The following is a 112,262-nucleotide window of genomic DNA, read 5'->3' as shown; positions in this document are numbered from 1 at the left end:
ATCAGAAGGTCGCCACTGGTCGTTCCGAACATCTCAAGCTTTTGGCCCTGCGCCAGGGGGCGTTCGGGTTTGTGAAACCATTCCGCCAACCGGTCGGGTTCGGTCAGATAGGCCCAGACGGTCTCGGGCTCGGCCCTCAGGAAGATGGATTTCCTTAGAACGGCATCAGTCATTTTGATTTCCTTTCAACAGCTTCTTTAAGAGAGTTAAGGCATTCATCCCAAAATTGATCAAAGTAGCTGAGCCAATCCAGAACAGGGGCCATACCTTTTGGTTCAAGTCGGTTTATGCGTTCCCGGCCACGGGCTTCGACGGCGATCAGGCCACCATCCGAGAGCACGGTCAGGTGTTTCTTGACAGCTGCGCGTGTCATGTCGAAGCGATCAGTCAACTGAGCAATCGTCATGTCCTGCAGTGCCAGCATCTGCACAATGTCCCTGCGGGTAGGGTCAGCCAGAGCGCGGAACGCGTTTTGAGTTTGATTTTCCATATGCAACCTAAAGAGATACCATTTGGTTTCACATTAATGCGATACCAAATGGTACTATGTCAAGTCGTATGGGCTCACTTTACATTTGTTCACTAATTGTTCACATTTGGGATATGACATTGGACCTGCAACCCGGACAAAGACTTGCACGTGGCGTCGCCCGTCACCTGACGGCGCATGGCTTTGTATCCGTTGAGGAATTCGTGCCTATACGCGGACTGCGGGTTGATGTGATGGGGCTGGGTCCTAAGGGAGAGCTTTGGGTGATCGAATGTAAATCAAGCCGCGCTGATTTCCAGTCGGATTCCAAATGGCAGGGCTATTTGGAGTGGTGTGATCGATTCTTCTGGGCAGTGGATACGGAGTTTCCGACCGAGCTGTTGCCTGCCGAGACCGGGTTGATCATTGCCGATGCTTATGACGCCGAGATCGTGCGTATGGCGCCAGAGGACAAGATTGTTCCGGCTCGGCGGAAGAAGATGATCCAGAAATTTGCCACAGATGCAGCCCGGCGCTTGCAGTCCCTGAGAGATCCCAGAATCTGATAGGTCAGCTTTTTACCGCCCGTGCGGCATGCGCAGCAGCACGGAGTTCATCGGCAATCTCTTCGGCTTCTTCCGGATCGAAATCCATTGGAATTTCAAGGTTTTCCGCTTCGATGAACAGGCGCACCATCCCCTGATCTGTTGGTCCGATCTGCAAATTCGCCTGAATGTCACTTTCGGTATTGATGCTCATGTGTGCCTCCGGGGATGAGAGTTCGTGCTAGCGCGCAAAGGCTTGAGAATCAAGTTACCTTTGCGTTCAAATAAGGGATGCATTCTATTCAGATCAGACCCTTTGAAGCTTTGGACGCGCCGTGGTTGGTGGCTGTGCATGATCTTTTGTATTCACGAGACGAGGGTTTTGACGACTCTTTTGCCGTGTTGGTGAAAGAAATCCTCGACGATTTCATCTCGGACCATGATGCCAAGCGCGAGCGTGGCTGGATAGCCGAATGTGACGGTAAACCTTTGGGCAGTATTTTCTGCGTTGCCCTGAGTGAAACGACCGCAAAACTGCGGTTGTTCTTACTGTTGCCCGAAGCGCGCGGGATGGGTCTGGGAAAGCGGATGCTGGAGAGCTGCATGGGCTTTGCTCGCGGCGCCGGTTACACTGAAATGAGGCTGTGGACGCATGAAAGCCACAAGGCTGCCTGTGCGCTTTATGGGTCCACTGGGTGGCAGTTGATGGATAGCAAACCGGTCCATTCCTTCGGGGTTGATCTGGTCGAACAAAGCTGGAAAATTCAGCTTTAATCCTCTTGCATTCCGTGAACGCGTTCGGTACATCGCCCTTCACAAGTGCCGCCTTAGCTCAGTTGGTTAGAGCGCTGGATTGTGGATCCAGAGGTCCCCTGTTCAAGCCAGGGAGGCGGTACCATCTCCCCGATTGTCAGAAAATTCCCAAGCTAGTTCGGCCGCTAAGCCGCCGCGCAAATCGAAGGGCTGCCTTCACTCAAAACGGTACCGATTATTATTTGAGAAATTGTCTTTTCCGGGGATTGCAGCGGCTGTATCCCCGGTAGGTTCTTAGCGTGCCAGATTCAGGCGAAAGCGCATTTTTGTTTTTCGTTCCGCAGGTAAATGACGGTTCAGATGCTTGTTCACCAGGCCGAACCCCCCAACGATCACAAGCGTCAGTAAGATGAAATAGAAGGCAAGGATTGGATAGGCGACAAAGGGGTTGAACGTCTTGTCCGCGAAATAGCTTGCGTAATACAGCGCATCGCCTCGTTGCTGCCAGGCGGGGAAGGCCGAGAAGAACACCAGCGTGGTGGCGTGGAACAGAAAGATCGCCTCATTCGTGTAGGCGGGCCAGGCAAGCCGCAGCATGGTGGGCCAGACGATCCGCCGGAAGCGAGACCAGCCGGACATGCCATAAGCATCTGCAGCCTCGGTATCGCCCTTGGGAATGGATCGGAGCGCGCCAAAGAAAATTTCGGCTGAATAGGCGGCTGTGTTCAGAAACAGAACGATCAGCGCCCCAATCCAGGCCGACGTCAGAGAATCGAACATCGGATAGGATTTCTTCAGCGACAGGAAGAAGAAATAGGCAAAGAAAAACTGAATGAACAGCGGCGAACCACGAAAGATGAAAATGAACCATTCCGAAGGTTTGCGCAGCCAGAAACTGGGTGAAGCTTTGCCAAGCGCCAGTGCTGTGGCCAGGAAAAATCCGGTCGCAAGCGCCATGACTCCGAAATAGATATTCCAGATCATACCAGACCCGATCAGGGTAAAGTGCTCACATAAGGTAAAGTCGGATTTTGGCAGCAGGCGCTCGCCATATCCAAGAGATCGCAGGCCGTAGTCCTGAATGGTCTGCAAGCAGCTCATGCGGTGGTCTCCTTGCGCAGCAATTCTCCGGCGGCGGTGGCCTGTCCGTGGGACAGCCGGCGCATCAGGCGTTCAAGCCCGATCTCGGACATACGGGTGAAGCCAAGGTAGAAAACCAGCAGGAACAGGAAATACCACATGCGCCAGTCACCGTGTGGGTATTGCGTAAACTTCGGAGTCTTGGTGCTGCCCAGTTCGCGGGCCCAGTACACGATATCTTCGATGCCCAGAAGGAACAGCAACGGTGTGGCCTTGATCAGAACCATCCAGAGATTGCTGAGACCGGGCAGGGCATAAACCCACATCTGAGGCACAAGGATTTTCCAGAATGTCTGGCGGCGGGACATTCCATAGGCTTCGGCGGTTTCCAGCTGTGTATAGGGTACGGCCCGCATGCCGCCGAACAGAACATTGGCGGCGAAAGCGCCGAAAACAATAGAGAAAGTGATGACAGCCAGAAAGAACCCATAGGTTTCGTGCACCCATTCCGGCGAGGTGCCCAGTGGCAGTTTGGCAGATTGGCAGACGATAAAGTCGTTGCCCTGTCGGATCGAATCCGTCCAGTCCGGGCAGAGAATTTGATGCCGCGTCCATTCGAATGCCTGATCCAAAGCAATCACGAAGAACATGAAAAAGGCGATATCCGGCACGCCGCGCACGATGGCGATATAACCCTTACCCAGCCAACTGACCGGCAGAACGTGCGAACGGGCAGCCATGGCCCCGACGAACCCGAAACCCAGTGCTACGGGCGCCGTCACGGCAAGTAGGGCCAGTACCTTGAGGAAGGACAGGTAAAAGGACCAATGCACACCATTGGTCAGATAGCACGAGAACCAACGGAAGGTTCCCAGCGTGTCGGGATCAGTGCAGAACGAAAAAATGGCGGGCCTCTTCAGGTGGTAAAGGCGCTGGGGCGGCGCGCCCGTAGACTGGGGCACGCCGCCGGATCAGAATTAGAAGGTCGAAGACACTTCCCATTTGGTGATCAGCTCGTTCAGGCTACCGTCATCCTTCATGGATTGGATGGCTGCGTTGAGCTTTTCTTTCAGCTCACCGTCGGATTCACGGACGCCAATGCCGACGCCACCACCCAGCGGAACCTCATCGGCCACAAAGCGCAGATCTGCGTCTTCGTCGACGATCGGGGCAAGGAAGGATTTGTCGGCCAGAACCGCATCGGCCTCACCGTTGCGTACGGCAGCGATGGTTTCCTCGGGGCTGGCGAACTCGACCAGGGTCGCGCCGGATTCGGCGATATAGCCAGCCTGAATGGTGCCGGTCTGTGCGGCGACCACACCACCTGCAACATCGGCGTCATCCGACATTGCTACATAGGCGGAGGGATCCGGTGGTGTGTAGTTCTGGGTAAAGTCGATGACCTCGTCACGCTCGTCGGTGATCGACATACCAGCGATGATCACGTCGTAGTTGCCCGAGACCAGGTTCGGAATGATCGAATCCCAGTCGTTCTTGACCCACTCGCAGGTCAGGTCTGCGCGTTTGCACAGCTCGTCGCCCAGCTCGCGCTCAAAGCCGTCGATCTCACCTGCGTCATTGACGAAGTTCCAAGGTGCATAGGCGCCCTCGGTCCCCATCCGGATGGTGTCTGCCATAGCCATGCCTGCGCTCAGCGCAAGGGCCGCAGTGGTCAGGATCAGTTTTTTCATTGGATACTCCCCAGTTTTGGTTCTGATCTGAAGTTATGCCGCCTGAGTGGCGGAAAGAAAGCCCTGAAGCCGTGGAGATTCAGGGGTAGTAAAGAGATCTTCAGGCAGGCCTTCTTCTTCGATGAGGCCCTGGTGAAGGAAAACGACATGGCTAGAGATATCAGCGGCCATTTTCATGTCGTGGGTCACAATGATCATGGTGCGGCCTTCTGCAGCCAGGTCTTTGATCACCTTGATCACTTCTTGTTCCAATTCGGGGTCCAGCGCCGACGTGGGCTCGTCAAACAAAAGCGCCTCGGGCTCCATGCACAGCCCCCGCGCGATCGCGGCACGCTGTTGCTGGCCACCAGACAACTGGGCGGGGTAGACGTCGCATTTGTCGCCAATACCAACTTTTTCAAGGTATCTGCGTGCGCTGTCTTCAACTTCTTTTTTGTCACGGCCCAATACCGTTACAGGTGCTTCCATCACGTTCTGTAGGATGGTCAAATGAGCCCACAGGTTGAACTGTTGGAAAACCATCGACAGGTTTGTGCGAATGCGCAGAACCTGTTTCGCATCTGCAGGCCGGCGCGTATGGCTGTTACCGGACCAACGAACAGGTTCACCCTTGAAAAGGATTTCGCCCTGCTGGCTGTCTTCCAACAGGTTGCAGCACCGCAATAGAGTGGATTTCCCAGACCCCGAGGACCCGATCAAAGATACAACATCGCCCCGTCTGGCAGTGATATCCACACCCTTCAGCACTTCCAGATTGCCGAAACTCTTGTGTAGGTTCTTGATCTTAATGACGGGAGTTGAATCTGTCACGGTTGGTCCAGGTGTTATTGGTGTTGGTGCGGTACTAGGGCTTAAAAATCAGATCAATGCAATGCGCAAATGACAGAGTAAGCGGGTGATTCCGTCAATTTGACGAAGCGTTCTGGTCAATTTGATCATGAATTATCCATCGCAGTTTACAATTTCGACGGATTTGGGACGCGCAGATAATCTTTGGCAGGAAAAGAGATCAGGTCATGCAGGTGCAGAAGGTTCCGATCTTGCGGTGACATGGTTTTAATCGCGTTGCGAACTGCGTGTGCGATCTGAGCGGCGTCCTGATCCTTCGCTGTGATATAAGGTAGCGCGGGGGTTGGGGTTGTTTCGGCGACCTCACGCAGAGCTTCTGGAAGGTCGGAATGGACCTTCAGCATCTCCCATGTCAGTGCATCCAGCGCGGCATAATCGGCACGGCCCTCGGAAATGGCTTGAGCAGACAGCGCATGACCACCGGATTGCAGAACCGACGATGGTGTTCGGTGGTATCGTTCAAGGTGAACCATTGGGGCGGCCCATCCGGATTGCGACAGCGGTTCATTATAGGCAAAAACACCATCGGCCAATTCATCAAGATCGCGGGGGTCGTGGCGGCGGGCTACAAAAACCGACCGGTAATGGCCAGGTGGGCAGCCAGGCAACGCGTAATCCGGCGTTCCAACCAACTGCACCTTGCCATGCAGCCGGGTGCGAAAGGGCATGCCGCAGGTCTGGGCAAAAACCAGATCCGGGTCCAACCAGACATCCCAGACATCCCGGTCTCGGTTTAGGTTTGCGGGGCCATAGCCAAGGTAATCCCGAATCGATGCCCAAAACCGATCATTCGCAGGGCGCAGCGCAGGCATGTCGTACATGCCCAGCATGGCTATCAAGATTTGGCAGCCTTTTGACGGGCCATTGCAGAGTCGACATCACTGATGCCCAGCAGGCTGACGACCAGTCGCAGTAAGGAATCCTCTTCACCCGTGCGGTGCCCATCCGCCAGAGCGACCGACCACAAGGCCTGAACGACTGCCAGGCGGTCGTCATAGGCAACGGCCTCTTTGATTGCGCGAGTGAACCGTACGGTGTCCGGTGCTTCGGCCTCGAGATCTTCGGCGCGGGCGCGCAGGCCGGCGGCTTCGAACGGGGATAGGTCATAGCGTTCAACCGAAATCCGGTCGATTCGCGCCATTTCACTGTCGGCATAGTCGTTGTCAGATCGGGCAACGCGCACCAGCAGGGCCGTCAAGGCCAGTCGAGCATCGTCATCGGTGAAAGGGGCGGGCTGAGGCTGGGTCAGTCGAGACAGAAAATCACTAAACATGAGACAGGTATAGAGAGGCCTTACGCCTCTTCCAAGCGTCTTTGCACACGCTTTCTGGCGGTCTTGCTGTCGTTAAAGCTCAGACCCATGGCGATGCGGGCTTCTTCGACGATTTTCATCTCGCCCTCATCTGTATTCCCGTCGGCCAGAACCACCTCCCAGAGGGCATCCAAAGCGGCCAAGCGCTCGTGCAGGTCCGTGGTTTCCCGGATCAGCTTACCGAACGTGTCCGTTTCCGGTGCGGCTGCGTGCAGTTTCTCGCAGGTGGCGCGGACCTTTGCGGCTTCGATCGCGTTATGTTGATAAAGTCGGGCGAGGATACGGTCGATCAGGCTGATCTCTTCCAGCTTATAATCCCTGTCCGCTTGTGCAACGCGCACCATAAGCGCCCCGAGTGCAAGTTCAGCGTCTGGGTCGGGCAGATTGTCGTGTTGTGGCGGGCGGAAAGCCTGAAAGAGTTTTTTCAACATGGTCAGAGATTATTCCATATTTGATAACCCGCCAAGCACGGACTATCGCGCAAGGCTCAGAATGATCAAAAGACCGCCTGCTACAGCCGGATAGCGCGCTGGGTCAGAGTACCTTTCGCGCTTCGTCTTGCAGCCAGGCCAGCATTTTCCGATAGGGTACAGGGCCATAGCTTATACGCGCGACTCCCAGTCCAGCCAAAGTGGCGGTGTCCGGTGTGCCGGGTAATGCTATGATATTTAGCGGCAGGTCGATTGACTTTACCAACCGGGCAATCATGGCCTGATCCCGTAGGCCGGGGGCAAAGAATCCGCTGGCCCCTGCATCTGAATAGGCTTGTGCTCGGACCATTGCCTCTTCCAGCATCGCATCATCATGGGTTTCGGGCTGCGCCTTCAGGAAAATGTCGGTCCGCGCGTTGATAAACGCAGGAACGCCAGCCGCATCGCAACCTTCACGCATCGCGCTGACACGGGCGGCCTGAGTTTCAATATCGTACAACTCATTTGATCCAATGATCTGGTCTTCGAAGTTTAAGCCGACAACGCCGGATTCAAGGGCCAGCCTGATATTGACAGAGATACCCTGAGCATCAGCCGCATACGCACCTTCGAAATCCAGAGTAACCGGTAGATCAACGGATTCGACAATCCGGCGAGCATTGTCCAGCGCGACCTGCATCGGGATGTTTTGGCCGTCGCTGAACCCTTGTGCCATCGCAACAGGGGCGCTTCCGGTGGCAATGGCTTGGGCGCCAGCGTCGCGCACGGCACCGGCACTGCCAGCATCCCAGATATTGTACAGGATAACCGGTTCGCCCTTTTTGTGCAGAGCCGCGAATGTCAGTGCTTTGGTGATCTGATCGGTCATGGCCAGTCTCCTATCTCTGAGTTGCGGACAGTTAACCGTGCAAAGGGTCAGCGCGTACAGTCTTTTCGCGCTGACCGATACAATCTGCTTTCGTGCCTGGTGTCAGACCAGACGCGAGGTGTCCTTGGCAGCGCGCACAAAGTCGCGGAACAAAGGATGCGGGTCGAACGGCTTGGATTTCAGCTCGGGGTGGTACTGGACCCCAATGAACCACGGATGATCCGACCACTCGACGATTTCTGGCAACCGCCCGTCGGGGGACATGCCTGAGAAATTGAGACCAGCTTTTTCCAGCTTGTCGCGGTATTTGATGTCCACTTCATATCGGTGGCGGTGGCGCTCCTCGATGGCGGTGCCGCCATAGACTTCGGCCACTTTTGACCCTTCGGCCAGAACCGCGTCATAGGCGCCCAGGCGCATGGTGCCGCCCTTGTCATCACCGACTTTGCGTTCGACCTTGTGATTGCCCTGCACCCATTCTTTCAGATGATAGACCACCGGTTCGAAACGCTTTTTACCGGATTCATGGTCGAATTCCTCGGACCCGGCCTCTTTGATGCCAGCGGCATTTCGCGCGGCCTCAATTACGGCCATCTGCATGCCCAGGCAGATGCCCAGGTAGGGCACCTTATGTTCGCGGGCGTATTGCGCAGCCTTGATTTTGCCTTCGGTACCGCGCTCACCGAATCCGCCGGGCACGAGGATCGCGTGGAAGCCTTCCAGATGCGGGGCGGCCTCTTCGGTATCGAATACCTCGGCATCGACCCATTCGACCTTGACGCGGACACGGTTGGCCATCCCGCCATGGGTCAGCGCCTCGGCTATCGACTTATAGGCGTCTTCCAACTGGGTGTACTTACCGACGATGGCGACCTTCACTTCGCCCTCGGCATTGTGGATGCGATCACTGACGTCTTCCCATTTGGTCAGATCGGGCTTGGGGGCAGGGCTGATCTGGAAGGCATCCAGAACCGCCTGATCCAGTCCCTCGCGGTGATAGGCGAGCGGAGCATCGTAGATGGTGCTGAGGTCCTGCGCAGCAATCACGCTATCGGGGCGGACGTTACAGAACAAAGCCAGCTTTTCACGTTCCTTGGTCGGGATCGGGCCTTCGGACCGGCAGACCAGAATGTCGGGGGCGAGACCGATCGAACGCAGCTCTTTCACCGAGTGCTGGGTCGGCTTGGTTTTCAATTCGCCCGAGGCTTTGATGTAGGGCAGCAGGGTCAGATGCATGAACAGGCACTGCCCGCGCGGTTTGTCCTGGCTGAACTGGCGGATGGCTTCAAAGAAGGGCAGGCCTTCGATATCGCCCACGGTGCCGCCAATTTCGCACAGCATGAAATCAACCTCATCCTCACCAATGGCGATGAAATCCTTGATCTCATTGGTGACGTGCGGGATCACCTGAATGGTTTTGCCCAGGTAGTCGCCGCGGCGTTCTTTTTCCAACACGTTGGAATAAATCCGCCCGGAACTGACCGAGTCGGTTTTGCGCGCGGCGACGCCGGTAAAACGTTCGTAATGGCCAAGGTCCAGATCGGTTTCTGCCCCGTCATCTGTAACGAACACTTCGCCATGCTCAAAAGGCGACATGGTGCCCGGATCGACATTCAGATAGGGGTCCAGCTTGCGCAGACGCACCGAATATCCGCGGGCCTGCAACAGCGCGCCCAAAGCCGCCGAAGCCAATCCTTTGCCCAAGGATGAAACCACACCACCAGTGATGAAAATAAAACGCGCCATGTTTTTCGGCTGCTCCCCGTGAGACGTCAATATCAGCTGCCCGGCGGTTCAAGAAAAACCGCTGCATCACGGGACTTCACGTATAAAGGATTCGCGCCAATAGCGCAAGAGAACCGCAAGATGCTGTTGCAGTTCTCTTTTCGGTTTCTAGGTTTTGTGTGTCAGTTGGCCTGCGGGATCAAAGGCGCGTTGTCACCCTGTGCCGGAGGCAACAGGTCATCCGCCGACGGAATTGCCGGTGTGCTTTCTTCGGTCGCGGCCGGTGCCTGTGTCCCAATCCGGTCGAGCACAGAGCTGCCCGAGGATTTTTGTGCCGCCAGAATGGTCAGCGTGATCGAAGTGACGATAAAGCACGCGGCTAAAATCCAGGTCACCTTGCCCAATGCTGTTGCAGCCGACCGGCCAGCCATGGCACCGCCTCCGCCGCCACCCATGCCAAGGCCGCCGCCTTCGGACCGCTGCATCAGGACGACGGCGATCAGGCCCAAAGCCAGAAGAAGATGGATAATGAGAACGACGTTTTCCATGGTGGTCCTGTACAGCGTGGCGTGTATCGCGAGGTACTTATGCAAGTTTGGTTCCGGGGGCAAGTCACGAGTTACCATCACGCCAAGTGATCTTCGGGATCACAGCAAAGAGACTGGACAGGCAAGGGGATGGTAAAGCAGGCTGCGACCCATGCCACATGACGATCCCGACCATCCGCACGCCTTATTGCCGCCTGAACCCGCCCTTCGCGTCAAGGCGCTGGAAACGATTCTGACCCGCAAGGGTTTGATCGACCCGGCCGCTTTGGATGAGATCATCGACACTTACCAAAACAAGATTGGCCCGCAGAACGGTGCCCGGGTTGTTGCCAAAGCCTGGACTGATCCGGCCTTTAAGGCAGCACTGCTTAAGGATGCAACGCCCGAGGTGGCAAAGCTTGGCTTTTACGGTCGGCAAGGCGAGCACATAGTTGTTGTCGAAAATACCCCTGATCTCCACAACATGGTCGTTTGCACGCTTTGCAGTTGCTACCCATGGCCTTTGTTGGGGATTCCACCGGGGTGGTATAAATCGGATGCCTATCGTGCGCGGGCCGTGCGTGAGCCGCGTAAAATTTTGTCAGAGTTCGGAGTTTCTCTGGCGGATGAGACAGCCGTGCGGGTTTGGGATTCAACGGCCGAGATACGCTATCTTGTTCTACCCATGCGCCCCGATGGCACCGATGGGATGACCGAAGACGACCTGACCGCGCTTGTGACCCGTGACAGTATGATCGGAACCGGCCTGCCAAAGGTGCCGTCATGACCCGCGTTCACGATATGGGAGGACGGTTCGGCGACGGTCCGGTGATCCCCGAATCCCAAGATGCAGCGATTTTCCCAGAAGAATGGCACGGGCGCGCATTGGCACTGACATTGGCTGCCGGGTTTCTGGGACAATGGAATATCGACATCTCGCGCCATGCACGCGAACGACTGTCGCCCAAAGACTATGCACGATTCTCTTACTACGAAAAATGGGTGTCAGCACTTGCAGATCTGTTGGTAGAGCAGGGGGTCCTGACTTTGGAAGACCTTCTGGGCCAAGGAACGGATGCTTCACATCCTTTGGCTTCCCGCGCGCTGACAGCTGGGGCGGTTGAGGGCGCACTGTCCAAAGGCGGTCCGGCTGATCGACCCTCGAATATCGCGGTGCAGTTTGATCCCGGCCAAAAGGTGCGTACAGTACGACCGGCTGCCAACCGCCTGAAAATCGGTGGTCATACCAGGTTGCCATCTTACGCTTCCGGCGCTCGCGGTCGGATATTGCGCCTGCATGGGACGCATGTTTTGCCGGATTCCAATGCTCATGGTCTGGGAGAGGCACCTGAACCATTATATGCGGTTGCATTCCCGGCCTCTGAGCTTTGGGCCGATCCCGAGAACCGAAATGACGAGGTCATATTAGATCTGTGGCAAAGCTATCTGGTGCCCGATGAGTGAGTGTAACGCACAGCCATTACCCGAGCTGGCATTCGCAGAGCCCTGGCATGCACAGGTCTTTGCGGTCACGGTCGCGTTGAATGAAGCGGGACGATTCGAATGGTCGGAATGGGCCGATCGGTTTTCGAAGATGCTAAAACGCCATGGTCTGAGCAAAGAGCTGAATGGTGGCAACGACTATTTCCATGCCTGGCTGGAAACACTCGAGGCCTTTTTAGCCGAAATGGGTGACGCGAACCCAAGTGATGTCGCTGCAGTATCGTTGGATTGGGAGAAAGCCTATCTGACGACTCCACATGGTGAACCCATTCATTTGTCGAATGGCTAGAAAAGGGGCGCTGCCCCCGCCGCGGCCAGCCGCGACTCCCCCGAGATATTTTGTGCCAGATGAAGCAAGGGATCTTCTCTTCATCTGGCCAAAAATACCTCCGCCGGAGGCACCACGCACAGCGTGGTTATGATCTGCGGCGAATTATCGGTTTCCCTGTCGCTGACACATCGCTATACGAGCCGGGTTTGATATCTCAGCGCAAAAGGACCAGATATGGCCAATGTGGTTGTTGTCGGCGCCCAGTGGGGTGACGAAGGAAAAGGCAAGATCGTCGATTGGCTCAGTGAACGGGCCGATGTGATCGCGCGTTTTCAAGGCGGGCATAATGCCGGTCATACTTTGGTAATCGACGGTGCCGTCTATAAGTTGCACGCTCTGCCATCCGGTGTGGTACGTGGCGGCAAGCTGAGTGTCATCGGCAATGGCGTTGTTCTGGATCCCTGGCACCTGCTGAAAGAGATCGCAACGATCCAGGCGCAGGGAGTCGAGATATCGCCCGAAACGCTGATGATCGCAGAGAACACCCCGCTGATCCTGCCCATCCACGGTGAACTGGACCGCGCGCGCGAAGAGGCCGCAAGCAAAGGAACCAAGATCGGGACCACCGGTCGTGGAATCGGCCCCGCATATGAAGATAAGGTTGGGCGGCGTTCTGTGCGGGTTGCTGACCTGGCAGACGAAGCGACCCTTGAGGCACGCGTAGATCGCGCGCTGCAGCACCATGACCCGCTGCGCAAGGGATTGGGGATCGAACCCGTGGACCGCGATGCACTGATTGCTCAGCTGAGGGAAATTGCGTCCGAGATTCTGCCTTTCGCAGCACCCGTTTGGAAAGTGCTGAACGAAAAGCGCAAGGCTGGTAAGCGTATTCTGTTTGAAGGCGCGCAGGGTGCCCTTCTGGACATCGACTTTGGAACCTATCCGTTTGTGACCTCGTCCAACGTGATCGCCGGTCAGGCGGCGACCGGCGTCGGCATCGGGCCCGGCTCGATTGATTTTGTCCTTGGCATCGTAAAGGCTTACACGACCCGTGTGGGTGAGGGGCCGTTTCCAACCGAATTGGATGATGCGGATGGCCAGCGTCTGGGTGAGCGTGGGCACGAGTTTGGTACCACCACCGGGCGCAAGCGGCGTTGCGGCTGGTTTGATGCCTGTCTGGTGCGCCAAACCTGTGCCACTAGCGGCGTAAACGGTATTTCGCTAACCAAGTTGGACGTGCTGGATGGATTCGAGACGCTGAAAATCTGTGTTGCCTATGACCTTGACGGTAAGCGTCTGGATTATCTTCCCACCGCAGCCGATCAGCAGGCACGATGTACTCCGATCTACGAAGAGGTGCCTGGTTGGAGCGAATCAACGGAAGGCGCGCGCAGTTGGGCGGACTTGCCTGCAAATGCCATCAAATATGTGCGTCGGGTCGAAGAGTTGATCGAATGTCCGGTTGCATTGCTGTCCACTAGCCCAGAGCGGGATGACACCATTTTGGTGACAGACCCGTTTGCTGACTGATGGCGGGCGAACAGAAAAATGGCCTGAGCTATAAAGCGCGTCGTCGTTGGTCGATGGTGCTGCTGCTGATTGGCCTGCCGGCTTATATCGTTGCGGTGGTGACGGTGATAAACTGGTTGGACCGGCCACCAATATGGTTGGAACTTCTGGTATACGTAGCGCTCGGCATTTTGTGGGCTCTGCCTTTCAAATTCATCTTCAAAGGTGTCGGAAAAGAAGATCCAAACGGATACTCTGACTGAGCGGCCTATTCCGGGCTCATCCTGCGGCGGGTTCATACGCCTGCCCACAAAAGATCGCCCAATGAAAAAGGGCCGGAGTTGGTCTCCGGCCCTTCTTTCTTTTCGGTTTGAATTCAGCCTGCGGCGCGTTCATCTCCGTCAGGGCGGAACCCTATCTCGTCCGAAGCCGCAAACCGACCTCCGCCAGCTTTCTCAATCTTGCCGTCGCGCAGCAGTTGCCCGAATGAGCGCAGGCTTTCCTCGCGATTAAAATCGTCCTGCTTGAGAGAACGGATCTTGTTCATCAGTTGCGGGCGCGAGAACTGTTCCTGACCTTCGATGAACGACAGATAAGATGCCGCAGCTTCCAGCAGGTCCGGCAGAGATTGTGCGCCCTGTTCCTGCGCATAGTGCGCAAAGCCGCTTTCCTCGATCGGAAGACCCAGCGGTTTGGATTTTACACGGCGCGGAGAAATCGGCCCCATTTCATCCTCGTCTTTATTGTCGATGCGCTGTTCAGCAACCAGCTTGAGGGGAGCGGCAGGCTCTGCCTTGGGACGGGCAGTTGTAACATTGCTTTCGGGGCGGCGCGGGCTGATCTGCTGAGCCTGATTACGGTTCAGCGCATCTGCACGATCAGCATTGGTTGCGGCCACTGCATTGCGCAGACGGGAATATGTCTCGCGCTGAGTGGCAGTCGCGGGATCATCCATCTGTTCGACCGCCTTTTCCATCAGGCGAGAAACGTCCTCGTCCAGGTTCGGTTCCTCAGGCAGAGGCTCGGATGCACGGGCGGACAACACGGCTTCGACGCTGGCGATTTCGTCAAGCAGAGTTTCCTCGTCTTCTTCGGTCAAATAGCCGGCAACCTCTTCAGATTCGTCTGCGTCCGCCGAAATGTCTTCTGTCAGGATATTGTCGATTTCGTCGCTCTCGGCTTCGTCCGTCTCGGCACTCAGATCCGAAAACAAAACCTCTTCTGCCTCGACAGTGGTCACGTCGTCGGCAGTGGGTGCGACATCAATTTCTGGCACGGCGGGGGTCTCTTGGGCCGGGCCTTCGATCTCTGCCTCTTCCGCGGCGGGTGGGGGCATGTCCATCTGAGGTTCGGGCTCAATTTCCTGAGCCGCTTCAACCTCTGCATCGGCCGCGGGGGATTCGACCAGATCTGTAGGGGTCAGAGTTCCAGCCTGAAAGGCAGCCGATACGGCATCAGTTGGGCCGGTTTCGGATTTCATCAGGGGGGAATCTTCATCCTCGGCGTAGATCACCGAGTTTTCTTCGCTATGAGAGACTACCGCCCGGATCCGTTGCAGCTTTGCGGCGATACTATCGGCGGCTGGTTCGGGTCGACCCTCTACCGGCTCGGCCTCTGCGATGGGCGCGGACTGTGAGGGGGCAGCGGTATAGGCCGGAGCACTCGGGGTACTGGGCGGGGTCATGGGCGCGGTAGAAAGGGACGGTGAAGCGGCACGGTCTTGCGCCCGCAGAAGCAATCCGTTTTCGCTCTGGCTGGCTTCGACTTTACGCGTCGCATCTCGCTGAGCAATGCGGGTCAGCATTTCGGCGTCTGGTTGCGGAGGTTCGGACCCAAAATACCTGTCATCCGCTGCAAGGTCGCGGAAGTATTCGGCAATCGACTTCATCGTTTCAAAAGAATCGTCAAATCCTTCCAAAGTGCACGAGAAGGTTCCGTAGGAAACTGTCAAAACCTTGTTTTTCTGTACCATCAGACGTACGTCCTCTACAAACTACACGAGCCATCAGCCCGGTCGTGGGCAGAGCTATTGGCTCAGAACTTTGTCCATGAACCTATCATTTTGTGGTCTCAATGTGTCAAAACCCGGAAAAAATGATCAATCTCATGAAAAAGACGCGAATTGTACGTTCGAAAGAGTCAATCACGCTGGTTGGAAGCGGTCAAATTGGCCCTGAAGATTTGGATTTGGCGTTGATTCGCACAAAGTTGGCCGTCGCCGCGGATGGTGGGGCGGCAAGTTTGTTGGAAATTGGGCGTACTCCAGACGCTGTTATCGGTGATTTTGATTCGCTCGATTCGGATCACAAAGATCAGATTCCGCTGGATCGACTGTTTCCAATTAGCGAACAAAACAGCACGGATTTCGACAAGGCCCTGCGCAGTGTCGAGGCGCCGCTGGTGATTGGGGTCGGTTTTCTCGGGGGGCGTCTGGATCACCAGTTAGCAGCACTCAACGTCTTGGTTCGCAGGCAAGATCAGCCCTGTATTCTGATTGGCGAAAGTGAGATTATCTTTCACGCCCCCCCCCAAATTTCGGTTTCGATGGCGCCTCGAGATGTCGTCTCATTGTTTCCATTACAGCGTGTATCAGGGCAAAGCCGCGGCCTTGAATGGCCAATCGACGGGTTGGTGATGGAGCCGAACGGCGCTGTCGGAACGTCCAACCGCGCATTGGGCTCGGTTGAATTGCGTATGGATGGGCCGGGCCTTTTGGTAATGTTTCCCAGGGCGATGCTGGATCAGGTCATGCAGGCGCTTCTGTCGGGGCCGTCCGGGCGCTGGCCCGCTCACGCAGAATGACATAGAGGCCGGCAGCGATGGTGATGCAGATGCCCAAAGCGGCGACACCGTCGGGCAGGTCGTGAAAGATCAGCCAGCCAAACACCGTGGCGACCGGGATTTCGAGATACTGCATCGGGGCCAATGTTGCAGAGGGAGCATATCGCAGCGACCAGGTCATGAACAGATGTGCGACCGTGCCGAGAAGCCCGATTGCAAGCAAAAGCCAGGCATCGCCCAAATTCGGAGCAATCAGGGACAGCTCCCAGATTCCGGCGGGTGTTCCCACCAACAGGGCAGGCAGTAGGATGACAGAAGCTATGACGCCCGACACGGCCTGCAGAGCAATGGGATCTGTAGCTTTTGCAATTTGCCGGGTCACGAGCATGAACAGGGCAAACACCACCGCGACGACAAGTGGAAGCAAAGCCGCATATCCGACCTCGGCAAAGCTGGGCTGAATGACAAGCAATGTACCACCAAAGCCCACAAGGCACGCAATCAGGCGTCGCTTGCCGACTTCTTCCTTTAGTACCAGTTTGCCAAGAAGCAACATGATAAACGGCATAACAAAGGCGATGGCCACAGCGTCGGCCAGCGGCAGGTATTGCAGGGCAGAGAACATCGCGGCGATGCCGACGATGTGCAGCAGGGTTCTTATGACAGCCAGGCGAAATATACGCCCCTGCATGCGCCAGGGCCTGCCAGTCCAGGCGACCAGCGGAACCAACAACATGGCTTGAATGGCAAACCGGACAAAGACCAGCATTCCAAGCGGCACGGTTTCACCCAGTAATTTGGCGACCGCATCCCCCAAGGGTGCAAGCGCGCAAAAGCCAAGCATCAGCACGATGCCAAAAACGGGACGGTCCTGTGTCATGATGAGACGCTAGCGATTTGATTGAACCGGGGAAAGGTGAAAGCTAGGGGTCGGGCAGCGGTTGTACTTTGGTGTAGTCCGGGCCGATGCAGATCGGCAGCCCGTCATCCAGTTTCAGCCAGCCCAGCTGCTCTTCATGCGCGACATGCAGCGTAGGCTGCAGTTGGTTAGGGTCGTCCAGAAGGGCCACATACAGATGCATCACGCCGGACATCGTGTCGGACCGGAATGAGATCGGCGAGCCGCAATCAGGACAAAAGCTGCGTTCTACGCCGGGTGAGGATGCGAATGTCTTTGGTTCCTGGCCCGTCCATTTCAACTGTCCGTCGCGGACCCCGAAATAAGCTGTCATCGGGGCCGCGCATTGTCTGCGGCAACTGTCGCAGTGGCAGATCACACAGGACAGAACGGGCGAGTCCACCCGAAATGAAACCTTACCGCAAAGACAATGGCCTTCCATTTCGCTTCCCCGCGTTGCCTCAGCAATTCGGCACGTTCACCGCCAAACCGCCCAAAGACGTTTCCTTATACTTTTCGTGCATGTCGTGCCCGGTCTGCCGCATGGTTTCGATGACAGCGTCCAGCGGTACGAAATGGTGACCATCTCCGCGCAGGGCCAAAGAGGCTGCCGACACCGCCTTGATCGCACCCAGCCCGTTGCGTTCGATACAGGGTACTTGAACCAGCCCGGCGACAGGATCACAGGTCATGCCCAGATGATGCTCGAGCGCGATCTCAGCGGCATTTTCCACCTGTTCCGGCGTGCCGCCCATAACCGCGCACAGCCCGGCTGCAGCCATGGCTGCGGCGCTGCCGACTTCAGCCTGACACCCGGCCTCGGCGCCCGAGATCGAGGCGTTGTATTTGACCAGCCCGCCAATAGCGGCCGCAGTTAGCATGAAATCTTCGATGTGGTTCTCTGAAGCACCGGGTACATGGTCCAGATAATAGCGCATTACCGCTGGAAGAACCCCGGCAGCACCATTGGTGGGGGCGGTCACCACCTGACCGCCAGCTGCGTTTTCTTCGTTTACGGCCATGGCGTAAACGCTCATCCAGTCGTTGATCGTGTGGGGGGCGTTCAGATTCATGCCACGTTCGGCCATCAACGCGTCATAGATGCCTTTGGCGCGACGACGCACGTTCAAACCGCCTGGCAGAATGCCGTCGGTGGTCAGACCGCGCTCGATACAGTCGTTCATGACCTGCCATAGGCGCGCGGTGCCTTTGGCAAAACTGTCTGCACAGCCGCGCGCGATCTCGTTGGCGCGCTTCATCTCGGCGATGCTTTTGCCGCTGGTTTTGGCCATGTCCAACATCTCGACCGCCGATTTGAAAGGAAAGGGCACCGGTGCGCCTTCATCTGTTGCCTTGCCCTGGGCCAGTTCTTCCTCGGTCAGAACAAAGCCGCCACCGATCGAGTAATAGACCTGCCGCAGGATCACGTCGCCCTGTGCGTCCGTGGCCATCAGGACCATACCGTTAGCATGGCCCGGCAGATTGTTTTCATAGTCGAAAACCAGATCGGTCTTGGGATCGAACTGCAGCGTGGGCAATCCTTCGGGGGTTACGCTGTGGGTCTCACTTATGCCAGCCAGTGCGGCCACGGCCGGTTCGTGATCATATGTGTCGGGCACAAATCCGGCCAGGCCCAGGATCGTGGCGCGATCGGTTGCGTGGCCGACACCGGTAAAGGCCAGCGACCCGTGCAACGACCCGCGCAGCCCTGAAAATTCGAACGGAGAGGCGCGCATCATGTCCAGAAACCGCGCGGCAGCAACCATTGGTCCCATCGTATGGGACGAGGACGGGCCAATGCCCACTTTGAACATATCGAAGACAGACAGAAACATATCAGGTAGCAAAGCCTTCCGGTGGGTTAGCATAGGTTGGTGAGGTAAAGGGTGTAACCCCTAAACCCTCGGCCGCGATTGCGGCTCGTGTGGCGGGGAGCGTCTCCAACTGCATCAGCATTCGCTGCAGATGCGGCGTGTCAGCGATCTGAAACCAGCTGCGATCAGCCTTCGCAGGATAGAGCGCCAGCCAGCGCATCTGACAGGCCAGATAATAACTCAGGACCGATGGTATGTCCGGGCTCAGCCAGGGCGGCGCGCTTTTCGCAACTTCATCAAGCTGGCGCAAGTGCTGGCGCAAACGAGGGCGGATACCGGCGCGCAAGGGATTGACCTGCGCTGCGTCTATATATTTTTCGGCGTAAAACAGAATACGCAGATCAGCGTGCAGCGTATTGGAGGCAAAGAACAGCCACTTCAGAAACGCGGCGCGGTTGCTGTCCATGGGGGTAGGGGCCAGCCCACCATGCGTATCCGCCAGCCACAACAAGATAGCAGCGGTTTCGAAGATCGGCCCCTGTGGTGTTTCCAATACCGGGATCAGCCCATTGGGGTTCAGCGCGCGATATTCCGGGCTGTCCTGTGCGCTTTGGCGGCGGTCTACCAGAACCGTTTCATAGGGCAGGCACATCTCTTCCAGCGCCAGCCGGATGACCAGCGAAGCATTGTCCGGGGCATAGTGCAGGCAGTAAGGCGTGTTCATGCGAACTATGTATACCTCACGTATGTCTTCAACAGACCTGATTGCGACGTTTCCCATAGGAAACGCGTAGTTTCGCGACATGTTGGTCTACCGATCCGGACAATTCTCTCTCGCAGTTGTCGTAGGCATTCCGTATAAGTTCCGCAGCAAATTAGGGGGATGCTGAAATGGCCGGTGATCTGTCGCCCATCGACACTGCAAAATACGTCGCAGCACGCCGTGCGGCTGACATGGTGCAGAATGGGATGCGAGTCGGCCTGGGAACCGGATCGACCGCTGCATGGATGGTGCGTCGGCTGGGGGAACGGGTCAGAGAAGAAGGTCTGGCGATCAAGGGTGTTCCGACATCGACCCGGACGGCCCAACTGGCCCGCGAACTGGGCATTGAGGTTGTTTCCCTGGATCAGGCGGGATGGCTGGACATCACCATCGACGGAGCGGACGAATTCGACAGAGACCTTAACCTGATCAAAGGCGGCGGCGGCGCGCATCTGCAGGAAAAGATCGTGGCCACGGCCAGCGACCAGATGATCGTGATCGCTGATGCCGGCAAAGAGGTCGAGACTCTGGGTGCCTTCCCATTGCCGGTCGAGGTGATCCCCTTTGGCTGGCAGACCACACGCACCCTGATCGAAGAGGTGCTGGATACCATGGATGTTCTCGGTACCCGCTCGGCACTTCGCATGAACGGAGAAGCGCCGTTTGTCACGGATGAAGGCAATCACGTTCTGGACCTGCATTTGCAACGGATCGGAAACCCAAGGCAGATGGCGCTGGTGCTGAACCAGGTACCCGGCGTGGTCGAGAACGGGTTGTTCATCGACATTTGCGACAAGGTCGTGATCGGTTATGGAGATGGCCGGGTCGAACTGCGCGACATCAACGAGGGAACGGTGGAACTGGACGAGTTGTTCGATGGCGGCAAAGACAACCTGTTCACGGATTTGGCGGATTAAGGAATGAGCACCTCTCCGGTTGCTGAATACCGCGAAACCGAAGCAGATTTGGCTGCGCGAGCCAGGACGCTAAAACGTAACCTGATCAAGATCGGGATTGCGGCTGTGGTGGCAGCGTGGGGTTTTGTTTCCGCGGGGTGGACAGGTAGCACGCTTTTCACATTGGTGCTCGTTGTCCTTACTTCCGTCGTGTTGTTCATGAACTATCTAGTCTCACTCAATATGCCGTCGCTTGTGGCCCTAGTGGACTCCGGTGGATTGAAGCTCCGCACGCGTAGAGGAACGATCCAAGACATTGTTTGGCCTGATGTACGCTACATTGATGCGTTCGACGAAACCGAGCAAAAACGACGCCCTATTTTTTTTGTTAGCTTCAACAAGTCAGATGGCGGGCATGAGTGTTTACCCCTTCCGTTGCAATCCATGCCGAAACCCATATCTGAGTGTTTCGTAGAGACGATTGAGCATTATCGACCAAATCTGTATGCGTCCTGGCAAGATCAACTGTCCCAGTGGTCCAGTCTGGGCCGTCATGAGTGACCGGGTACATCATTGATGATGGCTCGATAGCGTTGTCAGAAAACTGAAAGAGGCACTGTAAATGAGCTTTGACTATGATCTTTTCGTCATCGGAGGCGGCTCGGGCGGGGTCCGGGCGGCGCGTGTGGCGGCTGGCGAAAACGGGGCCAAAGTGGCGTTGGCGGAAGAGGATCGCTATGGCGGGACCTGCGTGATCCGCGGATGTGTCCCCAAAAAGCTGATGGTTTTTGCCAGCGAATTCTCTGGCATGGTCGAAGATGCGCAGGCCTATGGCTGGGACGTCAAACCCGGTGCATTTGACTGGGATTTCTTTCGCGGCAAACTCCATGCCGAGCTGGACCGGCTGGAAGGCATCTATCGCAACATCCTGAAAAACAACGGCGTCGAAAGCTTTGATCAGCGTGCACATGTGGTGGATGCACATACGGTTGAGCTGGCCGATGGCACCCGCATGACGGCCAAGCATATTCTGGTCGCCACAGGCGGACGCCCTGTTGTGCCCGAGTTTCCGGGGTCGGAGCTGGCAATCACCTCGAACGAGATTTTCCATCTGGAAAAACTGCCCGAAAGCATCCTGATCGTTGGTGGCGGTTATATCGCCAGCGAGTTTGCAGGAATCATGAACGGCATGGGCGTGAAAACCACCCAGTTCTACCGCGGTGCGCAAATCCTTCGGGGTTTTGACGAAGAAGCGCGCGGTCTGATCAGCGAAGAGATGTGCCAGAACGGGATTGATCTGCATCTGGGCACCAATGTGCTTGAGATGGCCAAAGACGGTGACAAGATTCGCGTAAAGGCCACCAATGGCACGGAACTGCTGTTTGACGTGGTCATGTATGCCACTGGTCGCGCGCCCAATGCCGACAATCTGGGACTTGAGGCGATCGGCGTTGAACGCGGCCGCAAGGGTGAGATCATCGTGGATGATTACAGCCAGACCGGCGTGCCCTCGATCTATGCGATTGGCGACGTGACGGATCGGGTAAACCTGACTCCGGTTGCGATCCGCGAGGGGATGGCTTTTGTCGAAACCGTATTCAAAGGCAACCCGACACCTGTGGATCACGACCTGATTCCAACTGCGATTTTCACGCAGCCGGAATTCGGCACGGTCGGGTTGAGTGAAGAAGACGCTGCAGCCCAAGAGCCGGTCGAGATCTATGCAACCTCGTTCAAGCCGATGCAAAAGGCATTCGCAGGTGGCACGCAGCGGGTTTTGATGAAACTGATCGTCTCTCAGGCCACGCGTAAGGTACTGGGCTGTCACATTGTGGCGCCGGGCGCCGGCGAGATGATTCAACTGGCTGGCATTGCCGTCAAAATGGGCGCAACCAAGGAAGATTTCGACCGCACCGTTGCAGTTCATCCGGTCATGGCGGAAGAACTGGTAACAATGCGTCATCCTGTGCGTACGGCTTGATTTGCAACCGCGCGCACACAAGTTACAAGGGAACCCGTGATCACACGGTTCAACACAAGGGAATAGATAAAAATGGCGGGCAACAGCGGCGGCCCCTGGGGGGGCGGAGGCTCTTCTGGCGGCGGAGGAAATCGGGGTGATAACGGGGACGGGCGCAAGCCCCCTGAAAACGAGGGCCCGCAGATCCCCGAGATCGACGAGCTGATGAAAAAAGGCCAGGAACAGCTGCGCGTCCTGATGGGCGGCGGCGGTGGCGGCCGTGGCAGCAATGGTTCGAGCGGTGGCGGGGGTGGTCCCATCTTTACCAAAGGGACTATTGCCATTGGGTTGGTGGTGGGTGCAGTCCTTTGGGGTGCGGCCAGCTTTTATACGGTAAAGCCGGAAGAACAGTCGGTAGAGCTGTTTTTGGGTGAATTTTCAAACGTTGGAAATCCCGGTCTGAACTTTGCGCCTTGGCCATTTGTAACTGCCGAGGTCATTCCTGTGACCCGCGAACAGAACGAAGACATGGGCGGAGCCCGTGGTAGCGATGATGGCTTGATGCTGACAGGCGACGAAAATGTTGTCGATATCGACTATCAGGTGGTCTGGAACATCAATGACCCGGCCAAGTATCTGTTCAATTTGCGCGACCCGCGCCAGACGATCCGCGCCGTGTCGGAATCGGCCATGCGCGAGATCATTGCACAAAGCGAGCTGGCACCGATCCTGAACCGAGATCGGGGTGTGATCGCTGATCGCTTGCAGGAATTGATTCAGTCGACGATGGACAGCTATGATTCCGGCGTGAACATTGTGCGTGTCAACTTTGACAAAGCCGACCCGCCACAGGACGTAATCGCGGCCTTCCGCGACGTTCAGGCCGCCGCACAAGAACGTGACCGTCTGCAGAACGTCGCCGACGCCTATGCCAATAAGGTACTGGCCGAAGCACGTGGTGAAGCCGCGCAAGTTGTGGAAGAGGCCGAAGGGTATCGCGCCCAGCAGATCAACAGTGCTCAAGGTGAAGCCAGCCGCTTTAGCGCGGTTCTGGAAGAATACTCCAAAGCGCCGGATGTAACGCGCAAACGTTTGTATCTGGAGCGGATGGAGCAGATTCTGGGTGATGTCGACAAGATCATACTGGACGAAAACTCGGCCGGTCAGGGACAGGGCATTGTGCCGTATCTGCCGCTGAACGAACTGCGCCGCAATCAATCCGGGGAGAGCAACTGATGCGTAAGTCACCCATTATCCTCATCCTTGTGGTGATCCTCGGCGTTGTTGCGCTGTCATCGATCTTTATCGTGGACGAACGCCAGCGCGCATTGGTTCTGCAATTCGGCCGTGTGGTCGCGGTTAAGGAAGAGCCTGGTCTGGCGTTCAAAATTCCACTTATTCAGGAAGTTGTCCGTTATGACGACCGTATCCTGTCCATCGACGTTCAACCGCTTGAAGTGACGCCGTTGGATGATCGTCGTCTGGTAGTCGACGCCTTCGCACGGTACCGGATTTCCGATCTGAACCAGTTCCGCCAGGCGGTTGGTGTCGGTGGTATCCCGGTTGCCGAGGATCGTCTGGACCGCATCTTGCGCGCTGAAACCCGCGAAGTTCTGGGTTCAGTTTCGTCCCGTGACATCCTGAGCTCGGACCGGGCTGCGCTGATGCTGCGTATCCGCAATAGTGCGATTGCCGAGGCACTTGCGCTGGGTGTGACCGTCATTGACGTGCGTCTGAAAGCGACCGATCTGCCGCAGGCCAACCTCGAAGCGACGTTTGACCGGATGAAGGCCGAGCGGGAGCGGGAAGCTACAGACGAACGTGCCCGTGGTAATGAGGCGGCACAGCGCGTACGTGCCCAGGCCGACAGGACCGTTGTCGAACTGGTGTCGGATGCGCGGCGTGAGGCTGAGATCATTCGCGGTGAGGCTGACGCCGAACGCAATGCGATCTTTGCCGAAGCTTACGGTGCGGACCCGGAATTCTTTGAATTCTATCGTTCGCTGACCGCCTATCAGAATGCTTTGCAGGGCGGTAACAGCTCGATGGTATTGAGCCCGGATTCCGAGTTCTTCAACTATCTCAAATCACCCACCGGCCGGGGCCAATCGGCGGGGCAGGCGTCTGAATAATGGGTATGATCCTTCTGGCCTTTGGGCTGGTGTTGATTGTCGAGGGGCTGGCCTATGCGCTGGCCCCTTCGCTTATTGAACGTATGCTAGAGGCGTTGCGGTCGATGCCAGAGCAGGCACGTCGGCTTGCAGGATTGTTATGTGTGGTGGGTGGTCTCGTGTTGCTATGGGGTGCATATCAGGTCGGGTTTTGAACAACGGCTACACTTCATGGTGATTTCCCCGCGATCCTCAGTTGCGGGCAAGGACAAACCAGCTACATTGGATATCAAGAAGGGCCGCCTGTGGGCGATCCAGATAGTGTTGACGACAAGGAGTTCCCACGTGCAGTCACAAGCGCGCAGTATATCCGTCCGGCGGGACGACGTTGTTGGTTTCATGCGGTTGATGTGGCTGGCCTTTGCCGGGATGCTGCTTGTATTGGCGCAGTCAGTGGCCGCCCAGGCGCGGGGCGAAAGCCTGGCTCCGCTGGCCGATAAGATCAGCCCAGCGGTGGTCAACATCACCACTTCGACACTGATCGAGGGACAGACCGGCCCACAGGGGATCGTTCCCGAAGGCTCTCCGTTCGAAGATTTCTTTCGCGAGTTTCAAGACCGTAACGGGGATGAAGATAACCGCCCCCGCCGCAGCAATTCGCTGGGCTCGGGGTTTGTGATATCCGAGGATGGTTTCATCGTTACTAACAACCACGTTATTGCCGAGGCTGATGAGATACTGGTCGAATTCTTCCCGGGCGACGGTCAACCGAAGAAAGAACTGCCTGCGAAAGTGATCGGTACGGATGAAAAAACCGATATCGCGCTTCTTAAGGTCGAAGCCACCGGGCCGCTGAAATATGTCAAGTTCGGCGATAGTGACATTGCGCGCGTTGGCGACTGGGTGATTGCGATGGGCAATCCGCTGGGGCAAGGGTTTTCGGTTTCGGCGGGGATCGTCTCGGCGCGGAACCGCGCGCTTAGCGGATCTTATGACGACTATATCCAGACCGATGCTGCGATTAACCGGGGGAACTCGGGCGGGCCGCTGTTCAATATGGATGGCGAGGTGATCGGCGTGAATACAGCGATCCTGTCGCCGAATGGTGGTTCGATCGGGATTGGCTTCTCGATGGCCTCGAATGTGGTGGTCAAGGTTGTCGACCAACTGCGCGAGTTCGGCGAGACCCGCCGCGGTTGGCTGGGTGTCCGCATTCAGGACGTGACCGAGGATATGGCCGAGGCGATGAGCCTGGACAAGCCGGGTGGTGCGCTGATCAGCGATGTACCCGAGGGCCCGGCCAAAGAGGCAGGCCTGTTGGCGGGCGATGTGATCCTCAGCTTTGATGGTGTCGAGGTCGATGACACCCGTGGATTGGTACGTCAGGTTGGTGAGACAACGGTTGGCAAGTCGGTTCGTGTGGTGGTGCATCGGGATGGCAGCACGCAGACAGTGCTTGTGACTCTGGGCCGCCGCGAAGATGCCGAGCGGGCCGAAAGCGAAGAGGGTGAGGCCGAAGAAGCCCCGGTTGAGGAAAATGCCGATATTCTGGGGCTGACGATATCGCCCGTGACTGAAGCCCTGCGTGCCGATCTGGGGCTGGAGCCGGATACCGAGGGGCTGGTTGTGACCGAAGTGGACGAGGCGTCAGAAGCCTATGCCAAGGGTTTGCGCGCCGGTGATCTGATCACCGAGGCTGGCCAGCAGAAGGTCACTGCGATTTCTGATCTCGAGGACCGAATGGAAGAAGCCCGCACGGCCGGGCGGAAGTCACTGCTGCTTTTGGTGCGGCGCGGTGGAGATCCACGCTTTGTCGCGCTGAGCCTTGAAGAGTGATCTCTTAGGTTGAACAAACAGAAAGGCCAGGGCACCTGCTCTGGCCTTTTTTCTGTGCTGAAAAAAGATGAGCCACACGCCGGGGAAGGCGTATGGCTCTGGTACAGGGAGAGGTCAGTGGACAGATATCGGGGATGATTCTCTGACCTCCTACGGTAACAGTTCCTAACGTAATCTTAATGCGATCCGTCGTATGTGAAGCAGGTCACAACAGGTCAAATGAGGTCGGAATCCGCCAGTTCCCGAAGCGCCTCAAAATCATGGATCATCAGGCCGCCCCGCGAAGCTTCGACAACCTTGTCGCGTTTCCAGGTTGAAATTGTCTTTGAGACAGCTTCGCGCGTGGCACCAACGAATTCGGCCAGCTCGCTTTGGGACAGGGTAATGCGAGTGGTTGGATCGTCTTGAAGGTTGGACAGATGCAGCAGTTTGCGCGCAAGCCGGATAGGCATCGGCAAAAAGACCTGTTCATTCAGTTGCGACCCCATCCACCGCATGCGCAAACCGGCCAGTCGGATCATATCCACCGCAAGGTCAGGATGTTGGCGGATCTGGTTCATGACATCGGACCTACGCACACGCAGCACCCGAGAGGCCTCGGCCGCGGCCACGGTTGCGGTACGGGGGCCATTGTCGAACAAGCCGATTTCACCAAAGACCTCGCCAGGCTTCATCAATGTCAACGAGAGTTTTCGACCGCTCATCGCCAAGAAGGACACCTCTAGCGTGCCGGCAAGAATGGCATAGAGGGCATCCCCTTCATCCCCTTGTTCGAAAAGGATATCACCAGGTTCGAGAGAAATCTCTGTCGCCTGTGCCGAGAGCATTGATCTCAGCCGGTCTGAAGCTTCGGATAGAAAGCCACTATTTGGGAAAGCCGTCATTTGGTGTGGTGCTCCGGCGGGAAAAGGTGAGTGGTGACACAACTTTTCATAGCCCAAGCGTTTAGCCAAGGATTTTGTTAGGTTTTATGGCCTCCCGCGCTTCACGGAAAAGTCATCCGAAGGGCGGTTGTGGATTTAGCCGTCATTGATGATCGGGATCATCCATATAGCTTTGCAACAGGCTGAACTGCAGCATGAGGAACGCCATAAGGGCAATGGGGAATCCGAAGGTTTCAATCTTGACCCACAGGTCAGTCGACATCGTGCGCCACACGAATTCATTTGCGACGGCCAGAACAGCAAAACACGCACACAGACGACGGGTCAGGATCATCCAGCCTTCGTGTTTCATGGGCAGCATCTCGTCCAGAACATAGGCAAGATAGGATTTCTTTTGCAGCAGCCCGATCCCCAGGATCAGAGCAAACAGGCCATAAACAAGCGTGGTTTTCATCTTGAAGAACCGCTCGTCATTGAACCAGGCGGTCAGGCCGCCGAAGAAAATGACCATGAAAGCTGTGAATATCTGCATCCGGCTTAGCTTGCCGGTCAGGTACCACAAGATGCCCATTGCCCCCAGCATCAGCGGCACAAAAATGATCGTGGCAATGATAAAACCGGAATACTCGATGCCGCCGATCATAAAGCTGTCATCGCGCAAGCGCAGGTAGATGAAGAAAAAGGCCAGCGGAGGACCCAGTTCCAGCACCTGTTTCAGAAATGGATTTATGTCGGTCTTGCCTGTCATGTCTTTTGTCCTGCTGCTTACCCGCCCATTTCAACTATTACGGCGCCGAGTGCAATCAATGCCATCAGCGCGATCCGCCTTGGGCCGACGGTTTCTTTCAGAACCAGCCAGCCGATCAGGGCGGCAAAGACGGTGGAGGTTTCCCGCAGAACGGCGGCTTCGCCGACCTTGTCCAACCGCGTGGCCAGCATGATGGCCCCGAAAGATAGAGGGGCGATGATCCCGCCGGCGATGCCGCGCAGCGCCAAGGGTCCCAAGGCCGGGCGATGGGCCATCGCGCGCCAGCGAAAGAACGCATAGATCGGCATCGTCGCCCCGTCGATCATGAAGAACCAGGCCAGAAAGGTGAACGGATCGGCCGTCGCGCGAATGCCATAGGCGTCATAGGTGGTGTAGAGCGCAACAAACAGGCCAGTTGCCAGCGCCAGGGCCAAAGCGATCCCAAGCGTTTCGCGGTTGGTTTCAAGAAACCGCAAATTATAGGCCGCCAGCCCGAATATCCCGGCCAGCAAGACCGCGACGCCAAACCATTGCGTGGCAGAGAAGGTCTCGCCAAACAAAAGATAGGCGCCGAAAACGGTGAACAGCGGCCCGGTGCCGCGCACAACAGGATAGACCACTGTATAAGAGCCTTTGGTATAGGCCATTGCCTGCAGTATCTTGTAAGCGATGTGGATCAGCCAGACGGTGGCGAAGATTGGCCACATATAGGGTTCGGGCCAGGGCACTACAAAAAACGCGAAAGGCGCGGCCAGAAGACAGTAGCTGGCGTCTATGGCCCCGCGGGACAGCCACGGGTCGTGACGGCCCTTTTGTAATGCTCCGAACACCGCGTGCAAGAAGGCGGCCATCAGCGCGAGCCCGAGGGCAAGGTCATGGCCCTTGGGTGTGCCTTCCAGAGAGATGAGCCAGTCGCTCAAGACATCGACCTTTCGCGGGTGGAGAGGGTGGGGGGCTGTCTGCCCCCCACACCCCCGAAGATATTTTTAGCCAGTTGAAGTTCGGATCAGCGTTGATCGAGGCCGGTTAGAGCAGCAGCGAATTCTTCGGGATCGAAAGGGGCGAGATCGTCGATCTGTTCTCCGACGCCGATTGCGTGAATGGGCAGGCCGAACTTGTCGGCCAGTGCCACCAGCACGCCGCCTTTTGCGGTGCCGTCCAGCTTGGTCATCACCAGGCCGGAGACATCGGCCAGTTTTTGAAAAGTATCAACCTGGCTGAGTGCATTCTGACCGGTGGTGGCGTCCAAAACCAAAAGGGTATTGTGCGGTGCGGTTTCGTCGACTTTGCGGATCACCCGGACGATCTTGGCCAATTCCTCCATCAGGTCGGCACGATTTTGCAGACGACCGGCGGTGTCGATCATCAACAGATCGGCGCCATCCTCTTGTGCGCGGGTCAACGCGTCGAAGGCCAGGGAGGCGGGGTCCGAGCCTTCGGGGGCTGTCAGGACCGGAACGCCTGCGCGGTCGCCCCAGACCTGCAGCTGTTCTACGGCGGCTGCGCGGAAGGTGTCTCCAGCTGCGATCACTACGTTCTTGCCGGCCGCCCTGAACTGGCTGGCTAGTTTGCCGATCGTGGTGGTCTTGCCCGATCCGTTGACGCCAACGACCAGTACCACCTGTGGGCGTTTGGAATAGAGCGGCATGGGCTTTGCAACGGGTTCCATAACCCGGGCGACTTCCTGCGCCAGAAGCTGCTTGATCTCTTGTGTCGAAAGTTTGCGGCCATAACGGCCCTCGGCCATATTGGCGGTGACGCGCAGCGCTGTGTCCACACCCATGTCGGATGCAATCAACAGCTCTTCAAGCTGTTCCAGCATGTCGTCATCCAGCGTGCGGCGAACTGTTGTCTCGGTCTCGGCGCGCCCGAAAAGCCGCCCGAGCATGGATTTGGACGGAGCAGACTCGGCTGTAGTGGCCACCGGTTTGGCAACTGCCTGTTCCGGTGCCATGTCCGGTTGCGCGACTTCGGGTTCCGGTTCGGAATGCGGCGCTGGTGGGATTGGATCCGGTGCAGTTGTTTCCTCGCCCCCATCTTCAACGATGGCATCCAACCCCTGTTCAAGGCGGGATGAGGATTTGAACAGCTTGTCCTTGAGCTTTGAGAATAGCGCCATTTTTGGTCTCCGCAGGTGTTCCTCTCACCTAATGCGGAATTGCAGCAGTTGCAAAGGGTCAGAGGAAGGCGATCAGAAGACCGGCTTGCGCCCCCCAATACAATACCCAAACCAGATAGGAGGTGAAACGGCGGCTGGGATGGTCCACTGGCAAAAGAAACTTCTCAGTCGCCAGGATCAGGTCGGACGCGATAAAGGACAAAGCCGCAGGTAAAGCCCAACGCAGCGCGCCTGTTTCGGGCAGGGCCAGGACCGTGATGCCCATGCCCAGAATGATCGGAATATACCCGAGAACGGGCCATTTCAGGTCTCTGGCACGCGGCGGTAATAGGGTGACAACGACAATACCGAGGAGGATCAAAGACCAGAAATATCCGGGCTTCTCCAGAATAAGCGCGGCGTTGCTGGCCGGATGGGACAAGAACAGCCCGATATAGGCCAGATGACCAGTTGCAAAGGCACCGATCCCGGCCATGAAGGTGGCATCACTTTCCCGGGACAGAAGGGCGTCCCCCAGCGCACAGAATGCCAGCGCAAGGATCAACAGAAATGGAGCGCCACTTTGGGCGGCAATGACCGCCAGAACTGCGACGGATAGGGTCTTTAGGATTGACCGAACAGCGCCAGCGCCACGCGAGGTCAATGGCAGGTAAGCCAGAGCGCAAGCTGTCGCAATCAGAAAGAGGGCATTGGTCATAGAGTTATCTCCGCAGCATGTGCTGAACACTTTCGCAGCGCATAACCGCAAAACTCAATCGGTGACGTGAAGGCACCCGGTTGGAATGAAAAGGGAATTGGCCTAGCGGCCTGCCATCTGACAGAATGGTCCCATGCTGAAACGAATTGCGATTCTGTTGTCGTTGGCTGCCCCGGCGGTTTGTGCCGACACATCCCTGTCCGGCGCCGAATTTGACCGCTATACGCTGGGAAAAACCCTGTTCTATGGCTTTGAAGGCAGGATTTATGGGGTCGAGCGTTATCTGCCGGATCGCCGCGTGATTTGGTCTTTTCTGGATGGGAACTGCAAAGAAGGGCTCTGGTACGAGCAGGAAGGACAGATCTGTTTCGTCTATGAAGACCGGCATGACCCGCAATGTTGGGTATTCACCGAATCTGGCGGCGGTCTGATCGCTCAGTTCGAGGGAAATCCTGAGATGACCGAACTATATGAGAACGAAGACACAGACGCCGAGATGGTCTGTTACGGTCCCGAAGTCGGTGTCTAGCCTGTGCAGGGGTCAGAACAACGACCCCTGATCCGGCGCATCTTTTTTCGGCGGCTTTTTCGAAGTTGACGGTGACGCGGTCGACGGGCCGGTCTTCAATTCGCCATCTGCAAATTCAATGTCAAAGGATTGGTGTTTTGCCGCCTGTTTACGGGTTGTCAGTACTTGCCCTTCGGCGCGTACGACCGCATATCCACGTTGCAGCGTGGCCTTGTAGCTGAGCGTTTCCCGCAGCCGGTCTGCGGTTTCTAGGGATTGACGCATCCGGTCCAGACGCGAGGCTTGCGCTGTACTCAAGCGTTCGGCTAGGCGGTTGATGTTTTGCCGTTGGCTGTCGATTTCGCGCTGGATCGGCCGGACAGACAGGCGCGACGAAAGGCTGCGCAGTGTTTCCTGTCGGGTTCCGACCAGTGAGCGTAATGTGGACGGGCGCAGATGGGCGGACAGTTTCACAACTTGAAGGCGGCGGTTTTGTACGCCGCGCTCAAGTGCTGGTGTCAGTCGGTCCGCAATTAAATCAAGGCGTTGTCGCGGGTTGTTCAACAAGCTATCTGGGCGTGGTAATGCGCGGGATAAATCCCGCAACCGTTGCGACCGTCTTTGCACAGCGTCCGTGGCTGCACGGGACAGGCGCGCGCCTTGCTCTCCGGTCCAGGCCAGAAGTTCCATGCGGACAGGCACCGCAAGTTCGGCTGCGGCTGTGGGGGTTGGGGCCCTGCGGTCCGACACAAAATCAATCAGTGTCGTGTCGGTCTCGTGCCCAACGGCCGAGATCACCGGGATCTCTGATGCCGCCGTAGCGCGGGCCACGATCTCTTCGTTGAACCCCCAGAGGTCCTCGATTGACCCGCCACCACGGGCGACGATGATCAGGTCCGGTCGTGGCAGCGCACCGCCAGGGGTCAGTTGGTTGAAACCAGTAATCGCGTTCGCCACCTCAGGCGCGCAATTCGAACCTTGTACGGCGACAGGCCAGATCAGCACTTTGCGCGGAAACCGGTCACGCAACCGGTGCAGGATATCGCGGATCACCGCGCCCGAGGGTGAGGTCACCACGCCGATGATCTGAGGAAGATAGGGCAGAGGCTTTTTACGCTCGGGTGCGAACAGGCCCTCGGATTCCAACTGTTTCTTTCGCTTTTCAAGCAGGGCCATCAAGGCACCCTGTCCGGCCACTGAAACCTCATCCACGTTCAGATTGTATTTGGACTGCGCTCCAAAAGCGGTCAGGCGGCCTGTGACGACCACTTCCAGACCTTCCTCGGGAACCACGGACAGGGCAGCAACCTGGCCTTTCCAAGTGGTGCAGGCCAGTACGTTCTTGTCGTCCTTGATGTCATAGTACAGATGACCAGATCTGGCTTTGAACACGCGACCGACTTCACCCCGAACACGGATTCGGCCGAAACTGCCTTCCAGCGTCCGCTTCACCTCGCCGGAGATGTCGGAAACAGTGTATTCTGGGGTATTTTGGCCGGGAATGGGGTCGTCAAGCAGGTCGGACATTTCAGCGCCTTGTGTCAAATGCCCGGCCAGCTTAGAACGCGCGGAAGGCGAGGCCAAGCAGATCGGAGAGCAGTCATGAACATCCTCATTCTCGGCAGTGGTGGGCGCGAACACAGCCTGGCCTGGGCGGTGATGCAAAACCCGAAATGTGATCGCCTGATTGTGGCTCCGGGCAATGCTGGGATTGCCCAGATCGCCGAATGTGCGGCACTGGACATCGAAAATGGCGGTGAGGTGGTCAGATTTGCGGATGAGAACGCGATCGACTTTGTGATCGTCGGCCCCGAGGCGCCATTGGCTGCGGGGGTTGCGGATCGTTTGCGCGAGGCCGGTGTGCTGGTTTTTGGCCCCTCGGCCGAGGCTGCACGTCTCGAGGCGTCCAAGAGCTTTACTAAAGAGATCTGCGACGCCGCCAATGCTCCAACCGCAGGATACGCCCGGTTTACCGAGGCCGAGCCAGCCAAAGCCTTTATCAAAAAGAAGGGCGCACCTATCGTCGTCAAGGCTGATGGCTTAGCCGCGGGCAAGGGTGTGATCGTTGCGATGGACGAAGCGACGGCCTTGGATGCGATCGATGACATGTTTGGCGGAGCCTTTGGTGGTGCCGGTGCCGAAGTTGTGGTCGAAGAGTTCATGGAAGGTGAAGAGGCATCTCTGTTCGTGCTGTGCGACGGGGAAAGCATCCTGTCCATTGGCACGGCGCAAGACCATAAACGGGTAGGCGAGGGCGATACCGGTCTGAACACCGGCGGCATGGGCGCGTATTCTCCGGCTCCTGTGTTAAGCGCTGTAATCGAAGAGCGCGCGATGAACGAGATTGTGCGCCCCACCATGGCAGAGATGAAGCGGCGGGGTACGCCGTTTCAGGGCGTTCTTTATGTTGGTTTGATGATCAAGGACGGCCAGCCACGGTTGGTTGAATATAACGTGCGTTTCGGCGACCCGGAATGTCAGGTGCTGATGATGCGCCTGGGCGCGCAGGCGATGGACCTGATGCACGCCGCAGCAGAAGGCCGGTTGGCCGAGGCGCGTGTAAACTGGGCGGATGATCACGCCTTGACGGTAGTCATGGCCGCTAATGGTTATCCGGGCGCCTACCAAAAAGGCAGCGTGATCAAAGGGCTGGATGACGTATCTGAAGATAGCCGTAATATGGTGTTTCACGCAGGAACCAAAGAATCCGACGGTCAGATCGTCTCTAGTGGTGGCCGGGTATTGAATGTCACCGCACGCGGCCAGAACCTGCAGGAAGCGCGTGACCGCGCCTATGAGCTGATCGACGGGATCAACTGGCCAGAGGGGTTCTTTCGCCGGGATATCGGATGGCGGGCGCTGTAATCGCGACGGCTCCCGCGCCCAGCCACTGCATCAGAGATGCAGCGCCAATGGACTTGGGCCGGGCAGCCCTCTGACGCGGGCTGCAGTCAGGGCGAGGGTACGCAGTTAAGCGCAGAGGTCATTGCTTTCGGGCTAAAGGGGGCGACCAGATGCTGCACCCAGCCATTGTCAAAGCGGATGCTGACAATTTCGCGCCAGTCCGCAGACGCGACAACCAGTTCCGGGCCATTGCCACAGTCGCGCAGACCCCCTGTGATGAAATCTTCGCCGATCCGATGATTTGTCAGCCTTGGTAGAGCGGCAATCTGGATTAATTCGCCGTCGACAAAGCGCCAAATGCGTAATGTCTTGGCCAGATGAGGGCGGTCGACATAGGCGATCTCGATATTGCCATCCCCATCCAGATCCGCCGCCCCGACCGGAGCAAGCCATCGAAAGCGGGTACCGATATGCGGAGTTGCGGCGATTTTGTCCCCTCTGGCATCATAGATGGCCAACTGAGCGCCCGCTTGATCCTGAGATTCAATGACAATGGTCTCGGAGGTCCCGTCCTGATCTACGTCCACAAGCCGTGGAGCGAGATCTTCAAATACGCGATCAGATGGAAGACGGATGGTCACGTTTCCGCTTTGGGTAGTCAGCTCTAACGCGCCATATTCGATGTTATCACCCAGAACTCCGTGGGCGTACCGTGTTGTCGGCTCGGTGAAACGAGCGGCTGAGACGGTCTCTGCCAGTGCCAGCGGGACATGGCTCGTCAGCCAGAAGCACAACGTCAGCGCTGCGCCGCGGGCCTGACCCTGCCAAGTTCGGTAGGGTAGGCGCGGCGCTTTGCAGGGCATCAGATCTGTTTTTCCGGCATCTGAACGATCAGGCCATCCATCTCGTCTGTGACTTTGATCTGGCAGGTCAGGCGCGAACGGGCAGGGTCGGGCTCATAGGCAAAGTCCAGCATGTCTTCTTCCATGTCATCCTTGCCGGGAATTTTCTCAACCCAGTCGGGGTGGATATAGACATGGCAGGTCGAACAGGCACAGGCGCCGCCGCAATCCGCTTCGATGCCGGGAATGTTGTTGTCACGGGCTCCTTCCATGACGGTTAGTCCGTTGGCGACCTCGACAGTATGCTCGGTACCGCCATGCTCGACATAAGTGATCTTTGCCATTGCGTGCGTCTTCCTCTTGCGATGTTAGATCCTTCCTTAGTCAAGGCATTTAGGTGTTTCCAGCCTCATTTGCGACTCGATGTGCCGCGTCTGGGAATTCTTGGCCTTTGTTCCCCTCCCGTTCTTCTGCTCGCTGTATTTTTACCCGCAGCTACCGACTGGATTTGGCATAGCCAGTCAGCGGCTGCCCGTTGTGAGGTCGAGGGTCAATAATACGCCGATTGCCGAGGTCATGAGGTTTTGCTGGAAAGCGAATTGAAAGCCAAGGGTTCTGACCATGCAAATAGCCGAGACCATCGGCGCTGGGGTAAGGGTGGGATGCCACTGCGCAGGACGGCCAAGCTCAGGGCGTTTGGGTTACGTATCAATGCCTGATAAACTTCCAACGCACCAGTTCGTGTGTAGCTGGACCAACGGCTGAACCTGCGTCTGGAGGCATGGATCGCAAAAGCGTGATGCGCCAGATGATTCAGCGTGTCCGGGCAATCCAGTTGCAGCGTTATTGCATTCGGGGCCGTCAAGCCGCTGCCTATGCTGCGATCGCCTTGTTCAGGCGGAGGGATCAGGCATTCGTATAGAAAATCAAACAGATCGTTTTCGCGGCTCGTAATATTGATGAATTCTGCCCGTCTACCCGCCGGAGTGGCCAGCGCTCTTAACGCGCGACTCTGATAGGCGGCTCCGGTCAACGAGATGATGCGGCCCAGGGATCCGGGTCGGATGTGATGCAGGGCTTCAAACGCCAATTCGGTCCCCATCGAGTGGCCAATAAAGTGGATCGGACGTCGCGGGTTCAGATGGCGCAGTTCCCGGATCAATTCGGCCAGAACACGTCCTGCCTCGTGCGCCCGGCGGAGGGCACCCCAAAACGGGCCCCGTGCATTCCAGCCAAAGGCAATGCCCAGCCCCTCGGTTTGCAAACCAGTGCCAAAACCAAGTTGCCGCGGCCAGCTGCAGAAAGATGTTGGCGAGGATGTCCGGGGCAGGGACAAGAAATGTTGGTGCGGGCAGGCCGTGGCCAGGCCTGGCCGGAATCTGTACCCATGTGACATGAGGATGACCGGGCCTTGGATGTGCCGGGTCTGACATAGCAGGCTGAAGGGGGACTGTGGGCTGTTGTGCAGCGTAAGCGTGTCGCCGGTCGCGTTGATCCGGATTATTGGCATTCTCACTGCCTCATACAAGATGTTGTGGCGGCAATATCCCAACAGCCTATGCCCCCTAGGTGAAGGGATTGTTACAGCTGCGCGACGTTGCGGGGGGCGGGGTTGACGATGCTGCAGCCGCGGCGTAATTCAGCATCACCACGTGGCGATTTGTTACCGGATTGCGGGCCACGCTAAACAACACCGCTAAAAGGTCAGGATGAAAGACCCCTTTCGCTTGGCCGCGTCTGGGGTTTTTTGTTTACGTCCCTCAAGGGGCTGAAAGGAATGACATGAGCGAGAGCTGGAACAAGCGCACACAAGCCGTCCATGGCGGCACCCGCCGCAGCCAATACAACGAAGTGAGCGAGGCGATCTTTCTGACCCAGGGATTTGTCTATGATACGGCCGAGCAGGCCGAGGCGCGGTTCATCGAAACCGGCCCTGATGAGTTCATTTACGCTCGGTATGGCAACCCGACAGTTTCGATGTTCGAACAGCGTATCGCGGCTCTGGAAGGGGGCGAAGACGCTTTTGCCACCGCCTCTGGAATGGCTGCGGTGAATGCGGCACTGACTTCGATGTTGCAAGCCGGTGACCACGTTGTTTCTGCCAAGGCTCTGTTCGGGTCGTGCCTGTATATTCTGGAAAACGTGCTGACCCGGTTCGGGGTTGAAGTGACCTTTGTGGACGGTACCGATCTTGACGCATGGGAGGCTGCGATCCGCCCGGATACCAAAGCGGTTTTCTTCGAATCCATGTCCAACCCGACGCTTGAGGTCATCGACATCTCAGCCGTTTCCCTTCTGGCCCATGCGGTTGGTGCAACGGTCATCGTGGACAATGTGTTCTCGACCCCAGTTTTCTCGCGCGCGATCGCTCAGGGGGCTGACGTGGTTGTCTACTCGGCGACCAAGCATATTGACGGGCAGGGCCGCGCCCTGGGTGGTGTCATCATCGGCACCAAAGAGTTCATCCGTGGTACGGTCGAGCCCTATATGAAACACACCGGAGGCGCGCTTAGCCCCTTCAACGCATGGATCATGTTGAAAGGGCTTGAGACCATGGCCTTGCGGGTCAACGCACAGGCCGAAACCGCCCAGAGGATTGCCGAGGCGCTAGAGGGCCATCCGGCGTTGGAGCGGACGCTTTACCCCGGTCTGAAGTCTCATGCGCAGAATGATCTGATACAAACGCAGCTTGGCGGCAAAGGCGGGACAGTGCTGTCGTTGGATATCAAGGGCGGAAAAGAGGCGGCATTTTCCTTCCTTAACGCCCTGACGATTCCGGTGATTTCGAACAATCTGGGCGATGCCAAGTCGATTGCCACCCACCCGGCAACCACCACACATCAAAGATTGAGTGACGACCAAAAAGTTGAGCTGGGCATTGCTCCGGGCCTCGTCCGGTTCTCGGTAGGTCTGGAAGACGCCGATGATCTTCTTGCCGATATCAAACGCGCATTGGACGTTTCTCAGCAATAGGGGCGTCAGCTGGACTGTTAGGCATGGTTCGAAAACGGTTTGTGACTTGTGCGCATGGTGCGCCCATCACGAAGTTTCGATCCGGGCTGTGTTTCGGCGCGTATACCATTAGACTGGAAATCGCGTCGAACATATATATAGTCCGGCGACCAACCCGAGGAACCCTGATCGATGAACGTGTATCCCCGTGACATTGATGACGCCCCCAACAATGATGAGGCCGCGGCAGCGTTGAAAACCCTGCGGAAATGGGCCGAGAACGCGACCGAGGCTGAAATCGGTCAGCTTGATCCTGCTGTCGCGCGCCTTGTGCCGGGGCTCCTGCCGGTCAACTACCCATCCCTGTCGCGGCATTACCCCGAGGGGTTTGCTGTGGATGAGGCCTACCGCGCCTCGTTGCCTGACCTTCAGAATGGACCTTCCAGCCTGATCCGTGGGGCGAAGCAACAGATTCAACATGTTGGCATATCGAATTTCCGCCTGCCGATCCGGTTTCACCGCAAGCAGGGCGACGACCTGACGCTGGAGACCTCAGTGACTGGCACTGTCAGCCTTGATGCGGAAAAGAAGGGCATCAACATGTCCCGTATCATGCGTTCGTTCTACAAACATGCCGAGCGCACGTTCAGCTTTGAGGTGATCGAGGCTGCGCTGAACGACTATATGACCGATCTGGACAGCTTTGACGCGCGTATCCAGATGCGGTTCTCTTACCCGGACAGGACCCAAAGCCTGCGTTCGGGTCTGGAAGGCTATCAATATTACGATATCGCGCTGGAACTGGTTGAACAGAATGGCTTGCGTCAAAAGATCATGCATCTGGATTATGTGTATTCCTCGACGTGCCCATGTTCTCTGGAGCTCAGCGAGCATGCGCGGTCTACACGAGGGCAACTGGCGACGCCGCATTCGCAGCGCTCGGTTGCGCGGATATCGGTTGCGGTCGATTGCGATGCCGATTGCCTCTGGTTCGAAGATCTGATTGCGCTGTGTCGCAGAGCGGTGCCGACCGAGACGCAGGTCATGGTCAAACGTGAAGATGAGCAGGCCTTTGCCGAGCTGAACGCCGCAAACCCGATTTTTGTCGAAGACGCGGCACGCCTGTTTTGTGCCGAACTTTTGGCAGACCATCATATCGGCGATTTCCGCGTGATCGCCAGCCATCAAGAAAGCCTGCACAGTCATGATGCCGTTTCTGTTCTGACAGAGGGCCCGACCTTTGTGTCCTCCAGCCTGGATCCGAGACTGTTTACGACATTGTTTCACGTCGGATAGGTGCTAAATCTTTGTAAAAACTTGATTAAGTGCCTGTGCGGTGAAATTTCGCCGCATTGCAGCAATAAATGCTGCAAGCGCGAAATTCTTGCTGTAAACTATCCTTGAATGCAGCCATCTCGTGGTCACTGTTCTGGTGATCATTTCACTCAATCAGGAAGCCGGCACGTGCGACGCCAAGGACTGCAAGGCAACGTAATCCGCCCGTTTAGTCAGGGCGGGCAGGGTTCTTTACTCATTCGCGGGTTGCATCACTTTCACAGGAGAACAACCTCATGAACCCGTTTACCCAGCCATTTGAATTTCAGGCAGCAGCAATTCGATTTGCCGGTGAGGCAATGACCAACCATTTGAAAATCATGCAAATTCTGACCAACTCTGCGATTGAACTGCCCTTCGCCCAGGTTCAGGCCCTGCGTGTCGCCTCCGAAAAGACTGTTGCTGACGTGAAGGCACCTGAGTTCAAATCTCAGGCGATGCCTGTGGTCAATGCTGATCCGCAACCTGCGGCAAAGGTCAAAGTGGCCGTCCAGAAGAAGGCAGAAGTCAAGGCAAAGGCCGAATCGCCCAAGCCCGCCCTGGCGAAACCTGTGACAAAAGCCAGAGCGTCGGGGGGTGCGAAAAAGGCACAGACCAAATCCGCGGCAAGACCTGCAGTGGCAAAAGCCGCAGCCCCAAAAGTCGCAGCTAGGCCCGCTGCCCCCAAAGCCGCTACGGCAAAGCCTGCTGTTACCAAAACCGTAACTGCCAAATCTGAAACGCCCAAAGTAGAAGCCGCTAAACCTGCTGCAGTTAGGCCTGCAGTGGAAAAATCTGCTGCTCCCGCCGCTGCGATCGACGCTGCTGTTGCAAAAACCGCAGCTGTTAAACCCGTAGCGTCCAAGGTGAAGGCAGATCGGGTCGCAACCGCCAAACCTGCACCCGCAAATCCGGCCGCGTCGAAGACTCAGGCGGGACAGGCGGCAGCTGCACGCCGGTCACGCGCGCCTTCGAAACCGCCCGTGATGCCCGTCTCGAGCAGCAAAACCGAAAAGTAATCGGGACATCCGCTTGACACAGTCGTGCAGGCGCGCCAACGCTGCGCCTCATGACGGACATGCGCCCGGTAGGATATGTGATTGGCCTGTTGGTCGCCATTCTTGGGGCGACCATGATGTTGCCCATGCTTGCGGACCTTATCGAGGGCCGCGGCGAATGGCATGTTTTCCTTGAAAGCAGCGTTATTACCATTCTGACCGGCGCTGTCCTTTCTATGAGCTGCTCAAATGGCGTTGGCGAAGGGTTGACGATCCGCCAGACCTTTCTGCTCACGACCGGCGTTTGGGTGGCTTTGCCTTTATTTGGGGCAATTCCTTTCCTGTTTGGGGAAACCGAGTTGCGCTTTGTAGATGCCTATTTCGAGGCCATGTCTGGCCTTACGACCACGGGATCGACCGTGATTTCCGGGCTCGATGGGCTGCCGCAGGGCTTGCTTTTGTGGCGCGGTGTGCTGCAATGGCTGGGCGGTATCGGGATCATCGTTGTTGCAATGGTTTTTCTGCCCGAGCTTCGGGTCGGAGGAATGCAGATCTTCCGTTCGGAAGGTTTCGAAACCATGGGTAAGATCCTGCCGCGGGCGCAAGAAATCGCAGGCCAGATTTCCCTGATCTACGTGTTCCTGACCGTGGTCTGCGCGCTTGTTTACACCGGTCTTGGCATGAGCTTTTTTGACGCCGTGGTTCATTCTATGACCACAATCTCGACCGGTGGGTTTTCAAACTATGATGCATCGTTCGGTACCTTCTCGGGTCCGGCGGAATATGCGGCGTCGATTTTCATGATCCTCGCTGCCCTGCCATTTGTGCGTTATGTTCAGTTTGCCAATGGCAGCACCGGCTCCCTGTTCCGCGACAGTCAGATTCGGGCGTTTTTGGCCACGATCGTGGTTCTTGTAGCCGTCATGGCGGTGTTTTTGACCTCTGTCTTTCCGCATCACTGGGAACAGGCGGTGCGGGAATCGCTGTTCAACATCACATCGATCATTTCAGGTACCGGATATGCCAGCGTCGATTATATGGGTTGGGGCAGTTTTCCGATCATGGTGTTCTTCCTGATTGGCCTGATCGGAGGGTGTGCAGGATCAACTGCCTGTTCGATCAAGATTTTCCGCTATCAACTGCTGTTTGCATCCATCAAAACTCAAATCCGGCGTATCCGTTCACCGCATGGGGTGTTCATGCCTCTCTATGATGGGCGTCCCATCGGAACGGATGTCCTGACTTCGGTCATGAGCTTTTTTATGTTCTTCGTATTGTCTTTGGGCTTCCTGGCATGGGCGCTGGCGCTGACCGGGCTGGATTTCATTACCTCTGTATCGGGTGCAGCAACAGCGTTGGCCAATGTTGGTCCCGGCCTTGGGGATCAGATCGGACCAGCGGGTAATTTCAGCGGGCTCAGCGATACAGCCAAATGGCTACTATCTGCGGGGATGCTGGTCGGTCGGCTTGAACTGCTCGCGGTCTATGCGCTGTTCACAGTCCATTTCTGGAGAAGTTGATGAAAAGACCACTTGGCGCTCAAATTTCGCACATGCTCCGGGATCGGGGTGTTGATGTGATTTTTGGTATCCCCGGCGTCCATAATCAAGAGATGTATCGCGGGATCGAAGAAGCAGGCATCACCCATGTTCTTGCGCGGCACGAGCAGGGGGCCGGTTTCATGGCGGACGGATATGCGCGTGCAAGCGGCAATCCTGGCGTGGCCTATGTGATCACTGGGCCTGGCCTGTGCAACATCATGACACCCATGGGGCAGGGGTATTCGGATTCGGTGCCAATGCTGGTGCTGTCCTCCTGCCTTGATGATGATCAGGCGCTGCAGGGACAGCTTCATCAGATGAAGGATCAACGTGCCGCCGGAGAAACGGTCGCGGACTGGTCGTTGCAGGCTAGTACAGCTTCGGCCGCCTATGGCCTGGTTGAACGTGCTTTCGAAGAGTTCGCGCTGAGCCGCCCCAGACCCAAGCACATACAGGTGCCGATTTCGCAGCTTAAGGCACAGGCTGACCCAGCCCCATTCCCGAACCAGCCGGGTTTGCGGACAAAGGCTCTGCCGCCGGACGTCGCGCCGGTCTTGTCGATGCTGAACATTGCGCGCAGGCCGCTGTTCATTCTGGGAGGCGGTGCAAGATCAAACCTGTGGCGGCAGATTCTGACACAGATCGGAGCGGCCTGTTTCACCACCTATGCGGGGCGTGGAATGGTGGGGTTGGATTATGCGTTGGATTTTGGCGCTGCCTTGTCTCGCCCCGAAAGCGCCCAGATCATCGCCTCCGCCGATCTTGTGGTGGTCGTCGGAGCCGAGCTGGGTGAGGTCGATCTGTGGCGCGATGCGCTGGGGCATACGGCCAATATGATCCGCATTGATCTGGACCCTCAGGTCCTGTCGGACCATCATCGGGCATCGGTCAAGTTGCAGGCGGATGGCGAAAGCTTTGCCCAAGCGATGTGGGCGTCTATCGACCATGTCAAACCGGCAAATGGCTGGTCCTCGGATGAGGTCTCCGAAGCCCGCAGTAAATGGCGCGCGGAGATTGACGCAGAACGGCCCGGAATTGTCCCGGTGTTGGATGCCTTGCGTAAGGCAATGCCAGCGGATGTGATGGTGTATTCGGACATGACCCAGTTCGCCTATGTTGCCAAGGGGGTGTGGGAAATGCCCTTCCCCTATCATTGGCACCACCCGAACGGCTTTGGCACGCTGGGCTATGCGTTGCCGGCTGGAATAGGTGGCGCTATCGCGCGGCCGGGCAGGCCGACTGCTGTGATTGCTGGGGATTATGGCTTTCACTACACGATGATGGAATTGGGCGTGGCGGTAGAGCTGGGTTTGCCCCTGCCGATCATTCTTTGGGACAATGGCAAGCTGAAAGAGATCGAAGACAGCATGGTGGGCAGTCAGATCGCCCCGAATGCTGTCGTTGCGCGTAACCCTGACTTTTGCAAACTGGCCGAGGCATTCGGCGCCTTGTCTGCCGCGCCCTCAACACTGGAAGACATGCAGTCTGCGGTGCGAAAAGCGTTTACCGCTAAGGGGCCGACATTGATCCGGATCACTCCGGACATATGGCGCGCAGAATAAAAAACGCCGCCCGGATGGGCGGCGTTAATGCGCGATTTTACGAACTCAATCCCAGCATTGTACCAGAACAGTCATCCCATTTGCCCGGCGGCTAAGCTCATTGGGTGAGACCTGCGTGGCGGCGGTGGCGCTGGATTGACCTGCCAGCCCAGCCTTGCTCAGCGCCTTGTTCAGGCTCTCTGTATTGGCAGACAGGCTGACCGAGGCGGGCAGGGTCCGCCCATTCGTCGGGGTCGGCAAAAGCATCCCGACCACCTGACCATTGCCGTCAAACACGGGGCCTCCTGCATCACCGGGTTGGGTGGCCAGCGCCAGACGCTTCACGCCATCCTCACCGTTCAGGCCGCGCAGGTCGGCGATCTGCCCATATGACAGTGTCGGACCGCCCAAAACGCCCTGATACGAGAATCCGGAGACCGCAACCTCGGACTGAATCCGCGGCTTGGTGCTGCTGAACTCGGCCACGCTGATCGGGGAAAGGTCGCGGCTTGGCCGCAGAACGGCGATGCCGATATTGGGATCGGTCGAGGCGACCTCAAGCTCGTGCGCGCCGTCCAGCGTGATCCGCGAGCAGCTATCTGCCGCCTCGGTCACGGTCAGGACGGTGCCTTTGGCATCCGCAAAGAACCCCGAGCGTGACAGGCGCGGTTTGCGAACCTGCAGGCCGGATACAAGATCAATGCTTTGCGCAGCGTCCGATCCGGCGGCGGCGTCAAGAACCGCATCAGTGGTGCTAAAGCCCGCTTTCATGGCGGCAAGAACGCGGGTACGGCGCGCCTCGTCCCCTTCGGGCCAGACCAGGGTAAAACCTTTGATCTGACCATCTTTCAGCTTGGCCTCGGTATAGGATACAATGTCATTGCCGCGACCTTCCAGCGTAAAGCTGTCACCGCGCAGCTGGCGAGGGCCTTCAAGCGGAACGATTTCCAGCGACTGCATGACTTCAAAAAGGGCCCGCAGGGTTGCTTTGGTGCCATCCTGACTGATCAGCAGGGCCTGAGCCTTCAGGTCGGTCGAGCCGTTGAAATGCACGAAGGGGGCCTCGTAACGGTCGAATGCAACAACACCCAGCGGCATGGCCATCTCGATACCTGCCTGTGGGTCTGTGTAGAGCTGCATTCCCGCGCTGATTAATGGCGCGTTATAGTCATCCATCAAGGCCTTGCGCTGTGCCGTCGTCAAAACCCCGGTCGCCTCGTATCCGTTGAAACTTTGCCAGTCGCCCATCGAGCGACGCGTTCCCTGTCCAAAGGCACCGTCAATCGTCGAGTTGTAGAAACCGGCTGCCTGAAGTGCGGTTTGAAGGCCCATACGCTCCTGCGCGCTCAGCAATCGTTCGCTTTGCAGCGCCTGTGATCTGGTTTCATCAGCAATTTGCGGGGTTGCCTCGCCCACTGGTTGTTCCGGTTCAGATGCGACCGGCGCTGTCACAGCGGCCTGGTCCTGAGTATTCGCACTGACCGGCCAGAACTGCTGCCCCAGTGTGTTCGAGAAGGCGATAAAGCTGTCGGCTGGAATTTGCCCCTCTGCGCGGTACACCCGCAGAACTTGCTCGGCATCGCCGCGCAGATACGGGCCGATCACAATGGCATACCAGCCCGAATTCAGGCGAAATCCATTTACGTCTGGCAACGCGCCAGAATAGGCTTGTGCGCGTTCCTGGGCTTCACGCAGCGAAGGCTGCGCCTCGACCTGGACCCAAACACCTCCGTCTTGCTGCGCAAATGATGCCCGCACGCCGAAAAGGAAAAGAACTGAAATTACCGTTAATATGCGTCTCATTGTGTGCCTGTGTCCGCGGTGTTTTTCTGCGATGAAGAGTACGCGATATGCGGGTTGAAACACCATGCCTGGAATACGGGGAATTTCCAGTTTGGCCGCTCAGTGGCTTCCCGGGCACACTGTCCCGTTGACGCCCCTTGGCCCCTTGCATAGGAAGGGCAAAACCCACCGGAACAGGGCGCAATGGCGTCCAAAGGGAATGTGATGACCGTTCAGTCCAACGCACCGCGCTCTTTTCAGGAGATCATCCTGCGCCTTCAGACCTATTGGGCGTCAAAAGGCTGCGCCATTCTGCAGCCCTATGACATGGAGGTCGGAGCAGGGACATTCCATCCAGCGACTACTTTGCGCGCTTTGGGGTCCAAGTCCTGGGCCGCAGCTTATGTGCAGCCCTCGCGCCGCCCAACAGATGGGCGTTATGGCGAGAACCCCAATCGCTTGCAGCACTATTACCAGTATCAGGTGTTGATCAAGCCTAGCCCGCCGGACCTGCAGGCGTTGTATCTGGGCAGCCTTGAGGCAATCGGCGTCGACATGGACCTGCATGACATCCGGTTTGTCGAGGATGACTGGGAAAGCCCAACCCTGGGCGCCTGGGGCCTGGGCTGGGAGGTTTGGTGCGACGGCATGGAAGTCAGCCAGTTCACCTATTTCCAACAGGTCGGAGGCCATGACTGCGCGCCGGTTTCAGGTGAATTGACCTATGGTTTGGAGCGGCTGGCGATGTATGTGCTGGGTGTTGATCACGTGATGGACATGCCCTTCAACGATCCGCAGTCACCCAGCCCGCTGACCTATGGTGACATATTCAAACAGACCGAAGAAGAATATGCCCGCTGGAACTTTGACGTGGCCAACACCGAAGTCCTACTGCGCCATTTCGAAGAGGCCGAGTCCGAATGCGCCAATATTCTGGCGCAAGAGCATGACGATCCAAAAACCGGTAAGCGTATCGTAATGGCGCACCCGGCCTATGATCAGTGCATCAAGGCATCACATATCTTTAACCTGTTGGATGCGCGTGGCGTGATCTCGGTGACGGAACGGCAGGCCTATATTGGGCGCGTGCGGACCTTGGCAAAGCAATGCGCCGACGCTTTCGTTCAGACCGATGCCGCAGGGTACGAGGTCTGATGCGGCAGTTACGCCAAACCGGGAAGCAGAACTTTAAGTCCGTCCGCGATCATGCTGATTGCGATGGCAGACAGGATCATACCCATAAAGCGGCTCATGATCACCCGAGCGTTGTCCGAAAGCCGCTTGGACAGCGCCGCGGCGTTCCAGAATGTGACGAACAGCAAAAACAGCACTGCCAGAAAAACGCCCGCATAGAGTATGACTTCCATAGGTTTGGACATTTGATGTGCATAGAGGATCAACGTTGTGATTGTGCCAGGCCCCACGAGGATGGGAAAGGCCAACGGATAAAAGGCGACGGTGTCGGGCTCGGGATAAGATTTCTTTTCGCCTTCGGTTCCGTGATGCGCCGTGCTCTCGGTGCCGCTCAGCATGTTCAGGCCGATCATCAGGACAACAAGACCGCCCGCAACGCGCAGATCATTGACGCTGATGCCGAACAGCCCCAATGTCTTGCTGCCAATGGCTGCAAAAGCACCGCCCAGGATCAGACAGTAGGTGACGGTTTTCACCGCAACCTTGCGTTGATCTGCGGGGGTCAGACCATCAGTCACGCTCAGAAAAACGGGCAAGTTGGTGATCGGGTTCATGATCGCAAAAAGCGCGCCGAAAAAACCTGCGGCGAGAGTCGTGTCCATTTTCATTACCCTAATGTCAGCCTGTATCAGGTTGGAAACTGGCCCATTTTCGACCTCAATGAAAGAGGCCACGTGAATAGGATGCTCGAACGATGACCGGAAAACTACTTGCTATTCTCCTTCTTGGGTCGGCTGTTCTGGCTGGTGGGGCCATGTACTATCTGCAAGTTTACGGCTTTTATTATGAAGTGGTCTCAAAGCCGGGACAGGATGTCCGTTTGCTAGCAATCGGCGCAGATGAGCCCGAGACCATCGCCTATACGGACTTTCAGGCGATTGATGCGGACAGCTCTCCGATTCGATACCGCGCCTGCTTTGAAACTGACCTGACGCCAGCAGATCTGGCTGGTTATCAGACCGCCAATGACCCCGAACCGTTGACGGCGCCCGGATGGTTTGAGTGCTACGATGCCATAAAGATTGCCAACGCGTTGCAGACCGGTCAGGCGCAGGCCTTTATCGGGGCTAAGAATATACACTTTGGCGTGGACCGGATCGTCGCTGTAACCCAGGATGGAAAAGGCTATGTTTGGCACGCGCTGAACAACTGCGGGGAAAAGGCCTATGACGGCACGGTCGTCGGAGAGGAATGCCCGCAGCAACCGGAAACGGGGCAATGACTTATCTCATCCCGGATATGATCGCCGCCACGTTGGGTCTGGCTGTATATCTTTTGGGGGCGGAGTTGAACACGCAGGTGAAACTGCTTCAGCGCTTCAACATACCCGAACCGGTCAGCGGCGGGTTGGTCGCAGCGCTGGTGATGTTGGGATTATACATGGCCACAGGCATCTCATTCGATTTTGAGATGGCCACGCGGGACTATATGCTGGTGCTGTTTTTTGCGGCAATCGGCCTGAATGCCCGGTTCCTGGATCTGCTTACCGGCGGCAAACCTCTGTTCTTGCTGTTGGTTCTGACATTGATCACCATCATCATGCAAAACGGCATTGGTGCGGTCGGGGCTGTTGCATTTGGTTTTCCTGCCCAATCCGGAGTGTTATTCGGATCAGCTGCACTGATCGGCGGGCATGGAACCGCCATCGCATGGGCGCCGGACGTTGGTGCCGTAACTGGGTTGGAAGGCGCGACCGAGTTGGGGGTCGCAGTGGCGACATTGGGCCTGGTGTTGGCCGCGGTGGTTGGTGGTCCTGTGGCCAAGTATCTTGTCGAACGCTATACTCTGACCCCCGACCGCCCCAATGAAGAACTGACAGTTGGTGTCGCAACCGAAGAACAGCGTTATCCTGATATTACGCCGCTTGGTCTGATGCGGGTCATGCTGTACCTCCATCTTGCCATTATCATTGGCTATGGCGTGAATGTCCTGATCGCAGAGGCCGGCCTGAAACTTCCCCTGTTTGTACCTTGTCTGATCATTGCCATTTTGATCGGCAACCTGCGCAGCTGGTTGCGGCCAAATGCAGTTCCCGTCAGCCGCACATCCGCGCTTGGGCTGGTTTCAGAGCTTGCGTTGGGTACCTTTCTGGCCATGTCGCTGATGAGCCTGCAGTTGTGGACGATTGCGGAACTTGGTGTGACCATTTTGGTCGTACTGGCGGCACAAACCGCCTTTACGGTAATCTTCGTTATCTACGTGTTGTTTCCGGTGATGGGGTCAGGATATCGCGCTGCAGTTCTGGCCGCCGGGTTCGGTGGGTTTGCGCTGGGCGCAACTCCGACCGCCATTGCCAATATGACCGCTGTAACCAAGCGATATGGCCCTTCACCTATTGCCTTTATCGTACTGCCCCTTGTATCCGCCTTTTTTGTGGATATCGCTAATGCCATCGTCATCCAGACGATCGTCAATTTCTAAGGACCGACTATGCCCGACCTGCTGATCGAACTGTTTTCCGAGGAAATCCCTGCACGCATGCAAACCCGTGCCGGTGAAGACCTGAAAAAGCGGATCACCGATGGTTTGGTCGAGGCCGGTCTGACCTATGCCGGGGCCGCCTCACTGACCACGCCCCGTCGTCTGACTTTGGCGGTCGAAGGCTTGCTGGCCGAAAGCCCGTTCATCCGCGAGGAACGCAAAGGCCCGAAAGTGGGCGCACCCGATAAGGCCATCGAAGGCTTCCTGCGCGGCGCCGGCCTGACCCGCGACCAGTTGGAAGAGCGTGAAACGCCCAAAGGCGCGGTGTATTTCGCGATGATCGAAAAGCCCGGGCGACCGGCGACTGATATCGTGGCCGAAGTGCTTGAGGCGACCATCCGTAATTTCCCCTGGCCCAAGTCGATGCGCTGGGGACGTGGGTCGATGCGCTGGGTGCGTCCGCTGCATTCGATCCTGTGCATCCTCAATGATGAGACCGGAGCGCAGGTCGTGCCTCTGGAAGTTGAAGGGATCAAATCCGGCGACACAACCGAGGGTCACCGCTTTATGGCCCCGAACCGGTTTTCTGTAACATCGTTCGAGGATTACGCTGCCAAGCTGAAACGCGCTTTTGTTGTGCTGTCACCTGAGGAACGCGCCGAACACATCTGGAACGACGCGCAGAACATGGCTTTTGCTGCTGGGCTGGAAGTGGTCGACGACAAGGGCCTGCTGGCCGAGGTGGCCGGGCTGGTCGAATGGCCCGTGGTGCTGATGGGGCAGATTGATCAGGAGTTTATGGAACTGCCGCCCGAGGTGCTGCAAACCTCGATGAAGGAACACCAGAAGTTTTTTTCTGTGAAGAACCCTAAAACCGGCCGGATTGAACGCTTTATCACCGTCGCCAACCGCGAAACCGCCGACAATGGCGCGACCATTCTGGCGGGCAACCAAAAGGTGCTGTCGGCCCGTCTGGCGGATGCGAAGTTCTTTTGGGAGAATGACCTGCGCATTGCCAAGTCGGATATGACTCAGTGGACCCGCGCATTAGAGAACGTGACCTTCCACAACAAACTGGGCACACAGGCGGAACGGATCGACCGCATCGCAGCACTTGCCCGCGAACTGGCCCCAGTGGTCGGAGCAGATGCGGATCAGGCCGAGAAAGCCGCGCGTCTGGCCAAGGCCGATCTGAGCTCGGAAATGGTCTATGAATTCCCCGAACTTCAGGGGCTTATGGGGCGCTATTACATTGAGGCAGCAGGCGAAGACGCTGCCGTGGCCGCCGTGGCGCAGGAGCATTACTCGCCGCTGGGCCCGTCTGACGATGTGCCAACGGCACCGCTTTCCGTGACCGTGGCGCTGGCCGATAAGCTGGACACGCTGACCGGGTTCTGGGCGATTGATGAGAAACCAACCGGCTCGAAAGACCCGTTTGCGCTGCGTCGCGCGGCGTTGGGGGTTATTCGGTTGGTGTTGGAAAATGGTCTAAATCTGCCTCTTGGTCAGATAGCCAAGTCCTGCTTTCAAAGTGCACTTCATGAGGGATTTGGTTCTGAGCTCTCTAAGGCGATGCAAAAGTCTATTTCCGCTGTTGAATTCATCAATGTACACAGCATCGAAGAATTGAAAGACCGTTCTGACTTTGATCCAGCATTCGAGAACGCGTTTGCAGTTTTTCTTAATAATGTGGATGACCTTCTCTCCTTCTTCCACGACCGCCTCAAAACCTTTCTCCGTGACGAGGGCATCCGCCACGACATCATCGACGCCTGTATCGCGATGGAGGGCAATGACGACCTCAACCTGTTGGTCAAACGTGCCCGTGCGCTGAACGCGGTGATTGCCACCGAGGATGGTGAAAACCTCCTGCAGGGGTTCAAGCGGGCCAACAACATCCTGACTCAGGCCGAGGAAAAGGATGGGGTCGAGTACTCTTATGGGGCAGATGTGAAATTTGCCGAAACAGACAGTGAAAAGGCGCTGTTTGCAGCATTGGATCAGGCTCAGGCGCGGATCGATACAGCACTGGCGTCCGAGGAATTCCCGGCCGCGATGACGGCCATGGCCGCGCTGCGCGGGCCGGTGGATGCGTTCTTTGAGGATGTGCAGGTCAATACCGACAATGACATCCTGCGCCGCAACCGCCTGAACCTGCTCAGCCAGATCAGGAAGGTCTGTTCCAGCGTGGCCGATCTGGTCCGAATCGAAGGTTAACGCTCTTGCGCCACGGGCGCAGGGGCCTATGCTGCGGTGAAACCAAAAGGTGCCGCAGTGCAGAATAACCCGCATACCACTCTGATCACAGCCGAAGCGCCCGTAGCGGCGAATACTCATGGCGGGCGCGCGAAATGCCTGCAGCGCCTGGTTCGGCTGGATTTTCCCGTACCACGAACGGTTGCATTGTCCTTTGATGCAGTGCAGCGGATCGCCGGCGGGCAGGTGCCCGACATTGCGGCCATTCTCGAACAGTTCGACGAGGCGGCGCTGCTATGTGTTCGTCCAAGTTCCGAGGACCCCGATTGGGGCGGGCCTGGGGCAATCCTCAACATCGGTATGAATGATGCGCGCTATGTGGATCTGTCAGACGAGATGGGGAACGAGGCCGCGGCTGCACTGTCGCTGCGCTTTGTTCAAAGCTATGCCATTCATGTGGCGCGTCTGGATGCGGATGTGTTTGACGACATCGAGGCCGATGGGCTGGAAGGTCTGCGCCAGTCGTTGCGGGCCTATGAGGATGAAACCGACGAGCCTTTCCCACAGGATCGTGGTGAGCAGCTGGTTGCGGTTCTGCGTTCGATGGCGCGGGCATGGGATGGAACCTCAGCCCGGCTGTTACGCCAAGCAAAAGGTGCGCCAGCGGATGCAGGTCTGGGCCTGGTCATTCAAGAGATGGTCCCGGGTGTGGGGCAGGGCGAATGCGGGTCCGGCGTTCTGCAACTGATTGATCCGACAACAGGGCTGCAGCAGATAACCGGTCGTTACCTCAGCCAAAGCCAGGGTCGCGATGCGTTGGGCGAGGGGGTCGCTGCTCTGTATCTGGAAAAGGATCCGCGTGGTAAGTCGCTTGAGGAAGTTGCGCCCAAGGCATTCGCGGAACTCAAGGCACATGCTGCAATCATGCGCGAAAAGCTGCGTGAGGAAATGCAGGTCGAATTCGTCATCGAAAATGGGCACGTTCACATTCTGGACGGTGTGCGCGTGCAGCGCAGTGCCCGTGCCGCCATGCGGATTGCTGTTCGGTTGGCCGAGGATGGCATCATTCCTCAGCAAGAGGCGGTGATGCGGGTCGATCCGCATTCTCTGAACGAGTTGCTGCACCGGCAGGTTCACCCCGACGCGCGCCGCGATGTGCTGACCACAGGCATTGCAGCCAGTCCAGGGGCGGCAACCGGAAAGCTTGTGTTTACTGCGGCCGAGGCGCAGGCCAGTGCCGCGCGGGGCGAGCCCTGTATTCTGGTGCGCCGAGAGACGTCCCCGGAGGATGTCCGGGGAATGCACGCCGCAGTGGCTGTTCTGACCGAAAAGGGTGGGATGACCAGCCATGCGGCCGTGATCGGTCGCGGCTTGGGCCTGCCTTGCATCGTTGGCGCCTCTGAAATGCGGTTTCAGACCAAAGAGAAGATGTTGACAGCTCAGGATGGCCGCGTATTCAAAACGGGCGACAAGCTGACGATAGACGGAACTTCGGGGCAGGTTCTGGCGGGGCAGCCCGCGATGCTTGAGGCGGCTCTAGACGATTGTTTTCAGACGCTTATGAGCTGGGCAGACGCCGAACGTGATATTGAGATCCGCGCCAATGCCGATACGCCTGCGGATGCGCAGACCGCTCGGAACTTTTCGGCACAAGGGATCGGCCTGTGCCGGACGGAACATATGTTCTTTGATCCCGGCCGCCTGATCGTGATGCGCGAAATGATCTTTGCCCAAACCTCTTCCGGTCGTGCGGCGGTTCTGGAACGTCTGCTTCCGATGCAACGCGCAGATTTCGTGCAACTTTTTCGAATTATGGAAGGTCAACCGGTCTGTATCCGCCTGTTCGATCCGCCGTTGCATGAGTTCCTGCCCACGACTCGCAGTGGCCAGCGTGAATTAGCAGAGGCACTTGATCTGCCGGTTTCGGATGTGGAACGCCGTGTCGCCGAGATGACCGAATATAATCCGATGTTGGGATTGCGCGGCGTCAGGCTGGGCATCACGGTGCCGGAAATCTATGATATGCAGGCCCGGGCAATCTTTGAGGCGACGCTTGAGGCCAGCAAAGAGGGCGCTCTGGTGGTCCCCGAGGTGATGATACCGCTGGTTTCGGCCAAGCGCGAGGTTGAGCTTGTCAAATCTCGGATAGACACGGTTGCGGCGTCGGTAGCCGCTGAACGAGGGCAAGAGTTCGAATATCGGCTGGGGGTCATGGTGGAAACGCCGCGTGCCTGCCTGCGGGCGGACGAAATCGCTCCACAAACTGCGTTCCTTAGCTTCGGCACCAATGATTTGACCCAAATGACCTACGGATTGTCTCGTGATGACGCTGGTCGTTTCATGTCTGCTTATGTGCGTCAGGGTGTTTTCGCCGAGGATCCGTTCCACGTGCTAGATCCCGATGGTGTAGGGGAATTGCTGAAGCTGGGGTCTGAACGCGGACGCCGGGTTCAGCCGGACGTGACCCTGTCGGTCTGTGGTGAACATGGCGGAAACCCCGAATCAATCGCAATTTGTCGGGATTTGGGGTTCGACTATGTGTCATGTTCACCCTTCCGGGTACCTGTCGCTCGGCTGGCTGCCGCTCAACTGGCGATTTCGTCCAGACTTGGGGGTTGACAGTAACTGCCGACCCAAGGATTAGTGGGAAAAGAAGGTAGCCGTCGTCAACTTATTTTGACGTTACGGCGATTTTCCACTTGCATCTTCTTCTGATCTGGACGTTTCCGATTCAATTCGGTATGAGCCTCATCGCGCCCGCCGGGGGAGGGTATGGCGCAGAATGTGCCTGTGCGAGGTTATCTGATGCTAAGATATATTCTGGCTGTTGCCGTTATGGCGACAACCATGCTGCCTAGTGTGTCCTTCGCTGAGAGGGAAGCAACCGATACTGCGAAACGTGAGCTGGTCGCCCGTAGCGAACTGCCCGGTCAGAATTTTCGCGATTATCTGAATTTGTTCAAGCCCCGACAGGAGCCTGAGCCGAAAGAAGTGTCCTACTCCAAGAGCTGGTTGGACGAGCAACCCACCGCCACCGGAGGCGAACAATTCAAGTGCCTGGCCGAGGCGTTGTACTTTGAAGCGCGCGGCGAAGGCGTGCGCGGTCAGTTTGCTGTGGCGGAGGTTATCCTCAACCGTGTTGCCAGCAGCCGCTTTCCCGACACGCTGTGTGGTGTGATCAATCAGGGCACAGGTAAGAAATACCAGTGCCAATTCACCTATACCTGTGACGGTCAAGAAGAAGTGATCCGTGAAAAGAAGGCCTATGAGCGTGTAGCGAAAGTCGCGCGTACAGCCATCGACGGGGATGCCAAAAAGCTGACCGAAGGTGCTACGCATTATCACACGACCGCAGTGCGCCCGTCTTGGGCCAAGGTCTACAAGGAAACCGCGCGTATCGGTGTCCATATTTTCTACCGTCACAACTATCAGACGGCGAGTAACTGATTGACGCACCCGCGCTGGAACCCTACTGGCGCGGGACGAAAATCGGTTTAGATTGCGGGTCCAGGAGGCCCGTATTGGTGTTATCACGCAGACAGATTTTGCAATCCGGTACAGCAATGTTGCTGTTGCCCAAGGCAGTGCATGCCGCAATAGATGATTTGGTTGCCCAAATCGTCTCCCGACAGCTGGCCCCTGACGGGTACCCCGAGACCTCGGTTTGGTCCTTTGGTGGAAATGTGCCCGGTTCAGAAATTCGCCTGCGCAAAGGGCAAAGCGTCCGGCGCAGATTGGTAAACGATTTGCCCCAACCCGCTACGATCCACTGGCATGGCATTCGGATTGTCAATGCAATGGACGGAGTTCCGGGTCTGACGCAGGACGCTGTTCAGCCTGGCCACAGTTTTACCTATGACTTTGTGGTCCCGGATGCGGGGACATATTGGTATCATGCCCATAACCGATCCATGGAGCAGGTTGCGCGTGGCCTCTACGGCCCATTGATTGTCGAAGAAGATAATCTGCCTGATGTGGATCAGGATTTGACCCTTGTCCTGGACGACTGGCGGTTGACCCCGGAAACCGGGCAGATCGTAGAAGATTTTGATAACCAGCACGACCTCAGCCACGCCGGGCGTTTGGGTAATCTCGTCACAGTTAACGGCCAGTTTGATCCAGAATATGCAGTGGCGCGCGGCGCGCGCCTGAGGCTGCGGCTGATCAATGCGGCAAATGCCAGGATATTCGATCTGGGGCTTGATGGTCTGACAGGTTGGATCGTCGCTTTGGATGGAATGCCTCTGGTTGACCCTTTGCCGTTTTCTGGGAACGTCCCGCTTGCACCTGCTCAGCGGATGGATCTGATCGCGGATGTGCAAAGTGATGAGGGTCAGATTGCCGGGCTTGTTAGTCAAGAACGCGGTGAAAGCTTCGGTCTGGTTCGGCTTGCAGTGGTCGGTCAGGTGGCGGCAAACAGGACTGGAATCCGCCCCTTGCAAGCAAATGAGATGCCTAAGGTTCGGCTGGACGACGCACCGATCCATCGCATGACGCTGCAAGGCGGGGCCATGCGCTGGCTGGATTCCGCCAATATGGGCGAGACCGAGCTATCAGGCCGTGAATTGGCCCAACTCGGGAGGTTTTGGGCATTGAATGGCTATTCTGATCGACCGGATGAGCCGTTTCTGGATGCGCGATTGGGAAGTGCTCATCAGATTGAGTTTGTCAATGAAACGGTATTTTCCCATGCTATGCACCTGCATGGGCACCATTTCCGCATCATCCTGGATGACGGCACGCTGGGCCCCTGGCGCGACACGATACTGATAGGGCGGGGTCAGACCCGTAAAATCGCGCTGATTGCTGACAATCCAGGCGACTGGTTGTTGCACTGTCATATGCTGGGTCATTCAGCATCGGGAATGATGAGCTGGTTTCGCGTCAGCTGACGCCGCATTCGAAGACTGGAATGGCGCTTGTTGCAGTGTTATAGGGCCTGCAATGTGTAAATAGGTCCGAAAAGTCCACCAAGCCCAAAGGGTCAACCGCATGAGTTCTGAAATCCGTCTTGCCTTTGCGCACCCCTCCGAGCGGTCCGAAGCGACAGCCACGCGGGGACCTCTGGATCGCATTTCTCTGCGGGACCATATTGTCGAGGTCGAAATTGGCGCTTTTCAGGCAGAGCGCGGAACGACGCAACGCATTTGCTTTAATATCGTTGTCGAGGTGCGCCCTTTGACCGACCCGATTGACGACGATGTTGATCGCATTTTGTCATATGATCGTGTGACCGAGGCTATCGCCTTTGAACTGTCAGCCGAGCGGTTGAACCTGCTGGAAACTCTGGCAGACCGGATTGCGGAAAGAATTTTGCTTGAGCCTCAGGCCGTAAGGGCTTTTGTCAGAATAGAAAAACTGGACCGAGGACCCGGCGCTTTGGGCGTCGAGATCGTGCGCGGTAAAGATGCATCTCACCACGATCTGGTCGAGGAAGAGCGTCCGCACCCGCGTTTGGCCTTCCTGTCAAACGAAGCAATCGCTTCGGACAATCTGACCGGTTGGATCGACCAGTTGGAGAATCGGAAACGCCCCTTGATCCTATGCGTTGGGGCGGCGGAGATGGCCGTTTCACAAACCGGGCACGCCATGACACAACGCCGGATCGACCTTTTGGCCATCGAGCAAAACGCCTGGGTATTGGCCGCGCGTGACCTGCGCTGTGTCGTCGTATCCACGCGGACTGAATTGGATTGGGCCATGAAGAACGGACAGATTTGCGTTTGGGCCCCGTCCAAGATCGTTCTTGATGCGGTGGATGGGCCATCTGCCGCACCCTCTGACGCGGTCGCTTTGGCGGCATGGTTTGCCGCGACTTTCGAAGCAAGTGAGCTGTTGGTTTTCGGAGGCGCCCTGCCGGACTCGCCGCAGATTCCGCTGCGCGCTGTGCCGGTGGATCAGGCGAATCTGTGACTGCTTACTACCGACCCCTGGTTCAGCATGGTGAGGCGCGCCCTGAAGGGGCGGTGACCTTAGCCGGTCAGAAGCTGTGGTTTACCCATGTCGAACGTCTGAGCCGGACTGAAGCCGCGTGCATCATCCCGGCTGCGCAGGTTCCGGGGGATGTGCTGGATCGACTGACACGTCCACGGGCAGCTGTTTCTGGAGTTGCGATGGATTGCCCTCAGATCATGGGGATCCTCAACGCCACGCCGGACAGTTTCTCGGATGGCGGGGTGCATAACTCGGTCGAGGCGGCACAGGCTGCGACGCGGGACATGGTCGTGCAGGACGCCAGCATTCTCGATATCGGAGGCGAGTCGACACGCCCGGGTGCAACCTTTGTCCCTGAAGATGAGGAAATCGCCCGGACCGAACCGCTGATTAGGGCGATCAGGTCGGCCACCGATGCGTTGATTTCAATAGATACCCGCAAAGCCGCCGTTGCCAAAGCCGCTTGGAAAGCCGGGGCAGGGCTGATCAACGACGTCTCGGGCTTTACCTTCGATCCGGACCTTGCGCCGTTCTGTGCCCAGGTTGGTGCGTCCGTTTGTGTGATGCACATGCAGGGCGATCCCGGTTCGATGCAGGACGACCCGACTTACGACAGTGTTTTGCTGGATGTTTATGACTTCCTACATGGGCAGGTCGGGTTTCTTGAAGACCTCGGCATGAGCCGGGACCAGATCGTTATCGACCCGGGCATAGGATTTGGCAAAACCGAAAAGCACAATCTTATCCTTCTGCAGAATCTCAGCCTGTTTCACGGTTTGGGGTGTCCGATCCTGCTGGGCGTGTCCCGAAAGGGGTTTATTGGTCAGATAGGCAAAGAACCCGGCAAAGATGCCCGTGCGCCGGGATCTATCGCCGTGGGGCTGGCCGGATTGGCACAGGGTGTGCAGATCCTTCGTGTTCATGACGTCGCTGAAACCGCTCAGGCCTTGCGTCTATGGGCCGCCGTCCGGTAATCCGGTCGCAAGCAAGAATTTACGGAGAGATACCAATGCGCAAGCTGTTCGGAACCGATGGGGTGCGTGGCACCGCCAATACGCATCCGATCACGGCTGAGATGGCCCTGCGCATGGGGGCCGCGGTTGGGCGGTACTTCCGACGTGACCAATCCGGCGTGCACCGTGTTGTTATTGGCAAGGATACGCGCCTGTCTGGGTATATGCTGGAAAACGCGCTGACGGCGGGGCTGACCTCGACCGGGATGAATGTTTTGCTGCTGGGACCAGTTCCAACGCCGGCTGTCGGCCTGATGACGCGGTCAATGCGCGCCGATCTGGGCGTGATGATCTCGGCCAGTCACAACCCCGCCGAAGACAACGGGATCAAGTTTTTCGGGCCTGATGGCTTCAAGCTGTCGGATCAGGCGGAAATTGAAATCGAACGGCTGATCGAAGAAGGGGTTAAGCCTGCGCAGGCGCAAAATATCGGTCGGGCCCGCCGGGTAGACGATGCGCGGTTTCGCTATGGCGAGCGGGTGAAATCTTCGCTATCCCGCGATCTTAGACTGGACGGTCTCAAAGTGGTGGTGGATTGCGCCAATGGCGCCGCGCACCGCACTGCGCCCGAAGTTTTGTGGGAACTTGGGGCCGAGGTCATTCCTGTAGGCACATCTCCTAACGGTAAGAATATCAACCTGAATTGCGGTTCGACCAAACCTCAGCTTGCAGCTGAAACAGTGGTGGCGCACGGGGCCGATGTCGGGATCTGCCTGGATGGTGATGCCGATCGGGTTGTGATCGTGGATGAGCACGGACACGTGGCCGACGGCGATCAGTTGATGGCGTTGTTGGCGACCTCTTGGGCCAAGGCCGACCGCCTGCGCGGCGGCGCATTGGTTGCGACGGTTATGTCCAACCTTGGTCTGGAACGCCATCTGGTTGCGCAGGGGCTTAGCCTGGAACGAACCGCCGTTGGCGACCGCTATGTTGTCGAGCGGATGCGCGAAGGGGGTTTCAACCTGGGTGGCGAACAATCTGGTCACATCGTCATGAGCGACTATGCCACCACCGGCGATGGCCTGATGGCGGGTCTGCATTTCCTGGCCGAGATGGTGCATTCCGGGCGCAAAGCATCCGAGCTGTCGGTCCAGTTCGGAACCGTCCCGCAGCTGCTGAAGAACGTGCGTTATGGCGAGGGCCAGACCCCGCTTGAGGCGGCAGGCGTAAAAGCAGCAATCGCGGATGCCGAAAAGCGCCTGAAAGGAAAAGGCCGGTTGCTGATCCGCAAATCCGGCACTGAACCTCTGATCCGCGTCATGGCGGAGTGTGAAGATGATCAGCTGTTGGCCCAAGTCGTTGACAGTATCGTTGCTGAGGTCGCGGCGGTTGCAGGCTAGCGACCGGCCAGCATTCTGCGCAGGCTGAACCACTGGCTGATCGCTAGCCCGGTCAGGATCATCGCCAGAGCAACGTAAAACCGTATCGGCAATGCCTCGGACAGAACCCACGCGCCAAACACCATCGACCATATCGGAACTTGGTAGTTGACCAGCGTCAGAAAAACAGACCCGGCGCTGCGAATAATCGAGACGCGCAACAACGTGGCAAAGGCGGTCGGAACAAGGCCCAATGCGATTATGGCGAGGCTAGGCCGTGCGCCATGCCAATTTGGCACCCCTTCGGTTACCAGCATGATGGGCAACAAGATCGCCGCGCCGACCAGCAAAGTGAGCGCAGCCAGAACAACCGGATCGACCGGAGGGCATCTGCGCGTGAATATAGAAGCGCAGGAATAGCACAGTGCAGCACCAATACAGGCCAGCTGTGCCAGTGGTTCCGCACCTTGACCAAGCTGTGCAAGGCCAGGGCCAATCAGCACCAGCGCGCCTGCAAATCCAAGTGATACGCCAACAAAACGCCGCGCGTTGAGGGGCTCATCCGAAAAGAAATGCGCCAGTGGCAACACCATCAACGGGATGGCCGCCATCGACAGGCCTGCAAAGGCGGACGGAACATATTGCTGGCCCCAGCTGAGAAGCAAAAAAGGTAGGGCCGTCGACAGAATGCCGATCACGATGATTGAGGGCCAAAGGCCCCGCGTGGTTGTTGGCAATTTGCGACCCGTCGCCCCCATCAGCAGTATAAGGGTGAGCGCGCCCAGAGTCGTGCGCGCTGTTGCTACTGTGACGGGCCCGTACCCTTCGAGCGCGATGGCCACGACCATAAATGTGCCGCCCCAGATGAAGCCAAGTACAGCGACCATAAGCCAGTTTTTATTGGTGATTTCAGAGGGTTCGCTCATGGTATTGTCTGCTTCGTCACAATTAGCTGCGAGTGTGGTATTGTAGGGGTATTGGAAAAAGAATTTGGAGACAAATTATGGACTACAAAGAAGTGAATGCTGTTTGCCAGCCCGGAGACGATGTGGCTTCACGAGATTGGTATGCTTGGAACAACAAGATGCCTCCGGGGCCCGCTAGGTTGATTGTGACGGGCATTGTCACGGTTGGTAATCCAGGGGTCGAGCCCATGTTGGTTATCGCCAATCCGCAGGGGATCAATCCCAGCCATTTGCTGCTCAACATCTTCCTCTGTCAGAAGCCCGGGAAATGGCCCTCGGTGGTTGTCGACAAGCCGGTGCGGTTCGAGCAGCATTGGAACCCGATGTATACCCATGTGGATATTGTTGGCGGGCCGTCGATAGAAATTTTTGACGCCCATTAAATGAATGACGCCGCCCCGGGGGGGGCGGCGTCACGATAGGATCAGTTCTTTTCCTGATCGACCAGCTTGCCGGCCGAAATCCAGGGCATCATGTCCCGCAGCTTTTTGCCGACCACTTCGATCTGGTGCTCGTCATTGGAACGGCGCGATGCTTTGATGGTGGGTTGACCCACAGCATTTTCCAGCATGAAGTCGCGTACGAACTTGCCGCTCTGGATGTCCGACAGGGTCTCTTTCATTGCCTTCTTGGTCTGCTCATAAGGCAGGATGCGCGGGCCAGTGACGTACTGACCGTATTCAGCAGTGTTCGAGATCGAGTAATCCATGTTGGCGATTCCGCCTTCATAGATCAGGTCCACGATCAGCTTGGTTTCGTGCAGACACTCGAAATAGGCCATTTCGGGTGCATAACCAGCCTCGACCAGAGTTTCAAAGCCGCAGCGGATCAGCTCGACGATACCGCCACACAGAACCGCCTGTTCACCGAATAGGTCGGTTTCGCATTCTTCGCGGAAGTTGGTCTCGATGATGCCCGAACGGCCGCCACCGATGGCCGAGCAATAGGACAGACCGATTTCCAGCGCTTTGCCGGTTGCGTCAGTGTCAACGGCCACAAGGCAGGGAACGCCGCCACCTTTGGTGTATTCACCACGGACGGTGTGGCCGGGGCCTTTGGGGGCCATCATGATGACGTCTACGCCTGCTTTCGGTTCGATCAGGCCAAAGTGAACATTCAGGCCGTGGGCGAACGCAATCGCAGCACCCGGCTTGATGTTGTCATGCACGTATTTCTTGTAAGTTTCGGCCTGCAATTCATCGGGCATGGTGAACATGATGACATCACACCAGGCTGCCGCTTCTGCAATGCCCATGACCGCCAGGCCTTCGGCTTCGGCTTTCCTTGCCGAAGGCGAGCCTTCGCGCAGGGCAACGACCAGATTCTTCGCGCCCGAGTCGCGCAGGTTCAGCGCGTGTGCATGACCCTGGCTGCCATAACCCAGGATGGCCACTTTTTTGTCTTTGATCAGGTTGATGTCGCAATCGCGATCGTAATAGACGCGCATGATGCTGGTCCTTTCTGTTTCGATTGCTGTGGGTTTTAAGGCGATTTTCCAAGGATAGCGATACTGTTATCCTTGAATTATCAAGGATAACTCGAGTATCTATTCTTGAAGTATAGTAAAAAAGAAAAAATCATGCTTGATGATGTTGACCGCAGGCTTCTGCGTCATTTCCAGGCCGACCCGACGCTGACAACCGCTGAGCTGGCCGAGCTTTGTCGCATCAGCACAAGTGCCTGCTGGCGGCGTATCGAAAAAATGCAAGAGGCCGGGATTATTCAAGCCCAAGAGGCGATCATTGACTGGGCCGCATTGGGATATGCAGTCGAGGTTTCATTGCGGGTGACGCTGGATAAGACCCAACCGCGTGCATTCGACGAGTTCATGGGTGTCGCGCGTGAGGTTCCCGAGGTGATCGAGATTCAGACCTTTTTGGGCCGTGTGGATGTGCGCTTATCTGTGCTTGCCAAGGATATGGCACATTACCAGCAGCTGTATCGTGACCGTATCCTGACTTTACCGCATATCGCAGATATCGAGGCATTGATGCATATCGCGCGGGTCAAAAGCGATGAGGTGCTGCCGCTATGACCGAATTGGATGAGCTCGACCGCAAAATTCTGCGCGCTCTGATCCAGGATGCAACGCAAAGCGCGGGTGCCTTGGGGCGTAGATTTGGCCTGTCTCAGCCCGCGATGTGGCGCCGTATCCGGAGGCTTGAAACGATGGGGATCATAAAGGGGCGCCACCTGCGTTTGAATGCAGAAGCGTTGGGGTTTGGGGTGACAGTTTTTCTGGGGGTCAAGTTAGCGCGGAAAGGTCAGGTCAGCCTTGAAGATTTCGAACGTGCCGTCAGTGCGATCCCCGAGGTTCAAACCGTTGAACATGTGTTGGGCCTCTATGATTACCGTTTGCGCGTCGTGGCACGGGATCTCTCGGACTTTGAACGTGTTCTGCGCCGCCGGATAATGACTTTGCCCGGGGCCGGAGATGTCGAAGCCAATGTATTGCTGAGCGAAGAGAGGCTACCCGGGCCTATCGGCTAGGCCCGTTTCAGTACCTAGTGCGGATGTAATATCCGGGATGATGTGTCATGCGCGCAAAGGTAATTGGCTGCCCGTCTTTCCATGTCGTGCGCTCTAATTGGATCATGGACGTCCCCGAGGTTGTCCCCATGAATTCAGCCAGCCGTCCATCTGCCGAAATCGCGCAAAAGGCGACTTCAGCATCGGTGAAGGGGGCGGCGTGCAACAGCCACTCATGCGGGCCTTTGGTGTCGAGGTCAGCATGTTCCACTTCTGGAACTGCGTCGATATTGATCCAGCGCTCTTCCAGTTGAAACGGCCGGTTGTCTGCATAGTGCATGCAGACAATATGCAAAACACGCGCTTCTTGCGAGACGCTTAACTGAGAGGCAAGCCATCCGGGGCTGGAGACGATATTACGCTCGACCAGCGCATAACGATAGGTGGAGTTCTGCCCCTCGACATCCAGTCGGGTCAGGGAAAACTCCAGTTTTGCGTGTTTGCTGGGTTCTTTTTTGACCCGCGTTCCGCTTTTACGTTTTCTTTCAACGAAGCCCTGATCTGCCAGTTCCCGCAAAGCACGATTTACCGTGGCACGGGCACAATTAAATTCTTCTGCCAACTGGGTTTCTGTCGGCAGCACCGACCCCTGTGGCCAAACTCTGGTTTCTATTCGTCGTTTTACTTCGTCACGTACAAACTGAAAACTGATCCGCTTATGCGCAGTCACGAGTGAAAATACCTTTCTTCTCCAAAGTGTATGTATCTGGTCAGAAACACGTAGGGGTGTAAAGGGTTGCTGACACTGTTTGGCGTCATTAGTTGTCGATAGGGCCTTTGAGGCGTTAAAATTTTCTTAGGAAACCGGGTTCCGTCGGGTCAATTTTCAGTAATAACTGAGAGGCAGTGAGCGAAGTTGCGAACACCCGCTCGTTTCGTGAAATTTGAAAGGAATACCAATGCCCCCGCTTTTGGACAAAATTGACCCCAATGGGTTAGAGGAGTTTTCGGTCGTCTTCACCGATCGCTCGCTTAATCACATGTCGGTTCAGTTTCAGCATGTGATGCGCGACATCTCTGAGATGCTGAAAGGCGTTTACAACGCTGACGGTGTGGCCGTTATCCCGGGCGGTGGTACCTATGCAATGGAAGCAGTCGCGCGCCAGTTTGCCCGCAATGCCAATGTTCTGGTGGTCAGGAATGGCTGGTTTTCCTATCGGTGGAGCCAGATCATCGAGTCCGGTGGGTTGACGGCGTCGGCAACAGTTCTGAAGGCGCGCCAGACCGGCAACTCGGCAACGTCCCCATTTGCGCCTGCTCCGATCGAGGAAGTAATCGAAACGATCCGCGATGGGCGCCCGGATGTTGTCTTTGCGCCGCATGTCGAAACGGCGGCCGGGGTCATTCTGCCCGACGACTATATTTCGGCGATGGCAGCCGCAGCCCACGAGGTTGGGGCGCTGATGGTTCTGGATTGCATCGCTTCGGGCTGCGCATGGGTGGATATGAAGGCGACGGGTGTGGATGTCCTGATCTCGGCCCCTCAGAAAGGGTGGAGCGCATCGCCTTGCGCGGGTCTTGTCATGCTGTCCGAACAGGCTGAGGCAAGGCTGGAGGAGACGACTTCGGACAGTTTTGCCGTCGACCTGAAGAAATGGCGTCAGATCATGCAAGCCTATGAAAATGGCGGTCACGCCTATCACGCCACGATGCCAACAGATGCGCTGAAAGCCTTCCGCGACACGATGGCTGAGACTCGAGACTATGGCTTTGACAAACTGCGTGACGCCCAGTGGGCATTGGGGGACGGTGTACGGGCAATGCTGAAGGAGAAGGGCATTGTTTCTGTCGCCGCCGATGGGTTTGGTGCGCCGGGTGTGGTGGTCAGCTATACCTCGGATCCCAATATCCAGAACGGCAGCAAATTCGCCGCCCTGGGCATGCAGATCGCTGCTGGTGTACCCTTGCAATGTGATGAGCCAGACGGGTTCAGCACCTTCCGTCTGGGCCTGTTCGGTCTGGACAAGCTGTACGATGTTGACGGCACAATCGCGCGTCTAAAGCGCGTGCTGGACCAAGTTTTGTGACCATCGGGCTTTAACGGACGCCGAGACCCATCTGCATCAGCGTCTTGCGCACGGTCGGCAGCGAATACAGCGCGTTCAACCCCATTGCACGTATGTCCCGTAAAGGCCGCGCTTCGATCATCGAGGCGCGGTTCAGCAAGTCGATACCCTTGACCCGGGCCTCGATCTCGGCATGACGCGCTTTGTGATAGGCATCCAACATCTGCGCGTCACCCAGGCCCTCGGGACGGGCCTGTGCCAAATCCAGCAGGCATCGCAGATCACCCAAGGACATGTTCAGCCCCTGCGCACCGATGGGGGGCACGACATGGGCGGCTTCGGCCATCAGGGCCACGCGTTCGCCCGAAAGGCGCTCTGCCGATTGGCTGATGATCGGCCAGATTGTTCGGCGTGAAGCCAGTTTCAACGGACCGAACAACCCGCAGGACCGTTCGGTCATCAGCGCTTCAAAACTTTCCGGATCGGTGTTCAACAGCTCTACCGCGCGCGGGCCACGCTCCATCCATACAATCGCGGACGAGGGCTGACTCTGCCAGTCGGGCAGGGGAACTAGCGTGAACGGGCCGCCGGACCTGTGAATCTCGGTCGAGACGTTCTGATGCGGGATCGAGTGTGTAACCGCGAAGGCCAACGCCTTTTGCCCATAGCGCGTGGTGTGCACGTTGATCCCGGCGGCCTCTCGCATGGGCGAGTTGCGACCATCTGCGGCGATCACCAGTTTACAGCGGATGCGCGTCCCGTCGCTCAGGCCAACGCGGGCTTCGGCTGTACGGGTGAACAAGCTGACCGTGCCCGTTCCGGGGCGAAATTCGACATTGGGCAGTTCAGCGAGACGGGCAACCATTTCGCGCCGCAAGAGCCAGTTTGGCAGGTTCCAACCAAAGGGCTGGTCCGAGATATCCGCGGCATTGAAGTCGCGCACCACGCGCGGCTCGGGCACATCGCCGCCTGCATCCACAATCCGCATGATCTGAAGAGGGGCGGCATGCGCGTCGAGTTTTTCCCACAGCCCGCATTGTTCCAAAAGACCGTGGGCTGGTTGCAAAAACGCGGTGGTCCGTAAATCCGATCCGTCCACGTCCCGCTGGGTCACAGGTGGGGTAGGATCAACACAGACCACATTGAATCCAGCCGCGCCAAGGGCCGCCGCTGCGGTCAAACCGGCAATTCCGCCGCCGGAAATCAGGATGTCACACTGGTCGTTCATGGCGCCCTCTTTGGTTCTGAGCCGACCCTAGAGCGGTTCCGCTGCCTGCGCCAAGTGACATCCTGTCTCGCAGGTCAGCCGCGCGAGATCAGGATGAGGATCAGGAATATCACGGGCACCATCACGACGGCGGGGATATACAAGCCCGGCAAGCCAAACAGCATCACTGAACAGCCCCACATGCTGAAGATGGCGGCAGCGGTGTAATACCAGTCGTCCCCATCTGCATCGGCCGCATCGCGCGCCATCCAACCAAACAGGGGAACAGCAAATAGCAGGCGCTGCCAGATGGGTGAGCGCGGGGGCATTTCGATTGCGGACATCTGGGTCTCCGTTCTGTTCGTCGCAGTTGGGATATAGGGGCGGTGCCCGGGTCGCAGTACGTGCAGATCGTCGCAGAGTGACAGCCTATCGCAGGCGGGCCAGAAAGGCGGTCAGGTCGTCTGTATGATGGTGGATGTGATCGGCCATGTGCGGTTCGGGCGCGACATGAACCGTGCGCATCCCCATCTCATGCGGGGCCGCCAGATTGCGCGGATCGTCTTCGAACATGGCCGCTTTTTCTGCTTTGATTCCGTCTTGCGCAAAGATGGCCTGGAATGCGGCCTTCTCGGGTTTAGGACGGTATCCCGCATGCTCGACCCCATAGATGGCATCGAACAAACCGCTGAGGCCACGCGCCGCAAGGACGCGTTCGGCATAGGGCGCGCTGCCATTGGTATAGACAATGCGGCGCCCGGGCAGAGCACGAATATGTGCCGCCAGATCCACGTCCGGGTCCATATGGCTCATATCCACCTGATGCACGGCATGCAGGTAAGGGTCGGGATCCAGATCATGTTCGGCCATCAGCCCGGCCAGCGTGGTGCCATATTCGCGCCAGTAATGGGATCGCAGCCGGTCGGCCTCGGCCCGGTCGACGCCGATGGCCTGGACCACATAATCCGTCATCAGCACCTCGATCTGATCGAACAGGCGCATATGCGGCGGGTACAGGGTGTTGTCCAGATCGAACACCCATTGGGAGACATGGCTGAAGGCAGGTTTGACCATGCCTGCCGTTTAAGCCGCGCAGCGCAGGTTTTCAATGCAGTACTTGATTGTGCGCACTGCAGACGGATAGACATGTCCGAACGAGGAGAAAAACAAAAGATGCCCCAATCCAAGCAGTCCAACAGCGACGCCTACAGCCTTATTCTCGAAGCGATTGATGTGGGCATCTACAAGCCCGGTGACAGGCTGGTCGAAAGCGAGCTGGCCGAAAGGTTCGGTGTTTCGCGCACGCCAATCCGCGAGGCGTTGCAGCGGTTAGAGACCCAATCCTTGCTTGAACGCGACGGGCGTTCGCTGATTGTGGCCTCATTGGACCACAATCAGATGGCAGAGCTATATGTCGTTCGCCGTGAACTTGAAGGTCTCGCTGCAAGTTTGGCCGCCAAGCACGCGACCGAGGAAGAGATCAAGGTGCTGCAGGAAATGGTTGCCGAAGATGATGCGCTGGTGGACAATCCAAACGCCCTGTCTCGGGCGAACCGGCGGTTTCACGAACAGATCCATCTGGCCTCGCACAACCGCTATTTGGTGCAACAGCTGAACCTTGTGCACCGTACAATGGCCTTGATGGCAACGACATCGCTTGCGGTTTCCGGGCGCGGTGAGATCGCGCAAAGTGAACACAAAGGCATCGTCGAGGCTATTGCCGCCCGTGACGAGCAAGCCGCGGAACGTGCGTTGAAAGAGCATATCTCGGTCGCTTTCATGACGCGTCTCAAGCAGGATGCGGTTCGTCGCGAAAGCTGACGGTCACATGTCGAAGGCTTCTTCACTAGCTTGACCGTGTTGGGTTTTGTCCCAGAAGAACGGGTTGATAGCCAATTCCCAAAGGGCTTTGTAAGCTGCCAGCACACCCAAGGGGAAATACAACGGCATTGTCGGCACCCACGGCATCAGAAACCGTCTTTCACGGGCGGCGACAGCCAGTATCCCGATGGTCACATTCGTGATTTCTGCAAATACGAATAGAGCTATCAGTATGGTCATGACCTTGCCCGGAATGACGGGATCCAGCGGGCTGGCCAATCCGAATGTGGTAAGCCAGAACAGCCACAAAACCGGGGCCAGCAGGAATTGTCCGACGGTGCCCAGAAAAAACGCCTGAAGCCCAAGGAAGCGCAGCACACCCAGCTCTTTCAGCAGATGGATCGGCGCGCGCATATGGACAAGATATGTGACCATAAAGCCCTTGAGCCATCGTGAACGCTGTTTGACCCAAGGCCAGGCCCGAAAGTTTGCTTCTTCGAAAGTGGCGGTATCAACAATCTCGGTCCGATAACCCGCGCGGCTGAGGCGGACGCCCAGATCCGCGTCTTCGGTCACATTATGGGCATCCCAACCGCCCAGTTCCAACAGCTTTTCGCGACGAAAGAAAAAGGTTGTACCACCAAGTGGAACCACCAGTCCCAACCGGGCAATGCCAGGCAGGATGACCCGAAACCAACTGTTATACTCGATGGTAAAGCAGCGAGACCGCCAGTTGGTGCGCGGGTTGTAATAATCCAGAACGCCTTGCAAGCAGACGACGTCTTCACTGGCTTGGGTGAAATGTCCGACGATGCGTTCGATTTGATCGGGAAGAGGGGCGTCCTCGGCATCCCAAACGCCCAGAATATCACCACGACAGAAATCCAGCGCATAGTTCATCGCGCGCGGTTTTGTCGTCAGCCCGCTTAAAGCCGGTACTTCGATCGTGCGGATCCAACAGGGCAGCTCGATTTTGGCCAGGGTTGCACGGGTTACCATATCCGTTTCTTCCAAAACCAGAATGACGTCCAAAAGAGCTTTGGGATATGTCAGACGTCGCAATCGGCGGATCAGAGCGCCAGCAATCTCTCGCTCTTTGTACAAAGGGACCATGATGGAAACGCGAGGCAGTCGAAGAGGAAGCGTGGTGGTGGTCTGACTGTGGCGTTTTCCTTTGTAACACAGAAACGAGAGCAATCCCGCCAGTCGCAATGTCAGGAATAATACAAGCGACGTAACGGCCAAAACGACCAGAGCCAGCAGCCCCGGAATGGGTTGCGCCAGGAACAGTGTGGCGAGGCCAAGCACTATGGCAATCGGCCCAATACGCGAGTGCCGAGTCCAGGATCGGCAACTCTGAGCTATTGCCACACGGGTTTCAGCCTTTTCAGCAAGGCTTTCCGAGAAAATTCTGGCGATCGCGTCGTCGATCCGGTCCGCATCGGCAAGCACGGGTATGATCGTTTGCTTTTCCTTTGCCAACTGCTTGCGAACTGCGTCGAACTGATCGGGATTGGCGGTAGCGACCAACAGAATGGGACCGATGCGCATCCAGGGAATGATGTTGTGATCCAGCCAAAAGCTGGCGGGACGGGTTTTGCAAAGGTCCGGATTTGGTGGATGCAGATCCAGGTCCGCGATCTGCAATCCTGTTTGTTCAGACAGCGCCGTCAGAACCTCGGACCGATCTACCCAGCCTTCGCCGACCAGGATTTCGCCCAGTGCAACATTTTGTCTGGATTGCAGGTGCAGGGCTTTTTGCAACTGATGGTTCGAAAGTAGCCCGCGGTCGATCAGGCAAGCCCCCAAAGGCTTGCGCACCGTTGTAGAAATCGGCGCGGCCGATGCGAAATGCTGCAGGTTCAGTTCAACCATTCAATCAACCCAGACGTGGTAATCTGCGTCAGGGTGGAGCGATTAAGGTTAATAGGCCGTTAAGACTGTATGATTATGCCTGTGCCTTCCGGGCGGCCATCGCATGCGAGAACCGCTCGAACAGGTAGAAGCTGTCTTGTGGGCCCGGAGATGCCTCTGGGTGGTACTGTACCGAATAGACCGGTCGATCCGTCATGCGAATTCCGCAGTTTGAACCATCAAACAACGAACGATGAGTCTCAACGACACCGTCGGGAAGGGTTTGAGCATCTACCGCAAACCCATGGTTCATAGACGTTATTTCCACCTTCCCAGTCTCGAGATCTTTTACCGGGTGGTTCGCCCCGTGGTGGCCGTGATTCATCTTGACAGTCTGACCGCCAAGGGCCAGCGCAAGCATCTGATGACCAAGGCAAATCCCGAATACGGGTAGGTCGGTGGTGTCCAATACCTCTTTGATCATCGGTACTGCGTATTCACCCGTAGCCGCTGGATCACCGGGGCCATTGGACAGGAATACGCCGTCGGGACTATGGGCCAGAACCTCAGCCGCGGTGGCCGTTGCGGGCAGCACAGTGACATCGCACCCGGTCGAGGCAAGGCATCTCAGGATATTGCGCTTTGCCCCGAAATCCAGTGCCACAACCTTATGTACTGGGGCCTCTTGCCGTTTATAGCCATCTGGCCAGGCCCAACGCATCTCATCCCAGCGATAGCTTTGCGCACAAGTCACTTCCTTGGCCAAATCCATACCTTCAAGCCCGGCAAAGCCACGCGCAGCCGATACCAGAGCTTCGATGTCGAAATTGCCCTCAGGATCATGGGCCAATGCCACATGAGGTGCGCCTTGCTGGCGAATTGCGCGGGTTAACCGGCGGGTATCGACACCGCCAATGGCAATACGCCCACGCTCGGCAAGCCATGATTTCAGCTCTTCAGCAGACCGCCAGCTGGACGGTTCGGTTGGGTCCCATTTGACGACCATTCCGGCCGCGACAGGATCACCGGTTTCGTCATCCTCGGGGTTCACGCCAACATTTCCGATATGAGGGAAAGTGAAGGTCACGATCTGCCCGGCATAAGAAGGATCGGTCATGATCTCTTGATAGCCAGTCATTGCGGTGTTGAAACACAGTTCGGCCACGGTCTGGCCTGTGGCGCCGAAACCGACCCCGTAGAACAGTGTTCCATCGGCCAAAGCCAGACATGCGGTGGGCTTGGACGGGGCGTTCTGGGCCATAGCGCGACTCTCCTGCAGGGTAAATCGGCGCATACCTAAGGGGGTTATGCGCTTGGGTCAAGTGTGTTCAATTTTTGGGCTATTGAGCAATATCAATGACTTAGATGTTGAGGCCCCCGGTTGTATCACGCTTTTTGTTTCGATATGGTCGGGGTTCCTTTTGTCATGGGGATGGACAAACTAAATGGATATGCGATCACGGGTGAATTCCGCCCTGAAGCAAGCAATGAAAGACAAGAACGCCGAGCGTCTGTCGACCCTACGTCTGATCAATGCAGCAATCAAGGACCGGGATATCGCGTCTCGTGCTGCGGTCAACGAGGAAGCCAAGGGTTGCGGTGATGCCGAAGTTCTTGAAATTCTAGGGAAAATGTCCAAGCAGCGTAAGGAAAGTGCGCGTGCTTACGAAGAGGGTGGACGCCTCGATCTGGCGGAGCGTGAACTGCGCGAGATAGAAGTCATAGAAGAATTCCTGCCCGAGCAACTGGACGACGATGAGGTGACGAAAGCCATCCAATCAGCGATTACGGCCACTGGTGCCGGGTCGATCCGGGATATGGGCAAGGTCATGGGTGAGCTCAAGACACGCTATACTGGCCAGATGGACTTTGGGAAAGTTGGGCCCATGGTCAAAGATCAGCTTTGTGCGGCTGCCAGCGGCTGACTGCCGTGACATGCTGAGAGTTTACTGCGCGATTGGTTCGCGCAGTTTTTCTTTGAGGTCATCATATAGCGCAATCCGCTCTTCCTCGGACAGGAATGCGCCGATTTCGACTTCGCGACCTTCACCCTTGAGGGTGACGTAGTTCGGAACCGGGCCGCCGCTCTGATGGATCTCGGGGCGGGCCCAATAGCGATTACAGGCCCATTCCTGCTGCCCCCGTCGCGGGTCATGATGTATCAGATGCGCCTGGGTTCCGGTCAGCGTCAGGACTTCGAATATGCTACGGGCCCGATAGTTTGACCGGAGCGCCAGCCAAAGGCCAATAACTGTTAGCAGCAGGAAGGGCAGCAACCCCCAAAGCAAGGCCGAGCCAAGAACGGCCAAAAGTGGGATCAGCCCGAATAGAAAGACCCCAAACACAACTCGCACCGCCCAATGGCGCGGCAGTGAGTTATGCGGCCACAGGTGCAATTCAAGTTCTGAAGTGGTGGTTTGATTCCATCTGTAGGGCATGGCCGGAAGATAGCCCAAAGCGCGTCCGAGTCGACGCTGAAAATTCAGATGACGTGCCCGACGCGGGCCCACGATAGGGCATCGTCCAGCCGATCATCCCCCCAAAAGACTTCGTTCCCCACAACCAGGCTTGGGGCGCCAAAAATGCCCAGCTTGATTGCGCGTAGTGTTTCAGCCTCAAGTGCGGCGACAATGTCGGGGCTGCGCGCGCGGGACAGGATCAGTCGGGGATCCTGCTGACTGCGGTGTAGCGCTTCGGACAGGGCGGTTTCGCTACCGGCCTCTACACCTTCTTCGAACCAGATCCGATATAGAATTTGCGTAAAGTTCTTGCCCCAGCCTTCTTCCATTCCCAACAGCGCTACTTGATTTGCCAAGGCAAGGTCAGAAATGGGGTAGGGCGCAGGAAGCTGGGCGTGCATATGGTACTTAGCCGCCCGACGCTCAATGTCGCGCCACATATAGGCGGATTTGACGGGTTTCCCTGCAAAGGGGATGTTCTTCTGCTGCGACATAACTGTGCGTACATTGAACGGCCGCCATGTGACGGACGCATCGTGTTCAGAACACCAATCGTCCAGGCGCATGATCGTCAGAAAGCTGTAGGTGCTTCCGATAGAGTACCAGAAATCAAGATCGGGCATATGAACCCTCGGGGTTGCCGATTGTTTTGCCTTTACCAGAGTACCCTATTTTGACCGATCTGGCGAATTTCCGGTGGCACGCCACTTAGAAATGAAAAACCCCGCCAAGTTGGCGGGGTTTTCTGTTGGTTCAGAGGGATCAGTGCGCGTGGCCCTTGTCCCAGTCTTCTTGCTTGGGCAGCTGCTCGAACGTGTGTTCGGGCGGCGGCGAGGGCAGGGTCCATTCCAGCGTATCCGCGTATTCGTTCCACGGGTTGTTCCGGGTCTCACGTGCGCCACGGAACAAGGCGTAGAACACGATACCAAAGAACAGCAGGAACGAGGCGAAGGATACAAAGGCGCCAATCGACGAGACATAGTTCCACTGCGCGAACGCTTCGGGATAATCGATGTAGCGACGTGGCATGCCCTGACGGCCCAGGAAGTGCTGCGGGAAGAAGGTCAGGTTGGCGCCGATGAAGAACAGCCAGAAGTGAACCTTGCCCCAGAACTCTGAATACTGACGGCCTGTCATCTTGGAGAAGTAGAAGTAGATTCCGGCAAAGATCGCAAACACAGCGCCCAGCGACATCACATAGTGGAAGTGTGCAACCACATAATATGTGTCGTGATAGGCGCGGTCGATACCAGCCTGCGACAGAACCACACCAGTCACACCGCCAACGGTGAACAGGAACAGGAAGCCGAAGGCAAACAGCATCGGTGTCTTGAACTCGATCGAGCCGCCCCACATGGTTGCGATCCACGAGAAGACCTTAACGCCGGTAGGAACCGCGATGACCATCGTTGCCAGCATGAAGTAGGCTTGCTGCTGGACCGACATGCCAACTGTGTACATGTGGTGTGCCCACACGACAAAGCCCAGTACACCGATCGCAATAAGTGCCCAAACCATCGGCAGGTAACCGAAGACTGGCTTGCGCGAGAAGGTCGCAATGATGTGGCTGATAAGGCCAAATCCAGGTAGGATCACGATGTACACTTCTGGGTGGCCAAAGAACCACAGGATGTGCTGATACAGGATCGGATCACCACCACCGGCCGGATCAAAGAAGGTGAAACCAAAGTTGCGGTCCATTAGCAACATGGTGATCGCACCTGCCAAAACCGGCAGCGACAGAAGAATCAGCCACGAAGTGATGAAGATCGACCAGCTGAACAGCGGCACCTTGAACAGGGTCATGCCCGGGGCACGCATGTTCAGGAAGGTGGTGATCATGTTGATCGCGCCGAGGATCGAGGAGGCGCCCGATACGTGCACGGCAAAGATCGCAAGGTCCATGGACATGCCGCCCTCGCTCGTCGACAGCGGCGGGTACAAAACCCAGCCGACGCCCGAACCAAGCTGGTCGTTACCACCGGGGCTCAGCAGCGAGGCCACGCCCAGCGAAGTACCGGCGACATAGAGCCAGAAGGACAAGTTGTTCATCCGCGGGAACGCCATGTCCGGCGCGCCAATCTGCAACGGCATGAAATAGTTACCAAATCCGCCGAATAGGGCAGGGATGACCACGAAGAACATCATCAGAACACCGTGATAGGTGATCATCACGTTCCACAAATGCCCGTTCGGAGTGCAGAGCTCGGCACCGCTGCCGAACAAGCGGAACCCTTCCATGCACATGTGCTGTACCCCGGGCTCCATCAATTCGATCCGCATGATAACAGTCATCAGAACCGAGATTAGACCGGCCAGGGCCGAGACGATCAGGTACAGAATCCCGATGTCCTTGTGGTTGGTCGACATGAACCAGCGGGTAAAGAACCCGCGCTGGTCTTCATGGTCGTGACCATGAATGGCTGCGTCTGCCATTAGGTGCCTCCTGTTGCAACTACACCGCGCTGTCGGACCTCTCCAACGCGCGGGATTCCTGCTGGTTTTAGATTGCGTGGGGGCGACCTTCAATGGTCGAGTTTGATCTGGATCAAGATTAATTGTCGCGGGTGCCGGTTGCAGGGCTTCGAAAAAGAGCACAACTTTCGGCAAATGGAGGAGACCGGATGGTTCTGAACTACGTGACAACCGAAAAGGCTCAGGCGGCCACCGGGCTACGCATGATCGTTGTCGGAGGTGTGCCAAGCCCTTGGAGCGAAGCCGCAAAGGGTATTTTTCACGTAAAGCGTCTGCCTTGGCTGCCAGTTTATCTGGACCATCAGGACCGGGCGCAGACCATCTGGGCGCAAACGGACAGCGCACCGGTTGTGTTCTGGAAAGATGAGGCACCGCTTTCCGAAACGGCCGATATTGTCGCCTTGGCACAACGAATCGCGCCTGAACCAGATTTGTTGCCAGCATCAATGGCGCCCGACATTCTCGCCTTCATTGACTTACTTGCGGCCCCAAATGGATTGGGCTGGCAAAGGCGGCTTCAGCAAATCCATGCTGGTATGCGAGGCCAAGAAGGTGGGTTCCATCCCAAGATTGCCGACTATCTTGGCAAGAAATACGGCTATGATACAGAAGCAGGTGAAATGGCTGCCGATCGCGCTGATGGGATATTGAAACGCGTCAGTAGCAAGCTCACAGAAAGTGGTGATTTTCTGTTTGGCAACACGCTCACTGCAGCAGATATTTATTGCGCTGCCTTCATGGCTTTGTTCGCACCGTTGCCGGAAGAGTTGTGTGCTATGCGGCTGAGTACCCGAAGGGTTTTCGAGCATATAACCGACCCTGTGCGGGATACGCTTTCGGCAGGTTTGCTGGTGCATCGGGACAGGGTATACCGCGATTTTCTGGAAACACCCTTGTCGCTTTGATCGCATGTGCATTGCGTCTTGACCGCCAAGATGCGGCACCGCACAAACACCTCATGAAAAACGTCCAAACGGAGGCCGAGTATGTCTGCCTATGATCCCGATAACATTTTCGCCAAAATCCTGCGTGGTGAAATCCCTGCAAACCGGGTCTATGAAGACGACGACACACTGGCCTTCATGGACATCATGCCGCGCACGGACGGGCATTTGCTGGTGATCCCGAAAACACCTTGTCGCAACGTGCTGGATGCCAGCCCAGAACAGCTTGCTTCTGTGATCTCAACGGTTCAGAAGATGGCGCAGGCGGTGAAAGCGGCCTTTGATGCGGATGGCGTCACTATCCAGCAGTTCAACGAGGCTGCAGGTGGGCAAGAAGTGTTTCATCTGCATTTTCACGTTCTGCCGCGGCACGAAGGCGTTTCGATGCGACCACCGGGCAATATGGGTGATTTTGACCTGATCGCTGAACACGCCGATAAAATCAAAGACGCACTGGCCTGATCACCCGCTACAGGATCAGTGCGATCCAAGGCATTTGCTATGGTCGCCAAACGCGTTCAGCACTTCACATACATGGTCGTGGGTGCCGTCACAGGCGGCTGTGATGCGTTCCAGTTCGGCCTCAAGGCTGCGCAGCAATGTTATCCGGTTGCGCAGTTCAGTCAGCTGACGATCCGCGATTTCATGAACATGGTCCAGATCCGCCCCCTGCGCCCCTTCCAAAGAAAGCAACGCCTCGACATCCGGCAAAGGCAGGCCCAGATCACGCGAGTGCCGGATAAATTGGAGGCGTTTCAGAGCAGTCTCGTCATATCTGCGCTGATTGCCCGCCGTCCGATACGGTTTGGCCAACAAGCCTTTTTCCTCATAGAAACGGATCGTGGGCACCTTGACCCCGGTTTGCCGCGACAAATCTCCGATTGAGTACATTTTGTGCTTTTTGCCTCTTGAACCTCTAGTGACTAGAGGAATTACATAAGATGGCAGTTCAAAACAAGGATCTGATCTGCCATGTCACATAACCACACCCACTCTCACATTGATCCGAATGCCGGTGACCGGAGGGTGGTCGGAGCGATCGGCGTCAATATGGTATTGACGCTTGCACAAATAGTGGGGGGCATTTTGTCTGGCTCACTGGCCTTGATCGCAGATGCCTTGCATAATTTTTCAGATGCCATCGCGCTGATCATCGCGTTTTTCGCTCGTAAGATTGCGCGACGCCCGGCAGATCCACGGATGAGCTTTGGTTATGGTCGGGCAGAGGTTGTGGCCGCTCTTGTTAACTACACCACTCTTGTCGTTCTTGCCGTTTATCTGATGTACGAAGGTGTCATGCGGTTTATCGAGCCCGAACCGGTTAATGGCTGGATCGTCGTCTGGATCGCAGCGCTGGCCCTGATCGTCGATCTGATCACGGCTGCCCTGACCTATTCGATGGCAAAGGACAGTATGAATATCAGGGCGGCCTTTCTGCACAATGTGGCAGATGCATTGGGCTCGTTGGCAGTGATCGTCGCCGGAACCTTGGTCATCGTGTTCAACTGGACATGGGTGGATCCCGCCGTAACCATTCTGATCTCGGTCTACATCCTTTGGCATGTGAAATCTGAAATTGGCGAAACCATTCACGTCTTGATGTTGGGCGCACCATCCGACCTTGACCCAGAAGAGGTCGCTTCGATGATCGAGGCCACCGAGGGCGTTGTTTCGGTCCATCACGTTCATCTGTGGAGTATGCAGGAGCATGAACCTGCCCTGACTGCACATGTGGTTGCGACCAGCCACGCAGACGAAGATGCCAGGTGGCTTTCCACAACCATCAAGAATGCGCTGCAGGATCAGTTCGGGATCGGCCATGCAACGCTTGAAATTGAAAGTGGGGAAGAGGTTTGTGGCCATCCGGCCCGGTTTGGACATGACAAACACGAGCACTAGAAAAGAAATTGCCGTTCCGATTTGGGGTCGGAACGGCAGACTCGTAACCAAAACACTTACCTGTTTTCCCAGGGTATACCTGCGATCACCGGCTTAACACACCACTCACTCTAGAACGGTAAATCCATACTAGGCGTTAATGGGACCCAAGTATTCATATTTGTGAAATTTAACTAGATTCCGTCGGAAACCAGACGGACCAATCGGGAATTGTTTCCAAATTTTGAAACAGAGCGGATCTGACGGCAGGATTGTAGTCGGTGCCGGGCTGTTTTTCGATTCGTGATCCGAGTTATTCCGCCCCCGCGGGCCCAAAAACCTCAGCGAAGGTTTTTCTAAGCGCGTTGTCCACATCATCCATCGCGACCGGAAGACCCAGATCGACCAGAGAAGTCACGCCATGGTTCGAGATGCCGCAGGGTACGATCCCAGAGAAATGGCTCAAATCCGGTTCGACATTGATCGAGATGCCGTGAAAGCTGACCCATTTACGCAATCGCAGGCCGATCGCCGCGACTTTGTCCTCGGCTTTTTCGCCTGCTGGCGTCAGCGGCTTGTCATCCCGTTGCACCCAGACACCAACACGGCCGTCGCGGATTTGCCCGGTCACGTTGAACTCGGCCAAAGCTGCGATCACCCAATTCTCAAGCTGCTTTACAAACTTGCGCACATCCCTGCCGCGTTTGTTCAGGTCCAGCATGACATAAGCAACGCGCTGCCCCGGACCATGATAGGTGTATTCACCACCGCGTTTTGACGTATAGACTGGAAATCTGTCCGGGTCTTTCAGGTCTTCGACCTTGGCTGAAGTGCCCGCTGTGTACAGGGCAGGGTGCTCAAGTAGCCAGATACACTCATCCGCCTCACCCGCCGCGATTTCGGCCACGCGCGCCTCCATAAAGGCGATGGCCTCATCATAGTCGGTCAATCCGTCAGTAATCTTCCATTCCATGTCGGCTCCTTAGCGGCTGGATGCATGGATGGAAAGACCTAGGCTGCTTCGGTCAAACAGCGCTGCAGGACCTGTGTATAGCTGTCCGCTCCCTGCGCCCCAGTCAGCAAGTACTTTCCGCCAAACACCATTGCGGGAACGCCGGAAATACCACGACTGGTCCAGTATTGCTGTTTCTCTCGAACCGGCGCGGCATGAGCACCTGATTCAAGCACCCTGCGCGCAGCATTCCGATCCAGACCGGCAGTTTCCGCGGCCTCAAGCAGAACTTCAATATTCGAAACGTCCATTTGCTTGGTGAAATAGGCCTCGAACAAGGCCAATTTCAGTGGATGCTGGCGACCCTGAGCCTCGGCCCAGTCAAGAAGCTGATGTGCAGCAAATGTGTTTACGATGCGACTTTCTTCATCAAAGGCGAAGGTAAAGCCCAAGTCAGCCCCGATTTGCGTCAATCGATCCCGCATCGCTTGGCTTTGTTCCGTCGAGGAGCCGTATTTCTCGGCAATGTGCTCACGCAGGTTCTGACCCTCGGGCGCCATGTTTGGGTTCAATTCGAACGGATGCCAGCGCAGCTTTGCCAGAATATTTTGCTGTTTGAGCGCCAGATCCAACTGCCGGAATCCAACAATGCACCAGGGGCAAACCACATCCGAGACTATGTCGATCTGAACGATGGGGCGAGGGTCGGGCGAGGTCATGGCGGGGCTCCTGACGGGGTCATTTGGACGACAACCTGTTAAAGATAAGAGCGCCGAATGGGAATTCAAACCAACGTGATTTTTGCCTCTTCACATCTTGATCATCAAGGTCTATACGCCCCACTACCAAGTCACTAACAGTGCGGTCGTGGCGGAATTGGTAGACGCGCAGCGTTGAGGTCGCTGTGGGGTAACACCCGTGGAAGTTCGAGTCTTCTCGACCGCACCAAGTGATTGGACTTCATTCTTTTTAGGCCGAAATTCGCGACGCTCTGGGCGCCTTCAATCAACGATGCGAAAGCCGCCCACAAGTAGACAGCTGACAAGGACAGGTAGCTGGATAACTGTCCGATCTTAGAATTCAGGTTGTGGAACTATTCGGCGTCGACTTACCGGGCAGGGACCTGCAATTCAATTCGCCGGAATATCAGCGTGATGAAGCCTGCAATGATCAGATAGATCAGTGCCAACAGCAGCAGCGGTTCATAGACCACGAAGGTGTCCGCCCGAATTCTGGACGACACGGCGTAGATCTCGACCACTGTGATCGTCGCCACCAGCGGGGTTGCTTTCAGCTGCAGGATCGTCTCACCGCCTAGCGTCGGCAGCACGCTGCGAATGGCCTGAGGCAGCCAGATCCGGCGGAACATGGTGAACCGAGGCATGCCAAAGGATTGCGCCGCTTCGAGCTGACCCTTCTTAACGCTGGCAAAGGCGCCGCGCATGATTTCGCCCTCGTAGCCCGCGTAAGACAGGGTCAGGGCCAGAACCGCATAGGGCCAAGCCTGTCGCAGATAGGGCCACAGCTCGCTGCCGCGTATCCATGGAATCTGAGGGAAAAGCGATCCAAGCCCATAGTACAACAGCCAGATTTGCAGAAGAATTGGGGTGCCGCGAATGACGGTGCAGAACACTTTTGCCGGTGCCGAAAGGTACCAGGGACCAATCGCCTGAGCGAGACCCAGTGGAACGGCGAGCAAGAACCCAAGCACACAGGTGACGGCCAACAGCCAAATGGTCCTCCACAGACCTTCAAGCGCCAGCGGGGCATAGGTTGGAATCCAATCCCAGCGCAGTGAGACGGCGCACCAGATAACGAAAGCAGCAAAAAGTGCCATCAGCACGATCCGATGCGGCTGCATGAGTGCTCGCCAGTCCATTATCGGCTTCCTCCCTTCAACGAAGGCTGCCCACGACGGGCCCATTTCTCGATACGCGCGAACACGACACCGGAACAAAGCGTGACGATCAAGTACAAGGCACCTGCAGCAAGGAAGAAGGTGAAATAGGCGCGGGTGCTGGCCGCAGCCTGACGGGTCTCCAGCGTCAATTCGCTAAAGCCGACAATGGCCAGCAGGGCCGTATCTTTAGTTGCAATGAGCCACAGATTGGCCAATCCAGGCGTGGCAAAAGACATCATCGCGGGAATTGTCACCCGCCGCATGAGCAAAAGAGAGGGCATGCCATAGGCACGGGCGGCTTCGATCTGACCAGTAGGAACCGCTTGAATCGCCCCCCTGAGGACCTCGGTCGCATAGGCGCCCTGAACAATGCCCAAAACCCATATACCGGCGACAACGCCGCTGATTTCGACTCGGCCATATCCCATTGCCTGCGATGCCTGGTTGATCAGGTCTGTACCGACGTAATACAGGATAAGGATTAGCACCAGCTCAGGCACGGCGCGCATCACTGTCGTATATATGCCGAGCAGGTCACGCGTAACCGGCCCGCCATATAGTTTTCCATAGGCCCCGAAAAGCCCGATGATCAACCCGAACCCGAACGCTCCAAAAGCGATCTGCAACGAGTTTGCGAGGCCACGCAGAAGGTTGCCGCCCCATCCCGGGGGACTAAGGGCAAGCAACTCCATGCTTTGGGCCAAACCCAGGCTTTCGAGGATAGCTTCCACGGCGAACCTTACTCGCTATAGATGCTGGTTGTGAAATAGCGCGAGGTGATTTCGTCATGCGTGCCATCGGCAAGAATTGCCGCGATACCCGCATTCAGCTTTTCACGCAGCGCATCGTCACCTTTGCGGACACCCGCGCCGACGCCACGGCCCAGGATGGCAACGTCATTCTCGACCGCCCCTTTGATTTCACAACAGGCACCAGTGTCAGAAGAGACAAAATCTGCCATGGCGATGCTGTCGGCCTGGGTCGCGTCGATACGACCGGCGAACAGATCCTGATTTGCCTCGTCCTGCGTCTGGTACACCCGGATTTCTGCGGCATCTTTGAAATGCTCATTGGCATAGGCCTGATGGATCGTGGACGCCTGAATGCCGATGATCTTACCGGCCAGAGATTCTGGTGTCGGTTCAATGTCCATCGACTTGTCGGCGACGATAACGGCCGGAGTGTTGTAGTAAGGATCGCTGAAATCGATCGTTTTCATGCGCTCTTCGGTGATCGACATCGACGCCATCAGGGCATCAATCTGCTGACCGGTCAGTGATGGGATGATCCCGTCCCACGCAACCGGAGTGATCACACACTCAAGCTGGGCCGCGGCACAGACCGCATCAATAACCTCGACCTCCCAGCCGACCCATTTGCCAGAGGCATCCAGCGATGCGAACGGCGGATAAGGCTCGGCGGCGATCCCGATCTTGACTTCATCTGCGCTTGCCGTTCCGGCAGAAAGCACAGCGGCAGCCATGGCGGCCACGATTAGCTTTTTGTTTTTCATTGATATTCTCCCTGTTTGATATTTTGTTTGTTCAGCCGACTGATTTTAGGAATTGTTGCAGCCTTGCGGATTTCGGATTGTCGAAAAGTTCGTCGGGTGGCCCCTGTTCCTCGATCTTTCCTTCGAAAAGATACACAACATGGGTCGCAACCTCGCGCGCAAACTTCATCTCATGCGTGACCAGCAACATGGTTCGGCCCTCGGCCGCCAGATCGCGAATTACGGTCAGCACTTCACCAACAAGTTCAGGATCTAACGCGCTGGTTGGCTCGTCAAACAACATTACGCTGGGATCAACGGCAAGAGCACGCGCAATCGCAGCGCGCTGTTGCTGACCGCCTGACAGAAAGGAAGGGAAGGTATCCGCCTTGTCGCCAAGCCCGACGCGCTCCAGCAACTGGTGTGCGCGCTTGATCGCCTCGTCTCGCGGCACTTTCAGCACGTGAACGGGCACCTCGATGACATTTTCCAGCAACGTGCGGTGGGTCCAAAGGTTGAAGGCCTGAAACACCATTGCCAGTCGGGTGCGGATGCGTTCCAGCTGACGCCGGTCCTTAGGCGTGCCATCCGGGCGCATCTCAATCGGCTCGCCGTTTACGACGATTTCTCCGGAACTGGGCGTTTCAAGGAAATTGATACAGCGAAGGAACGTGGATTTCCCCGAACCACTGCCTCCGATGATGGCGACGACATCACCCTGATGGGCAGTAAGTGAAACGCCTTTGAGAACTTCGAGCGAGCCAAAAGACTTGTGCAAGTCAGTGACCCGAATGGCTTCATCCGGCGTGGTTTCTGGGTCAGCGTTCATTTTGCAGTTTCATCCCTCTCAACCGTTTTTTTACTTGCAGCTTTAGCAAATCCCTACAATTATGCAACTGTATAATTGTAATTTCTGGAAAGATAGATGTCGGATCACGCAACAAAATTCAAGCGAGAACCCGCGGAGCAGCGCAAAGAGGCGTTGATCCAGGCCACGCTGTCTTTGATCGCCGAGCAAGGTTTGCAAGGTGCGACCGTTCGGGCGATTGCCGAGCGGGCCAGTGTAACTCAGGGTCTGATCCGGCACTATTTTTCTTCGAAAGAAGATTTAATTACAGCAGCTTATGACTTTCATATGCGGCGACTGACGGATATGACGTCGGCCCCTGCAGACGGAGATTATAGCACAGCCAGATTGCGGCTGGCGACGTTTGTAACAACCGGGCTGACCCATCCGGTGGTCGATCCGGGGTCAGTGTCCCTATGGGCGGGCTTTTTGAACAAAGTTCTGGCGGACGACAAAATGCAAGCGATCCACGAACAGACATATCGGGATTTTCGTGACCGCTTGGAATCACTCATTGCAGATGCGCTGAACGAGGTAGGCATACCAGCCAGCCCGGCGGAACTGCGCAGGTTGGCTATCGCATGCAACGCCGTGGTCGACGGCTTGTGGATGGAAGGCGGCGCCCTGCCATACGCCTTTGAGCCGGATGAGCTGCCCGAGATTGGGCTTGCTTCGGTTGGGGCAATTATCGGTGTTGAATTGACGGATCTTGAGCAGAGGCAGACATGAAGAAAACAGCGATTACCGAACGCCTTGCCGGCCTGGGTGGCGCCAAATGGGAAGTTTATCTCAAGGCCAAGGAACGTGTCGAGCAGGGGCAGGATATCATCGAATTGACCATTGGCGAGCCGGATGTGCCAACGCCTACCGAACTGGTGGAAAGCGCTGTGGACGCTTTGCGCGCCGGGCGTACCAACTACTCCAATGGGCGTGGTGAGGCTGGACTGCGCTCTGCACTGGCCGACCGTTATTCGGCCAGATCCGGGCGCACGATCACGGATAATCAAGTGTTGTGTTTTCCAGGCACCCAGACCTCGCTTTTTACCGTCCTGATGGGCGTGGCCGAGGCGGGTTGTGAGGTGCTGGTGGGCGATCCAATGTATGCAACCTATCAAGGTGTGGTACGCGCAAGCGGTGCGGATATTGTGCCGGTTCCATTGCGGCCGGAAAACGGTTTTTGTATTTCTGCGGATGATATCGCGGACAGGATTACCGCGAAGACCACTGCGCTTTTGTTAACCACACCGCATAATCCTACCGGGTCGATCCTGACACGCGAAGACATAGACGCAATCGGCAAGCTGGCTATCGAGCATGATCTATGGATCATTTCTGATGAGGTTTATGAAGAACTGATCTTTGACGGATCTGTGTTTACCTCACCCCTGTCGCGGTCCGAGTTGGCGGATCGGGTAATCGTCGTCTCGTCGATATCAAAATCCCATGCCGCCCCCGGATTCCGCAGCGGTTGGTGCATTGGCCCCGAGGAGTTTACCGCGCGCCTTTTGTCGCTGTCGGAAACCATGCTGTTTGGAAATCAGCCCTTCATCGCCGACATGACCGAGACGGCTATTCGCAACGGATCATCCGTGGCCGAAGGCATGGCACAACGGTACGCCCGCCGCGCCCGGATGCTGAACGACAGGCTGCCGAACGAGACACATCTGCGTGTGCATCTTCCACAGGCAGGTATGTTTGCGATGATTGATGTCTCGGCCACCGGGATGAATGGAAACGAGTACGCCTTTCATCTGCTCGAACATGGCAAAGTCGCGGTGATGCCGGGGCCGTCTTTCGGTGACACGGTTGATAACTGGGTCCGTATCGCGCTGACGGTGGACGACGCGATCTTTACCGAAGCCTGTGACCGGATCGTTGCCCACGCGACCCAACTGCAACTGGAAAACGCATGACGAGCATTGGTGAGGCGCTGGTTGATCAACTGGTCAGGCGCGATGTGGATACCGTGTTTGGCATCCCCGGCGTGCATACGGTCGAACTGTACCGCGGGCTGGCCGCATCGGGCATTCGCCATGTCACCCCACGACACGAGCAGGGGGCAGGGTTCATGGCTGATGGTTATGCCAGGGTATCCGGCAAGCCCGGCGTTGCCTTTGTGATTACCGGCCCCGGTCTGACCAATACACTCACGGCGATGGGGCAGGCTCGGGCAGACAGCGTTCCGATGCTGGTTGTGTCTGGGGTCAACACGTTGTCCAGTCTTGGCAAAGGGCTTGGTCACTTGCATGAGTTACCGGATCAACGAGCGATGGCGCGAACAGTCGCTCTGTCATCGGACCGAGTTGAAAAGTCAGTTGAACTAGCAGCCGCGTTGGACCGCGCTTTCGCCATGTTTCAATCCGGTCGCCCGGGGCCAACACATATCGAAATCCCCCTAGACGTTGCGGGGGACGAGTTTGCTGGTCCGACCGATGCTGCGAAAGGTCCCGTCGATAAGTCTCTTGATCCGGCGCTTCTTGACCGTGCTGCCAAGCTACTGGGGTCGGCAAAAGCGCCGGTCATTCTGGTCGGCGGCGGTGCGCGCAGTGTGGGCAGGTCGATCCGGCAGCTGGCCGAAGCGCTGGATGCGCCGGTTGTTCAAACCGTGAATGCGCGCGGGTTGATGTACGATCACCCGTTGAGTGTACCAGCAAGCCCAAGCCTGAATTCAGTGCGTGCTTTGATCGAACAGGCCGACGTGGTTCTGGCTTTGGGGACTGAGCTGGGCCAGACGGACTACGATATGTACGCCACCGGCACGATGGCTGAAATGCCATCCCTGATCCGTGTGGACCTATGCCCCGATCAGCTGAAGCGCCACGCGGCGGACATCGCCATTGTTGGTGATGCGGCAATGGCAGCGGCCGAACTTGTGGATCGGTTTGCCGCATCGCCCAAGTCGGCAAACGGTGCCGCGCGCGCGGCTACTTCGCGGCAGAACGCGGTCGAAGAAATCGGGCCGGAAATGCAGGCGTTACTGGATGTGCTGAACGCCATGCGCGATGCAGTCCCTAACGCGATCATGGTGGGCGATTCTGCTTATCCGATCTATGCAGGAAACCTGTACTACGATCATGATCGGCCTGGCGGGTGGTTCAACGCCGCGACCGGGTTTGGATCGCTTGGATATGGCATACCCGCCGCGATCGGCGCTGCATTGGCGGACTCTGACGCTCCGGTCATTTGTATCGCAGGCGACGGCGGGGCGCAGTTCAGCCTTCCTGAGCTGATGTGCGCCGTTGATGAAAAACTGCCGATCACCTTCGTGATCTGGAACAACCACGGTTATCAGGAAATCGCCACATCAATGCAGGCGGTCGGTGTGACTGTGCTGGGATGCGATCCGACCCCACCGGATTTTGAAAGCGTCGCCCGGTCGTGCGGCATGCCGTTCTGGCGCACTGGCCCCGACCCGTTGGACGTGGCCCAAGCTTTGTCGTCTGCACAATCCCAAGATGGCCCGCGGCTTGTTGAAATCCGCGCGCCCAACCAATCACACTCTTGATGAAAAGTGAGACCGAAAATGACTGACCCGACCTATGAATTCTCTCGTGCGATCACTCGTCGCCCAGCAGCGACCATCACCGATGGTCTGCGTGCCGAAGATATCGGTGCGCCGGACCTAGACCGAATGCTTGCATCTCATGTGCATTATGTCGAAACCCTCAAGAAAACCGGAGCAGAGGTTATCGAACTGGCTTCCCTTGAGACGTATCCGGATGCCGTCTTTGTCGAAGATACCACACTGTGTCTTCCTCAGGGTGCGGTGATGATGCGCCCCGGTGCACCCAGCCGCATGGGTGAGGTGGCCGAGATGGAGCCGACAATCCGCGGCGTTTATGACGAGGTTCGGCAGATCGCTGGGCCCGGCCATATTGAAGGCGGGGACATTCTGGTAACGGGTCGCGAAATTTTGGTTGGCCGGTCAGATCGGACCGATGCGGCCGGTGTCGCAGAGCTGACCGAAATCGTTTCCGACTGGGGTCACACCGTACGCGAGGTTTTTACACCACCGGGTGTGCTGCACTTCAAAACGGATTGTTCGTTGCTGGATGGGGAAACCATCCTGTCCACGAAACGGCTGGACGCATCCGGCTGCTTCGAAGGATATCGGGTTCTGCATGTGGCAGAAGGCGAAGAAGCCGCTGCAAACTCGATCCGGTTCAACCAATTTGTCCTGGCTCCGGCTGGCTTCCCGCATACCACCGAGATGTTGCGCCAGAACGGTTATGATGTGGTCGAAATCGACAATGTGGAATGCGCCAAACTGGATGGCGGAATGTCATGTCTGTCGCTGAGATTCTGACCTGATTCACGACGATTCAGAACCGACTAACCTTGAACCAGCCAAATGCGTCCTGCTGCAGCCAAAGAAAGAGTAGGCGCATTTTGGCGTGATTAAGGTTAGCCGCCTCAACCACTTGGATACTCATTCGAAATAGTATGATCCCTATCCAGTGGGTGTAGCTTTGCACCAGTTTCGCGCAGTATTTCTTTTGCACCCAAATCCCATCTCGCCCGTGCTTGCCGGGTTGTGTATGACTTGGGCAAAGAAGTTATGGCAGGAAATACATGTCTCAGGCGCTCACCGTATTCACGACGATGAAGAACGAAGGCCCCTATATGCTGGAATGGGTCGCATTCCACAAAACACTGGGAGTCGATCACTTTGTGATCTTCACCAATAGCTGTGAAGACGGCACGGATGCCATTGCCCGCAGGCTGCAGGAATTGGGTCTTGCCACACATGTCCCGAACGAGGTCAAAGAAGGGGGAAACCCGCAGCATCAGATGCTACGGCGCGCGCGGCGTCAGCCCAAAGTGAAAGAGGCCGACTGGCTGATGTGTCTGGATGTTGATGAATTCTGGAACATCCGCTGCGGTGACAACAGCTTTGCGGCGCTGATCGCAGAAACCGAACAGCGGGCCGGAAAGCCGGTGGATGCGATCTCATTCGCGTGGAAATTGTTTGGTAGTTCGGGGAATATCAGCTTTGAAGACAAACCTGTGACCGAGTCCTTTTCGATGGGGGATCAGGAATTCCCGTATCATTCCGGCCGGGCCTATGGTCTGAAAACCCTGTTTCGTAACAACGGAAAATTTACGCGGTTCGGCCCGCATCGCCCGAAAGGGGTCGAAGAAGGGAAAGAAAGCGAAATCGCGTGGTCCGATGCCGGTGGCAGGCTGTTTCCGTCCGAGAAGGTCGGGTGGCGCGCATGGCGGAAATTTGATCATTCTCTGGGGCGGATTCATCACTATTCCGTCCGGTCTTTGGATGGGTTTCTGGTCAAAAGGGATCGGGGCCGGACCAATCATATCCGCGTAGACCAAGGGCAAGCCTATTGGCAGGACATGAATGCCAACAAAGAAACAGATCACTCGATACTGCCAGCAGCGCATCGCGCGGCCCCATTGCTGGCCGAACTGAAAGCCGATGAAGAACTCGGCCGCCTGCACGCGAAGGCATGTGACTGGCATCGCGCCAAGATATCAGAGATCAAGTTGCGGCCTGACTGGGTGGATTTCCGCCTCTGGCTTGCGGAAAATCTGGTCTGATCACCATGGCAGAAGACCTTTCAAAAGAGCAGCTCAAGCCTGATCACCCCGATCGTAAGACGGGGTATGAACGGATTCTGACAGACCCTGCGCCCCCTTGGTTTGTCGAGCTGTATCCAGGTGGGGACGGGACCGGGTTTCTGCAAAAGCTGAACAGACACTCGGTTTTGTTTCACCAAAGGTCTGCGTCCCGGCTTGTGGTCAGCTTTGACAACATTGCCAATGCCAACGACCTGTCTTTTTCCCGCGAACCCTGGGGCTGGAAGTTCTTCCGTGACGAAGGCTGGTCCCATATGGGGATATTTGCGCGGACCAAAGCCTGGTACCGCGATCCCGAGATCATCTCGTATTTTCAGACCCAAGCGGATCAGGGTTTTTTTGCACAGTTTGATCAGGTTGTGTTTGCAGGCGCTTCGATGGGCGGGTTTGGGGCGCTGACATTCTCGGCCCTTGTTCCCGGTGCCAATGTCATCGCTTTCAATCCGCAGACAACGCTGGATGAACGGCTGGTCCCGTGGGAGACCCGGTATCGGTTCGGGCAGGTGCAAGACTGGGATCTTCCCTTTAGCGATGCCGCACAAACCGTTGAGAATGTGGGGAAAGCCTACGTTTTCTATGATCCCTTTTTTGATCTTGATCGCCAACAGGTGACACGATTGAAAGGCGATAATGTCGTGCTGCTGAAGACATGGTTTTCAAACCATTTCGCGGCCCCGATGCTGCGCAAATTGGATATACTGAAGCCGGTTATGCTCGAGGCGATGGACGGCACACTGGAACCCCAGGCCTATTACCGGATGATGCGGGCACGGCGGCGACTGCCTTTGTATATGCGCGGGATCGAGGCGATTGGCGGCGAACGTCACCCACAGCTTGTTGCGCAAGCAAGGCAGAGGTTCCGACGGCTGCGGCGCGCAGCCTTGGCCGAAGCAGCCTCATGAAGCCCGAAAAGGGAGTCTTTATCGGACAGCGCAAAGACAGGATGGGTGCCCGGTTGCTGATGATGCTGACCTGCATCCGGTTGGCCGAGGATTTTGACACCAACTATCGGGTCAACTGGTTTCCCAAAGGTGCGGATGCGCCAGAGCTGGACCAGCCGCAAGAATTGTTCTCACAAGAGTGGATGGATGAGCATTTCCTGAGCACCGAATCCTTTGATGCTCTAGGCGAGGATGCCTTGCCGATATGGTCGTTTCAGGGCGATGCGACACCGGATCGGCTGATATCCCATCTGAATTCCGGCCGCTCTGTTGTCGTCGAGGAAGGCTTTGAGGTTCTGGCCTTTCAATGGGAAGATATCGAGCAGATCCGTCCCCGGTACCGAGAGTTCATCCATCGGATCGGGTTCACGGATGAAATCCGGACGATCATGGAAAAGGCAGATGTCAAACTAAGTGGCAAGGGGGTGTCGGCCTATCACATTCGCCGTGGCGACATCCTGAATGGCCTGCCGTGGAAGCATACGACCTGGCCGGCAAAGATCGAACCGGAAGAACTGTATGCGGCGCATCTTGGAAAAAACGCAGGGTGTGCCGCGATCATGTTTTCAGATCAGCCCGAGCTTGTGGCCCGATTCCAAGTGCAGTTTCCGCACCTTATGCAAATGTCAGATATCGCGGATCTTTCCAGTCTGACCCGTGCACAACGAGACTTTCTGGAGCTCTATACCATGTCGCGCGCGGATCAGTTGATAGCGCCGTACGTTTCCGCCTTTTCCATGGCAGCGGCGCGAATTTCAGGGCAGCAGGGAAAAGTTTTTCGCGATGTTTTGAACGAAGATGAAGTCAAACGCGCCAACGAACAAGTGATCGCACGCCTGCACCGCGGTCCAGAAGAATTTCTGAATCTCTCAGAAGCCGCTCATATCTATGCCAAGGCTTCGTTTTATCTTCATGGTTTGGGCGCGGGAGATCGGGCCGAAGAGGCATTGGAACTGGTGCAGCCGTTGATGGATGCAGGTTCGGATAATGCATTCCTTCCACTTCTTCAGGCGTTGAATTACTTTTATCTGAATCGTTGGGCCGAAGCGTTAGAGATGACTGAAGCAGCCTTCGAAAACCCGCATATCTGGCCCGAAGATTTTGCTGTCGTAACTGCACTTCAAGCCGCGATATTTGGAGGGCAGAAGAAACGCTGGAAGGCTGCGCAGGTGTTCAGCAGGGCGTTTTGGACAAAACCAATGCGCCCGGATGTCATCATATTTGGCTCTCGCCTTTTGTATCGTGAACAGATTGCGCAGCGCGCAATGCCGCCAATGGATTGGGTGATGCAGAAGGCTGTTCGGAGGCCTTGGTTCAACTACAATGCGCACGTTGCGCAGAGGAAGGTACTGGGTCGCCCGCCCTGTAATTTCGACCTGATCCTATTGGATTGGGCTAGTCTGTCCGTAGATCAAAGGGCGCGCCGTCTAACCTCCAACCGATCCCGCTTGCAGACTTTGGCTGACGGGCTAGAAAGCTCAACTCAGTTGCCCGAGGATGTTCGCATTTCCCGCGAAGACCCGCGCTTTGAAGGGGTGCAATCTTTGCTGCGTTTGCATTTGGGAGATACATCTTTGGCGCAGTCTTTGGATATTGCGCGGAAAGTGGCCAAGCGCCTTCCGGATAACCCGTTATACTTAAAGCGACTGGCCGAACTGTATGAGAAAGATGGAGATTTTGCAAACGGAAGGCTGGCCATGGCAGATGCGTTGGCCTGTGATCCGGGCAACCCATTTCTGGTCTTTGCGATGGGGCAATACCTTGAAAGGAACGGGGCCGAAGAACAGGGGCAAAACCAAATTATTCAGGCTGCGGAACTGGATGACAATACAGCGGCGATTCAAGGCGAGGCCGGCAGGATATATCTGCAACGAGGTGAAAAGCAGAATGCGCGCGTTCATCTTTCCAAGGCCCACGCGCTGTGCCCAACCCTTAAACGATATTCCAATCAGCTGAAACGTGCAGGTGGAAAATTGACGGATTTCTCTTGGTGACCGGCTTGAATACCGGTAGTTTGCGGTCAAAATCTTAAACAAATCTCCGATACCACCGGGGCAATGAAAACAAGCAGGGCAGTCAGGTATGGCCGAACAGGATCCTCGATATATCAGCGTTACCCCTATGAAGAACGAAGGACCATTCGTTCTTGAATGGATCGCCCATAATCGTGCCATTGGTGTGGACCAGATTGTGGTCATGACCAATGACTGTACCGATGGTACAGATGCCTTGCTGCAGCGATTGCATGACCTTGGCATTGTCACGCATGTCGACAACAACTCGAGACGTCAGACCAGCCCGCAAAAACGCGCCTATAACGCCTTTCTGAAAATGGAAGTGGCCCGTCCACAGGATTGGGTGATCGTTATCGACGCGGATGAACATATTAACGTCAGAACCGGCGACCATACATTGCGTGCGCTGACGGGTGCCATGCCGGATGCAAAAACGATTTCAATGACTTGGCGTCTATTCGGAAACGCCGGAATTGTTCGGTACGAGGACCGTTTCCTGTCGGATCAGTTTCGCCAAGCTGCACCTGAGCGTATTTTTCGACCGCCGCAAGCTTGGGGCTTTAAGACCATGTTCCAACGCGGCGTATGGGATGCGCTCGGTGTCCATCGACCGAAAAGGCCGACCGTTGAAACGATGGAAGAATGCCATTGGTACAACGGATCCGGGCAACCGATGCCCGAAAGGTATTTTACTGCCAGTTGGCGATCGGCGCGGGACTCCGTTGGGTACGAGCATGTTCAGATCAATCACTATGCTCTGAAATCCTGTGAAAGCTATCTGGTCAAGAAAATGCGTGGTCGGGCCCATCATCTGGGGGAAAGCCTTGGGATGGAATATTGGAACATGATGAACCAAAACGCCGAAACTGAGACCTCGATCGACACAATCCTCGATCGGAAACGGGCTTTGTATTACGAAATGCTGTCAGACGCTGAGACGGCCCGCCTGCACCATATGACCTGCGATCTGCATCGCCAACAGGTTGCCCAGTTGCGCGAACAACCCGAGATGCAAGACCTCATGCGTCAGATGACCGCCGGGTTCTCAGCCAAGGCCGAGACCTGAGGTCGCTTGGCGAATAGGAACGTTTCATGCTCTGGCTACACATAGGAATGCCCAAGACTGGGTCGACCGCGTTACAGGGGTTTGTTCGCAAAAACGGTCAAGTGATGGCTGGGGCCGGATTACACTATATGGAAACGGGCCGCAGGCGAACCGAGGGGCAGGGGCGTCTGGCCAGCAGTCATAACCTGATTGCCTTCCACATGAACCAAACCGATCAGCCGGTCACCGCCCTGCGCGAAGCGATGGCACGGGAATATGCTGAGCATGAGGATAAGGCATGCTTGGTATCGTCTGAGATGTTGTATTCAGTCGATCTGCACAAACTGGCCGAGATTTTCGCCGAGATCCCCGCGCGTGAGATGAGGATTGCTTTCTACTGCCGTAGATATTCTGACTTTTTCGAAGCCGATTATAAACAAAGGGCAAAGAACGGCAGGCTTGCCGGGGGCGGCTCTGAATATATTCGTACCCAGCTGGACGAGATACGTGCGCATCCTGAGCGTTTCAGCTTTGCCAGTGCTGCGGCTCGGATAAGGTCAGCTTTTCCGGGCGTCTCGTTGGTGCCTATGCTGTATGAGCGCTCTGAAATGGCCAATGGCAACATTGTCGATGATTTTCTGGATCGCATCGGCGTCCAACTGCCCTTGGGCAGCAAGACCGAAACATCGTCCAATCCTTCGCATTCAAGAGCCGCGTGTGAGGCGTTTGGTGTGGTCACTAGGGCTATGGGACGCAAGAAAAGTCGCCAGTTGCGACGTCGGTCTGTCGATGATCCCGTGATGATGCGTAAGAATGATGTGCTTGAACCGGAAGAACGCACCTGGCTGGACTCGTTTATGGCAAATGAAGATGTGAGTTTTCATCAAGAGTTCTTTCCCGACCGGACGCAGCTTTTTGCCCCTGTCAGGTTGAGCATGCATGATCAGTCGTTTCGCCGGGACACAGCCGCGGAATATCAGGCGCTGCGCCAGGCATCCGAGATCGTGTTTCGCATGGCGCTAGAGGGTTAGACCTCATTCGACGGTAATTTCCTGGCGCTGCCGGCCAGTGGTTTTGTCAAAGATCAGGATGCGATTGTCATCAGTCACAACCGCAAACCAGTTGTTTCCAATGGTGACCGCCTGTGCTTTTGCGCCATCGGGCAACTCAACCTGATCGGGCAGGGTAGGGGTCCGGTCCGATAGCCGGATGACAATCAGTGCGAATGTCACTAGAACCCCGCCAATCATCACCGCGGTCAGCAGCATGACCATTCTCCGCAGCAGGCGAAGCTGCGGCGTTTCCTGCGGTTCTTGGGGTTCGGAAGGGACAGTCATGGGCACTCGCCAGATTGAGTTTCAAATCGCGGCCGATCCGCCGCCCCGCCTTGATAAGGCGCTTTCCCGCGATGTGCCAGCGGGGGAAAGCCTGTCGCGGACCCGATTGGGGAAGTTAATCGAAGAGGGGGCCGTGATGATCAACGGAACCGCCACCCGCGACCCCAAGGCCAAGGTGGCCGAAGGCGCAGTGGTGGCGATCACTGTGGCCGAGGCCGAAGACAGCCATATCGGCCCCGAAGACATCCCGCTGGAGGTCGTGTTCGAGGATGCCGACCTGATCGTGATCAATAAACCGGCGGGTATGGTTGTGCATCCTGCGCCGGGTTCTCCGAACGGGACATTGGTTAATGCGTTGTTGCATCACTGCGGTGATGACCTGTCCGGTGTGGGCGGGGTCAAACGCCCCGGCATTGTGCACCGTATCGACAAGGAAACCAGCGGGTTGCTGGTGGTGGCCAAATCCGACGCGGCCCATCACGGGCTTGCCGCGCAGTTCGAGGCGCATAGTGTCGAACGCTATTATCGCGCCATTTGTTACGGTGTCCCGGATGCCAATGATCCCCGGTTGCGCGGTGTCAAAGGTGTCAGTTTTGAACCCGGAAATATCATGCGGGTCACGACTCAGCTGGCCCGTCACAAAACAGACCGGCAACGTCAGGCCGTGCTGTTTCACGGTGGTCGCCACGCTGTCACGCGCGCCCGCCTGGTCGAAACGTTTGGGGCGCCGCAGGGGCTGGCTCTGATCGAATGCTGGCTGGAAACGGGCCGCACACATCAGATTCGGGTTCACATGACCCATGCCGGTCATGGTCTGGTCGGTGATCCGGTTTATGGTGGCAAGCGGAAACTCGCAGCCAAAGCCTTTAGCGCGGCTGCCGCAGAGGCCGTACGAGACTTTCCTCGTCAGGCGCTTCATGCTGCGGTTTTGGGTTTTGAGCACCCGATATCGGGTGAAAACCTTCGCTTCGAGGCTGTGTTGCCGGATGATATGGAAAATCTGATTGAACAGCTGCGCACACCGCTGACATAATAAGCAAAGTTACGTGAATAACGTTTTCTTAGGTTTCCTTTATCAAACGTTAATTTCAAACTGTTAACGGTACCTCTTGAACGGATCGGGACGACCTCCCATATCCATGTTAACGACTTAAACATTTGTCGGAGGGACAAGAAACATGGCCAATTACGCAAATCTCCCCGCGCCGACGCCGGAAGGCGGGCTGAACCGCTATATGCAGGAAATTCGGAAGTTTCCCCTGCTGGAGCCAGAAGAAGAATACATGCTGGCCAAAAGCTGGGTTGAGAAGCAAGATACTGAAGCTGCACATAAAATGGTGACCTCCCACCTACGGTTGGCGGCCAAGATCGCTATGGGTTATCGCGGTTATGGGCTTCCACAGGCCGAAGTGATCTCCGAGGCCAATGTCGGTCTTATGCAGGCCGTGAAACGGTTTGACCCGGAAAAAGGGTTCCGGCTGGCGACCTATGCCATGTGGTGGATTCGCGCCTCGATTCAGGAATACATTCTGCGGTCATGGTCTTTGGTCAAACTGGGTACAACCTCGGCGCAGAAAAAGCTGTTTTTCAACTTGCGCAAAGCTAAGGCACGCATCGGTGCGCTGGAAGAAGGCGACCTGCGTCCGGAAAACGTGGCCCGGATCGCAAATGACCTTGGTGTGACCGAAGCAGAAGTGATCAGCATGAACCGCCGGATGTCCGGTGGCGACGCCTCTCTGAATGCGACCGTCGGGTCCGAGGGTGAAGGCACCATGCAATGGCAGGACTGGCTTGAGGACGAGGATGCCGATCAGGCGGGCGACTATGAGGCCCGCGATGAGCTCGACGCCCGCCGCGAGCTGTTGGCGGCTGCTCTTGAAGTTTTGAATGACCGGGAAAAAGACATTCTGACCCAACGCCGCCTGATGGATCAGGCCGTCACACTGGAAGAGCTGAGTACGCAGTACAATGTCAGTCGCGAACGCATTCGCCAGATTGAAGTCCGCGCTTTTGAGAAACTTCAGAAGAAGATGCGAGAGCTTGCCCGAGAAAAGGGGATGCTGGCCACAGCCTGACCTCTTCGTTAATTGAACGGGCCCGGTGCGACATTGGTCGTGCCGGGTTTTCTATTTGTGTTAGCGCTAATGACACTCGGACTGAGGGCGATTACAACAGACCGGATCAAAGCCATAGGGGGTGTCAATGATGCAGAATCCGGTGAATTGGGGCGTATTGGGAGCTGCGAAATTCGCGCGGCAATATATGGCCCCTGCAATCCACGCAGCTGAGGGTGCGCGTCTGGCAGGCCTTGCGACGTCCGATCCCGCCAAAGCCGAACCGTTTCAGGCCGTTTGCCCGGATTTGACGGTTTATGACAGTTATGATGCGTTGCTGAACGACCCACAGATTGAGGCCGTTTACATCCCGCTGCCCAACCATTTGCATGTCGAATGGAGCCTTAAGGCACTGGACGCCGGTAAACATGTGCTGTGTGAAAAGCCGATGGCTATGACCGTGTCCGAATTTGCCCCATTGATCAACAAACGGGATGAGACCGGATTGTTGGCGGCCGAGGCTTATATGATCGTCCAACACCCTCAATGGAAGTTTGTACGCAAGCTGATCGCCGACAAGGCGATCGGGAAATTGGCCCATGTGACGGGTGCGTTCAGCTTTGACAGCCGGGCAGATACGGCAAACATTCGCAACCGGGCTGAGACCGGCGGAGGTGGGCTGCGTGATATTGGCGTCTATGTGATTGGCAGCGCGCGCTTTGTCACCGGGCAGGAGCCGATTCAGGTCGAATCCGCCATCCGGTGGGAGGATGGGGTCGACGCTTTTACCGAGATTCGCGCTCAGTTCCCGGATTTCACCTATTCCAGCTATGTCTCGATCCGAATGCATCCGCATCAAGAGATGGTGTTTCATGGCGACCGCGGCATGATCCGGCTGACTGCGCCGTTCAATCCGCGTGTGTTCGGAGAGGCGCGTGTCGAATTGCACCGCCCCGGCCTGGAAATACAGGTCACACGTTTCCCCGCAGACGATCACTATAAGCTGCAGGTCGAAGCTTTTTGTCGGTCGGTCCGTGAGGGTGCCGAATATCCGTGCCCGCTGGAGTTTTCACGCGGCACGCAGGAAGTGATTGACCGTGTGCTGGAGAATGCAATGGCGCTGCCATGACTTGCCACGCTTCTTGAACCGCTGCAAAATCGGCTAACACCTTTACAGGAGGCATCCCGATGGCAGGTGGCTGGGCGCGCGACGGAGCAGTAAGCGAACAGATCGAGGCATCCATTTCGGATGAGCTGGCCCGAATGCAGGCCCAGAAACGGCCCGTAGGCGAAAGCCTGACCCATTGTGCCGAATGCGAAGAACCAATCCCCGAAAAGCGCCGCACAGCACTGCCTGGCGTGAAACTGTGCCTCGAGTGCCAGCAAGAACGTGACGGGGCGCACAAAAAGCGCGGCGGTATCAACCGGCGCGGGTCGAAGGACAGTCAGTTGAGGTGAGCTTATTTAGTCTGCTTTGAGCCCGAGGCGGACCTTAAGCGCTACGTTGCGGCCGGTTCTTCTGCTTCAATTCATAGAGCGTCGCCAAAATGCTTCAGTGCTGCACTTGCGACCTGATCGCCCCATTCCTGTACGAAATGCCCAGCCTCTTCTAAAACCAATGGCTCAGGGCAACCTCTGATGACTTTGTGCAGCTTGCTCATCACAGGTACGCCCAAAACTGGGTCTTTCGCTCCGATTGCCATGAAGCTCTCCCCAGCCCATTCTGTTTGCCAAAATTTTTGGGCGCGCTTTGCTGTTTCAATACCGGCCATACCCGGCTCAATCATCACCATTTGGGGGAACCGGCGGACACCAGCTTTGTACCGTTGATCTGGGAACGGGGCTTCAAACGCAAGCGCCTCGGCCTCACTCAAGTGTGGACAAGCCCGCTGCATCAACGCGCCGCAATCTAGGTTCGGTCGGCTGGCCACATAGTCTTTCCAGCTTAAGAAACCGTCCCCAAGGCTCTCTCCGGTCGGCAGTGCCGTATTCATAACGATTAAACGGGAAAACCGATCCTGAAGATCCATTGGCAGGGTCAATCCCAGAATGCCGCCCCAGTCTTGTACCACCAGCGTGGTGTTTTTCAGGTCCAGTTTTACTACAAGGGCGATCATCCTATCGCGATGAAAATCGAAGCTGTACAACGCGTCACTGGCGGGTTTGTCGGATCTACCGAACCCCAACCAGTCCGGCACGACGACACGCGCACCAGATTGCGTAAATACTGGTATCATCCGTCGATAAAGATAGGCCCAAGTTGGCTGACCCGGCAAACACAGGAATGTTCGCGGTGCGTTACCCGGGCCTTGATCCACGTAGTGCACGCGAAGACCTTCGTAGCCTTCGAGGTCTTCGACGTAGTTTGGGTCGGAATTGTAGCCGGGCAGAGCGTGAAACCTCTCATCCGGTGTTCTCAGGACATCCATGATTGATCATTCTCACAATTGCATTCGGGTAATCATGCAAGTCGAGATGCAGTGTCGCAACCCACCCAAAGTGGATTTCTGGTTTGTCCGTGACCTGTGAATTCGAGGTTTCAGACTTGCTTCGGCCTTCCGGAATGGCTGCATTCTCCTCTGCCATGACGCGAGAGAAATTCGGCAGTGCAGCGGATCGGCGCGCTGCGAGCGCGCAGCATGAAAATCAGATTCACAGTATGGGCTCAGAGCCGCCGAATGCCCGTGCAGCAGAGCCCTAGGTGTTGACCGAACGGAACCGCCATCTTTAAATCGGACTAGCCTTTGATCTTGCGTTGTCTCGATCAATGCGCGGTCGTTCGCAATTCAGGAGCCAAGGTTCGCGCTGCAGGCGGTGAAACTGAGGCCTGAGCCCAAACTGGCTCTGCTGATGGCATGAATGCCGTCAGGAGGAGGCATCCATGCCATCAACAAAGCCGTCTAGACCCGAAACCAGCCTCGATGAAAATTCAGGGTAAGGTAATCCTGACTAGTACGAGTCTAAAACCTGCCCTTAACGTGAATCAACTAAAGGACGCACAGCTTTAAGGTGTGCGAGCTAGGCAATGTCAAAGCTTCAAACTGTAATTCTGGGTTTCACATCATCACTCCTGTGGGCGTGCAGCGGGTTTGCTGCTCTGTCGGAAGGTGCCCCTGATGATGTTTGGGAATACTGCCGTGCAGACGATAGCTGTACGATTGAATATGATCACCTATCCACTCAGTCAGACGAGCCATACATGTTCCTCGGATATGTTATGGACTCTGAACAAGCTCGATGGGGCCAGTTTCGAAAGGCAATTCATGCATATCCGGATGTTCAGAGTTGCCTAGTAGAAGAAGAGCAAAATAGGGAAAAGCCTAATCTACTCAAGTTTGATTGGGGCGTGGTCGGTACGGGGCGCGGGGCCGCTGTTTGTGTGTTTCGGGTGGCCCAAAGCTTAGGTGATCAAGAGAAAACATCAAATTGGCTGAGGTATCATGGCTTCGAAGTTATAGGTCCATATCGTACTCGAAGCGAAGACTTCGTATCTTACCGAAGGAATGAACCAGTTGAGAAGATCACTGGATATTGGACTGTAGAGCAATATCGGGACCAATCACCCTCCATAATTAGTACTCTGACTGGATTTGAAACAGTTGTTCGGTACGAGGTTATACTAAGCTTTTCTGAAGAAAAAGAATTAGTTGGAGCGTCAGTTCTAGCTTCCACCAAATGAAATAAAAGGTGCATTCAATGGCAATACTTCAGTTGGCCGTCAACTACATCGAATCGACTGGGCCAGGTGGGTTTCACTGGGGTCATTTACAACTCGTTCATGGAACTCAAGAAATTGAAGTTCAAGCACCTTACACTCTCGCGGAATGGGCTGAAGGAGAGAATATAACATTCGCTTTTCCTGAGGACCGTATTCATCTTGAGCAAGACAATACGACAGGGACTGATGAACGGGGTGATAAATATGAAATTGTTGAAATCGATGTGGGTGATCGCGACCCAGATGAAGTTTGGAAACTATTGTTGTCGATCCATCAGAAGTTTGTACTCGACAATCCGGATTTCCTCTACGGTCTCGGTCAAAACAGCAACTCGTATGCCAATACCTTGCTTTGGATGGTTGGCATAGATGTCAACGATCATCTCGCGGATGCAACCCCAAATGATGTAACAGGACCTGACGCGGTAGGCGTCACCCTAGCGCTACTAATTGATATCTTCGGCCCTAATTTAGCTCCATCATTGCTGACCGATCCCAACTTTTGGAGCAAAATTCCAGGTGTTGGTCGAAACGTATTGACGGATGGTTATGGCGTTACCGGTCAAGAACTAGTTTACTCTATTACCGACCTCCAAGGTACTGAAAGTGATGATTTTCTTCGTACTGGAGATGGAGACGACAGCTTTTCGGCTGGAAACGGAGATGATCAGTATTTTGCCGGAGATGGAGACGATGTGCTCATCGGTGGCCGCGGCGACGATGTCCTAGATGGTGGAGATGATTTTGATATTGCGGAATATGCGCAGGTTCACGATCTCTCAGTTGATGACAGAGTTCTCGGCATCGTGGCGACAATGGGTGCTGCAAAATCAGGTGTCGTTGTTGACGGCCTTGGGGGCATTGACAGTCTCAATTCTATCGAGTTCGTTTCTGGCACAAAGTTTGATGACGTCTTCAAGTTTCAGGGAACACTTGTTTCACTGTCGCCATCCGATCCACTTCAGTTTGATGGGAACGATGGATCAAGTGAGACTGTGGGAGATACTATTGATCTTTCTGCTACTGAAGGAACTGGTGTCAAAATTTCGCTAGGAACAGATGAGGACTTTGGTTATGTGACCGGCGCTTCTGGTGGTGCCACGCATTCGACAAATGCTCAGATAGTTTTTGACAATATCGAGAATGCTATCGGTTCAGATTTCAACGACACCATCAAAGGCAATGACCAGAATAATATTCTCAAAGGCGGGGCTGGTGCTGACGAACTTCGTGGCGAAGGTGGGAATGACATCCTTTACTTCGACGCCGAAGATACTGTGGTTGACGGCGGCGAAGGGCGCGATACCGCCATCGTTGAGGGAACTGACGGTGTCACTCTGAACCTCGAGAGTTCCAGTATCGAAGTTGCCATTGGTGGCGTTGGTGTCGACGAGTTTACCGCCAACGCCAATGACGTTTCATTTTTGGCTGGTGGTGATCTTGACGATGCATTCAACATAGACATCGGGTCTACTGGTACCGCTATTGTCTGGGGCGGCGAAGGTGCTGACAAGATTCAACTGACCTCAGAAAGCCCAAGTGACCAAGCAGGGATCTTGGTCGTTGATGTAACCAACCTTACCGAAGACAATTTCCAAACTATGACGCTTGATGATTTCGGTCTCGGGCCAGGTTTCAACTGGGACGAAATTGACGTTGTCCTCCTGAATCCGGACAGCACTGATACCGTCGCTGTTGATGGTCGCGTGATTGATGTGGATACGCACACTGAAGACGTTTATGCTTTCGCGCCTTCAACCGGCGCGGAGCTTGTATGGACCTATTCCTTCCAAGCCGACGTAGGAAGCTCGCAGTCGCCCTCGCCTGGAGGCGTCGAGGATATGATTGTCGACTTTTTGGGAATTCAGGGTCAGGCAACGGCTTCGGTGCAAACAAACGCAATCCGTGTTAGCGACGTAACCCTGCAAGTCTTCATAGATGAAAACGGGGACGAGTACTTAGACGGTGAAGTCTACAATTTCGAGGATTGGGTAAACAAAAGTACTCGTGATTTCGCGTCCGGATTAAAATCATCCGGAGATCCAGACATTAACGATTACTATTTTCTATCATGGATCGTATATGCGGCGGCCGGTGTGTCCTCCACCGACTTCTTTGACGTTTATCTACAAGATGGTGCCGGAGTTGCGAAATTCGACGATTACACGTCTTTCCTTCATGAGGTTGGAACGATTTCCAACGCGGCAGATTTGGGTACTTGGTTTGTGCACGGCGGGAGTTTTGACGGAAATTCCGTTTCATCGAATGGCTCAATTACCATTACGCTGGATGACCCACAAACACCCTCTGGCCCGGAGAACATTGGAGATCAAACGGAAATCAACGTCGAGCCTGGAAGCGGCAACAAGTACTTCACAGGGTTTCAGCCCACATCAAGTGTGATTACAATCTCGGGCGCTGCATTAAATCCCAGTTTACCTCCAGCAGGCGTTTCGATTGCGCAGCAAAACAGCGACGTCGTCGTCACTTATGGCAATGATGAATCAATAACGTTGCTCAACGTTTCTCTTGTTGAATGGCAAGCCGCAGCGGCGGCACAAATACTCGGAACTGATGCAGACGAAACCCTCACCGGAACCAATGAGGCAGAGGTTCTTGCGGGTGGGGCTGGCAACGATGTGATTGATGGCGGGGGTGGAAATGATAAGCTTATTGGCGGTTCGGGGAACGACGTACTTAAGGCTGGATATGGCGACGACACGATCATTTACAATTCGGGTGATGACGTCATTCATGGCCACCATTCGAACCGGGGTCAGGACACGCTTGATCTGAGCAAGTATTTATCTGATCAGGTCAGCTTCTCCAGCAGCGGTGACTCTGTACTCATCGAGACTCCTGACGGAACGATCACCCTGACGTATCAGCACTATCATGACATCGGTGCGGACGGGACGAATATTGAAACCATCATGTTCTCCGATGGCACACTGGATGAAATCGGCATCCGAGATCGCGCACTGTCAGATCGATCGACAGATGGTGACGACACGATTGTTGGAACCAAATATGGCGAGACGATTGTCGACGGAGCGGGTAACGATACGTTCTACGCGAGCCATGGCGATGACACGATTGTCTATCACTCGGGCGATGACCGGATCACCAACCGAAATGATGGTTTCGATACGCTGGATTTAAGCAAGTACCTAACGGATGAGGTTCGGTTTGCCTCTGATGGCAGCAGTCTGGTCATCACGACGCCGGATGGCACGATCAAAGTCGACAGTCAGTTCTCACGCGAATTGGGAAGTGTGCACCTCAACATCGACAAGGTGGTGTTCTCTGACAGCGAGCTGGACGAAGCCACCATTCTGAACAAGGCAATGACAGACCAGTCGACCGACGGTGACGATATTGTCAAAGGGACCAACCAAGATGACGTGTTCCAGGATGGAGCGGGGAACGATACGTTCTACGCCAGTCATGGTAACGACACGATCATCTATCACTCGGGCGATGACCGGATCACCAACCGAAATGAGGGCTTTGATACGCTGGATTTAAGCAAGTACCTAACGGATGAGGTTCGGTTTGCCTCTGATGGCAGCAATCTGGTCATCACGACGCCGGATGGCACGATCAAAGTCGACAGTCAGTTCTCACGCGAATTGGGAAGTGTGCACCTCAACATCGACAAGGTGGTGTTCTCTGACAGCGAGCTGGACGAGGCTGCCATTCTGAACAAGGCGATGGCCGATCAGTCGACCGACGGTGACGATGTCGTCACAGGGACCCGTTTCGACGATGTTCTAACCGATGGTGCCGGTAACGATACATTCCACTTGAGCTACGGTGATGACACGATCATTTATCACTCTGGTGATGACTTGATCACAGGCCAGCAGAATAGGGGAAATGACACACTTGATCTTTCCAAATACAGCGCGGATCAGGTGACAATTTCCAAGGATAGCCGGTACACGCTGATAGACACTCCGGACGGTAAGATTAAGCTGGACTATCAGAACTACTATGACATTGGGCAAATAAAGACAAACATTGAGAACATTCTGTTCTCAGATGGTTCTCTTGACCAACTGGGCATCCGTTATCGTGCGATTAATGACACCGCGAGCAGCGGCGATGACGTGCTTGTCGGGACAAATTTCGCTGACACGCTTGTTGGCGGACTTGGTGATGACACATTGACCGGCGGTCTCGGACAAGATGAATTTGTGTTCAAAACAGGCGAAGGCGATGACCGGGTTACTGATTTCGAGGACGGACTGGACATTTTGCGTTTGGAGGGCTCAGGGTTGACTTATGCGGATCTCGCGATCACTGACAATACAGACGGTGCGGTTATTGATCTAGCGGGTCTGGGTGCAATCACCTTGGCGGGTATGAGTTCCACGCTGATCTCGGAAGCCGATTTTCAGTTCGTTTGAGTTAAAAACATGACCAGCCCTCAACAATATGCGGGCTGCTCTAGGACTAAAGGAAAACCAACTTCACAAAACCTGACAGTCAAATTTGCGCTGCAGGCGTCAGCGATGTCCGCTCCTCGATAGTCGGCTCTGGTTGCGGTGAAAGAGTGATTTGTATTTCGCGCCCGGACTGGTTTTCAATGGCCGGTTTGGCGACATCGGCTGCAACGCAGCGATGACTGTGCCGCACCTGCGAGCGGATGCTGCGTCAACAAACATCTGGAAGGGCAACGGCGGCTAAGTCCCGCCCAGCGTAAGTTCAGTCAGCCTTTGATTTTGCGCTCGTAGCGAACGGCAGGTTCGACGGGCCGCGCCGCAGCATGGAGACTATGGGGTGAAGGTCCGCAACGGGCCGGTACGTGCGCCTGTAAGATGGACCTACCAATTTCGCTAACTAAGCCCCATCGTCGCAGCGATTGGTGCAGGGCAACCAGTTTGAACACGACTTCGATAAGCTCGGACAGACAGACCATTCTCAAGCGCAATGACTTCCCATTCGTCATCGGGTTCTGGTGCAATTTCCTGTACTTCTTCAGTTGCCGCTCTTTCATCGTTCCATTCTCGTTGCAGCCGTCGTCCAAAGGTTTGAAATGCGATCCCATTCTCTTAAGTAATAGACCATGCTGGTATGCTATTCCTAATGCAGCCACACCCTAGGCGGTCCCAAACGGCGTATACAACAAAGGTTTATCGTTCTTTGAGTGGCGAGAGATTAGTTGAGCCTGCTGCTTCCCCCGAGGGATCAGCCGTGCCGGATCGGGGCTGTGATCGTGATCGGCCATTTCCGGGAATATCTTGAATATCTCACACCGCGCGGCGGTACTGAGCGATTTCAATGCCTCAGGCCCGGTGTACAGGCTCTCAGTCGGCGCGCCCTCGGCATAGATAACTTCGTGTCTGTCAAACAAAAGGTGGAAATACTCCACCGACTGAACCTCGTGATCAACGTAGATACCCGGCAGTGAAGTCAGTTTGATCGCGGGAATAAGAACTTCGGGTGTTCCGAACATGCGCTGTGCGATTTTTGATTGAACCAGCATTCGGTGCTGTCTAGATACCAGCAGATCGCGGTTTGGCATTCCCTGCCCAAGAGCGCCTGCCAAGATACGCACAGGGCGTAGTTTGGGGTCGCTATCGAGATGATCAGTCGTGAATGCCCGCCGCCCGGTCCAACGTACAGGCTGCGCCCCGTTACCAACCGTTCTAATCAGATCTCCAGACCGAACGTTCTGGATCTTACAAAGGCCCTGATCTGTAGCAATCAGTGTGTCATAGGTAAAACACGGGAATCCAGTGGCGGTTTCGAATGCCGAATAGGGCACTCGACCCCCCGATGACGGGAGCGAAATGGTTCCGCTGGTCAGAGGATAAGTGAACCCGGCCTGAACGATAAAAGTACCCAAAAAGTTATCATCAACAATGGTACCTTCGGGCAGGATCAAAGTGTCATTGCCGCCGCCGCCTGCTACGACTCCGTTGATCGTAGTGCTGCGTACGTCAGCGTGTCGTCACCGCCCCCCAGCTGAATAGATTGGACGGTCGAGCCACTTACTTCGACCGTATCATCATCTGCACCGCTGGCAATGCGGCCGCCGATGACACTGTTGGAGACGATGATGGTATCGTTTCCAGCATTGCCCACCACATTGCCAGTATTGCCCTGGCCAGTATTCGCGATGGTGCTATTGGTTATTACAATCTGGTCATCGCCAGCCCGGCCACGAACATTGTCGATCGGTGACCCAACTGGATTACCGTTTAGCGTGCCGCTATCGTTTGTGACCTCAATATCGTCACTACCTGTTGTTCCATTCAACCTTGGCATGAAACCCAATACTCTTGAGTACAGCTACCTTTACCGGTTTGAGCGCTCTAACTTTGACCGACGTTGTCGGATCGGAAGCGGTCGCTGAGTTTGGACGCACTCGACGAAAGAAGAACCCAAATAAGTCAACTGCCGCTAAGGCGATTGCGCATCTTGATCAATTCACTGGGTGCTTCAGCATCCATAGCAGCGTCACCAACAGTTCCGTGATGAATTCTAATGAATGTAGTTTCATTGCCGCCTCCGCCAAAGTTGTTAGTCGGTTCACCCCCAACTTCTCTTATGTCATATTCAGCGTCAGTTGAATCGTACAAGCTGCCCGCTGTCCCCACTCCAATGCTTGAGTACTGTGTCGGCTTGCTAGATGATTCATCGTAGCTGATGTCGCTTTGCATATTGAAGTTGTGCCTATTTGAGCGTTGCGTTGTTCCCGTTGCGCTTTTCGCAATATCGAAATCTAAAGCGGTTTTATCCCGCGAGGAAATCACCATTCTTGGGAAGTGTTCACCTTCGTAGCTCAACGCAGACGCTTCAACACTCGCACTCGATGTCGTAGGTGCAACGATGAGCCTCAAGTCTTCGACCTTTGTTGGCAGTGAGACGGAAGGATTGAGTCTAACTATCAGCTTTTCGGCGCAACCATGCGCTATGCCGGTGGCCTCAGGGCAACCCATCCGACTCGAACCAATTGCAACTATAAAAAGCGCGCAAAACGAAAAAGACACATAGCTCAAAAAGCCTCGATAACCGCAACGAGTAGGTGCCCGGTTACCCTTTTTTCGCTCCATGTTGGTATCAATTAAGTGCAGCAATTCACCAGTTCTCTCTGCTCTACCTTGCTAGTAGCCAAATCCCCAAAACTCGAGGCCATCAGCTTTGGGTTCATGACCGCAGAATTGCGATCAAGCTGGAACTCAAATTAGCAAGATCTGAGCGTGAGATCGTTGTCTGAGCGTATCAATTTTTTTCCGTGCCGTAGATTTCTCGCTCTACCGGTTGGTGTTGACCAAAGAGTTTCAACTTGCGTGCCGATCATGTTTCAAGGGTACTATCCTTTTTTAGCCCAGCTTCCCTTTAGAGCTTCCGGGCATTCGCTTTCCTCAAACTCTACCGAAAAAAGCCGCCGCAGCTGTTGCGAGCTGCGACGGCAGTTTAGCGAGCCAGGGATCGGAGTGGAGGCCCGCTAAGGGCGCGTCGAAAACTGCGGGTTCCAAGCGCGTCGCGGTTTGACGTTTCACATCAATGCAGGAGGGGGGAGGCATAGATTGAAACGATAGACTCACGTCATGAAGAACCTCATTTGCGTAGTGATCGCCCCATTTAGTTCCTGTTAAGGTTCGCTGTGTTGGGTGAGGTTGCATTAGCTAGTTTTCAAAACCTGAACTCAAAGCCAATGTTTCCGCCAAAGGCGTAGTCGTCAGAACTGCCGCCCAGTCCGGTTTCGGCGATAAGTTCGCCAAACACGCGCGTTCGGCTTGACAGTTCGATATTGCCACCAAGGGCCAGCGCGACGGCGTTCTGGCCACGCTCCGTCAGCACCGTGTTCTGGCCGAAGGCCACCGAGGTTTCATCGTCGAATGCGTGATAATAGTCGATCTGACCATAGAGAACTGAGTAGTCTGAAAAAGCGCGCTCTGCACGCATCCCGAACCGCGCTGTTAGAGTATCACCATCTACCAATGAGCCGGTTTGACCACCGCCTGCCAGATCCGCAACATCGTCCATGTCAATATCGCTGTACATCAGCTGTAATTGCGGAATGAGCGTCAGCCCGTTTTGCATCGCAAATGGTTTACCGATCTCGACAGATATCCCGTACCCGCTGCTGTCGGTGTCCACAGACTCGCCCCCGTTGGGGCGAGTGGTGCTATCAAAATACCCATAGCGAAGCTGACCGTCGACATAGAGTAGACTATCCGCAACCCAAAGCGAGCTGAGTGTCGCGTCATAGGCGTCGGTCGAGACATCGGCACTGGTCAAAGAAGTGCTTATGTCGGTTGATAGGCTGCTTACACCAAACTCGAGCCCACCAAACACTTGCCCACCCGCGACTTCACCCAAGGGCAGACCGGCGCCAAATCGCAAGCCGCCGCTGTTGGTTGTTACATCCCGGCCACCGGATTCGTAGTGGTCACGCTGTCCCTCGGCCTGAACCCAGACCAAGGGTCGCGTGGTCGATGTCAGTTTGTTAAGCGAGCGACTGACCGTATTGGCTTCAGTGCCGCTGCTTCGCGTTGCAATCCGAACACGCTGCAATGCACTTGAAAAGGCCATGTGATCGCTCGCTTGCTGGGCACTTGCAGCCAGGAAATCTCCACCAGGATTGCCATTCACACCACCAGGTGTTCCCGGGCGGGTAAATGGCGTCAGAACGAATGCTCCGGCGGCGGCATCGTATTCCAGTACGTAGGAAATGGTGCCATCGCTGATCGCCTGTGCGCCGCTATTTGTAACGAAATCCGCATCAACAAGGCGAAAATCGGTTTCAGTGCTGGAGCCCGACACTCTGACAAGCGTGAACTCCTTTAAACGACCATTGCCGCTGCCTATCTTTTGCACCCCTAAGCCTTGACTGGCCCCTGCGCTGTCACCGTCCACTTGCACGAAATCGTTTGCTCCGTTGGTGAAATTCACATCCAGTTCAATTGTACCGCTGCCTGACAGATTCCGGCCAAAGAACAACTCGTCACCGGCAACGGTGTCAGAAACCGAGATCAACCCGTCATTTAAAACACTGCCGTCCAAAAGATATCGGGTCACATATCCTGCTTGTGCCCGTAGGTTGCCAGTTGCTTGAACAGTCAGATCACTCTCAATGACTGATCCGGGCAACACATTCATGATCGCACCACTGTCAATCTCAATCGTGTCAAACTGATTGGCGAAGAATGAGGTTATTCCCAAATCGGAATCATTGCTTAGCTTCAGGTGTTCCCAGTTCATAAACGGATCGAAGTCAAATCGGCCCGATACCCCCGATAGCGTCAGGTGATCTTCGGTACCGTCGCCGCCGTCAATGCGCGACGGTACACTGATATCCGCAGCCCCTTCAACTATCAGCTCATCCCGGCCGCCGCCCAGCACAACATCACCAAGAACGATAGATCCGTTCTCAACCGTCACCCGGCTGTCGCCTTCATTGTTCGTGATCGCCTGACCGGAGCGCGAAACAACCGTCGCACCACTTAGAATGTCGATCGTAGACAATTGTCCGGCTAAGGTATCAGCAGCGATTGCAACCCCACCTTGGCTATCGATCGAACCCAGAACCGTGATCGCCAAGGTCCCGGTACCATTGTGCCGTGCGGCAATTCCCGGTCCTCCGCTGGTTATCAAGCCAAGTGCGGTAACCGTCATGTCATAGTCGGTGGTTGCAAGAGAAATCGCGCTTATGCCTTCTCCGTTTGTGCTGTTAATGATCCCGGCATCAATCCGGACATCACCACCTCCGAAATGAACCAAGCGAATACCGGCCAGTCGGCTGTTGACTTCTCCTGCACTTATTTCCACGTCACCGGTTCCTCCGGTGTCTGTCCTCGTGAAGATTCCGTGGGTGTTTTGACCGGTCACATCTCTGGTGTTTATCCGAACTCCCCCGGACCCTCCTTGCCTTACAAAGATCCCTGCGCGTCCAGCCCTGATAATGCCATTTGAAGTAATCTGAATATCGCCCGAAAAACCAAGTTGAACATCCGCATCTATTCCATTGGAGTTCGAGCCCAAGGCCGTGATTGTTGAAGCGACCCCATCGGTGAAGTTGATCGCGCTACCAGTTAAATCAAAAGCATTGTTGCTGGGATAACTGTTGATGTTCAGATCGAAACCCCCCTCGGTTGTTACGATGACTGGTCCGTTTCGATTGATGTAGACAGGGATATCAGAGGCGGGGTTTGCTCCTCCGTTACAGAGAAAACTACCAGGGGTAGCGGTCCCCGAGCAAACACCTGCATGAGCAGTTCCACCGCCAAAAATAAGAGCCAAGCCAAGCACACCTGATGCGGCATGTCTGCCTAGTCGCCCAAGTAACGGTGCAAAACTGGCCACCCGACCCTTGTGTTTTGTCATACGCCCTCCCCGCAACAGATATGATGACTGATATGCGGGTGTGATGTTTGTGATGTTTTTCTTCAAAGTTCCGATCCCTAACTACTTAATTTGCAACCAGGAATTGCCATGTCGTTAGAAATGCACTCGGGGATTATCCCGAATTTATTTCCGGTAGTTTCAGGTGATACGGGCAGCCATTCTTTCAATTCCAGCTGCGAATTCGCACTGCGTTGAATGCTGAACCAACGCAAACGCCTTCACCTGCCAAAACAATTGACAATTCAGTATTCGACTGACAAGTTTGCGGTTATTAAGCCGCTGAAATCGTTAACGAAAATAAAGTGCGCACCTATTTACACCTTTAGCGTGTAAAAATAATACGGCTCGAATGCGGCAGATCACTGTCTCCACGTCTCAATCTGATTCTTCGTAAATCGGCTAAATCAAATGCCGGATTACTGTTGAAGAAACAGTGAAGCCAAGTTTCTGCTCGGTTTGGGAGCGCATCTATGGCTCAAGTCCGCACGGCAAAGGCAATGTGGTCAGAAAGTGGGTCAATCAACTCTGATTGGAACTGGCGATTCAGGGATCGCATCTAGTATTTGGTCATATACTGGCGATGGGTCTTGAGCCTAGAATAAGCTGATGGTTTCAATCGAAACGGGACCAAAACTTACAATTGAAATTCCCAAGGTCGCATAACCCAAGTTTCTCAGACAGCTAACGCGTTGTACCGTGTCGTACCCGGGTTCGTTTCTAACCAGTATCAACTATACCAGATTTGTGACTTGGATTTCGCCCGTGCCAAGAACCTCAGATGGCTTAAAGCCAAATTCGTTTTTGAAAGCACGCGTAAAGTTCCCGGCATCATAAAAGCCGAAACTCTCCGATATCCGGCGTACGGCTCCGCGTTTCGATGTCGTGCGCTTGAGTGTCAACAAGGTGCGGTGCAATCTTCGTTTTATGATATAGGCTTCTACACCGCCGTCAGCTTCGAATAGACGGTACAGGCTTGCGCGGGATACCGCGAATTCGCTTGAAAGCTTGTTGGCGTTCAGCGTCGTGTCAAAGATGTGTTCGTCGATATAAGCGTCAATCGCCAGCCTACGGGCGCGTGAAACATTGCCCCGATTGACGTCTTTTCGATTGGTCAGAATAAGGTCGCGAACCAGATCTGTTACTTCTTCAATAGCGTCAGGCACGTCATTTGCGGGCATGTAGGGCATACGCTGGACTACATTCTGCAGGGCAGTTCCAATAAGCGCGCCTATTGATGAATCCAATGAATGAAACAGGTGCTCTGTGTGTTTAGAAGGATCAAACCCGACAGCTTCAATTGGGACGTAGAGGCCCGCTGTAGTCGCATCTTCCAAGGTATCTCGATACTCGCTACCCGAATGCATATGGGTCGTCGAAACTTTGAATTCTGATCGGTCGCCTGAAGTATGGCAGTGCTCGACCCCCGAATACAGGATCTCAATCGCGAAAACGTCATTTAGTGAATGCTTGTTGGGAATGCGAGAAAAGGCAAGGCCATTCCACGTTCCGGCGGAAAGGGCAAAACTGTCTGCGAACCACATCTTTTGGTCGATTTTCACTCGCTCGAGATCTGTTGCCAAATCAACATCAAATCCCTCGCGATTGGTGTCCAAGGCGAACTCCATTTGCTCTTCCAGTGAGCACGAAGAAGTCATCGTAAACACTGGAACTGGGTCATGGCCCTCTTGGGCAGGTTTTCCTGTGCTGGTCACTTGCGTACAAATGCTCCATCATGGCTAACCGATGTAACAAAACTCACTCCGCTCGGTGCCGAATGTGACATAAGCCAGTGTGTCGTTGTTTAGTGCCCCGGCGCTGGTGGCATCGTATGGATCAATACTCCCGTGCCATTCCTCAACATCAGGACACACCATCGGTCAGCTTCTAAACTTAACATACACCTAAATGAGTATTTTTAGAGTTTGTTTCAATTATGGCGAAAATACAAACGGGTTTGACGTGTATGTTTCTCGGGAACATGACCGACCAATTGCAGGTCGATCCGTCCAACTCCGATTTCTGAACTAGGAGTTGTCTCGCATTCCGCGGGCTAAGTTGAACTAAAGCGGTTCTGATGTAGTCCATCTCGACGACCTGCCTGATGGCAGATCAAGGGCCGCCCACCCAATAAGGTCCAGAAACTACAGACACTTTTGAGGTAAAGATCGAGGTCATTTCCTCAGTTGCAGACTGAGACGCTGTGACAATGAACGACCCGGATTGAATTGTTACGTCTTGGATCAAAATGAGTGAGCCGAGGTTTGCTCTGAAGAACAAAAAACGGGTACGTTACATGAAACCGATTTCAACGATTTCGCATGCTTTTGTCATGTCCGGAACACCCTCATCCCTGGTTGTGATGTTCACGGTTTTTGGTTGGTCGCAGGCGCTGGCAGATGAATGCTACTTCGAATCCGACGTGACCAC

The 112,262-nt window shown here is 56.0% G+C and carries 110 protein-coding genes, 2 tRNA genes and 1 riboswitch (2 of these 113 only partly in view); of the genes, 59 read left to right on the top strand and 53 right to left on the bottom strand.

Annotated features, from left to right (window positions below; translation table 11 throughout):
* Positions 1 to 173 carry the 5' end (the start) of an SRPBCC family protein gene (locus AC2FIP_RS05290; RefSeq protein WP_496678221.1) on the bottom strand. 253 nt of this gene lie to the left of the window's left edge, so 173 of the gene's 426 nt are visible here — the first part of the coding sequence; its start codon is at positions 171 to 173; its stop codon lies beyond the left edge, outside the window.
* Positions 170 to 490 carry an ArsR/SmtB family transcription factor gene (locus AC2FIP_RS05285; RefSeq protein WP_496785420.1) on the bottom strand — a complete coding sequence of 107 codons (321 nt, stop codon included), beginning with the start codon at positions 488 to 490 and terminating at the stop codon, positions 170 to 172. The genes AC2FIP_RS05290 and AC2FIP_RS05285 overlap by 4 nt, the downstream gene beginning before the upstream one ends.
* 113 nt (positions 491 to 603) lie before the next feature.
* Between AC2FIP_RS05285 and AC2FIP_RS05280 the strand changes: the two genes are divergently transcribed.
* The gene (locus AC2FIP_RS05280; protein ID WP_496785418.1) at positions 604 to 1,035 is read left to right on the top strand and encodes an MmcB family DNA repair protein; all 432 of its coding nucleotides are present in this window, start codon (positions 604 to 606) and stop codon (positions 1,033 to 1,035) included.
* A gap of 4 nt (positions 1,036 to 1,039) precedes the next feature.
* Here AC2FIP_RS05280 and AC2FIP_RS05275 read toward each other — a convergent pair whose 3' ends face one another.
* On the bottom strand, positions 1,040 to 1,228 hold the full coding sequence (locus tag AC2FIP_RS05275; protein WP_142634620.1) for a DUF6324 family protein: 189 nt from the start codon (positions 1,226 to 1,228) through the stop codon (positions 1,040 to 1,042).
* Between the two features lie 77 nt (positions 1,229 to 1,305).
* Here AC2FIP_RS05275 and AC2FIP_RS05270 point away from each other — a divergent pair, with 77 nt between their 5' ends.
* Together AC2FIP_RS05270 and AC2FIP_RS05265 are read left to right on the top strand one after the other, a co-directional pair.
* Entirely contained in the window at positions 1,306 to 1,788 is a 483-nt protein-coding gene (locus AC2FIP_RS05270) for a GNAT family N-acetyltransferase (RefSeq protein WP_496690787.1), read from the top strand.
* Positions 1,789 to 1,835: 47 nt separating this feature from the next.
* A tRNA-His gene (locus AC2FIP_RS05265) sits at positions 1,836 to 1,912 on the top strand.
* 149 nt (positions 1,913 to 2,061) lie between these two features.
* On the opposite strand, the gene AC2FIP_RS05260 is transcribed toward AC2FIP_RS05265, so the two are convergent.
* The 10 genes from AC2FIP_RS05260 to secG form a co-directional block, all read right to left on the bottom strand.
* Complete coding sequence (locus AC2FIP_RS05260; RefSeq protein ID WP_142634616.1) at positions 2,062 to 2,868, bottom strand: ABC transporter permease; 807 nt, start codon at positions 2,866 to 2,868, stop codon at positions 2,062 to 2,064.
* Positions 2,865 to 3,752 (bottom strand): ABC transporter permease, encoded by an 888-nt coding sequence (locus AC2FIP_RS05255; protein WP_142635158.1) that lies wholly within the window; start codon positions 3,750 to 3,752, stop codon positions 2,865 to 2,867. The genes AC2FIP_RS05260 and AC2FIP_RS05255 overlap by 4 nt, the downstream gene beginning before the upstream one ends.
* 72 nt (positions 3,753 to 3,824) lie before the next feature.
* Entirely contained in the window at positions 3,825 to 4,538 is a 714-nt protein-coding gene (locus AC2FIP_RS05250; RefSeq protein WP_271946303.1) for a transporter substrate-binding domain-containing protein, read from the bottom strand.
* 33 nt (positions 4,539 to 4,571) lie between these two features.
* The gene (locus AC2FIP_RS05245; RefSeq protein WP_496785417.1) at positions 4,572 to 5,348 is read right to left on the bottom strand and encodes an ABC transporter ATP-binding protein; all 777 of its coding nucleotides are present in this window, start codon (positions 5,346 to 5,348) and stop codon (positions 4,572 to 4,574) included.
* 146 nt (positions 5,349 to 5,494) lie between these two features.
* Positions 5,495 to 6,217 carry a phosphate/phosphite/phosphonate ABC transporter substrate-binding protein gene (locus tag AC2FIP_RS05240; protein WP_496785800.1) on the bottom strand — a complete coding sequence of 241 codons (723 nt, stop codon included), beginning with the start codon at positions 6,215 to 6,217 and terminating at the stop codon, positions 5,495 to 5,497.
* 5 nt (positions 6,218 to 6,222) lie between these two features.
* Positions 6,223 to 6,660 carry a tellurite resistance TerB family protein gene (locus tag AC2FIP_RS05235; RefSeq protein WP_142634608.1) on the bottom strand — a complete coding sequence of 146 codons (438 nt, stop codon included), beginning with the start codon at positions 6,658 to 6,660 and terminating at the stop codon, positions 6,223 to 6,225.
* Positions 6,661 to 6,680: 20 nt separating this feature from the next.
* A complete protein-coding gene (locus AC2FIP_RS05230; RefSeq protein ID WP_142634606.1) occupies positions 6,681 to 7,130 on the bottom strand; it encodes a tellurite resistance TerB family protein in 450 nt (149 codons plus the stop codon).
* A 103-nt stretch (positions 7,131 to 7,233) separates the two neighbouring features.
* Positions 7,234 to 7,998, bottom strand: a complete 765-nt coding sequence (locus AC2FIP_RS05225; RefSeq protein ID WP_496785415.1) for an isocitrate lyase/PEP mutase family protein — start codon at positions 7,996 to 7,998, stop codon at positions 7,234 to 7,236.
* A gap of 102 nt (positions 7,999 to 8,100) precedes the next feature.
* A complete protein-coding gene (gene pyrG, locus AC2FIP_RS05220; RefSeq protein ID WP_142634602.1) occupies positions 8,101 to 9,744 on the bottom strand; it encodes a CTP synthase in 1,644 nt (547 codons plus the stop codon).
* Between the two features lie 161 nt (positions 9,745 to 9,905).
* Complete coding sequence (secG, locus tag AC2FIP_RS05215; RefSeq protein ID WP_142634600.1) at positions 9,906 to 10,271, bottom strand: preprotein translocase subunit SecG; 366 nt, start codon at positions 10,269 to 10,271, stop codon at positions 9,906 to 9,908.
* A gap of 151 nt (positions 10,272 to 10,422) precedes the next feature.
* On the opposite strand from secG, the gene nthA reads away from it, so the two are divergent.
* The 5 genes from nthA (at position 10,423) to AC2FIP_RS05190 (ending at position 13,796) form a co-directional block, all read left to right on the top strand.
* Positions 10,423 to 11,037, top strand: coding sequence for a nitrile hydratase subunit alpha (gene nthA, locus AC2FIP_RS05210; RefSeq protein WP_496690784.1), 615 nt, complete (start codon positions 10,423 to 10,425; stop codon positions 11,035 to 11,037).
* Positions 11,034 to 11,714, top strand: coding sequence for a nitrile hydratase subunit beta (gene nthB, locus AC2FIP_RS05205; RefSeq protein WP_496785414.1), 681 nt, complete (start codon positions 11,034 to 11,036; stop codon positions 11,712 to 11,714). Before nthA ends, nthB begins: the two co-directional genes overlap by 4 nt.
* On the top strand, positions 11,707 to 12,042 hold the full coding sequence (locus AC2FIP_RS05200; protein WP_496694990.1) for a nitrile hydratase accessory protein: 336 nt from the start codon (positions 11,707 to 11,709) through the stop codon (positions 12,040 to 12,042). The genes nthB and AC2FIP_RS05200 overlap by 8 nt, the downstream gene beginning before the upstream one ends.
* Positions 12,043 to 12,258: 216 nt before the next feature.
* Positions 12,259 to 13,554, top strand: a complete 1,296-nt coding sequence (locus AC2FIP_RS05195; RefSeq protein WP_142634592.1) for an adenylosuccinate synthase — start codon at positions 12,259 to 12,261, stop codon at positions 13,552 to 13,554.
* On the top strand, positions 13,554 to 13,796 hold the full coding sequence (locus AC2FIP_RS05190) for a DUF2842 domain-containing protein (protein ID WP_496785413.1): 243 nt from the start codon (positions 13,554 to 13,556) through the stop codon (positions 13,794 to 13,796). The genes AC2FIP_RS05195 and AC2FIP_RS05190 overlap by 1 nt, the downstream gene beginning before the upstream one ends.
* 113 nt (positions 13,797 to 13,909) lie before the next feature.
* Here AC2FIP_RS05190 and AC2FIP_RS05185 read toward each other — a convergent pair whose 3' ends face one another.
* Positions 13,910 to 15,505 (bottom strand): hypothetical protein, encoded by a 1,596-nt coding sequence (locus AC2FIP_RS05185; RefSeq protein ID WP_496785412.1) that lies wholly within the window; start codon positions 15,503 to 15,505, stop codon positions 13,910 to 13,912.
* A 134-nt stretch (positions 15,506 to 15,639) separates the two neighbouring features.
* On the opposite strand from AC2FIP_RS05185, the gene AC2FIP_RS05180 reads away from it, so the two are divergent.
* Complete coding sequence (locus AC2FIP_RS05180; RefSeq protein ID WP_185956620.1) at positions 15,640 to 16,335, top strand: thiamine diphosphokinase; 696 nt, start codon at positions 15,640 to 15,642, stop codon at positions 16,333 to 16,335.
* On the opposite strand, the gene AC2FIP_RS05175 is transcribed toward AC2FIP_RS05180, so the two are convergent.
* From AC2FIP_RS05175 to AC2FIP_RS05160, 4 genes are read right to left on the bottom strand one after another with little or no spacing between them, the layout of a single operon-like run.
* Positions 16,280 to 17,194, bottom strand: a complete 915-nt coding sequence (locus AC2FIP_RS05175; protein WP_496785409.1) for a DMT family transporter — start codon at positions 17,192 to 17,194, stop codon at positions 16,280 to 16,282. The two genes, AC2FIP_RS05180 and AC2FIP_RS05175, sit on opposite strands and share 56 nt — an antisense overlap.
* 43 nt (positions 17,195 to 17,237) lie before the next feature.
* On the bottom strand, positions 17,238 to 17,654 hold the full coding sequence (locus AC2FIP_RS05170) for a GFA family protein (protein ID WP_496700673.1): 417 nt from the start codon (positions 17,652 to 17,654) through the stop codon (positions 17,238 to 17,240).
* A gap of 19 nt (positions 17,655 to 17,673) precedes the next feature.
* On the bottom strand, positions 17,674 to 19,047 hold the full coding sequence (locus AC2FIP_RS05165; RefSeq protein WP_496785408.1) for an L-serine ammonia-lyase: 1,374 nt from the start codon (positions 19,045 to 19,047) through the stop codon (positions 17,674 to 17,676).
* A 1-nt stretch (position 19,048) separates the two neighbouring features.
* On the bottom strand, positions 19,049 to 19,750 hold the full coding sequence (locus tag AC2FIP_RS05160; RefSeq protein WP_496785799.1) for a glutathione S-transferase family protein: 702 nt from the start codon (positions 19,748 to 19,750) through the stop codon (positions 19,049 to 19,051).
* Between the two features lie 167 nt (positions 19,751 to 19,917).
* On the opposite strand from AC2FIP_RS05160, the gene rpiA reads away from it, so the two are divergent.
* From rpiA to AC2FIP_RS05125, 7 genes are all read left to right on the top strand, one after another.
* On the top strand, positions 19,918 to 20,706 hold the full coding sequence (gene rpiA / locus AC2FIP_RS05155; RefSeq protein WP_496785407.1) for a ribose-5-phosphate isomerase RpiA: 789 nt from the start codon (positions 19,918 to 19,920) through the stop codon (positions 20,704 to 20,706).
* A 3-nt stretch (positions 20,707 to 20,709) separates the two neighbouring features.
* Positions 20,710 to 21,246: a hypothetical protein gene (locus AC2FIP_RS05150; RefSeq protein WP_496785405.1), complete on the top strand. Its 537-nt coding sequence runs from the start codon at positions 20,710 to 20,712 to the stop codon at positions 21,244 to 21,246.
* 61 nt (positions 21,247 to 21,307) lie between these two features.
* The gene (gene gor / locus AC2FIP_RS05145) at positions 21,308 to 22,666 is read left to right on the top strand and encodes a glutathione-disulfide reductase (protein ID WP_496785403.1); all 1,359 of its coding nucleotides are present in this window, start codon (positions 21,308 to 21,310) and stop codon (positions 22,664 to 22,666) included.
* A 72-nt stretch (positions 22,667 to 22,738) separates the two neighbouring features.
* On the top strand, positions 22,739 to 23,881 hold the full coding sequence (gene hflK / locus AC2FIP_RS05140) for an FtsH protease activity modulator HflK (protein WP_496749148.1): 1,143 nt from the start codon (positions 22,739 to 22,741) through the stop codon (positions 23,879 to 23,881).
* A complete protein-coding gene (hflC, locus tag AC2FIP_RS05135) occupies positions 23,881 to 24,777 on the top strand; it encodes a protease modulator HflC (RefSeq protein WP_496700039.1) in 897 nt (298 codons plus the stop codon). Before hflK ends, hflC begins: the two co-directional genes overlap by 1 nt.
* Complete coding sequence (locus AC2FIP_RS05130) at positions 24,777 to 24,971, top strand: DUF2065 domain-containing protein (protein WP_496695008.1); 195 nt, start codon at positions 24,777 to 24,779, stop codon at positions 24,969 to 24,971. Before hflC ends, AC2FIP_RS05130 begins: the two co-directional genes overlap by 1 nt.
* 130 nt (positions 24,972 to 25,101) lie before the next feature.
* A complete protein-coding gene (locus AC2FIP_RS05125; RefSeq protein ID WP_496749145.1) occupies positions 25,102 to 26,592 on the top strand; it encodes a Do family serine endopeptidase in 1,491 nt (496 codons plus the stop codon).
* 215 nt (positions 26,593 to 26,807) lie between these two features.
* Here the strand turns inward: AC2FIP_RS05125 and AC2FIP_RS05120 are convergent, their stop codons facing one another.
* The 5 genes from AC2FIP_RS05120 to AC2FIP_RS05100 all read right to left on the bottom strand — a co-directional run bounded on the left by AC2FIP_RS05120 (position 26,808) and on the right by AC2FIP_RS05100 (position 31,040).
* Positions 26,808 to 27,476 carry a Crp/Fnr family transcriptional regulator gene (locus tag AC2FIP_RS05120; RefSeq protein WP_142634564.1) on the bottom strand — a complete coding sequence of 223 codons (669 nt, stop codon included), beginning with the start codon at positions 27,474 to 27,476 and terminating at the stop codon, positions 26,808 to 26,810.
* Between the two features lie 142 nt (positions 27,477 to 27,618).
* Complete coding sequence (locus AC2FIP_RS05115) at positions 27,619 to 28,224, bottom strand: inner membrane-spanning protein YciB (RefSeq protein WP_142634562.1); 606 nt, start codon at positions 28,222 to 28,224, stop codon at positions 27,619 to 27,621.
* A gap of 17 nt (positions 28,225 to 28,241) precedes the next feature.
* Positions 28,242 to 29,144, bottom strand: a complete 903-nt coding sequence (locus AC2FIP_RS05110; RefSeq protein WP_496728102.1) for an EamA family transporter — start codon at positions 29,142 to 29,144, stop codon at positions 28,242 to 28,244.
* 86 nt (positions 29,145 to 29,230) lie between these two features.
* On the bottom strand, positions 29,231 to 30,343 hold the full coding sequence (gene ftsY / locus AC2FIP_RS05105; protein WP_496690770.1) for a signal recognition particle-docking protein FtsY: 1,113 nt from the start codon (positions 30,341 to 30,343) through the stop codon (positions 29,231 to 29,233).
* Positions 30,344 to 30,401: 58 nt separating this feature from the next.
* Positions 30,402 to 31,040, bottom strand: coding sequence for a lysoplasmalogenase family protein (locus tag AC2FIP_RS05100; protein WP_496785402.1), 639 nt, complete (start codon positions 31,038 to 31,040; stop codon positions 30,402 to 30,404).
* A gap of 133 nt (positions 31,041 to 31,173) precedes the next feature.
* Between AC2FIP_RS05100 and AC2FIP_RS05095 the strand changes: the two genes are divergently transcribed.
* On the top strand, positions 31,174 to 31,569 hold the full coding sequence (locus tag AC2FIP_RS05095) for a hypothetical protein (protein ID WP_496690768.1): 396 nt from the start codon (positions 31,174 to 31,176) through the stop codon (positions 31,567 to 31,569).
* Between the two features lie 12 nt (positions 31,570 to 31,581).
* On the opposite strand, the gene xseA is transcribed toward AC2FIP_RS05095, so the two are convergent.
* Positions 31,582 to 33,075, bottom strand: coding sequence for an exodeoxyribonuclease VII large subunit (gene xseA, locus AC2FIP_RS05090; protein WP_496785401.1), 1,494 nt, complete (start codon positions 33,073 to 33,075; stop codon positions 31,582 to 31,584).
* A gap of 75 nt (positions 33,076 to 33,150) precedes the next feature.
* On the opposite strand from xseA, the gene purD reads away from it, so the two are divergent.
* Positions 33,151 to 34,413 (top strand): phosphoribosylamine--glycine ligase, encoded by a 1,263-nt coding sequence (purD, locus tag AC2FIP_RS05085; protein ID WP_496785400.1) that lies wholly within the window; start codon positions 33,151 to 33,153, stop codon positions 34,411 to 34,413.
* Positions 34,414 to 34,499: 86 nt separating this feature from the next.
* Here the strand turns inward: purD and AC2FIP_RS05080 are convergent, their stop codons facing one another.
* The 3 genes from AC2FIP_RS05080 to AC2FIP_RS05070 form a co-directional block, all read right to left on the bottom strand.
* Positions 34,500 to 35,255, bottom strand: a complete 756-nt coding sequence (locus AC2FIP_RS05080; RefSeq protein ID WP_496785398.1) for an FG-GAP repeat domain-containing protein — start codon at positions 35,253 to 35,255, stop codon at positions 34,500 to 34,502.
* Complete coding sequence (locus AC2FIP_RS05075; protein ID WP_142634548.1) at positions 35,255 to 35,578, bottom strand: 2Fe-2S iron-sulfur cluster-binding protein; 324 nt, start codon at positions 35,576 to 35,578, stop codon at positions 35,255 to 35,257. Before AC2FIP_RS05075 ends, AC2FIP_RS05080 begins: the two co-directional genes overlap by 1 nt.
* A gap of 230 nt (positions 35,579 to 35,808) precedes the next feature.
* A complete protein-coding gene (locus AC2FIP_RS05070) occupies positions 35,809 to 36,744 on the bottom strand; it encodes an alpha/beta hydrolase (RefSeq protein ID WP_496785397.1) in 936 nt (311 codons plus the stop codon).
* A 132-nt stretch (positions 36,745 to 36,876) separates the two neighbouring features.
* Positions 36,877 to 36,954, top strand: a riboswitch (SAM riboswitch).
* Positions 36,955 to 37,016: 62 nt separating this feature from the next.
* On the opposite strand from AC2FIP_RS05070, the gene metZ reads away from it, so the two are divergent.
* From metZ to AC2FIP_RS05045, 5 genes are all read left to right on the top strand, one after another.
* The gene (gene metZ / locus AC2FIP_RS05065; RefSeq protein ID WP_496785395.1) at positions 37,017 to 38,207 is read left to right on the top strand and encodes an O-succinylhomoserine sulfhydrylase; all 1,191 of its coding nucleotides are present in this window, start codon (positions 37,017 to 37,019) and stop codon (positions 38,205 to 38,207) included.
* Positions 38,208 to 38,378: 171 nt separating this feature from the next.
* Positions 38,379 to 39,482 carry a GTP cyclohydrolase FolE2 gene (gene folE2, locus AC2FIP_RS05060; protein ID WP_496785394.1) on the top strand — a complete coding sequence of 368 codons (1,104 nt, stop codon included), beginning with the start codon at positions 38,379 to 38,381 and terminating at the stop codon, positions 39,480 to 39,482.
* A gap of 275 nt (positions 39,483 to 39,757) precedes the next feature.
* Positions 39,758 to 40,519, top strand: a complete 762-nt coding sequence (locus AC2FIP_RS05055; RefSeq protein ID WP_496695027.1) for a hypothetical protein — start codon at positions 39,758 to 39,760, stop codon at positions 40,517 to 40,519.
* Between the two features lie 50 nt (positions 40,520 to 40,569).
* Positions 40,570 to 42,018, top strand: coding sequence for a TrkH family potassium uptake protein (locus AC2FIP_RS05050; RefSeq protein ID WP_496678166.1), 1,449 nt, complete (start codon positions 40,570 to 40,572; stop codon positions 42,016 to 42,018).
* On the top strand, positions 42,018 to 43,601 hold the full coding sequence (locus AC2FIP_RS05045) for a thiamine pyrophosphate-binding protein (RefSeq protein WP_496695029.1): 1,584 nt from the start codon (positions 42,018 to 42,020) through the stop codon (positions 43,599 to 43,601). Before AC2FIP_RS05050 ends, AC2FIP_RS05045 begins: the two co-directional genes overlap by 1 nt.
* 45 nt (positions 43,602 to 43,646) lie before the next feature.
* Here the strand turns inward: AC2FIP_RS05045 and AC2FIP_RS05040 are convergent, their stop codons facing one another.
* Entirely contained in the window at positions 43,647 to 45,383 is a 1,737-nt protein-coding gene (locus tag AC2FIP_RS05040; RefSeq protein WP_496785392.1) for a serine protease, read from the bottom strand.
* A 204-nt stretch (positions 45,384 to 45,587) separates the two neighbouring features.
* Here AC2FIP_RS05040 and AC2FIP_RS05035 point away from each other — a divergent pair, with 204 nt between their 5' ends.
* A complete protein-coding gene (locus AC2FIP_RS05035; RefSeq protein ID WP_496785391.1) occupies positions 45,588 to 46,517 on the top strand; it encodes a glycine--tRNA ligase subunit alpha in 930 nt (309 codons plus the stop codon).
* Positions 46,518 to 46,525: 8 nt separating this feature from the next.
* On the opposite strand, the gene AC2FIP_RS05030 is transcribed toward AC2FIP_RS05035, so the two are convergent.
* Complete coding sequence (locus tag AC2FIP_RS05030) at positions 46,526 to 47,158, bottom strand: MarC family protein (RefSeq protein ID WP_496785390.1); 633 nt, start codon at positions 47,156 to 47,158, stop codon at positions 46,526 to 46,528.
* A gap of 92 nt (positions 47,159 to 47,250) precedes the next feature.
* Here AC2FIP_RS05030 and AC2FIP_RS05025 point away from each other — a divergent pair, with 92 nt between their 5' ends.
* The 9 genes from AC2FIP_RS05025 (at position 47,251) to glmM (ending at position 59,460) form a co-directional block, all read left to right on the top strand.
* On the top strand, positions 47,251 to 47,778 hold the full coding sequence (locus tag AC2FIP_RS05025) for a DUF6446 family protein (protein ID WP_496749134.1): 528 nt from the start codon (positions 47,251 to 47,253) through the stop codon (positions 47,776 to 47,778).
* Positions 47,775 to 48,977: a sodium/glutamate symporter gene (gene gltS / locus AC2FIP_RS05020; protein WP_496700704.1), complete on the top strand. Its 1,203-nt coding sequence runs from the start codon at positions 47,775 to 47,777 to the stop codon at positions 48,975 to 48,977. The genes AC2FIP_RS05025 and gltS overlap by 4 nt, the downstream gene beginning before the upstream one ends.
* A gap of 9 nt (positions 48,978 to 48,986) precedes the next feature.
* Positions 48,987 to 51,194 carry a glycine--tRNA ligase subunit beta gene (gene glyS, locus AC2FIP_RS05015; RefSeq protein WP_496785388.1) on the top strand — a complete coding sequence of 736 codons (2,208 nt, stop codon included), beginning with the start codon at positions 48,987 to 48,989 and terminating at the stop codon, positions 51,192 to 51,194.
* A 36-nt stretch (positions 51,195 to 51,230) separates the two neighbouring features.
* Positions 51,231 to 53,792: a putative PEP-binding protein gene (locus AC2FIP_RS05010; protein ID WP_281972295.1), complete on the top strand. Its 2,562-nt coding sequence runs from the start codon at positions 51,231 to 51,233 to the stop codon at positions 53,790 to 53,792.
* A 153-nt stretch (positions 53,793 to 53,945) separates the two neighbouring features.
* Positions 53,946 to 54,620, top strand: coding sequence for a cell wall hydrolase (locus AC2FIP_RS05005; protein WP_496749132.1), 675 nt, complete (start codon positions 53,946 to 53,948; stop codon positions 54,618 to 54,620).
* Between the two features lie 77 nt (positions 54,621 to 54,697).
* On the top strand, positions 54,698 to 56,065 hold the full coding sequence (locus tag AC2FIP_RS05000; protein ID WP_496785387.1) for a multicopper oxidase family protein: 1,368 nt from the start codon (positions 54,698 to 54,700) through the stop codon (positions 56,063 to 56,065).
* A 100-nt stretch (positions 56,066 to 56,165) separates the two neighbouring features.
* Positions 56,166 to 57,086, top strand: a complete 921-nt coding sequence (locus tag AC2FIP_RS04995) for a dihydroneopterin aldolase (protein ID WP_496785386.1) — start codon at positions 56,166 to 56,168, stop codon at positions 57,084 to 57,086.
* Entirely contained in the window at positions 57,083 to 58,081 is a 999-nt protein-coding gene (folP, locus tag AC2FIP_RS04990; protein WP_496785384.1) for a dihydropteroate synthase, read from the top strand. The genes AC2FIP_RS04995 and folP overlap by 4 nt, the downstream gene beginning before the upstream one ends.
* Positions 58,082 to 58,116: 35 nt before the next feature.
* A complete protein-coding gene (glmM, locus tag AC2FIP_RS04985; protein WP_496785382.1) occupies positions 58,117 to 59,460 on the top strand; it encodes a phosphoglucosamine mutase in 1,344 nt (447 codons plus the stop codon).
* Here glmM and AC2FIP_RS04980 read toward each other — a convergent pair.
* Positions 59,457 to 60,365 carry a DMT family transporter gene (locus AC2FIP_RS04980; RefSeq protein ID WP_271946418.1) on the bottom strand — a complete coding sequence of 303 codons (909 nt, stop codon included), beginning with the start codon at positions 60,363 to 60,365 and terminating at the stop codon, positions 59,457 to 59,459. The two genes, glmM and AC2FIP_RS04980, sit on opposite strands and share 4 nt — an antisense overlap.
* A 77-nt stretch (positions 60,366 to 60,442) precedes the next feature.
* On the opposite strand from AC2FIP_RS04980, the gene AC2FIP_RS04975 reads away from it, so the two are divergent.
* The gene (locus AC2FIP_RS04975; protein WP_496785381.1) at positions 60,443 to 60,787 is read left to right on the top strand and encodes a hypothetical protein; all 345 of its coding nucleotides are present in this window, start codon (positions 60,443 to 60,445) and stop codon (positions 60,785 to 60,787) included.
* Between the two features lie 41 nt (positions 60,788 to 60,828).
* Here AC2FIP_RS04975 and ilvC read toward each other — a convergent pair whose 3' ends face one another.
* Positions 60,829 to 61,851 carry a ketol-acid reductoisomerase gene (ilvC, locus tag AC2FIP_RS04970; RefSeq protein WP_142634504.1) on the bottom strand — a complete coding sequence of 341 codons (1,023 nt, stop codon included), beginning with the start codon at positions 61,849 to 61,851 and terminating at the stop codon, positions 60,829 to 60,831.
* Positions 61,852 to 61,983: 132 nt separating this feature from the next.
* On the opposite strand from ilvC, the gene AC2FIP_RS04965 reads away from it, so the two are divergent.
* Positions 61,984 to 62,439, top strand: coding sequence for an Lrp/AsnC family transcriptional regulator (locus AC2FIP_RS04965; protein WP_496785380.1), 456 nt, complete (start codon positions 61,984 to 61,986; stop codon positions 62,437 to 62,439).
* On the top strand, positions 62,436 to 62,894 hold the full coding sequence (locus AC2FIP_RS04960) for an Lrp/AsnC family transcriptional regulator (RefSeq protein WP_496785378.1): 459 nt from the start codon (positions 62,436 to 62,438) through the stop codon (positions 62,892 to 62,894). The genes AC2FIP_RS04965 and AC2FIP_RS04960 overlap by 4 nt, the downstream gene beginning before the upstream one ends.
* 7 nt (positions 62,895 to 62,901) lie before the next feature.
* Here the strand turns inward: AC2FIP_RS04960 and hutC are convergent, their stop codons facing one another.
* Complete coding sequence (hutC, locus tag AC2FIP_RS04955) at positions 62,902 to 63,603, bottom strand: histidine utilization transcriptional repressor HutC (protein WP_142634498.1); 702 nt, start codon at positions 63,601 to 63,603, stop codon at positions 62,902 to 62,904.
* A 229-nt stretch (positions 63,604 to 63,832) separates the two neighbouring features.
* Here hutC and AC2FIP_RS04950 point away from each other — a divergent pair, with 229 nt between their 5' ends.
* Positions 63,833 to 64,960 carry an aminotransferase class V-fold PLP-dependent enzyme gene (locus AC2FIP_RS04950; RefSeq protein ID WP_496690748.1) on the top strand — a complete coding sequence of 376 codons (1,128 nt, stop codon included), beginning with the start codon at positions 63,833 to 63,835 and terminating at the stop codon, positions 64,958 to 64,960.
* A 10-nt stretch (positions 64,961 to 64,970) separates the two neighbouring features.
* Here AC2FIP_RS04950 and AC2FIP_RS04945 read toward each other — a convergent pair whose 3' ends face one another.
* The 3 genes from AC2FIP_RS04945 to AC2FIP_RS04935 all read right to left on the bottom strand — a co-directional run bounded on the left by AC2FIP_RS04945 (position 64,971) and on the right by AC2FIP_RS04935 (position 67,220).
* Positions 64,971 to 66,167 (bottom strand): UbiH/UbiF family hydroxylase, encoded by a 1,197-nt coding sequence (locus AC2FIP_RS04945; RefSeq protein ID WP_496700070.1) that lies wholly within the window; start codon positions 66,165 to 66,167, stop codon positions 64,971 to 64,973.
* A gap of 74 nt (positions 66,168 to 66,241) precedes the next feature.
* Positions 66,242 to 66,490, bottom strand: a complete 249-nt coding sequence (locus tag AC2FIP_RS04940; RefSeq protein WP_271946430.1) for a hypothetical protein — start codon at positions 66,488 to 66,490, stop codon at positions 66,242 to 66,244.
* 85 nt (positions 66,491 to 66,575) lie between these two features.
* Entirely contained in the window at positions 66,576 to 67,220 is a 645-nt protein-coding gene (locus AC2FIP_RS04935) for a pyrimidine 5'-nucleotidase (protein WP_142634490.1), read from the bottom strand.
* A 99-nt stretch (positions 67,221 to 67,319) separates the two neighbouring features.
* Here AC2FIP_RS04935 and AC2FIP_RS04930 point away from each other — a divergent pair, with 99 nt between their 5' ends.
* On the top strand, positions 67,320 to 67,967 hold the full coding sequence (locus AC2FIP_RS04930; RefSeq protein WP_142634488.1) for a GntR family transcriptional regulator: 648 nt from the start codon (positions 67,320 to 67,322) through the stop codon (positions 67,965 to 67,967).
* Between the two features lie 3 nt (positions 67,968 to 67,970).
* Here the strand turns inward: AC2FIP_RS04930 and AC2FIP_RS04925 are convergent, their stop codons facing one another.
* Both AC2FIP_RS04925 and carA read right to left on the bottom strand, forming a co-directional pair.
* Positions 67,971 to 69,842: a glycosyltransferase gene (locus AC2FIP_RS04925; RefSeq protein ID WP_496785377.1), complete on the bottom strand. Its 1,872-nt coding sequence runs from the start codon at positions 69,840 to 69,842 to the stop codon at positions 67,971 to 67,973.
* Between the two features lie 73 nt (positions 69,843 to 69,915).
* Positions 69,916 to 71,082 (bottom strand): glutamine-hydrolyzing carbamoyl-phosphate synthase small subunit, encoded by a 1,167-nt coding sequence (carA, locus tag AC2FIP_RS04920; protein ID WP_496785376.1) that lies wholly within the window; start codon positions 71,080 to 71,082, stop codon positions 69,916 to 69,918.
* A gap of 184 nt (positions 71,083 to 71,266) precedes the next feature.
* Between carA and AC2FIP_RS04915 the strand changes: the two genes are divergently transcribed.
* On the top strand, positions 71,267 to 71,746 hold the full coding sequence (locus tag AC2FIP_RS04915; RefSeq protein WP_142634482.1) for a GatB/YqeY domain-containing protein: 480 nt from the start codon (positions 71,267 to 71,269) through the stop codon (positions 71,744 to 71,746).
* 21 nt (positions 71,747 to 71,767) lie between these two features.
* Here the strand turns inward: AC2FIP_RS04915 and AC2FIP_RS04910 are convergent, their stop codons facing one another.
* From AC2FIP_RS04910 to ctaD, 3 genes are all read right to left on the bottom strand, one after another.
* On the bottom strand, positions 71,768 to 72,259 hold the full coding sequence (locus AC2FIP_RS04910) for a DUF2244 domain-containing protein (protein ID WP_496785375.1): 492 nt from the start codon (positions 72,257 to 72,259) through the stop codon (positions 71,768 to 71,770).
* A gap of 44 nt (positions 72,260 to 72,303) precedes the next feature.
* On the bottom strand, positions 72,304 to 72,903 hold the full coding sequence (locus AC2FIP_RS04905; RefSeq protein ID WP_142634478.1) for a 2-hydroxychromene-2-carboxylate isomerase: 600 nt from the start codon (positions 72,901 to 72,903) through the stop codon (positions 72,304 to 72,306).
* A gap of 139 nt (positions 72,904 to 73,042) precedes the next feature.
* Complete coding sequence (ctaD, locus tag AC2FIP_RS04900) at positions 73,043 to 74,716, bottom strand: cytochrome c oxidase subunit I (protein ID WP_142634476.1); 1,674 nt, start codon at positions 74,714 to 74,716, stop codon at positions 73,043 to 73,045.
* A 188-nt stretch (positions 74,717 to 74,904) separates the two neighbouring features.
* Here ctaD and AC2FIP_RS04895 point away from each other — a divergent pair, with 188 nt between their 5' ends.
* Together AC2FIP_RS04895 and AC2FIP_RS04890 are read left to right on the top strand one after the other, a co-directional pair.
* Positions 74,905 to 75,660, top strand: a complete 756-nt coding sequence (locus tag AC2FIP_RS04895) for a glutathione S-transferase family protein (protein WP_496785373.1) — start codon at positions 74,905 to 74,907, stop codon at positions 75,658 to 75,660.
* Between the two features lie 81 nt (positions 75,661 to 75,741).
* The gene (locus tag AC2FIP_RS04890; protein ID WP_496785372.1) at positions 75,742 to 76,161 is read left to right on the top strand and encodes an HIT family protein; all 420 of its coding nucleotides are present in this window, start codon (positions 75,742 to 75,744) and stop codon (positions 76,159 to 76,161) included.
* 15 nt (positions 76,162 to 76,176) lie between these two features.
* On the opposite strand, the gene AC2FIP_RS04885 is transcribed toward AC2FIP_RS04890, so the two are convergent.
* On the bottom strand, positions 76,177 to 76,590 hold the full coding sequence (locus AC2FIP_RS04885; RefSeq protein WP_281972282.1) for a MerR family transcriptional regulator: 414 nt from the start codon (positions 76,588 to 76,590) through the stop codon (positions 76,177 to 76,179).
* 81 nt (positions 76,591 to 76,671) lie between these two features.
* Between AC2FIP_RS04885 and AC2FIP_RS04880 the strand changes: the two genes are divergently transcribed.
* Positions 76,672 to 77,598 carry a cation diffusion facilitator family transporter gene (locus AC2FIP_RS04880; protein ID WP_282021359.1) on the top strand — a complete coding sequence of 309 codons (927 nt, stop codon included), beginning with the start codon at positions 76,672 to 76,674 and terminating at the stop codon, positions 77,596 to 77,598.
* Between the two features lie 292 nt (positions 77,599 to 77,890).
* On the opposite strand, the gene lipB is transcribed toward AC2FIP_RS04880, so the two are convergent.
* Complete coding sequence (gene lipB, locus AC2FIP_RS04875) at positions 77,891 to 78,550, bottom strand: lipoyl(octanoyl) transferase LipB (protein ID WP_496785371.1); 660 nt, start codon at positions 78,548 to 78,550, stop codon at positions 77,891 to 77,893.
* A 38-nt stretch (positions 78,551 to 78,588) separates the two neighbouring features.
* Positions 78,589 to 79,248 carry a DsbA family oxidoreductase gene (locus tag AC2FIP_RS04870; protein ID WP_496695071.1) on the bottom strand — a complete coding sequence of 220 codons (660 nt, stop codon included), beginning with the start codon at positions 79,246 to 79,248 and terminating at the stop codon, positions 78,589 to 78,591.
* Between the two features lie 142 nt (positions 79,249 to 79,390).
* Here AC2FIP_RS04870 and AC2FIP_RS04865 point away from each other — a divergent pair.
* Positions 79,391 to 79,477: transfer RNA gene (locus AC2FIP_RS04865), tRNA-Leu, on the top strand.
* Between the two features lie 160 nt (positions 79,478 to 79,637).
* Here AC2FIP_RS04865 and AC2FIP_RS04860 read toward each other — a convergent pair.
* From AC2FIP_RS04860 to AC2FIP_RS04845, 4 genes are read right to left on the bottom strand one after another with little or no spacing between them, the layout of a single operon-like run.
* Positions 79,638 to 80,408 (bottom strand): ABC transporter permease, encoded by a 771-nt coding sequence (locus AC2FIP_RS04860; protein ID WP_496695073.1) that lies wholly within the window; start codon positions 80,406 to 80,408, stop codon positions 79,638 to 79,640.
* Complete coding sequence (locus AC2FIP_RS04855; protein ID WP_496696079.1) at positions 80,408 to 81,121, bottom strand: ABC transporter permease; 714 nt, start codon at positions 81,119 to 81,121, stop codon at positions 80,408 to 80,410. The genes AC2FIP_RS04860 and AC2FIP_RS04855 overlap by 1 nt, the downstream gene beginning before the upstream one ends.
* A 47-nt stretch (positions 81,122 to 81,168) precedes the next feature.
* Complete coding sequence (locus tag AC2FIP_RS04850; RefSeq protein WP_496785370.1) at positions 81,169 to 81,942, bottom strand: transporter substrate-binding domain-containing protein; 774 nt, start codon at positions 81,940 to 81,942, stop codon at positions 81,169 to 81,171.
* 31 nt (positions 81,943 to 81,973) lie between these two features.
* Positions 81,974 to 82,750, bottom strand: coding sequence for an ABC transporter ATP-binding protein (locus AC2FIP_RS04845; RefSeq protein WP_142634458.1), 777 nt, complete (start codon positions 82,748 to 82,750; stop codon positions 81,974 to 81,976).
* Between the two features lie 96 nt (positions 82,751 to 82,846).
* On the opposite strand from AC2FIP_RS04845, the gene AC2FIP_RS04840 reads away from it, so the two are divergent.
* The 9 genes from AC2FIP_RS04840 to AC2FIP_RS04800 all read left to right on the top strand — a co-directional run bounded on the left by AC2FIP_RS04840 (position 82,847) and on the right by AC2FIP_RS04800 (position 93,395).
* On the top strand, positions 82,847 to 83,497 hold the full coding sequence (locus AC2FIP_RS04840; RefSeq protein ID WP_271946462.1) for a TetR/AcrR family transcriptional regulator: 651 nt from the start codon (positions 82,847 to 82,849) through the stop codon (positions 83,495 to 83,497).
* Positions 83,494 to 84,681 carry a pyridoxal phosphate-dependent aminotransferase gene (locus AC2FIP_RS04835; RefSeq protein ID WP_496785368.1) on the top strand — a complete coding sequence of 396 codons (1,188 nt, stop codon included), beginning with the start codon at positions 83,494 to 83,496 and terminating at the stop codon, positions 84,679 to 84,681. The genes AC2FIP_RS04840 and AC2FIP_RS04835 overlap by 4 nt, the downstream gene beginning before the upstream one ends.
* Positions 84,678 to 86,273, top strand: a complete 1,596-nt coding sequence (locus tag AC2FIP_RS04830; protein WP_496785367.1) for a 5-guanidino-2-oxopentanoate decarboxylase — start codon at positions 84,678 to 84,680, stop codon at positions 86,271 to 86,273. Before AC2FIP_RS04835 ends, AC2FIP_RS04830 begins: the two co-directional genes overlap by 4 nt.
* Positions 86,274 to 86,291: 18 nt before the next feature.
* The gene (locus AC2FIP_RS04825; protein WP_496785366.1) at positions 86,292 to 87,074 is read left to right on the top strand and encodes a dimethylarginine dimethylaminohydrolase family protein; all 783 of its coding nucleotides are present in this window, start codon (positions 86,292 to 86,294) and stop codon (positions 87,072 to 87,074) included.
* Positions 87,075 to 87,340: 266 nt separating this feature from the next.
* Complete coding sequence (locus AC2FIP_RS04820) at positions 87,341 to 88,324, top strand: glycosyltransferase family 2 protein (RefSeq protein ID WP_496709303.1); 984 nt, start codon at positions 87,341 to 87,343, stop codon at positions 88,322 to 88,324.
* Positions 88,325 to 88,329: 5 nt separating this feature from the next.
* Entirely contained in the window at positions 88,330 to 89,265 is a 936-nt protein-coding gene (locus tag AC2FIP_RS04815; protein ID WP_271946477.1) for a hypothetical protein, read from the top strand.
* Positions 89,262 to 91,298, top strand: a complete 2,037-nt coding sequence (locus AC2FIP_RS04810; RefSeq protein WP_496785364.1) for a hypothetical protein — start codon at positions 89,262 to 89,264, stop codon at positions 91,296 to 91,298. Before AC2FIP_RS04815 ends, AC2FIP_RS04810 begins: the two co-directional genes overlap by 4 nt.
* An 88-nt stretch (positions 91,299 to 91,386) precedes the next feature.
* Positions 91,387 to 92,385: a glycosyltransferase family 2 protein gene (locus tag AC2FIP_RS04805; RefSeq protein WP_496690732.1), complete on the top strand. Its 999-nt coding sequence runs from the start codon at positions 91,387 to 91,389 to the stop codon at positions 92,383 to 92,385.
* Between the two features lie 26 nt (positions 92,386 to 92,411).
* On the top strand, positions 92,412 to 93,395 hold the full coding sequence (locus tag AC2FIP_RS04800; protein ID WP_496785362.1) for a hypothetical protein: 984 nt from the start codon (positions 92,412 to 92,414) through the stop codon (positions 93,393 to 93,395).
* 3 nt (positions 93,396 to 93,398) lie between these two features.
* Here AC2FIP_RS04800 and AC2FIP_RS04795 read toward each other — a convergent pair whose 3' ends face one another.
* Positions 93,399 to 93,701 carry a DUF6476 family protein gene (locus AC2FIP_RS04795; RefSeq protein ID WP_142634436.1) on the bottom strand — a complete coding sequence of 101 codons (303 nt, stop codon included), beginning with the start codon at positions 93,699 to 93,701 and terminating at the stop codon, positions 93,399 to 93,401.
* Between AC2FIP_RS04795 and AC2FIP_RS04790 the strand changes: the two genes are divergently transcribed.
* From AC2FIP_RS04790 to AC2FIP_RS04775, 4 genes are all read left to right on the top strand, one after another.
* A complete protein-coding gene (locus tag AC2FIP_RS04790) occupies positions 93,700 to 94,734 on the top strand; it encodes an RluA family pseudouridine synthase (RefSeq protein WP_496785361.1) in 1,035 nt (344 codons plus the stop codon). The two genes, AC2FIP_RS04795 and AC2FIP_RS04790, sit on opposite strands and share 2 nt — an antisense overlap.
* A 145-nt stretch (positions 94,735 to 94,879) precedes the next feature.
* On the top strand, positions 94,880 to 95,776 hold the full coding sequence (gene rpoH, locus AC2FIP_RS04785; protein WP_142634432.1) for an RNA polymerase sigma factor RpoH: 897 nt from the start codon (positions 94,880 to 94,882) through the stop codon (positions 95,774 to 95,776).
* 130 nt (positions 95,777 to 95,906) lie between these two features.
* Positions 95,907 to 96,884, top strand: a complete 978-nt coding sequence (locus tag AC2FIP_RS04780; protein ID WP_496785797.1) for a Gfo/Idh/MocA family protein — start codon at positions 95,907 to 95,909, stop codon at positions 96,882 to 96,884.
* A 59-nt stretch (positions 96,885 to 96,943) separates the two neighbouring features.
* A complete protein-coding gene (locus AC2FIP_RS04775; protein WP_496785360.1) occupies positions 96,944 to 97,213 on the top strand; it encodes a DksA/TraR family C4-type zinc finger protein in 270 nt (89 codons plus the stop codon).
* 71 nt (positions 97,214 to 97,284) lie between these two features.
* Here AC2FIP_RS04775 and AC2FIP_RS04770 read toward each other — a convergent pair whose 3' ends face one another.
* On the bottom strand, positions 97,285 to 98,184 hold the full coding sequence (locus AC2FIP_RS04770; protein WP_496785359.1) for a haloalkane dehalogenase: 900 nt from the start codon (positions 98,182 to 98,184) through the stop codon (positions 97,285 to 97,287).
* Positions 98,185 to 99,451: 1,267 nt separating this feature from the next.
* On the opposite strand from AC2FIP_RS04770, the gene AC2FIP_RS04765 reads away from it, so the two are divergent.
* On the top strand, positions 99,452 to 103,885 hold the full coding sequence (locus tag AC2FIP_RS04765; RefSeq protein WP_496785357.1) for a calcium-binding protein: 4,434 nt from the start codon (positions 99,452 to 99,454) through the stop codon (positions 103,883 to 103,885).
* Between the two features lie 692 nt (positions 103,886 to 104,577).
* Here AC2FIP_RS04765 and AC2FIP_RS04760 read toward each other — a convergent pair.
* Positions 104,578 to 105,246, bottom strand: a complete 669-nt coding sequence (locus tag AC2FIP_RS04760) for a Hint domain-containing protein (RefSeq protein WP_496785356.1) — start codon at positions 105,244 to 105,246, stop codon at positions 104,578 to 104,580.
* Positions 105,247 to 105,455: 209 nt separating this feature from the next.
* On the opposite strand from AC2FIP_RS04760, the gene AC2FIP_RS04755 reads away from it, so the two are divergent.
* Positions 105,456 to 105,665 carry a hypothetical protein gene (locus AC2FIP_RS04755; RefSeq protein ID WP_496785355.1) on the top strand — a complete coding sequence of 70 codons (210 nt, stop codon included), beginning with the start codon at positions 105,456 to 105,458 and terminating at the stop codon, positions 105,663 to 105,665.
* 209 nt (positions 105,666 to 105,874) lie between these two features.
* On the opposite strand, the gene AC2FIP_RS04750 is transcribed toward AC2FIP_RS04755, so the two are convergent.
* The 3 genes from AC2FIP_RS04750 to AC2FIP_RS04740 form a co-directional block, all read right to left on the bottom strand.
* Entirely contained in the window at positions 105,875 to 106,537 is a 663-nt protein-coding gene (locus tag AC2FIP_RS04750) for a hypothetical protein (protein WP_496785354.1), read from the bottom strand.
* 583 nt (positions 106,538 to 107,120) lie between these two features.
* Positions 107,121 to 109,814 (bottom strand): autotransporter outer membrane beta-barrel domain-containing protein, encoded by a 2,694-nt coding sequence (locus tag AC2FIP_RS04745; protein ID WP_496785352.1) that lies wholly within the window; start codon positions 109,812 to 109,814, stop codon positions 107,121 to 107,123.
* A 752-nt stretch (positions 109,815 to 110,566) separates the two neighbouring features.
* Complete coding sequence (locus tag AC2FIP_RS04740) at positions 110,567 to 111,460, bottom strand: helix-turn-helix domain-containing protein (RefSeq protein ID WP_496785350.1); 894 nt, start codon at positions 111,458 to 111,460, stop codon at positions 110,567 to 110,569.
* A gap of 668 nt (positions 111,461 to 112,128) precedes the next feature.
* On the opposite strand from AC2FIP_RS04740, the gene AC2FIP_RS04735 reads away from it, so the two are divergent.
* On the top strand, positions 112,129 to 112,262 hold the start of the coding sequence (locus AC2FIP_RS04735; protein WP_496785349.1) for a hypothetical protein. Its footprint extends 7,435 nt past the window's final position; only the first 134 of its 7,569 coding nucleotides appear in the window; the start codon lies at positions 112,129 to 112,131; the stop codon falls past the right edge of the window.

The organism is Ruegeria sp. CDSB114 (genome assembly GCF_059611025.1).
This window is presented reverse-complemented; position numbering and strand designations above follow the sequence as displayed.

Excerpts from the sequence above, each read along its gene's own strand:
- AC2FIP_RS05190 (WP_496785413.1), top strand. The coding sequence starts at position 13,554 with ATGGCGGGCGAACAGAAAAATGGCCTGAGCTATAAAGCGCGTCGTCGT.
- AC2FIP_RS04850 (WP_496785370.1), bottom strand. The coding sequence starts at position 81,942 with ATGAAAAACAAAAAGCTAATCGTGGCCGCCATGGCTGCCGCTGTGCTT.
- AC2FIP_RS04815 (WP_271946477.1), top strand. The coding sequence starts at position 88,330 with ATGGCAGAAGACCTTTCAAAAGAGCAGCTCAAGCCTGATCACCCCGAT.
- AC2FIP_RS04975 (WP_496785381.1), top strand. The coding sequence starts at position 60,443 with ATGGACTACAAAGAAGTGAATGCTGTTTGCCAGCCCGGAGACGATGTG.
- AC2FIP_RS04910 (WP_496785375.1), bottom strand. The coding sequence starts at position 72,259 with ATGCCCTACAGATGGAATCAAACCACCACTTCAGAACTTGAATTGCAC.
- AC2FIP_RS04960 (WP_496785378.1), top strand. The coding sequence starts at position 62,436 with ATGACCGAATTGGATGAGCTCGACCGCAAAATTCTGCGCGCTCTGATC.
- AC2FIP_RS05050 (WP_496678166.1), top strand. The coding sequence starts at position 40,570 with ATGACGGACATGCGCCCGGTAGGATATGTGATTGGCCTGTTGGTCGCC.
- glyS (WP_496785388.1), top strand. The coding sequence starts at position 48,987 with ATGCCCGACCTGCTGATCGAACTGTTTTCCGAGGAAATCCCTGCACGC.
- AC2FIP_RS04995 (WP_496785386.1), top strand. The coding sequence starts at position 56,166 with ATGAGTTCTGAAATCCGTCTTGCCTTTGCGCACCCCTCCGAGCGGTCC.
- AC2FIP_RS04930 (WP_142634488.1), top strand. The coding sequence starts at position 67,320 with ATGCCCCAATCCAAGCAGTCCAACAGCGACGCCTACAGCCTTATTCTC.
- AC2FIP_RS05045 (WP_496695029.1), top strand. The coding sequence starts at position 42,018 with ATGAAAAGACCACTTGGCGCTCAAATTTCGCACATGCTCCGGGATCGG.
- AC2FIP_RS04750 (WP_496785354.1), bottom strand. The coding sequence starts at position 106,537 with ATGGAGCGAAAAAAGGGTAACCGGGCACCTACTCGTTGCGGTTATCGA.
- AC2FIP_RS04800 (WP_496785362.1), top strand. The coding sequence starts at position 92,412 with ATGCTCTGGCTACACATAGGAATGCCCAAGACTGGGTCGACCGCGTTA.
- folE2 (WP_496785394.1), top strand. The coding sequence starts at position 38,379 with ATGAACGTGTATCCCCGTGACATTGATGACGCCCCCAACAATGATGAG.
- AC2FIP_RS05230 (WP_142634606.1), bottom strand. The coding sequence starts at position 7,130 with ATGTTGAAAAAACTCTTTCAGGCTTTCCGCCCGCCACAACACGACAAT.
- AC2FIP_RS05030 (WP_496785390.1), bottom strand. The coding sequence starts at position 47,158 with ATGGACACGACTCTCGCCGCAGGTTTTTTCGGCGCGCTTTTTGCGATC.
- AC2FIP_RS04825 (WP_496785366.1), top strand. The coding sequence starts at position 86,292 with ATGACTGACCCGACCTATGAATTCTCTCGTGCGATCACTCGTCGCCCA.
- AC2FIP_RS04795 (WP_142634436.1), bottom strand. The coding sequence starts at position 93,701 with ATGACTGTCCCTTCCGAACCCCAAGAACCGCAGGAAACGCCGCAGCTT.
- AC2FIP_RS04830 (WP_496785367.1), top strand. The coding sequence starts at position 84,678 with ATGACGAGCATTGGTGAGGCGCTGGTTGATCAACTGGTCAGGCGCGAT.
- AC2FIP_RS05195 (WP_142634592.1), top strand. The coding sequence starts at position 12,259 with ATGGCCAATGTGGTTGTTGTCGGCGCCCAGTGGGGTGACGAAGGAAAA.
- hflK (WP_496749148.1), top strand. The coding sequence starts at position 22,739 with ATGGCGGGCAACAGCGGCGGCCCCTGGGGGGGCGGAGGCTCTTCTGGC.
- carA (WP_496785376.1), bottom strand. The coding sequence starts at position 71,082 with ATGGCCCAGAACGCCCCGTCCAAGCCCACCGCATGTCTGGCTTTGGCC.
- AC2FIP_RS05120 (WP_142634564.1), bottom strand. The coding sequence starts at position 27,476 with ATGACGGCTTTCCCAAATAGTGGCTTTCTATCCGAAGCTTCAGACCGG.
- AC2FIP_RS04980 (WP_271946418.1), bottom strand. The coding sequence starts at position 60,365 with ATGAGCGAACCCTCTGAAATCACCAATAAAAACTGGCTTATGGTCGCT.
- AC2FIP_RS05270 (WP_496690787.1), top strand. The coding sequence starts at position 1,306 with ATGCATTCTATTCAGATCAGACCCTTTGAAGCTTTGGACGCGCCGTGG.
- AC2FIP_RS05250 (WP_271946303.1), bottom strand. The coding sequence starts at position 4,538 with ATGAAAAAACTGATCCTGACCACTGCGGCCCTTGCGCTGAGCGCAGGC.
- AC2FIP_RS05070 (WP_496785397.1), bottom strand. The coding sequence starts at position 36,744 with ATGCCAATAATCCGGATCAACGCGACCGGCGACACGCTTACGCTGCAC.
- AC2FIP_RS04895 (WP_496785373.1), top strand. The coding sequence starts at position 74,905 with ATGGTTCTGAACTACGTGACAACCGAAAAGGCTCAGGCGGCCACCGGG.
- AC2FIP_RS05075 (WP_142634548.1), bottom strand. The coding sequence starts at position 35,578 with ATGGCAAAGATCACTTATGTCGAGCATGGCGGTACCGAGCATACTGTC.
- AC2FIP_RS04890 (WP_496785372.1), top strand. The coding sequence starts at position 75,742 with ATGTCTGCCTATGATCCCGATAACATTTTCGCCAAAATCCTGCGTGGT.
- AC2FIP_RS05165 (WP_496785408.1), bottom strand. The coding sequence starts at position 19,047 with ATGTTTCTGTCTGTCTTCGATATGTTCAAAGTGGGCATTGGCCCGTCC.
- AC2FIP_RS04775 (WP_496785360.1), top strand. The coding sequence starts at position 96,944 with ATGGCAGGTGGCTGGGCGCGCGACGGAGCAGTAAGCGAACAGATCGAG.
- AC2FIP_RS05055 (WP_496695027.1), top strand. The coding sequence starts at position 39,758 with ATGAACCCGTTTACCCAGCCATTTGAATTTCAGGCAGCAGCAATTCGA.
- AC2FIP_RS04810 (WP_496785364.1), top strand. The coding sequence starts at position 89,262 with ATGAAGCCCGAAAAGGGAGTCTTTATCGGACAGCGCAAAGACAGGATG.
- AC2FIP_RS05240 (WP_496785800.1), bottom strand. The coding sequence starts at position 6,217 with ATGCTGGGCATGTACGACATGCCTGCGCTGCGCCCTGCGAATGATCGG.
- ftsY (WP_496690770.1), bottom strand. The coding sequence starts at position 30,343 with ATGGCGCTATTCTCAAAGCTCAAGGACAAGCTGTTCAAATCCTCATCC.
- gor (WP_496785403.1), top strand. The coding sequence starts at position 21,308 with ATGAGCTTTGACTATGATCTTTTCGTCATCGGAGGCGGCTCGGGCGGG.
- AC2FIP_RS05170 (WP_496700673.1), bottom strand. The coding sequence starts at position 17,654 with ATGGAAGGCCATTGTCTTTGCGGTAAGGTTTCATTTCGGGTGGACTCG.
- glmM (WP_496785382.1), top strand. The coding sequence starts at position 58,117 with ATGCGCAAGCTGTTCGGAACCGATGGGGTGCGTGGCACCGCCAATACG.
- AC2FIP_RS04845 (WP_142634458.1), bottom strand. The coding sequence starts at position 82,750 with ATGAACGCTGACCCAGAAACCACGCCGGATGAAGCCATTCGGGTCACT.
- AC2FIP_RS04950 (WP_496690748.1), top strand. The coding sequence starts at position 63,833 with ATGCCCCCGCTTTTGGACAAAATTGACCCCAATGGGTTAGAGGAGTTT.
- AC2FIP_RS05115 (WP_142634562.1), bottom strand. The coding sequence starts at position 28,224 with ATGACAGGCAAGACCGACATAAATCCATTTCTGAAACAGGTGCTGGAA.
- AC2FIP_RS04790 (WP_496785361.1), top strand. The coding sequence starts at position 93,700 with ATGGGCACTCGCCAGATTGAGTTTCAAATCGCGGCCGATCCGCCGCCC.
- AC2FIP_RS04885 (WP_281972282.1), bottom strand. The coding sequence starts at position 76,590 with ATGTACTCAATCGGAGATTTGTCGCGGCAAACCGGGGTCAAGGTGCCC.
- AC2FIP_RS05130 (WP_496695008.1), top strand. The coding sequence starts at position 24,777 with ATGGGTATGATCCTTCTGGCCTTTGGGCTGGTGTTGATTGTCGAGGGG.
- secG (WP_142634600.1), bottom strand. The coding sequence starts at position 10,271 with ATGGAAAACGTCGTTCTCATTATCCATCTTCTTCTGGCTTTGGGCCTG.
- AC2FIP_RS05150 (WP_496785405.1), top strand. The coding sequence starts at position 20,710 with ATGAGCACCTCTCCGGTTGCTGAATACCGCGAAACCGAAGCAGATTTG.
- AC2FIP_RS04765 (WP_496785357.1), top strand. The coding sequence starts at position 99,452 with ATGGCAATACTTCAGTTGGCCGTCAACTACATCGAATCGACTGGGCCA.
- rpoH (WP_142634432.1), top strand. The coding sequence starts at position 94,880 with ATGGCCAATTACGCAAATCTCCCCGCGCCGACGCCGGAAGGCGGGCTG.
- AC2FIP_RS05185 (WP_496785412.1), bottom strand. The coding sequence starts at position 15,505 with ATGGTACAGAAAAACAAGGTTTTGACAGTTTCCTACGGAACCTTCTCG.
- AC2FIP_RS04835 (WP_496785368.1), top strand. The coding sequence starts at position 83,494 with ATGAAGAAAACAGCGATTACCGAACGCCTTGCCGGCCTGGGTGGCGCC.
- AC2FIP_RS05285 (WP_496785420.1), bottom strand. The coding sequence starts at position 490 with ATGGAAAATCAAACTCAAAACGCGTTCCGCGCTCTGGCTGACCCTACC.
- AC2FIP_RS05180 (WP_185956620.1), top strand. The coding sequence starts at position 15,640 with ATGAAAAAGACGCGAATTGTACGTTCGAAAGAGTCAATCACGCTGGTT.
- AC2FIP_RS04840 (WP_271946462.1), top strand. The coding sequence starts at position 82,847 with ATGTCGGATCACGCAACAAAATTCAAGCGAGAACCCGCGGAGCAGCGC.
- AC2FIP_RS05200 (WP_496694990.1), top strand. The coding sequence starts at position 11,707 with ATGAGTGAGTGTAACGCACAGCCATTACCCGAGCTGGCATTCGCAGAG.
- AC2FIP_RS04940 (WP_271946430.1), bottom strand. The coding sequence starts at position 66,490 with ATGTCCGCAATCGAAATGCCCCCGCGCTCACCCATCTGGCAGCGCCTG.
- nthA (WP_496690784.1), top strand. The coding sequence starts at position 10,423 with ATGCCACATGACGATCCCGACCATCCGCACGCCTTATTGCCGCCTGAA.
- rpiA (WP_496785407.1), top strand. The coding sequence starts at position 19,918 with ATGGCCGGTGATCTGTCGCCCATCGACACTGCAAAATACGTCGCAGCA.
- xseA (WP_496785401.1), bottom strand. The coding sequence starts at position 33,075 with ATGTCCGACCTGCTTGACGACCCCATTCCCGGCCAAAATACCCCAGAA.
- AC2FIP_RS05100 (WP_496785402.1), bottom strand. The coding sequence starts at position 31,040 with ATGACCAATGCCCTCTTTCTGATTGCGACAGCTTGCGCTCTGGCTTAC.
- nthB (WP_496785414.1), top strand. The coding sequence starts at position 11,034 with ATGACCCGCGTTCACGATATGGGAGGACGGTTCGGCGACGGTCCGGTG.
- AC2FIP_RS04915 (WP_142634482.1), top strand. The coding sequence starts at position 71,267 with ATGGATATGCGATCACGGGTGAATTCCGCCCTGAAGCAAGCAATGAAA.
- metZ (WP_496785395.1), top strand. The coding sequence starts at position 37,017 with ATGAGCGAGAGCTGGAACAAGCGCACACAAGCCGTCCATGGCGGCACC.
- AC2FIP_RS04860 (WP_496695073.1), bottom strand. The coding sequence starts at position 80,408 with ATGGACTGGCGAGCACTCATGCAGCCGCATCGGATCGTGCTGATGGCA.
- AC2FIP_RS05160 (WP_496785799.1), bottom strand. The coding sequence starts at position 19,750 with ATGAACACGCCTTACTGCCTGCACTATGCCCCGGACAATGCTTCGCTG.
- purD (WP_496785400.1), top strand. The coding sequence starts at position 33,151 with ATGAACATCCTCATTCTCGGCAGTGGTGGGCGCGAACACAGCCTGGCC.
- AC2FIP_RS05260 (WP_142634616.1), bottom strand. The coding sequence starts at position 2,868 with ATGAGCTGCTTGCAGACCATTCAGGACTACGGCCTGCGATCTCTTGGA.
- AC2FIP_RS05005 (WP_496749132.1), top strand. The coding sequence starts at position 53,946 with ATGGCGCAGAATGTGCCTGTGCGAGGTTATCTGATGCTAAGATATATT.
- AC2FIP_RS04945 (WP_496700070.1), bottom strand. The coding sequence starts at position 66,167 with ATGAACGACCAGTGTGACATCCTGATTTCCGGCGGCGGAATTGCCGGT.
- AC2FIP_RS05035 (WP_496785391.1), top strand. The coding sequence starts at position 45,588 with ATGACCGTTCAGTCCAACGCACCGCGCTCTTTTCAGGAGATCATCCTG.
- ilvC (WP_142634504.1), bottom strand. The coding sequence starts at position 61,851 with ATGCGCGTCTATTACGATCGCGATTGCGACATCAACCTGATCAAAGAC.
- AC2FIP_RS05080 (WP_496785398.1), bottom strand. The coding sequence starts at position 35,255 with ATGCCCTGCAAAGCGCCGCGCCTACCCTACCGAACTTGGCAGGGTCAG.
- AC2FIP_RS04935 (WP_142634490.1), bottom strand. The coding sequence starts at position 67,220 with ATGGTCAAACCTGCCTTCAGCCATGTCTCCCAATGGGTGTTCGATCTG.
- hflC (WP_496700039.1), top strand. The coding sequence starts at position 23,881 with ATGCGTAAGTCACCCATTATCCTCATCCTTGTGGTGATCCTCGGCGTT.
- AC2FIP_RS05225 (WP_496785415.1), bottom strand. The coding sequence starts at position 7,998 with ATGACCGATCAGATCACCAAAGCACTGACATTCGCGGCTCTGCACAAA.
- AC2FIP_RS04905 (WP_142634478.1), bottom strand. The coding sequence starts at position 72,903 with ATGCCCGATCTTGATTTCTGGTACTCTATCGGAAGCACCTACAGCTTT.
- AC2FIP_RS05095 (WP_496690768.1), top strand. The coding sequence starts at position 31,174 with ATGCTGAAACGAATTGCGATTCTGTTGTCGTTGGCTGCCCCGGCGGTT.
- AC2FIP_RS05275 (WP_142634620.1), bottom strand. The coding sequence starts at position 1,228 with ATGAGCATCAATACCGAAAGTGACATTCAGGCGAATTTGCAGATCGGA.
- AC2FIP_RS04880 (WP_282021359.1), top strand. The coding sequence starts at position 76,672 with ATGTCACATAACCACACCCACTCTCACATTGATCCGAATGCCGGTGAC.
- AC2FIP_RS05175 (WP_496785409.1), bottom strand. The coding sequence starts at position 17,194 with ATGACACAGGACCGTCCCGTTTTTGGCATCGTGCTGATGCTTGGCTTT.
- AC2FIP_RS04780 (WP_496785797.1), top strand. The coding sequence starts at position 95,907 with ATGCAGAATCCGGTGAATTGGGGCGTATTGGGAGCTGCGAAATTCGCG.
- AC2FIP_RS04770 (WP_496785359.1), bottom strand. The coding sequence starts at position 98,184 with ATGGATGTCCTGAGAACACCGGATGAGAGGTTTCACGCTCTGCCCGGC.
- AC2FIP_RS04965 (WP_496785380.1), top strand. The coding sequence starts at position 61,984 with ATGCTTGATGATGTTGACCGCAGGCTTCTGCGTCATTTCCAGGCCGAC.
- AC2FIP_RS04820 (WP_496709303.1), top strand. The coding sequence starts at position 87,341 with ATGTCTCAGGCGCTCACCGTATTCACGACGATGAAGAACGAAGGCCCC.
- AC2FIP_RS05235 (WP_142634608.1), bottom strand. The coding sequence starts at position 6,660 with ATGTTTAGTGATTTTCTGTCTCGACTGACCCAGCCTCAGCCCGCCCCT.
- AC2FIP_RS05025 (WP_496749134.1), top strand. The coding sequence starts at position 47,251 with ATGACCGGAAAACTACTTGCTATTCTCCTTCTTGGGTCGGCTGTTCTG.
- gltS (WP_496700704.1), top strand. The coding sequence starts at position 47,775 with ATGACTTATCTCATCCCGGATATGATCGCCGCCACGTTGGGTCTGGCT.
- pyrG (WP_142634602.1), bottom strand. The coding sequence starts at position 9,744 with ATGGCGCGTTTTATTTTCATCACTGGTGGTGTGGTTTCATCCTTGGGC.
- AC2FIP_RS04805 (WP_496690732.1), top strand. The coding sequence starts at position 91,387 with ATGGCCGAACAGGATCCTCGATATATCAGCGTTACCCCTATGAAGAAC.
- AC2FIP_RS04745 (WP_496785352.1), bottom strand. The coding sequence starts at position 109,814 with ATGACAAAACACAAGGGTCGGGTGGCCAGTTTTGCACCGTTACTTGGG.
- AC2FIP_RS04870 (WP_496695071.1), bottom strand. The coding sequence starts at position 79,248 with ATGACCTCGCCCGACCCTCGCCCCATCGTTCAGATCGACATAGTCTCG.
- AC2FIP_RS04925 (WP_496785377.1), bottom strand. The coding sequence starts at position 69,842 with ATGGTTGAACTGAACCTGCAGCATTTCGCATCGGCCGCGCCGATTTCT.
- lipB (WP_496785371.1), bottom strand. The coding sequence starts at position 78,550 with ATGGAATGGAAGATTACTGACGGATTGACCGACTATGATGAGGCCATC.
- AC2FIP_RS05280 (WP_496785418.1), top strand. The coding sequence starts at position 604 with ATGACATTGGACCTGCAACCCGGACAAAGACTTGCACGTGGCGTCGCC.
- AC2FIP_RS04855 (WP_496696079.1), bottom strand. The coding sequence starts at position 81,121 with ATGGAGTTGCTTGCCCTTAGTCCCCCGGGATGGGGCGGCAACCTTCTG.
- ctaD (WP_142634476.1), bottom strand. The coding sequence starts at position 74,716 with ATGGCAGACGCAGCCATTCATGGTCACGACCATGAAGACCAGCGCGGG.
- AC2FIP_RS05040 (WP_496785392.1), bottom strand. The coding sequence starts at position 45,383 with ATGAGACGCATATTAACGGTAATTTCAGTTCTTTTCCTTTTCGGCGTG.
- AC2FIP_RS04740 (WP_496785350.1), bottom strand. The coding sequence starts at position 111,460 with ATGGAGTTCGCCTTGGACACCAATCGCGAGGGATTTGATGTTGATTTG.